107 protein-coding genes, 2 tRNA genes, 1 pseudogene and 2 riboswitches (1 of these 112 running past the window's edge) are annotated in these 111,480 nt (G+C 73.6%); of the genes and pseudogenes, 43 read left to right on the top strand and 67 right to left on the bottom strand.

All coding sequences use genetic code 11. The features are described from left to right. Nucleotides 1-301, top strand: partial view of a hypothetical protein gene (locus L6241_RS09465; RefSeq protein ID WP_368245919.1) — the 3' end only. It extends 323 nt beyond the left edge of the window; the window shows 301 of its 624 coding nt (coding positions 324-624); its start codon lies off the left edge, out of view; the stop codon is at nt 299-301. 67 nt (nt 302-368) lie between these two features. On the opposite strand, the gene miaB is transcribed toward L6241_RS09465, so the two are convergent. After that, nucleotides 369-1,886, bottom strand: a complete 1,518-nt coding sequence (miaB, locus tag L6241_RS09460; protein ID WP_229300879.1) for a tRNA (N6-isopentenyl adenosine(37)-C2)-methylthiotransferase MiaB — start codon at nt 1,884-1,886, stop codon at nt 369-371. A 246-nt stretch (nt 1,887-2,132) separates the two neighbouring features. Here miaB and idi point away from each other — a divergent pair, with 246 nt between their 5' ends. The 7 genes from idi to L6241_RS09425 are packed head-to-tail and all read left to right on the top strand — an operon-like array spanning nt 2,133 to nt 7,815. Beyond that, entirely contained in the window at nt 2,133-2,711 is a 579-nt protein-coding gene (gene idi, locus L6241_RS09455; RefSeq protein ID WP_201466331.1) for an isopentenyl-diphosphate Delta-isomerase, read from the top strand. Then, nucleotides 2,708-3,757: a polyprenyl synthetase family protein gene (locus L6241_RS09450; RefSeq protein ID WP_368245917.1), complete on the top strand. Its 1,050-nt coding sequence runs from the start codon at nt 2,708-2,710 to the stop codon at nt 3,755-3,757. The genes idi and L6241_RS09450 overlap by 4 nt, the downstream gene beginning before the upstream one ends. After that, nucleotides 3,754-4,641, top strand: coding sequence for a phytoene/squalene synthase family protein (locus L6241_RS09445; protein WP_368245916.1), 888 nt, complete (start codon nt 3,754-3,756; stop codon nt 4,639-4,641). Before L6241_RS09450 ends, L6241_RS09445 begins: the two co-directional genes overlap by 4 nt. Beyond that, a complete protein-coding gene (gene crtI, locus L6241_RS09440) occupies nt 4,638-6,260 on the top strand; it encodes a phytoene desaturase family protein (protein ID WP_368245915.1) in 1,623 nt (540 codons plus the stop codon). The genes L6241_RS09445 and crtI overlap by 4 nt, the downstream gene beginning before the upstream one ends. After that, the gene (locus L6241_RS09435) at nt 6,261-6,587 is read left to right on the top strand and encodes a lycopene cyclase domain-containing protein (RefSeq protein ID WP_123090879.1); all 327 of its coding nucleotides are present in this window, start codon (nt 6,261-6,263) and stop codon (nt 6,585-6,587) included. Further along, nucleotides 6,584-6,913 carry a lycopene cyclase domain-containing protein gene (locus L6241_RS09430; protein ID WP_123090880.1) on the top strand — a complete coding sequence of 110 codons (330 nt, stop codon included), beginning with the start codon at nt 6,584-6,586 and terminating at the stop codon, nt 6,911-6,913. The genes L6241_RS09435 and L6241_RS09430 overlap by 4 nt, the downstream gene beginning before the upstream one ends. Continuing rightward, nucleotides 6,910-7,815: a prenyltransferase gene (locus L6241_RS09425; protein ID WP_368245913.1), complete on the top strand. Its 906-nt coding sequence runs from the start codon at nt 6,910-6,912 to the stop codon at nt 7,813-7,815. Before L6241_RS09430 ends, L6241_RS09425 begins: the two co-directional genes overlap by 4 nt. On the opposite strand, the gene L6241_RS09420 is transcribed toward L6241_RS09425, so the two are convergent. From L6241_RS09420 to recA, 10 genes and pseudogenes are all read right to left on the bottom strand, one after another. Then, entirely contained in the window at nt 7,769-8,578 is an 810-nt protein-coding gene (locus L6241_RS09420) for a glycosyltransferase family 2 protein (RefSeq protein WP_368245912.1), read from the bottom strand. The genes L6241_RS09425 and L6241_RS09420 overlap by 47 nt on opposite strands. After that, nucleotides 8,575-9,153, bottom strand: coding sequence for a hypothetical protein (locus L6241_RS09415; protein WP_368245910.1), 579 nt, complete (start codon nt 9,151-9,153; stop codon nt 8,575-8,577). The genes L6241_RS09420 and L6241_RS09415 overlap by 4 nt, the downstream gene beginning before the upstream one ends. Before the next feature lie 10 nt (nt 9,154-9,163). Continuing rightward, nucleotides 9,164-10,009: a transglutaminase domain-containing protein gene (locus L6241_RS09410; RefSeq protein WP_368245908.1), complete on the bottom strand. Its 846-nt coding sequence runs from the start codon at nt 10,007-10,009 to the stop codon at nt 9,164-9,166. Further along, nucleotides 10,006-10,929 carry an alpha-E domain-containing protein gene (locus L6241_RS09405; protein WP_201466315.1) on the bottom strand — a complete coding sequence of 308 codons (924 nt, stop codon included), beginning with the start codon at nt 10,927-10,929 and terminating at the stop codon, nt 10,006-10,008. Before L6241_RS09405 ends, L6241_RS09410 begins: the two co-directional genes overlap by 4 nt. Next, nucleotides 10,929-12,509 (bottom strand): circularly permuted type 2 ATP-grasp protein, encoded by a 1,581-nt coding sequence (locus L6241_RS09400; protein WP_368246076.1) that lies wholly within the window; start codon nt 12,507-12,509, stop codon nt 10,929-10,931. The genes L6241_RS09405 and L6241_RS09400 overlap by 1 nt, the downstream gene beginning before the upstream one ends. A 118-nt stretch (nt 12,510-12,627) precedes the next feature. After that, nucleotides 12,628-12,987 (bottom strand): hypothetical protein, encoded by a 360-nt coding sequence (locus L6241_RS09395; RefSeq protein ID WP_368245906.1) that lies wholly within the window; start codon nt 12,985-12,987, stop codon nt 12,628-12,630. Nucleotides 12,988-13,028: 41 nt separating this feature from the next. Continuing rightward, nucleotides 13,029-14,561, bottom strand: coding sequence for a hypothetical protein (locus L6241_RS09390; protein WP_368245905.1), 1,533 nt, complete (start codon nt 14,559-14,561; stop codon nt 13,029-13,031). Then, a complete protein-coding gene (locus L6241_RS09385; RefSeq protein WP_368245904.1) occupies nt 14,558-15,442 on the bottom strand; it encodes a hypothetical protein in 885 nt (294 codons plus the stop codon). Before L6241_RS09385 ends, L6241_RS09390 begins: the two co-directional genes overlap by 4 nt. A 103-nt stretch (nt 15,443-15,545) precedes the next feature. After that, nucleotides 15,546-16,196 carry a regulatory protein RecX gene (locus L6241_RS09380; RefSeq protein ID WP_368245902.1) on the bottom strand — a complete coding sequence of 217 codons (651 nt, stop codon included), beginning with the start codon at nt 16,194-16,196 and terminating at the stop codon, nt 15,546-15,548. Between the two features lie 95 nt (nt 16,197-16,291). Continuing rightward, nucleotides 16,292-17,305, bottom strand: a pseudogene (recA, locus tag L6241_RS09375) (recombinase RecA); the annotation flags it as partial. 256 nt (nt 17,306-17,561) lie between these two features. On the opposite strand from recA, the gene L6241_RS09370 reads away from it, so the two are divergent. After that, nucleotides 17,562-18,014, top strand: coding sequence for a VOC family protein (locus L6241_RS09370; RefSeq protein ID WP_368245901.1), 453 nt, complete (start codon nt 17,562-17,564; stop codon nt 18,012-18,014). Here L6241_RS09370 and L6241_RS09365 read toward each other — a convergent pair. From L6241_RS09365 to L6241_RS09355, 3 genes are read right to left on the bottom strand one after another with little or no spacing between them, the layout of a single operon-like run. After that, complete coding sequence (locus tag L6241_RS09365; RefSeq protein ID WP_368245900.1) at nt 17,987-18,745, bottom strand: DinB family protein; 759 nt, start codon at nt 18,743-18,745, stop codon at nt 17,987-17,989. The genes L6241_RS09370 and L6241_RS09365 overlap by 28 nt on opposite strands. Before the next feature lie 3 nt (nt 18,746-18,748). Beyond that, a complete protein-coding gene (thpR, locus tag L6241_RS09360; protein ID WP_368245899.1) occupies nt 18,749-19,342 on the bottom strand; it encodes an RNA 2',3'-cyclic phosphodiesterase in 594 nt (197 codons plus the stop codon). A 5-nt stretch (nt 19,343-19,347) separates the two neighbouring features. Then, nucleotides 19,348-19,593: a DUF3046 domain-containing protein gene (locus L6241_RS09355; RefSeq protein WP_285838223.1), complete on the bottom strand. Its 246-nt coding sequence runs from the start codon at nt 19,591-19,593 to the stop codon at nt 19,348-19,350. Between the two features lie 45 nt (nt 19,594-19,638). Between L6241_RS09355 and L6241_RS09350 the strand changes: the two genes are divergently transcribed. The 6 genes from L6241_RS09350 to L6241_RS09325 all read left to right on the top strand — a co-directional run bounded on the left by L6241_RS09350 (nt 19,639) and on the right by L6241_RS09325 (nt 29,532). Continuing rightward, nucleotides 19,639-20,658, top strand: coding sequence for a nitrilase-related carbon-nitrogen hydrolase (locus tag L6241_RS09350; protein ID WP_368245897.1), 1,020 nt, complete (start codon nt 19,639-19,641; stop codon nt 20,656-20,658). Nucleotides 20,659-20,675: 17 nt separating this feature from the next. Continuing rightward, the gene (locus L6241_RS09345) at nt 20,676-21,701 is read left to right on the top strand and encodes an agmatine/peptidylarginine deiminase (RefSeq protein WP_368246075.1); all 1,026 of its coding nucleotides are present in this window, start codon (nt 20,676-20,678) and stop codon (nt 21,699-21,701) included. A 49-nt stretch (nt 21,702-21,750) separates the two neighbouring features. Beyond that, nucleotides 21,751-22,647: an SDR family NAD(P)-dependent oxidoreductase gene (locus L6241_RS09340; RefSeq protein WP_368245896.1), complete on the top strand. Its 897-nt coding sequence runs from the start codon at nt 21,751-21,753 to the stop codon at nt 22,645-22,647. Nucleotides 22,648-22,651: 4 nt separating this feature from the next. Then, nucleotides 22,652-23,962, top strand: a complete 1,311-nt coding sequence (locus tag L6241_RS09335) for a DUF2252 domain-containing protein (protein ID WP_368245895.1) — start codon at nt 22,652-22,654, stop codon at nt 23,960-23,962. A gap of 82 nt (nt 23,963-24,044) precedes the next feature. Further along, on the top strand, nt 24,045-28,688 hold the full coding sequence (locus L6241_RS09330; RefSeq protein WP_368245894.1) for an ATP-dependent helicase: 4,644 nt from the start codon (nt 24,045-24,047) through the stop codon (nt 28,686-28,688). Beyond that, nucleotides 28,681-29,532 (top strand): DNA-formamidopyrimidine glycosylase family protein, encoded by an 852-nt coding sequence (locus L6241_RS09325; RefSeq protein WP_251719413.1) that lies wholly within the window; start codon nt 28,681-28,683, stop codon nt 29,530-29,532. Before L6241_RS09330 ends, L6241_RS09325 begins: the two co-directional genes overlap by 8 nt. Nucleotides 29,533-29,563: 31 nt before the next feature. Here the strand turns inward: L6241_RS09325 and L6241_RS09320 are convergent, their stop codons facing one another. From L6241_RS09320 to L6241_RS09295, 6 genes are read right to left on the bottom strand one after another with little or no spacing between them, the layout of a single operon-like run. After that, a complete protein-coding gene (locus L6241_RS09320; protein WP_191563238.1) occupies nt 29,564-29,857 on the bottom strand; it encodes a helix-turn-helix domain-containing protein in 294 nt (97 codons plus the stop codon). Beyond that, entirely contained in the window at nt 29,854-30,393 is a 540-nt protein-coding gene (locus L6241_RS09315; RefSeq protein WP_251719412.1) for a CinA family protein, read from the bottom strand. The genes L6241_RS09320 and L6241_RS09315 overlap by 4 nt, the downstream gene beginning before the upstream one ends. After that, the gene (pgsA, locus tag L6241_RS09310) at nt 30,390-31,040 is read right to left on the bottom strand and encodes a CDP-diacylglycerol--glycerol-3-phosphate 3-phosphatidyltransferase (protein WP_201466296.1); all 651 of its coding nucleotides are present in this window, start codon (nt 31,038-31,040) and stop codon (nt 30,390-30,392) included. The genes L6241_RS09315 and pgsA overlap by 4 nt, the downstream gene beginning before the upstream one ends. Further along, on the bottom strand, nt 31,037-32,494 hold the full coding sequence (rimO, locus tag L6241_RS09305) for a 30S ribosomal protein S12 methylthiotransferase RimO (protein WP_368245892.1): 1,458 nt from the start codon (nt 32,492-32,494) through the stop codon (nt 31,037-31,039). Before rimO ends, pgsA begins: the two co-directional genes overlap by 4 nt. Before the next feature lie 35 nt (nt 32,495-32,529). Continuing rightward, on the bottom strand, nt 32,530-33,234 hold the full coding sequence (locus L6241_RS09300) for an ion channel (RefSeq protein ID WP_368245891.1): 705 nt from the start codon (nt 33,232-33,234) through the stop codon (nt 32,530-32,532). A gap of 30 nt (nt 33,235-33,264) precedes the next feature. Beyond that, the gene (locus L6241_RS09295; protein ID WP_368245890.1) at nt 33,265-36,108 is read right to left on the bottom strand and encodes a DNA translocase FtsK 4TM domain-containing protein; all 2,844 of its coding nucleotides are present in this window, start codon (nt 36,106-36,108) and stop codon (nt 33,265-33,267) included. A gap of 128 nt (nt 36,109-36,236) precedes the next feature. Between L6241_RS09295 and L6241_RS09290 the strand changes: the two genes are divergently transcribed. After that, on the top strand, nt 36,237-36,881 hold the full coding sequence (locus L6241_RS09290) for a prepilin peptidase (RefSeq protein ID WP_368245889.1): 645 nt from the start codon (nt 36,237-36,239) through the stop codon (nt 36,879-36,881). A 92-nt stretch (nt 36,882-36,973) separates the two neighbouring features. Continuing rightward, nucleotides 36,974-37,086: riboswitch (SAM riboswitch) on the top strand. A 40-nt stretch (nt 37,087-37,126) separates the two neighbouring features. Beyond that, nucleotides 37,127-38,443 (top strand): aminotransferase class V-fold PLP-dependent enzyme, encoded by a 1,317-nt coding sequence (locus L6241_RS09285; RefSeq protein ID WP_368245887.1) that lies wholly within the window; start codon nt 37,127-37,129, stop codon nt 38,441-38,443. A gap of 156 nt (nt 38,444-38,599) precedes the next feature. On the opposite strand, the gene L6241_RS09280 is transcribed toward L6241_RS09285, so the two are convergent. Together L6241_RS09280 and dapA are read right to left on the bottom strand one after the other, a co-directional pair. Then, nucleotides 38,600-40,288, bottom strand: a complete 1,689-nt coding sequence (locus tag L6241_RS09280) for a ribonuclease J (protein WP_368245886.1) — start codon at nt 40,286-40,288, stop codon at nt 38,600-38,602. Beyond that, on the bottom strand, nt 40,285-41,184 hold the full coding sequence (gene dapA, locus L6241_RS09275; protein ID WP_368245885.1) for a 4-hydroxy-tetrahydrodipicolinate synthase: 900 nt from the start codon (nt 41,182-41,184) through the stop codon (nt 40,285-40,287). Before dapA ends, L6241_RS09280 begins: the two co-directional genes overlap by 4 nt. A 42-nt stretch (nt 41,185-41,226) precedes the next feature. Here dapA and L6241_RS09270 point away from each other — a divergent pair, with 42 nt between their 5' ends. The 8 genes from L6241_RS09270 to L6241_RS09235 are packed head-to-tail and all read left to right on the top strand — an operon-like array spanning nt 41,227 to nt 46,776. Further along, entirely contained in the window at nt 41,227-42,036 is an 810-nt protein-coding gene (locus L6241_RS09270) for a thymidylate synthase (protein WP_368245883.1), read from the top strand. Beyond that, nucleotides 42,033-43,031 carry a dihydrofolate reductase gene (locus L6241_RS09265; protein WP_368245881.1) on the top strand — a complete coding sequence of 333 codons (999 nt, stop codon included), beginning with the start codon at nt 42,033-42,035 and terminating at the stop codon, nt 43,029-43,031. Before L6241_RS09270 ends, L6241_RS09265 begins: the two co-directional genes overlap by 4 nt. A gap of 36 nt (nt 43,032-43,067) precedes the next feature. After that, complete coding sequence (locus tag L6241_RS09260; RefSeq protein WP_068273908.1) at nt 43,068-43,706, top strand: SatD family protein; 639 nt, start codon at nt 43,068-43,070, stop codon at nt 43,704-43,706. Further along, on the top strand, nt 43,703-44,443 hold the full coding sequence (locus tag L6241_RS09255; RefSeq protein WP_368245880.1) for a hypothetical protein: 741 nt from the start codon (nt 43,703-43,705) through the stop codon (nt 44,441-44,443). The genes L6241_RS09260 and L6241_RS09255 overlap by 4 nt, the downstream gene beginning before the upstream one ends. Nucleotides 44,444-44,463: 20 nt before the next feature. Continuing rightward, complete coding sequence (locus L6241_RS09250) at nt 44,464-45,189, top strand: enoyl-CoA hydratase-related protein (RefSeq protein ID WP_068273904.1); 726 nt, start codon at nt 44,464-44,466, stop codon at nt 45,187-45,189. Then, complete coding sequence (locus tag L6241_RS09245; protein ID WP_068273902.1) at nt 45,189-45,743, top strand: GNAT family N-acetyltransferase; 555 nt, start codon at nt 45,189-45,191, stop codon at nt 45,741-45,743. Before L6241_RS09250 ends, L6241_RS09245 begins: the two co-directional genes overlap by 1 nt. Continuing rightward, the gene (locus L6241_RS09240) at nt 45,740-46,465 is read left to right on the top strand and encodes an AzlC family ABC transporter permease (RefSeq protein ID WP_123090912.1); all 726 of its coding nucleotides are present in this window, start codon (nt 45,740-45,742) and stop codon (nt 46,463-46,465) included. Before L6241_RS09245 ends, L6241_RS09240 begins: the two co-directional genes overlap by 4 nt. Beyond that, nucleotides 46,462-46,776 (top strand): AzlD domain-containing protein, encoded by a 315-nt coding sequence (locus L6241_RS09235; protein WP_068273898.1) that lies wholly within the window; start codon nt 46,462-46,464, stop codon nt 46,774-46,776. Before L6241_RS09240 ends, L6241_RS09235 begins: the two co-directional genes overlap by 4 nt. Here the strand turns inward: L6241_RS09235 and L6241_RS09230 are convergent. The 5 genes from L6241_RS09230 to dapB form a co-directional block, all read right to left on the bottom strand. Beyond that, nucleotides 46,703-47,389: a signal peptidase I gene (locus L6241_RS09230; protein WP_368245879.1), complete on the bottom strand. Its 687-nt coding sequence runs from the start codon at nt 47,387-47,389 to the stop codon at nt 46,703-46,705. The two genes, L6241_RS09235 and L6241_RS09230, sit on opposite strands and share 74 nt — an antisense overlap. Further along, nucleotides 47,386-48,429: a hypothetical protein gene (locus L6241_RS09225; RefSeq protein WP_368245878.1), complete on the bottom strand. Its 1,044-nt coding sequence runs from the start codon at nt 48,427-48,429 to the stop codon at nt 47,386-47,388. The genes L6241_RS09230 and L6241_RS09225 overlap by 4 nt, the downstream gene beginning before the upstream one ends. A 17-nt stretch (nt 48,430-48,446) precedes the next feature. Further along, entirely contained in the window at nt 48,447-49,091 is a 645-nt protein-coding gene (locus tag L6241_RS09220; RefSeq protein WP_368245877.1) for a hypothetical protein, read from the bottom strand. Nucleotides 49,092-49,129: 38 nt separating this feature from the next. Further along, nucleotides 49,130-49,669, bottom strand: a complete 540-nt coding sequence (locus L6241_RS09215; RefSeq protein WP_368245876.1) for an alternate-type signal peptide domain-containing protein — start codon at nt 49,667-49,669, stop codon at nt 49,130-49,132. A 254-nt stretch (nt 49,670-49,923) separates the two neighbouring features. Beyond that, nucleotides 49,924-50,673 carry a 4-hydroxy-tetrahydrodipicolinate reductase gene (gene dapB, locus L6241_RS09210; protein WP_368245875.1) on the bottom strand — a complete coding sequence of 250 codons (750 nt, stop codon included), beginning with the start codon at nt 50,671-50,673 and terminating at the stop codon, nt 49,924-49,926. Nucleotides 50,674-50,821: 148 nt separating this feature from the next. Between dapB and L6241_RS09205 the strand changes: the two genes are divergently transcribed. Continuing rightward, nucleotides 50,822-50,974, top strand: a complete 153-nt coding sequence (locus L6241_RS09205) for a hypothetical protein (protein WP_157090061.1) — start codon at nt 50,822-50,824, stop codon at nt 50,972-50,974. A 98-nt stretch (nt 50,975-51,072) separates the two neighbouring features. On the opposite strand, the gene L6241_RS09200 is transcribed toward L6241_RS09205, so the two are convergent. Beyond that, complete coding sequence (locus tag L6241_RS09200) at nt 51,073-53,499, bottom strand: polyribonucleotide nucleotidyltransferase (protein ID WP_368245874.1); 2,427 nt, start codon at nt 53,497-53,499, stop codon at nt 51,073-51,075. A gap of 174 nt (nt 53,500-53,673) precedes the next feature. Continuing rightward, nucleotides 53,674-53,943, bottom strand: coding sequence for a 30S ribosomal protein S15 (gene rpsO / locus L6241_RS09195; RefSeq protein WP_068273884.1), 270 nt, complete (start codon nt 53,941-53,943; stop codon nt 53,674-53,676). A gap of 49 nt (nt 53,944-53,992) precedes the next feature. On the opposite strand from rpsO, the gene L6241_RS09190 reads away from it, so the two are divergent. Continuing rightward, complete coding sequence (locus L6241_RS09190; RefSeq protein ID WP_368245873.1) at nt 53,993-54,499, top strand: hypothetical protein; 507 nt, start codon at nt 53,993-53,995, stop codon at nt 54,497-54,499. 24 nt (nt 54,500-54,523) lie between these two features. Here the strand turns inward: L6241_RS09190 and L6241_RS09185 are convergent, their stop codons facing one another. Beyond that, nucleotides 54,524-54,835 carry a DUF3072 domain-containing protein gene (locus L6241_RS09185; protein ID WP_368245872.1) on the bottom strand — a complete coding sequence of 104 codons (312 nt, stop codon included), beginning with the start codon at nt 54,833-54,835 and terminating at the stop codon, nt 54,524-54,526. Nucleotides 54,836-54,966: 131 nt separating this feature from the next. On the opposite strand from L6241_RS09185, the gene L6241_RS09180 reads away from it, so the two are divergent. Beyond that, the gene (locus L6241_RS09180; protein ID WP_368245871.1) at nt 54,967-55,665 is read left to right on the top strand and encodes a B3/4 domain-containing protein; all 699 of its coding nucleotides are present in this window, start codon (nt 54,967-54,969) and stop codon (nt 55,663-55,665) included. On the opposite strand, the gene L6241_RS09175 is transcribed toward L6241_RS09180, so the two are convergent. Together L6241_RS09175 and lpdA are read right to left on the bottom strand one after the other, a co-directional pair. Then, complete coding sequence (locus L6241_RS09175; RefSeq protein ID WP_368245870.1) at nt 55,662-56,549, bottom strand: hypothetical protein; 888 nt, start codon at nt 56,547-56,549, stop codon at nt 55,662-55,664. The two genes, L6241_RS09180 and L6241_RS09175, sit on opposite strands and share 4 nt — an antisense overlap. Nucleotides 56,550-56,574: 25 nt before the next feature. After that, a complete protein-coding gene (lpdA, locus tag L6241_RS09170; RefSeq protein ID WP_368245869.1) occupies nt 56,575-57,972 on the bottom strand; it encodes a dihydrolipoyl dehydrogenase in 1,398 nt (465 codons plus the stop codon). Between the two features lie 104 nt (nt 57,973-58,076). On the opposite strand from lpdA, the gene L6241_RS09165 reads away from it, so the two are divergent. Both L6241_RS09165 and L6241_RS09160 read left to right on the top strand, forming a co-directional pair. Then, a complete protein-coding gene (locus tag L6241_RS09165; RefSeq protein WP_368245868.1) occupies nt 58,077-60,350 on the top strand; it encodes a carbon starvation CstA family protein in 2,274 nt (757 codons plus the stop codon). Further along, a complete protein-coding gene (locus L6241_RS09160) occupies nt 60,350-60,562 on the top strand; it encodes a YbdD/YjiX family protein (RefSeq protein ID WP_068273871.1) in 213 nt (70 codons plus the stop codon). The genes L6241_RS09165 and L6241_RS09160 overlap by 1 nt, the downstream gene beginning before the upstream one ends. A 42-nt stretch (nt 60,563-60,604) precedes the next feature. Here L6241_RS09160 and L6241_RS09155 read toward each other — a convergent pair whose 3' ends face one another. The 10 genes from L6241_RS09155 to L6241_RS09110 all read right to left on the bottom strand — a co-directional run bounded on the left by L6241_RS09155 (nt 60,605) and on the right by L6241_RS09110 (nt 71,293). Beyond that, complete coding sequence (locus L6241_RS09155) at nt 60,605-62,632, bottom strand: peptidoglycan D,D-transpeptidase FtsI family protein (protein WP_368245866.1); 2,028 nt, start codon at nt 62,630-62,632, stop codon at nt 60,605-60,607. Nucleotides 62,633-62,658: 26 nt separating this feature from the next. Further along, nucleotides 62,659-63,147, bottom strand: a complete 489-nt coding sequence (locus L6241_RS09150) for a rod shape-determining protein MreD (protein ID WP_123090924.1) — start codon at nt 63,145-63,147, stop codon at nt 62,659-62,661. Next, nucleotides 63,144-63,890 (bottom strand): rod shape-determining protein MreC, encoded by a 747-nt coding sequence (mreC, locus tag L6241_RS09145; protein ID WP_368245865.1) that lies wholly within the window; start codon nt 63,888-63,890, stop codon nt 63,144-63,146. Before mreC ends, L6241_RS09150 begins: the two co-directional genes overlap by 4 nt. A gap of 22 nt (nt 63,891-63,912) precedes the next feature. Continuing rightward, on the bottom strand, nt 63,913-64,941 hold the full coding sequence (locus L6241_RS09140) for a rod shape-determining protein (protein WP_251718439.1): 1,029 nt from the start codon (nt 64,939-64,941) through the stop codon (nt 63,913-63,915). 22 nt (nt 64,942-64,963) lie between these two features. Further along, on the bottom strand, nt 64,964-65,392 hold the full coding sequence (ndk, locus tag L6241_RS09135) for a nucleoside-diphosphate kinase (protein WP_123090927.1): 429 nt from the start codon (nt 65,390-65,392) through the stop codon (nt 64,964-64,966). Between the two features lie 36 nt (nt 65,393-65,428). Then, the gene (locus L6241_RS09130; protein WP_083968604.1) at nt 65,429-65,827 is read right to left on the bottom strand and encodes a DUF4233 domain-containing protein; all 399 of its coding nucleotides are present in this window, start codon (nt 65,825-65,827) and stop codon (nt 65,429-65,431) included. Further along, nucleotides 65,824-67,509 carry a DHA2 family efflux MFS transporter permease subunit gene (locus L6241_RS09125; RefSeq protein WP_368245863.1) on the bottom strand — a complete coding sequence of 562 codons (1,686 nt, stop codon included), beginning with the start codon at nt 67,507-67,509 and terminating at the stop codon, nt 65,824-65,826. Before L6241_RS09125 ends, L6241_RS09130 begins: the two co-directional genes overlap by 4 nt. Nucleotides 67,510-67,704: 195 nt before the next feature. Beyond that, on the bottom strand, nt 67,705-69,201 hold the full coding sequence (locus tag L6241_RS09120; protein ID WP_191563269.1) for a folylpolyglutamate synthase/dihydrofolate synthase family protein: 1,497 nt from the start codon (nt 69,199-69,201) through the stop codon (nt 67,705-67,707). A gap of 164 nt (nt 69,202-69,365) precedes the next feature. Continuing rightward, the gene (locus tag L6241_RS09115) at nt 69,366-70,649 is read right to left on the bottom strand and encodes a hypothetical protein (RefSeq protein WP_368245862.1); all 1,284 of its coding nucleotides are present in this window, start codon (nt 70,647-70,649) and stop codon (nt 69,366-69,368) included. After that, the gene (locus tag L6241_RS09110; RefSeq protein ID WP_368245861.1) at nt 70,646-71,293 is read right to left on the bottom strand and encodes an ATP-binding cassette domain-containing protein; all 648 of its coding nucleotides are present in this window, start codon (nt 71,291-71,293) and stop codon (nt 70,646-70,648) included. Before L6241_RS09110 ends, L6241_RS09115 begins: the two co-directional genes overlap by 4 nt. A gap of 79 nt (nt 71,294-71,372) precedes the next feature. On the opposite strand from L6241_RS09110, the gene L6241_RS09105 reads away from it, so the two are divergent. After that, nucleotides 71,373-71,705, top strand: coding sequence for a helix-turn-helix domain-containing protein (locus L6241_RS09105; protein WP_191682219.1), 333 nt, complete (start codon nt 71,373-71,375; stop codon nt 71,703-71,705). Then, nucleotides 71,702-72,208: an SRPBCC domain-containing protein gene (locus L6241_RS09100; protein WP_068273853.1), complete on the top strand. Its 507-nt coding sequence runs from the start codon at nt 71,702-71,704 to the stop codon at nt 72,206-72,208. The genes L6241_RS09105 and L6241_RS09100 overlap by 4 nt, the downstream gene beginning before the upstream one ends. A gap of 117 nt (nt 72,209-72,325) precedes the next feature. On the opposite strand, the gene L6241_RS09095 is transcribed toward L6241_RS09100, so the two are convergent. From L6241_RS09095 to ileS, 4 genes are all read right to left on the bottom strand, one after another. Next, the gene (locus L6241_RS09095) at nt 72,326-73,168 is read right to left on the bottom strand and encodes an SMP-30/gluconolactonase/LRE family protein (RefSeq protein WP_368245860.1); all 843 of its coding nucleotides are present in this window, start codon (nt 73,166-73,168) and stop codon (nt 72,326-72,328) included. 16 nt (nt 73,169-73,184) lie between these two features. Next, on the bottom strand, nt 73,185-74,408 hold the full coding sequence (locus L6241_RS09090; RefSeq protein WP_368245859.1) for an SDR family NAD(P)-dependent oxidoreductase: 1,224 nt from the start codon (nt 74,406-74,408) through the stop codon (nt 73,185-73,187). After that, nucleotides 74,405-76,009 (bottom strand): phytoene desaturase family protein, encoded by a 1,605-nt coding sequence (locus L6241_RS09085; protein WP_368245858.1) that lies wholly within the window; start codon nt 76,007-76,009, stop codon nt 74,405-74,407. Before L6241_RS09085 ends, L6241_RS09090 begins: the two co-directional genes overlap by 4 nt. Nucleotides 76,010-76,110: 101 nt before the next feature. Then, entirely contained in the window at nt 76,111-79,404 is a 3,294-nt protein-coding gene (ileS, locus tag L6241_RS09080) for an isoleucine--tRNA ligase (protein WP_368246073.1), read from the bottom strand. Nucleotides 79,405-79,741: 337 nt separating this feature from the next. Beyond that, nucleotides 79,742-79,809, top strand: a riboswitch (cobalamin riboswitch). A 105-nt stretch (nt 79,810-79,914) separates the two neighbouring features. Here ileS and L6241_RS09075 point away from each other — a divergent pair. The 6 genes from L6241_RS09075 to L6241_RS09050 are packed head-to-tail and all read left to right on the top strand — an operon-like array spanning nt 79,915 to nt 86,439. Further along, a complete protein-coding gene (locus L6241_RS09075; RefSeq protein ID WP_368245857.1) occupies nt 79,915-81,225 on the top strand; it encodes a prenyltransferase/squalene oxidase repeat-containing protein in 1,311 nt (436 codons plus the stop codon). Nucleotides 81,226-81,236: 11 nt separating this feature from the next. Next, nucleotides 81,237-82,247 carry a hypothetical protein gene (locus L6241_RS09070; RefSeq protein WP_368245856.1) on the top strand — a complete coding sequence of 337 codons (1,011 nt, stop codon included), beginning with the start codon at nt 81,237-81,239 and terminating at the stop codon, nt 82,245-82,247. Beyond that, nucleotides 82,244-83,389, top strand: coding sequence for an energy-coupling factor transporter transmembrane component T (locus L6241_RS09065; RefSeq protein ID WP_252974870.1), 1,146 nt, complete (start codon nt 82,244-82,246; stop codon nt 83,387-83,389). Before L6241_RS09070 ends, L6241_RS09065 begins: the two co-directional genes overlap by 4 nt. After that, nucleotides 83,386-85,014: an ABC transporter ATP-binding protein gene (locus tag L6241_RS09060; RefSeq protein WP_368245855.1), complete on the top strand. Its 1,629-nt coding sequence runs from the start codon at nt 83,386-83,388 to the stop codon at nt 85,012-85,014. The genes L6241_RS09065 and L6241_RS09060 overlap by 4 nt, the downstream gene beginning before the upstream one ends. Beyond that, nucleotides 85,011-85,859, top strand: a complete 849-nt coding sequence (locus tag L6241_RS09055; RefSeq protein ID WP_368245853.1) for an ECF transporter S component — start codon at nt 85,011-85,013, stop codon at nt 85,857-85,859. The genes L6241_RS09060 and L6241_RS09055 overlap by 4 nt, the downstream gene beginning before the upstream one ends. Nucleotides 85,860-85,902: 43 nt before the next feature. Then, nucleotides 85,903-86,439: an NUDIX hydrolase family protein gene (locus L6241_RS09050; protein WP_368245852.1), complete on the top strand. Its 537-nt coding sequence runs from the start codon at nt 85,903-85,905 to the stop codon at nt 86,437-86,439. Nucleotides 86,440-86,675: 236 nt separating this feature from the next. Here the strand turns inward: L6241_RS09050 and L6241_RS09045 are convergent, their stop codons facing one another. Then, nucleotides 86,676-87,449, bottom strand: a complete 774-nt coding sequence (locus L6241_RS09045) for a 1-acyl-sn-glycerol-3-phosphate acyltransferase (protein ID WP_068273835.1) — start codon at nt 87,447-87,449, stop codon at nt 86,676-86,678. A gap of 80 nt (nt 87,450-87,529) precedes the next feature. On the opposite strand from L6241_RS09045, the gene valS reads away from it, so the two are divergent. From valS to L6241_RS09030, 3 genes are read left to right on the top strand one after another with little or no spacing between them, the layout of a single operon-like run. After that, nucleotides 87,530-90,172: a valine--tRNA ligase gene (gene valS / locus L6241_RS09040; RefSeq protein WP_368245850.1), complete on the top strand. Its 2,643-nt coding sequence runs from the start codon at nt 87,530-87,532 to the stop codon at nt 90,170-90,172. A gap of 44 nt (nt 90,173-90,216) precedes the next feature. After that, nucleotides 90,217-90,945: a type II CAAX endopeptidase family protein gene (locus L6241_RS09035; protein WP_251718457.1), complete on the top strand. Its 729-nt coding sequence runs from the start codon at nt 90,217-90,219 to the stop codon at nt 90,943-90,945. Then, nucleotides 90,942-92,345, top strand: coding sequence for a tryptophan-rich sensory protein (locus tag L6241_RS09030; protein ID WP_368245849.1), 1,404 nt, complete (start codon nt 90,942-90,944; stop codon nt 92,343-92,345). The genes L6241_RS09035 and L6241_RS09030 overlap by 4 nt, the downstream gene beginning before the upstream one ends. Before the next feature lie 122 nt (nt 92,346-92,467). Here the strand turns inward: L6241_RS09030 and L6241_RS09025 are convergent, their stop codons facing one another. From L6241_RS09025 to tig, 15 genes are all read right to left on the bottom strand, one after another. Continuing rightward, entirely contained in the window at nt 92,468-93,205 is a 738-nt protein-coding gene (locus tag L6241_RS09025) for a hypothetical protein (RefSeq protein WP_368245848.1), read from the bottom strand. Between the two features lie 77 nt (nt 93,206-93,282). After that, nucleotides 93,283-94,659, bottom strand: coding sequence for an FAD-binding oxidoreductase (locus L6241_RS09020; RefSeq protein ID WP_368245847.1), 1,377 nt, complete (start codon nt 94,657-94,659; stop codon nt 93,283-93,285). Nucleotides 94,660-94,669: 10 nt separating this feature from the next. Next, nucleotides 94,670-95,959: an ATP-dependent Clp protease ATP-binding subunit ClpX gene (gene clpX, locus L6241_RS09015; protein WP_068273821.1), complete on the bottom strand. Its 1,290-nt coding sequence runs from the start codon at nt 95,957-95,959 to the stop codon at nt 94,670-94,672. 128 nt (nt 95,960-96,087) lie between these two features. After that, a complete protein-coding gene (locus L6241_RS09010) occupies nt 96,088-96,513 on the bottom strand; it encodes a hypothetical protein (protein WP_368245846.1) in 426 nt (141 codons plus the stop codon). 98 nt (nt 96,514-96,611) lie between these two features. Continuing rightward, nucleotides 96,612-97,286 carry an ATP-dependent Clp protease proteolytic subunit gene (locus L6241_RS09005; RefSeq protein ID WP_068273819.1) on the bottom strand — a complete coding sequence of 225 codons (675 nt, stop codon included), beginning with the start codon at nt 97,284-97,286 and terminating at the stop codon, nt 96,612-96,614. Nucleotides 97,287-97,313: 27 nt separating this feature from the next. Continuing rightward, a complete protein-coding gene (locus L6241_RS09000) occupies nt 97,314-97,940 on the bottom strand; it encodes an ATP-dependent Clp protease proteolytic subunit (RefSeq protein ID WP_068273817.1) in 627 nt (208 codons plus the stop codon). A gap of 129 nt (nt 97,941-98,069) precedes the next feature. Then, on the bottom strand, nt 98,070-98,198 hold the full coding sequence (locus tag L6241_RS08995) for a hypothetical protein (RefSeq protein ID WP_263596795.1): 129 nt from the start codon (nt 98,196-98,198) through the stop codon (nt 98,070-98,072). Between the two features lie 38 nt (nt 98,199-98,236). Beyond that, nucleotides 98,237-98,446, bottom strand: coding sequence for a hypothetical protein (locus L6241_RS08990; RefSeq protein WP_368245844.1), 210 nt, complete (start codon nt 98,444-98,446; stop codon nt 98,237-98,239). A 69-nt stretch (nt 98,447-98,515) separates the two neighbouring features. Next, nucleotides 98,516-100,780 carry a maltose alpha-D-glucosyltransferase gene (gene treS, locus L6241_RS08985; protein WP_368245843.1) on the bottom strand — a complete coding sequence of 755 codons (2,265 nt, stop codon included), beginning with the start codon at nt 100,778-100,780 and terminating at the stop codon, nt 98,516-98,518. Between the two features lie 50 nt (nt 100,781-100,830). Continuing rightward, the gene (locus L6241_RS08980) at nt 100,831-101,439 is read right to left on the bottom strand and encodes a response regulator (protein ID WP_368245841.1); all 609 of its coding nucleotides are present in this window, start codon (nt 101,437-101,439) and stop codon (nt 100,831-100,833) included. After that, complete coding sequence (locus L6241_RS08975; RefSeq protein ID WP_368245839.1) at nt 101,436-102,530, bottom strand: histidine kinase; 1,095 nt, start codon at nt 102,528-102,530, stop codon at nt 101,436-101,438. The genes L6241_RS08980 and L6241_RS08975 overlap by 4 nt, the downstream gene beginning before the upstream one ends. A 23-nt stretch (nt 102,531-102,553) precedes the next feature. Then, the gene (locus L6241_RS08970; protein ID WP_285837995.1) at nt 102,554-103,324 is read right to left on the bottom strand and encodes an ABC transporter permease; all 771 of its coding nucleotides are present in this window, start codon (nt 103,322-103,324) and stop codon (nt 102,554-102,556) included. After that, complete coding sequence (locus L6241_RS08965; RefSeq protein ID WP_368245837.1) at nt 103,321-104,304, bottom strand: ABC transporter ATP-binding protein; 984 nt, start codon at nt 104,302-104,304, stop codon at nt 103,321-103,323. Before L6241_RS08965 ends, L6241_RS08970 begins: the two co-directional genes overlap by 4 nt. Before the next feature lie 68 nt (nt 104,305-104,372). Then, nucleotides 104,373-105,584, bottom strand: coding sequence for an MFS transporter (locus tag L6241_RS08960; RefSeq protein WP_368245835.1), 1,212 nt, complete (start codon nt 105,582-105,584; stop codon nt 104,373-104,375). Nucleotides 105,585-105,673: 89 nt separating this feature from the next. Then, nucleotides 105,674-107,068 carry a trigger factor gene (gene tig / locus L6241_RS08955; protein WP_368245834.1) on the bottom strand — a complete coding sequence of 465 codons (1,395 nt, stop codon included), beginning with the start codon at nt 107,066-107,068 and terminating at the stop codon, nt 105,674-105,676. 178 nt (nt 107,069-107,246) lie between these two features. Between tig and L6241_RS08950 the strand changes: the two genes are divergently transcribed. Next, entirely contained in the window at nt 107,247-107,762 is a 516-nt protein-coding gene (locus tag L6241_RS08950; RefSeq protein ID WP_368245833.1) for a hypothetical protein, read from the top strand. Nucleotides 107,763-108,065: 303 nt separating this feature from the next. Here L6241_RS08950 and L6241_RS08945 read toward each other — a convergent pair. Further along, nucleotides 108,066-108,139: transfer RNA gene (locus tag L6241_RS08945), tRNA-Pro, on the bottom strand. 102 nt (nt 108,140-108,241) lie between these two features. On the opposite strand from L6241_RS08945, the gene L6241_RS08940 reads away from it, so the two are divergent. After that, nucleotides 108,242-108,312, top strand: a tRNA-Gly gene (locus L6241_RS08940). 72 nt (nt 108,313-108,384) lie between these two features. On the opposite strand, the gene L6241_RS08935 is transcribed toward L6241_RS08940, so the two are convergent. The 4 genes from L6241_RS08935 to L6241_RS08920 all read right to left on the bottom strand — a co-directional run bounded on the left by L6241_RS08935 (nt 108,385) and on the right by L6241_RS08920 (nt 111,475). After that, on the bottom strand, nt 108,385-108,933 hold the full coding sequence (locus tag L6241_RS08935) for an NYN domain-containing protein (RefSeq protein WP_368245831.1): 549 nt from the start codon (nt 108,931-108,933) through the stop codon (nt 108,385-108,387). Between the two features lie 9 nt (nt 108,934-108,942). Then, entirely contained in the window at nt 108,943-109,683 is a 741-nt protein-coding gene (gene trmB, locus L6241_RS08930) for a tRNA (guanosine(46)-N7)-methyltransferase TrmB (RefSeq protein ID WP_368245829.1), read from the bottom strand. 46 nt (nt 109,684-109,729) lie between these two features. Next, nucleotides 109,730-110,827 carry a PP2C family protein-serine/threonine phosphatase gene (locus tag L6241_RS08925; protein ID WP_368245828.1) on the bottom strand — a complete coding sequence of 366 codons (1,098 nt, stop codon included), beginning with the start codon at nt 110,825-110,827 and terminating at the stop codon, nt 109,730-109,732. 183 nt (nt 110,828-111,010) lie between these two features. Continuing rightward, nucleotides 111,011-111,475 (bottom strand): ribose-5-phosphate isomerase, encoded by a 465-nt coding sequence (locus tag L6241_RS08920; protein WP_123090955.1) that lies wholly within the window; start codon nt 111,473-111,475, stop codon nt 111,011-111,013. Nucleotides 111,476-111,480 lie beyond the last annotated feature (5 nt).

The raw sequence follows: 111,480 nt of genomic DNA, 5'->3' as shown, positions 1-111,480 counted from the left end.
CCGCGACCCCCGCACCGCCGGCGGTCAGCTGGTCTCCCGGCTCCGGGCGCTCTACCCGCCCGCGACGCCCGACGTCAGCGCCACCGCAGACCGGATGCTCACGGCGTGGGAGCTCGACCTCCGTCCGCGCGAGGACGAGGACGCGGTGCAGAGGTGGGAGCGGGTGAGCTGGCTCGCGCGGCACGTCGAGGCCGAGCCGCTGCTGCGCCTCAGCGCCGACGAGAGCATCCGCGCCCGAGCGGTCGCGGCGAGCCGGGCGATGGCGGACGCGTACGGCGCGTACATGAGCGTCGTGCGCTGAGGCGAGCCGCGCGACGCGGTCTCGAGGCTGCGGCCTGGCGGCCTTCGCCCCTCGACCGCCGACGGGGTCAGGCGCCGCAGACGGGGGCGGCGGGGGTGACCGGGTCGGGGGCGCCGATGCGGGGCATGCCGAGCGAGACCGAGGGCTTGCCCGCGGGCTGGGCCTGGGCCCGCTCCCACGCGTCGCCGCCGGCCGTGCGCCGCACGGAGTACGTGCCGCCGGACAGCGCGCCGTCGGCGAGCAGGTGGTGCGGGGCGCCGTACGTGACGTCCGCGCTCACCATGTCGCCCGGCCGCGGGCGCTGCGCACCCTCGGGCACCGCGACGTGGACGAGCCGGTTGTCACGGGCGCGCCCGGAGATCCGGTCGGTCGCACCGTCCTTGCGTCCTTCGCCGGTGGCGACGAGCACCTCGACGGTGCGCCCCTCCTGCGCCCTGTTCTCCTGCCAGCTGATCTCGTCCTGCAGCGCGACGAGACGCTCGAAGCGCTCCTGCACGACCGCCTTGGGGATCTGGTCGGCCATCGTCGCCGCGGGCGTGCCGGGGCGGATCGAGTACTGGAAGGTGAAGGCGCTCGAGAAGCGCGACTCCCGCACGACCCGCAGCGTCTCCTCGAAGTCGGCCTCGGTCTCGCCGGGGAAGCCGACGATGATGTCGGTCGTGATCGCCGCGTCAGGGATGCGGTCGCGGACGCGCTCGATGATCCCGAGGAACTTCGCGCTGCGGTAGGAGCGGCGCATGTCCTTCAGGACCCGGTCGGAGCCGGACTGCAGCGGCATGTGCAGGCTCGGCATGACGTTCGGCGTCTGCGCCATCGCCTCGATGACGTCATCGGTGAAGGCCGCGGGGTGCGGGCTGGTGAAGCGCACGCGCTCGAGGCCCTCGACGTCGCCGCAGGCGCGCAGCAGCTTGCCGAAGGCGAGCCGGTCGCCGAACTCGACGCCATAGCTGTTGACGTTCTGGCCGAGCAGGGTCACCTCGAGCACGCCCTGGGCGACGAGCGCCTCGACCTCGGCGAGGATCTCGCCCGGCCGGCGGTCCTTCTCCTTGCCGCGCAGGGCGGGGACGATGCAGAACGTGCACGTGTTGTTGCACCCGACCGAGATCGAGGTCCATCCCGAGTACGCGGAGTCGCGGCGCGTCGGCAGCGTCGAGGGGAAGGTCTCGAGGGACTCGAGGATCTCGACCTGCGCCTCGCGGTTGTGCCGCGCGCGGTCGAGCAGCGCCGGCAGCGAGCCGATGTTGTGGGTGCCGAAGACGACGTCGACCCACGGCGCGCGCTGCACGATCGTGTCGCGGTCCTTCTGCGCCATGCACCCGCCGACGGCGATCTGCAGGTCGGGGTTGCGCTGCTTGTGCGGGCGCAGCTGGCCGAGGTTGCCGTACAGCTTGTTGTCGGCGTTCTCGCGCACGGCGCAGGTGTTGAAGACGACGACGTCGGCGGTGTCGCCGCGCTCGCCCTCGGGCACCGACGCGAGGTCGACGTACCCCGCCGTCTCGAGCAGGCCGGCGAGGCGCTCGGAGTCGTGCACGTTCATCTGGCACCCGTGGGTGCGCACGTCGTAGGTCTTGGGCGCAGCAGTCATGACCGGTCCAGGGTAGTCGGCCCTCCCGTCGGCGCCGACCGCGCGGACGAAGGGGGGTGCTCCCCCCTTCGTCCGGGGCGGCCCCGACGCCCGAGAGCCCCCGGTCCTCATGACATGCTGGGCGCAGCGGCCCGGTCGAGACCGCCCGGCGAGGGTGCGGACCCGGCACAGGGCCGTGACCGACCGGCCCTGCTCTCGCGGGGCCCTGACCCGGTGCGCGGACGCGTGCCGACGAGAGGGCGACTGATGGACGCCACGGCCCCGCAGGACCGCGACGCAGCAGACCTCGTCGTCCTGCTCGACGACGACGGCGTGCCCACCGGCACCGCCCCCCGGGCGGAGGTGCACACGACCGACACCCCGCTCCACCTCGCCTTCTCCTGCCACGTCACCGACGGCGCCGGACGCCTGCTCCTCACCCGCCGCGCCCTGGGCAAGCGGGCCTGGCCCGGGGTGTGGACCAACGCCTTCTGCGGCCACCCCCGACCCGGCGAGGACCCGGTCGACGCGGTGCACCGGTACGCCGAGCACGAGCTCGGCCTCGTCCTGGACCACCTCGAGCCGATGCTCCCCGACTTCCGCTACCGCGCCGTCGACGCCTCGGGCGTCGTCGAGCACGAGGTGTGCCCGGTGTGGCTCGCCCGCGCGACGGCCGCCCCGCAGCTCAACCCCGACGAGGCCGTCGAGGCGCGCTGGGTCACCCCGCGCGAGCTGCGCACGACGGCCGAGGTCGCCCCGTGGGCGCTCAGCCCGTGGCTCGTCATGCAGCTCGAGCAGCTGCCCGTCGGTGCCAGCGCCCTCGACGCGGTGGGTGACCCCGCATGAGCGCGGGCACCGACCCGGGCACTACCACCTACCCAGCGCCCCCCACCGGGCCGGACCCTCTCGGCCCGGCGGTCGACCTCGGCGACGCCGAGGTCCTCCAGGACGCCCTCGCCTCGGCCGCGAGCGGCGGCAAGCGCTTCCGTCCCCGTCTCGTCCACTCGGTGCACGACCTGCTCGGCGGCGACGCCGGGCCGGCCGTCGAGCAGGTCGCCGACGCCGTGGAGCTGCTGCACACCGCCTTCGTCGTCCACGACGACGTCATCGACGGCGACGACCTGCGACGGGGCGCCCCGAGCGCGCCCGGGCGCTTCCGGGCCGACGCGCTCGAGGGCGGCGCACCGCCGGCCTCGGCGCACTCGTACGCCACCGCCGGCGCGATCCTCACCGGTGACCTCGCCCTCGGCGCGGCCCTGCGCGCCGTCGCCACAGCGCCCGTCGAGCGCGACCGGGTGCACCACATGCTCGACCTCTTCGACCACGCCCTGGCCGTCTCCGCAGCCGGCGAGCTCGCGGACGTACGGCTCTCGCTCGGGGCGCAGGAGCCGACCCTGCAGGAGGCGCTGACCGTCGCCGAGCAGAAGACGGCCGTCTACTCCTTCAGCCTGCCGATGCAGTGCGGCGCGGTGCTCGCCGGGGCCTCGGGAGCCGTCGTCGACGGGCTGGGGCGCATCGGGCGCGATCTCGGCCTGGCCTTCCAGCTGCTCGACGACCTCATGGGTGTCTTCGGCGCGCCGGCCCAGACCGGCAAGGACGTCGTCGCCGGCGACCTGCGCGAGGGCAAGCGCACGCCGCTCGTCGTCCACGCCCGCACGACCTCGGCGTGGCCGGTCATCGAGCGCCACCTCGGTGACCCCGAGCTCGACGAGCAGGGCGTGGAGCAGGTGCGCGCCGCGCTCACCGCCGCGGGGTCTCGCTCCTTCATCAGCGAGCTCGCGACGCAGCGCCTGCGCTCCGCGACCGGCCTGGCCGCCGACCTCGCCCTCCCGCCGGCTCTCGTCACCTGGGTCGGCGAGCTCTCCGGTGCCCTCGAGCAGGGCGCCGCGTGATCGCGTCCCGCCGACGTCGTCTCGACGGGGGCCCGGCCCACGTGCGCTACGACGCGACCGCCCAGGCGGCCGCAGAGCTCGTCATCGGGCGGTACTCGAGCTCCTTCGGGCTGGCCAGCCGGCTGCTCGAGGAGCCGGTGCGCGCCCAGGTCCGCAGCATCTACGCGCTCGTGCGGGTCGCCGACGAGGTCGTCGACGCACCGCGGCCCGGCGTCGGCGCGCAGGAGCAGCGCGTCGTGCTCGACCATCTCGAGCAGGAGGTCCAGCACGCGCTGGAGCGAGGGCTGAGCTCGGACCTCGTCGTCCACGCCTTCGCCCGCACCGCCCGGGGGTGCGGGATCGGGATGGACCTCGTCGAGCCCTTCTTCGCCTCGATGCGCACCGACCTCACCCGCACGACCCACGACCCCGAGAGCTTCGCGACCTACGTGTACGGGTCGGCCGAGGTCGTCGGGCTCATGTGCCTGCGCGCCTTCGTCGCCGACGAGCCGTCGCCCGAGCAGTCCTACGAGCAGCTGGCCCCCGGGGCCCGGCGCCTCGGCGCCGCCTTCCAGAAGGTGAACTTCTTGCGCGACATCGCCGCCGACAGCGACGACCTGGGCCGCGGGTACTTCCCCGGGGTCGACCCCCGCGGCCTCGACGACGCCCAGCGCGACCGGCTCCTCGACGACGTCGACGCCGATCTCGCGGTCGCGGCGCTCGCCGTCGACCGTCTGCCCCCGAGCAGCCGACGGGCGGTGAGGGTGGCCCACCGGCTCTTCGCCGAGCTCTCCGCCCGGCTGCGCGAGACCCCGGCGGAGCGGCTGCGGCAGGAGCGCGTCCGTGTGCCCGGGCCGCGCAAGGCCGCCCTCGTGCTCGACACCCTCGTGCGGGGCGAGCGATGAGGCCCCTGCCGTGGACCGGGCGCGCGAGCGCCCCCCGAGAGCCCGGCACCGTCTGCGTCCTCGGCGGCGGCGTGAGCGGTCTGGCGACCGCGGCGCTGCTCGCCGCCGACGGCTGGCAGGTCGAGCTCGTCGAGCGCGGCGAGCGACCGGGCGGCCGGGCCGGTCTGTGGGAGCACGACGGCTACCGCTTCGACACCGGGCCGTCGTGGTACCTCATGCCCCAGGTCTTCGAGCACTTCTTCGACATGCTCGGGACGGACGTCCACGACGAGCTCGACCTCGTGCGTCTCGACCCCGGCTACCGCGTCTTCTTCGAGGACCACGACGGGCCGCTCGACGTCCAGGCGACCCGCGCGGCCAACGAGGCGCTCTTCGAGTCCCTCGAGCCGGGAGCGGGCGAGGCCCTGTCGGACTACCTCGACTCGGCGGAGCACGTCTACGAGCTGGCCGTCGACCGATTCCTCTACACGAGCTTCGACTCCGGCACCTCGCTGCTCAACACCGACGTGCTGCGCAACGGGCCTCGGCTGTCGGGTCTGCTCACCCGCTCGCTGGAGTCGCACGTCGCCGCGCGCTTCGAGGACCCCCGGCTGCGCCAGGTGCTCGGCTACCCCGCCGTCTTCCTCGGCACCTCCCCCGACCGGGCGCCGAGCATGTATCACCTCATGAGCTGGATGGACCTCGCCGAGGGCGTGCTCTACCCGCAGGGCGGCTTCACGACGCTCGTCGACGCCCTCGTGCGAGCAGCCGAGCGTCACGGGGTGCGGATCCGCACGAGCACGACGGCCACGGCCATCCGCACCACCTCCGGACGCAGCCCCCGGGTCACCGGGGTGGGTGTCGTCGAGGCCGACGGCACGACCGCCGAGATCGCGTGCGACGTCGTCGTCGGCGCGGCCGACCTGCACCACGTGGAGACCGAGCTCCTCCCCGAGCACCTGCAGACCTACCCGCAGTCGTGGTGGGAGCGGGTCGACCCCGGGCCCGGCGGGGTGCTCGCGATGCTCGGCGTCGACGGCGAGCTGCCGCAGCTCGCGCACCACTCGCTCTTCTTCACCACCGACTGGCGCCGCAACTTCGACGACATCCTCGGCCCCGACCCCCAGGTCCCCGACCCCGCCTCGATCTACGTGTGCCGTCCGTCGGCGAGCGACACCACCGTCGCCCCCGCCGGCAAGGAGAACCTCTTCGTCCTCGTGCCGGTCCCGGCCGACCCGACGATCGGCCGGGGCGGCACGGACGGCGCCGGCGACCCGCGCGTCGAGCGGGCGGTGGACGCGGCGATCGAGCAGATCTCCTCGTGGGCGGGGGTGCCGGACCTCGCCGACCGGGTCGAGGTGCGCCGCACCGTCGGCCCGCAGGACTTCGCGCAGGACCTCGCCTCGTACTCGGGCAGCATGCTCGGGCCTGGTCACGTCCTGCGGCAGAGCGCCTTCTTCCGCGCCGACAACGTCTCGAAGAAGGTCGACGGCCTCTACTACGCCGGCTACTCCACCCGCCCGGGCATCGGGCTGCCGATGTGCCTCATCAGCGCCGAGCTCGTGCTCAAGCGGCTTCGCGGCGACTCCTCGAGCGGGCCCAGCGCCACCGCGGCCGCCACCGACGTCGAGGTGGGCTGAGTGGGTCTGCTGTACCTCGGCTTCGTCGTCGTCTCGACGCTCTGCATGGGTCTCGTCGACCACCGCTGGCGCCTCGCCCTCTTCGACCGGCCCCGGCGCACCCTCGGCGTCGTCGCCGCCGGCACCCTGCTCTTCCTCGTGTGGGACCTCGTGGCGATCGAGTCGGGCATGTACGTGCGCGGCGAGTCCCCGGCGATGACCGGTGCCGAGCTGCTGCCCGAGCTGCCCGTCGAGGAGATCTTCTTCATCGTCTTCCTCAGCTACATCACCTGCGTGCTCCACGGGCTCTTCTCGCGCCTGCTCGCCGGTGGCGAGGCGACCTCATGACGTACGCCGGCCTGGCCGCCTGCTTCCTCGCCGCCTCGGTGCTCGTCCTCGTCGCCGCGACCGTCCTGCGCCGGCCCGACCGGCGCTGGTGGCTCGCGACCGCCGCGACGGCCCTGGCCCTCGTCGTGCTCACCGCCGTCTTCGACAACGTGATGATCGCCGTCGACCTCTTCCGCTTCGACGAGTCCCAGCTCTCCGGCATCCACGTCGGCCTGGCCCCGCTGGAGGACTTCGCCTGGCCGGTCGCCGCCGCGACGGCCCTGCCCGCCCTCGCCCTGCTGCTCTCCCCCGACGACCCGCGGGCCACCCGGGGAGCCCGCCGATGACCACCGCGCCCGGCGAGCGGGCGGCGCCGGTCTCCCCCTTCGCCCACGTCCTCGCGTCCTCGCGGCCGCTGTCCTGGGTCAACACCGCCTACCCCTTCGCCGCCGCGTACCTGCTCGCCGGCGGCCGGGTCGACCTCGTGTGGGTCGTCGGCACCCTGTGGTGCCTCGTGCCGTACAACCTGCTGATGTACGGCGTCAACGACGTCTTCGACTACGAGTCCGACATCCGCAACCCGCGCAAGGGAGGTGTCGAAGGGGTCGTCCTCGACCGGTCGTTGCACCGGACCACCCTGTGGGCCGTCGCCGTGACCAACATCCCCTTCGTCCTCGCCCTCGTGCTCCTGGGCGACCTGCGCTCGACCCTCGTGCTCGCCGTGAGCGTCTTCGCGGTCGTCGCGTACTCGGCGCCCCGGCTGCGCTTCAAGGAGCGGCCCTTCGTCGACTCCCTCACCTCGAGCACCCACTTCGTCAGCCCGGCGGTCCTCGGCATCGCGCTCGCCGGAGGGGCCTTCGACCCGGTGACCCTCGCCGCGCTCGGCGGCTTCTTCGCCTGGGGCGTCGGGTCGCACGCCTTCGGCGCGGTCCAGGACATCGAGGCCGACCGGGCCGGTGGCATCTCCTCGATCGGCACCGTGCTCGGTGCCCGGGTGACGACGTGCTTCGCCCTGCTGGCGTACGTGCTCGGCGGGCTGCTCCTGCTCGTCCTGCCCTGGCCGAGCACGCTCGCGGCCGCGCTCGTCCTGCCCTACGTCGCCAACGTCGTGCCGTACCTGCGCCTCACCGACGCGCAGTGCGAGCGGGCCCATGCGGGCTGGCGACGCTTCCTGTGGCTCAACTACCTCACGGGCTTCCTCGTCACCCAGCTGATGATCGTCGTGACGATCGGCCTGCCCGGTCGCTGACCTCGCCCTGCGCGCGCTCGACCCGGTCGCGCCAGCGCAGCCACGGCGGGTGCACCCGCCAGTTGACCTCGAGGGTGCGGAAGGCGCGCTCGAAGCGCCGACGCATCTGCGAGGCGCCCCGCAGCGAGCGGGCCGACACCCCGACGTGCAGGCTCGGCGCGAGCCGCACCCGACGCGTCGGGCCGAGGACGAAGGCCAGATCCATGTCGTCGTGCAGCTCGGGGTCGTCGCGGTGCACGTCGTCGCGCACCGCGAGCCACGTGCGTCGGCGCACCGCCATGCTCGACCCCCACAGGACCGTGTGGCCGAGGGCGAGATGGCTGAGCACGTAGTACGCGGCGAGGTAGAGGGCGGCGACGGCACCCCCGACCGGGCGTGGCAGGTCGTAGAAGGTGCCGACACCGGTCACCGCGTCGCGGCGCGGGTCGCGCATCGAGCGGGCCACGCGCTCGACCCACCGGCGCCCGGGCCGGGAGTCCGCGTCGAGGCGGGCGATGACGTCGCCCCGCGCCGCGTCGTAGCCCGCCGCCGCGGCGGAGGGGATGCCGACGCGCGGCTCGTCGACGACGACCGCACCGAGGCTGCGGGCCAGCTCGGCGGTGCCGTCGCTCGACCCGTTGTCGACGACGACGACCTCGAAGGGGGCCACGCTCTGGCGGGCGAGGAGGTCGAGGCAGGTGCGCAGGGCCTCGGCGTCGTCGCGCGAGGGGATGACGACGGAGACCGAGGGCAGCACCGGGGCGAGCGGTGCCCGGGCGCTCACGAGCGGTCCCGTCGGCCGGGCATGCTCAGCGCGAGCAGGACGGCGGCGACGACGGCCCCGACAGCACCCGCGGCGAGATCGCCGATCGTGTCGTCGTAGCCGACCTGGATGCGGTCGTCGAGGTAGGTGTGGCCGAACCACTCGCCCATCTCCCACAGCAGGGCCAGGGTGGTCGCGATCGTCGTGCTCACGACGACGACCCCGACGCGCGGCACGTCGCGCCCGAAGACCCCGACGCGGTCGAGGGCCGCGTAGCCGACGGCGCCCACGAGGCCGGTCATCGCCGCGTGCACGACGAGGTCGAGCCAGCTCACGGCGACGTACCAGTCGAGCATCGCGGCCCACGCGCCGAAGAGGATCGTCGCGCAGTACGCGAAGTCGAGCGGCGCGGGCGTGCGCAGCGCCCGCGGCACCATCGAGCCGCCGAGGACGAGCATGAAGAGCGCGAAGCCGATGAAGCCCCAGCCCAGCGTGCCGGGCACGACGCTCACGGCCGCCGCGAGGCGCAGGACGTCGACCGGGACGGGACGCAGCAGGTCGCGCAGGCTCTCGCCGCTCGGCGCGGTGACGGGCACCCCCGCCCTCTCAGCTGACCCGGGTGAAGGTGATCTCGACGTCGAGGTCGGCGAGCTCGGGCCCGGCGTACATCCCGCGGAAGGGGGCGACGTCGTCGTAGTCGCGGCCTCGCCCGACGACGACGTGGTCGAGCCCGACCGGGGCGAGGTGGGTCGGGTCATAGGGCAACCAGGCTCCGTCCCAGATCTCGATCCACGCGTGCGAGTCCCCTGGGCAGGACTGGCCGCGCTGCAGGTCGGGCTGCCGGGCCACGTAGCCCGACACGTAGCGCGCGGGGACGCCGATCGAGCGCAGCGCCGCGAGGGTCACGTGCGCGAAGTCCTGGCACACGCCCTGGCCGGTGCTCCACGCGTCCTCGGCGGTGCTGCTCACCTGGGTCGCGCCCTCGGAGTAGCGCATGCGCTCGTGGACCTTCGCGGAGATGGCCTGGGCCGCGGCCCGCGGCGTGGGCTCGTCGCGCGCGGCGCGGGCGATCTCGGCGAGGTCGGGCGAGGCCTGCGTGCGCGGGGTGGGCGCGAGCAGCTCGCTGAGCCGGTCGCAGATGCCGGGCTCGGCGAGCGAGTCCCACCCGCTGGCGGACGCCTCGGCGACCACCTCGGTGCGCTCGACGGTCGAGATGGCCTCGATCTCGAGCACCTCGTGGGCCCCCTGGGACTCGACGGCCATGACGGAGGTGCCCCAGTGGTCGGTGTAGACGTTGCTCCACGAGTGCGGGCGGATCCGGATGCGCGCCTCGAGGGTGGTCTGCCCGCCGTCCGTCAGCGGGGTCATCCGCAGCTCGTTGTGCGAGGCGACGACCTCGCCCTGGTAGCGCATCGTCGAGCGGTGCGTGATGCGGTGCCGGCGGCTGCTCACAGGATCTCCCCCGTCCACTCCTGGACCGGGCCCGAGCGGAAGTAGCGGGCCCCGATCTCGTCCGACGCCCGGGTCACCGAGCGCTGCACCATGCCCATCATCGTCGGCAGGTCCTCGAGCACGTCGTCGGGGTTCGCGTACTCGAGCTGGGTGCGGGTCTGCCCGAGGATGCGACGGGCCTCGTCGGAGAAGCCGACGCGGTCGATGTCGGGCGCGAGCACCGTGAGCCGGTCCTCCGCGTCGCGCAGCGCGGCGAGGACGGAGCGCGGGAAGCGCCGGTCGAGGGTGAGGAAGGCCGCGGCCGTGCGGTCGGTGATCATCCCTCGCATCGTGCGCAGCATCGCCTGCTGGGCACCGCAGCTCGCGAGCACGACACCCCAGCTCGGGCCGCCCTGGAGCGCCCCGGTCGCGACGATGCGCGCCGTCATGTCGGCCCGCTCGAGCGAGCGGCCCAGGCTGAGGAACTCCCAGGCCTCGTCGTGGCTCATCGTCGAGTCGGCGATGCCGGCGACGAGGGCGGCACGCTCGGTGACCCAGCTGAGGTGCTGCTGGGTGGCGGTGCTCGCCCCGAGGCCGTTCCACCGGCGCCACGAGGTGTTGATGACCTCCCACAGCTCGGTCGAGAGGGTCTCGCGGGCACGCCGGGCGTTCTCCCGGGCGGCGAGCCAGGACCCGGAGACGGCGCTGGGGTTGCTCGCGTCGAAGACGAGACGCGCGGCGACGTCGGAGTAGTCGACGTCATGGGCCACGTCGTCGTAGCCCATGATGCCGCCGAGGAGCATCGAGGAGGTGTAGCTCTCGTCCTGGCCCGGGTCCTCGACGAGGGACAGGCGCAGGACGTCGACCATCCGGGCGGTGCCGTCGGCCCGCTCGATGTACCGGCCGATCCAGAAGAGCGAGTCCGCGATCCGGCTGAGCATCAGCGCTCCTCCCGCTCGACGACGGTGACCTCGTCGGGGACGGCGAAGGGGGGTGCGTCCTGCCCGAGGTCGGGCTCGCCCGGCAGCGCGTCGGCCGGGGGCGCGTCCGCGTCCGTCGTCATCGGCCGGTTGGCGCCGAGGAGGATGACCTCGGCGTCGTCGGTCGTCGGCACCTTCGCGTACCGGCCGGCGAGCACCCACGTGTCCTTGCTGCCGCCCCCCTGGCTGGAGTTGACGACGAGCTGGCCCTCGGGCAGCGCGACGCGCGTCAGCCCACCGGGCAGCACCGTCACCTGGTCGCCGTCGTTGACCGCGAAGGGGCGCAGGTCGACGTGGCGCGGGCGGAGCTGGCCGTCGATGAGGGTCGGCACGGTCGAGAGCTGGACGACCGGCTGGGCGATCCACCCGCGCGGGTCGCGGCGCAGGTTGGCGCGCAGCTGGTCGAGCTCCTCGCCGGTCGCCTTGGGGCCGATGACCAGGCCCTTGCCACCGGAGCCGTCGACCGGCTTGACGACCATCTCGTCGAGCCGCTCGAGCACCTCGGCGAGAGCCTCGGGCTCGTTGCACCGGTAGGTGTCGACGCTGCGAAGGATCGGGTCCTCGTCGAGGTAGTAGCGGATGAGGTCGGGCACGTAGGAGTAGACGAGCTTGTCGTCGGCGACGCCGTTGCCGATGGCGTTGGCGAGGGTGACGCGCCCGGCTCGCAGCGCGGAGACGAGCCCGGTGACGCCGAGCATCGAGTCGCGGCGGAAGTGCACCGGGTCGAGGAAGTCGTCGTCGATGCGCCGGTAGATGACGTCGACGCGCTCCTCGCCCTGGGTGGTGCGCATGCGCACCTCGCCGTCGCGCACGACGAGGTCGCGCCCCTCGACGAGCTCGACGCCCATCATCCGGGCGAGCAGGGTGTGCTCGAAGTACGCGCTGTTGTAGACGCCCGGGGTGAGCACGACGACCGTGGGGTTGCTGCGCCCCTCGGGCGCCGCGGCGCGCAGCGCGTGGAGGAGCAGGCGCGGGTAGTCGTGGACGGGCCGGATGCGCATCGTCGCGAAGGCCTCGGGGAAGACGTTGGCCATCGCGCGGCGGTTGGCGATGACGTAGGAGACCCCGGAGGGCACCCGGACGTTGTCCTCGAGGACGCGGAAGTCGCCCTGCTCGTCGCGGATGAGGTCGATGCCGCTCACGTGGGCCCGCACGCCGTTCGCGGGCCGCAGCCCGGCGACGGCGCGGTGGAAGTGGCTCGACGTCGCGATGAGCCGCCACGGGATGATCCCGTCCTCGACGGCGCGCGGCATCGAGCCCTGGCGTGAGTAGATGTCGTCGAGGAAGGCCTCGAGCGCCTGGACGCGCTGGGCCACGCCGCTCTCGACGCTCTGCCAGCTCTCGGCGTCGATGACGCGGGGCACGGCGTCGAGCGGGAAGGGGCGCTCCTCGCCGGCGTGGTCGAAGGTCACGCCCTGGTCGAGGAACATCCGGGCGAGCGCGTCGGCCCGCTCCTTGAGGCTCTCGGGCTCCATCGAGCGCAGGGTGTGATGGATCGGCTTGTACGGCTGCCGCGGCTCCTGCGCGTCAGCCGCGAACATCTCGTCCCACGCCGGGCCGGCCGCGTAGTCGGCGAAGAGCGAACGAGCGGCGGGGCCCTGGGACTGTCGCTGCACCTGGGTCACGGGGTCACCCTCGCACAGCGGGGGGTCGCAGGCCTCACCCTCGCCCACCCGATCCTCGGTGCCGCCACAGCTGCACCGAGGTGGGGTTGAGCGGCAGACCGGCGTCTGCCGAGGTCAGACGTCTCCCGCCACCCTCGACCTGCCCCTCGACGTAGAGCGTGAGGCGAAGGGGGTCCGGGCCGAGGGCGTCCGAGAGGGTCTCGAGCGCGGCCCGCAGGACCGCCGCTCCCCCGGTCTGCGGCACGACGACCACGCCCTCGAGGACCCGGCCCGCACCGCCGGTCTCGCGCACGGCGAGCTCGACCCCGCGCACGCCGTCGACGGCGGCGACCGCAGCGGTGAGCTGCTCGACGTCGAGGTCGTCACGACGCAGCAGCCGGCTCAGCAGGCCCATGGTGGCCCTCCTTCGTCGGGCCAGCATGCCAGCGGGCCGGCTCAGTCCTCTCGACCGACCTCGTAGTCCGTGCCCGTGACGACCGCGCCGTCCTGGGCGAAGAAGGCCGCGAGGCTCGCCTCGTAGGCCGCGACGGCCGGGTCCTGCGACGCGGCGACCGAGTCGGCGTAGGCGGCGTGGGAGTGGTTGCCCGCGAGGTCGAGGGGGCCCGCCGGGTCGGGCAGGGTCACCGTCGTCGCGCCCGGCCCGTTCCCGTGGGCCAGCTGGTCGAGGTTCGGCAGCGGCACGAGCGGCGCCAGGGGGTTGGAGAGCGAGTCGCCGAGGTCGAGGCGCGGCACCGCGTCGGAGGCGTGCTGGAGGTCCAGGCGCAGGACGGAGGGATCGGTGCCGAAGGTGTCGACGGGTGCGCCGTAGGTCAGGGAGTGGGTGATGTCGTACCGCGACGTGAAGGCCGGGTCCTCGAGCAGGGCGGTCGTGATGATGCCGCCCTGGGAGTGCCCGACGAGCATGACCGGCGCATCCGGCGAGATCTGGGCCTGCGCCATCGCCTCCATCACCGCCTGCATCGCCGCCGACTGCTGCCCGGACATCGCGACGAGGTTGCCGGTGAGGTCGAAGGTGTTGCTCCCCGTCGTCGGCCCCCAGGACTGGGTGCCCGGCGTGGCGACGACGTAGGCGGTGCTGCCGTCCGGCTGGGTGACCTGGGTGACCCGGATCGAGCCGTCGACGGCGTACGCGTCGGTCGTGCCGAGCATGATCTCGGCGAGCGAGGTCGGTCGGCGCAGCGCGGGATGCCCGTCGACCGAGCCCGACGTCGACAGCTCGGTGGAGCCGATGACGGTGCCGGTGCCGTCGTCGAGGAGGTCGAGGTCCTGCCCGGTGAGCAGCGCCCCGGCGAGGTTGGCGACGCTGCCGCCGAGGAGCAGCGTGCTCGCGACGACCTCGCTGAGCCGGGGCCACCGGCCCTGCGTGAAGACGTCGGTGAAGAGGTCGAGGTGGTGGTCGGCGGCCTCGGCGAGACGGACGAAGGTGTGAGCGACGCTCTCCTCGTACCGGGACAGCCCGACGACGAGATCACTCGCGCGGTCGCCCAGCCAGCGCCCGGTGTCCTCGCCGCGGTCACCGAGCCAGTCGAGCCCCTCCTCGGCACGATCCCCGAGCCACTCCGCGCCGTCGGCGACGGTGTCGACCACCTCCTCACCCGCGCCGAGGAGGTCGTCGGCGAGATCGCCCGCGCCCTCCCACGCGTCCTGCCACCAGGGCCGGTCGGGCGACTCGTGGGCCACCGGCACCGACGGGGCGCGACCGCCGCTCGCGCCCTCCTGGTCGGCGACCTGGCGCTCGAGGTCGTCGGCGGCCGAGCGCAGCGCGCGAGCCGCGGCCGAGATCGACGGCGCGGCCTGCTGCCACCCCCGGGCGAAGTCCTCGACGTCGCCCCCGGCCCAGCACCCGTCGAGGACGCGCAGCATCGCGGTGCCGCTCGTGCCGACGTCGTCGGCGCGGCCCGCCTGGTCGGCCAGGTGCGCGGCCACCTCGCGCACGAGCGCGGGGTCGAGGCCCTCGGTGACGCTCATGCCCCGACCTGCCCGGTGATCGCCTCGTCGACGAGAGCGTGGGCGCCGGTGACGAGGTAGCGCAGCTGCGCGGCGACATCACCCGGCTCGACCCCGACGACGTCGGGGGTCCCGGACGCCGTGCGCACGGCGCACAGGTGCTCGTCGGCGAGCACCCAGTGGCCGCTGCCCACCGGCACGGCGACGTCCGCACCGGTGCGCGCCAGGACGGTGACGGCGACCTGGGCCTCGCCGCCGGCGAGCACCGCCGACAGCTCGGCATCGTTGACGGCAGACTCGAGGACGGCGCCGGGGGTGCGCCCGAGCGGGTCGGCCTCGACGCGTCGACGCAGGTCCTCGGCGACACCGCGCGGCGGGGCGAGATGGCGCTCCCGGCTCAGCGGGGTCACGTGAGCGGCTGCCCGCAGCGCCTCGTGGGGAGGCAGCACCCGGCGCACCGCCGCCCAGAGCTGCTCGGGGTCCACCGCGACGAGCTCGACGGCGCCCTCTCGGCCCGCCGGCTCGTAGCCCTCGGCCGTGGCGCGCAGGCGGACCCGCTGGGTGCGCACGAGCGCGATGCCGGGCAGCAGGGCGATGTCGCTCTCGAAGGAGACGAGGTCCTGGCGGGCGACGACGCGCACCTGCACCGGCGCTCCCGGGGCCGCCGCGAGGACACGAGCCCACGACGGGCGCAGCATCCCACCGCTCGCGATCTCGGCGCGCTCCAGCTCCGCCCAGGCGCCCTCCGGCGCCGGCACGTCCTCATCGGTGGCCGCCGCGAGGGCGGTCTCGAAGGCCGGCAGGCTGACCCGCCGGATGGTCATCGAGCGGGTCCCGCCCCCACCCTGGTGCTCGTGCTGGTCGTGCTCGTCGTGGTCGTGCTCGTGACCGCTCGTGCCCATGCCCGCTCCCTCGCCGGTGTGCCAGCGACGCTAGGGCGGGCCCCTCGCGGTGGGGAATGGGGAGCGCTCCCCATGCCGGCGTACGACAGGGTGCGCGGGTCGGTCAGTCGCGCTGGTGCTCGGGCAGCGCGTCGAGGGACTCGGCGATCACCTGACGGGAGATCTCCGAGGAGTAGCCCTTGCGGGCGAGCATCCCCGCGAGCCGGCGGGTCTGCACGACACGCTCGAGGCCGTGCATCGAGCGCAGCTTCTTCGCGACGAGCTCACGGGCCACGTCGCGCTCGTCGTCGACGCCGATCTGGGCGAGCACCCCGCTCGCCGTCTCGTCGTCGACCCCCTTCGCCCGCAGCTCGTGCTGCAGCGCCCGCCGGGCCAGGCCCCGACCGGTGCGCTTGGAGCGCACGAACATCTGCGCGTACGCCTCGTCGTCGACGAGGCCCACGTGCTCCATGCGGTCGAGCACCTCGGCGGCGACGTCGTCGGGGCAGCCCTTGCGCCGCAGCGTGCGCTCGAGCTCGGCGCGCGACTTCGGCGACCCGGTGAGCGCCCGCAGCACGACGGCCCGGGCCACCGCCCGGGGGTCGGCGTCGTCGTCGGGCGCCTCGGGCGGCGGGGGCCCGCTCGGCGCACTCGGCGCGCTCTGCCCGCCCGGGGTCGGCTCCCCCGCCTGGGCACGCACGACCGCCGCGCGCAGCCGCTCCAGGGTCTGCTCCTGGGGCGTGCCGGGCGCGGCGGTCTCGTCGGTGCTGCTCATCGCGGGCGATCAGCTCTGCGTGTCGGCGTCAACCGGTGCGATCAGAAGTCGACCGGGACGTCGACGCTGCCCTCGGGCTCCTCGACCGGGACCCCGATGCCGAGCTTGGTCTTGATCTTGACCTCGATCTCGTCGGCGAGCTGCGGGTTGTCCTTCAAGAAGTTGCGGGCGTTCTCCTTGCCCTGGCCGAGCTGGTCGCCCTCGTACGTGTACCAGGCACCGGCCTTGCGCACGAAGCCGTGGTCGACGCCCTGGTCGATGAGACCGCCCTCGCGGGAGATGCCCTGCCCGTAGAGGATGTCGAACTCCGCCTGCTTGAAGGGCGGGGAGACCTTGTTCTTGACGACCTTGACGCGGGTGCGGTTGCCGACCGGCTCGCTGCCGTCCTTGAGCGTCTCGATGCGCCGGACGTCGAGACGCACGGAGGCGTAGAACTTCAGCGCCTTGCCACCGGTCGTCGTCTCCGGGGAGCCGAACATCACGCCGATCTTCTCGCGGAGCTGGTTGATGAAGATCGCCGTCGTGCCCGAGGTGTTGAGCGCACCGGTGATCTTGCGCAGCGCCTGGCTCATGAGACGGGCCTGGAGACCGACGTGGCTGTCGCCCATCTCGCCCTCGATCTCGGCACGCGGCACGAGCGCGGCCACGGAGTCGATGACGATGATGTCGAGGGCACCCGAGCGGATGAGCATGTCGGCGATCTCGAGCGCCTGCTCACCGGTGTCGGGCTGGGAGACGAGCAGGGCGTCGGTGTCGACGCCGAGCTTCTTCGCGTACTCGGGGTCGAGGGCGTGCTCGGCGTCGATGAAGGCCGCGATGCCGCCGGCGCGCTGGGCGCTGGCGACGGCGTGGAGGGCGACCGTCGTCTTGCCGCTGGACTCGGGGCCGTAGATCTCGACGACCCGGCCGCGGGGCAGCCCGCCGATGCCGAGCGCGATGTCGAGGGAGATCGACCCGGTCGGGATGACGGCGATGGGCGGACGGACGTCGTCGCCCAGACGCATGATCGCGCCCTTGCCGTGCGACTTCTCGATCTGCCCCATGACGGAGTCGAGGGACTTCAGCTTCTGCTCGTGGAGCTTGGTGTCGATGGCGGTGACATCAGCCATGCCAGGTACCTGCCTGTTCTTGCTCGGGTCGGGCGCGCCCACCGGCGAACCGTCGCACGGTCGGTCTCGTCGTGCTGTCGGGTCAGACGCTAGGGACCACCACCGACAACGACCCCAGCCGCCGTGAGGCTGTGGATACTGATGCCGTCGGGATGACCGCTGTGCACAAACCTAGCCGAACAGGTGTTCGAGGTCGTGCACCGACGCGCCGGACGGCGTGTCGGGCCGCCGACGGCCGCCACGAGGAGGACGCGCGATGACGACCCAGCCCGAGAGCAGGCCTGCCGTGGGCGACGAGGTCCCCCTCCCCCGCCTGTGCCAGACCGTCCTCGACACGACCGACGCCAGAGCCCTCGCCGAGTTCTACCGCCGGCTCCTCGGCCTCGTCTACCGACCCGGCGACGAGCCGCCCACCGAGGGCGAGCCCGACGACGCCGACTGGCTCGTCCTGCGCCAGCCGGACGGCGGGCGGGCCCTGGCCTTCCAGGAGGTCGAGCGGCTCACACCGACGACGTGGCCCGACGACGAGGTGCCCATGCAGCTGCACGTCGACTGCACGGTGCCCGACGTCGCCGCGCTGCACATCAACCTGCGGCGGGCCCTCGACCTCGGCGGACGGCTCGTCCTCGACCGGTCGCAGGACCCCGACGAGCCCCTCTACGTCGTCGCCGACCCGGCCGGTCACCCCTTCTGCATGTTCGTCGGCTGACCCTCGGCCACCGACCGGGCCTCGAGCAGGTCGAGGTCGCGCACCGCGTAGCGCTGGTGCTCCCACTCCTCGTCGAGGATCGTGCGCAGGCACGACAGCGTCGTCTCCGCGTGCTGCGGCGCCCAGGGGTTGGCCCGCACCTGGGCGAGGTCGTCGGCGACGAGCGTCGCGAGGTGCTCACGGACCATCCGCTGACGCCCTGCCCGCGCCTCGAGCACCTCCTCGTACGTCGGCTGCCGCGTCGTGAAGACCGACATGTCGTAGCCGTCGGTCTCGTACTCGGCGTGCGGCTGGCCGAGGGGGTGGTAGGGCTGATCCAGCCCGAGCACCGCGCGCCCGAGCCACGTGTCGGTAGCCATGACGAGATGACGCAGGGTCTGCGCGAAGGACCACTCGTCGTCGACGCTCACGTCGACCGTGCCGGACGGCATGGCCGCGACCCGCTCGAGGACCCGCCCCCACGACTGCTCCGGCGCCGCCCACGCCGCCCTCAGCCCGTCGGGGTCACCCGCACGCCGCAAGGACCGGCCGGGCATCCGGGCGTCGAGCTCGGCGTCGACGAGGGGAGCCACGTCCACGCCGTTGACGACGAGGCTCGCCCCGTCGTCGAGCAGCCACGGCGCCTCGACCTCGGCGCCGTCGACGACGACCGAGCGCAGCACCGCCCCCGACAGGTCGACCCGCTCGAAGCGGGCCCCGCTGAGATCCACGTCGACGAAGCGCTCGGCCATGCGTCAACCCTCGCGCAGCGCCTCTCCCGGCGGCAACGGGTCCGCTCCGAGCGGCAGGGTCGCGACGCCCTCGTGACGGGGTCGCCCCTTCGCCCCTTCGCCGAGGAAGGAGGCGACGAGCTCGACCTCGTCGACGACGAAGGGGTCCGCCTGCCACGCGTCGAGGACCCGCAGCCACCGCGTCGCCTCGACCGGTCGCCGCAGCCGCGCGAGGGTGAGATGGGGCACGAAGGCCCGCCCGTCCGGGCTCGCGCCCGACACCGAGGCCGCGGCCCGGCACCCGCGGGCGAGCCGGGCCAGCGGGGCCTGGGCGGCGTCGTCGACGCCGAGCCAGAGCACCGAGGCGCGACCGGCGTGGGGGAAGGCTCCCGTTCCCCCGAGGGAGAGGGCGAAGGGGGCGACCCGCCCCGCCGCGTGGGCGAGCCGCTCGACGAGCTCGTCCGCACGGGCCGGGGGCACGGATGCCATGAAGGCCAGGGTGAGGTGCCACTGGGCGGGGTCCACCCACGGCATGCCCTCGCGTGGCTCGAGGAAGGCGGCGAGGTCCTCGCGCACCGCCTCGGGCAGGGCCACCGCGACGAACATCCGGTGGCCCACGCCGATCAGTCCCCGATGGAGTCGATGACCCGGCGCGGCACGTCCATCGTCACGTCCTCGCCGAGCCGGCGGGACTCCGGGACGTCCATCGCGTCGCACACCGCCTGCCACACCTCGCGGGCCGGGACACCGGCCTCGAGGGCGTCGACGGCGTTGCGACCGCCGAGGCTGCCGAGGACCTGGTGGCGGGCGAGGGTGTGGGCGTACCCGGCACCGAACTCGCCCTCCATGAGCGACCAGAACTGACTCATCCGCACGCGCGCAGTGTAGGCACGCCTCGCCCCTAGACTGCCCGCGTGCGCCTCATCACTGCCGACGCCGTGCCCACCAGCCTCGCCCGCGTCGAGGAGCCGACCCAGGCCCCGCTGCGGGTCGCCCTCGTCCAGCACCGCTGGCGCGAGGACGCCGCCGAGCTCGCGCGCGTGCTCGACGAGGCGATCGGCCAGGCCGCCCAGGCCGGTGCCGAGATCGTCTTCCTGCCCGAGATCACGCTGCTGCGCTACCCGGCCGACGTCCTGCCGGCCGAGGCGCCCGGTCCCGGTGCGGAGTCGCTCGACGACGGACCGACGGTGACCCTCGCGCGCGAGGCCGCAGCCCGCCACGGCGTCTTCGTCCACGCCTCCCTCTACGAGCGGGCGGAGCACGCCGACGGCGCCGAGGAAGGCTCCCCCGTCGACGGCCTGGGCTACAACAGCGCCGTCGTCGTCAGCCCCGACGGCGAGGTCGTCGCCCGCACCCGCAAGACCCACATCCCCGTCACCGCCGGCTACTACGAGGACAAGTACTTCCGCGCCGGGCCCGCCGAGGGCGCCTACCCGGTGCACGAGGTGGAGACCTCGGTCCCCCTCCGCCTCGGTCTGCCGACGTGCTGGGACGAGTGGTTCCCCGAGGTCGCCCGTGCGTACTCCCTCGGCGGCGCGCAGGTCCTGTGCTACCCGACGGCGATCGGCTCCGAGCCCGACCACCCCGACTTCGACACGCAGCCGCTGTGGCAGCAGGTCATCGTCGGCAACGGCATCGCCAACGGCCTCTTCATGGTCGTCCCGAACCGCACGGGCGACGAAGGGGTCAACGACTTCTACGGCAGCAGCTTCATCTCCGACCCCTACGGCCGGGTGCTCGTCCAGGCCCCGCGCGACGAGGAGGCGGTGCTCGTCGCCGACCTCGACCTCGCCCAGCGCGAGGACTGGCTCGCCCTCTTCCCCTTCCTGGCGACACGTCGCCCGGACACCTACGGGGTGCTCACCGAGCCGATCCGCGACGAGCACCGCCGCGAGCTCGACGGCCCGACGACGAGCACGGACGTCAGCCTGTGAGCCAGACCGCCTGGCGCATGCCGGCCGAGTGGGAGCCGCACGAGCGCACGTGGATGGCGTGGCCGAGCGCGGGCTACACGCTCGGCGACACCGCGGCCGACGCCGAGGAGGCCCGGACCACGTGGGCCGCCGTCGCCCGCGCGGTGGCCCGCTTCGAGCCGGTGACCGTCGTCGTCACCAGCCCCGACGTGCGCATCGCCCGGGAGCACCTCGGCACCGACAGCCCGCACGAGATCGACATCGTCGTCGCCTCGCTCGACGACGCGTGGATGCGTGACATCGGGCCGAGCTTCGTCCTCAGTGACGGGCGCCTCGGCGGGGTCGACTGGGTCTTCAACGGCTGGGGCGGCCAGGACTGGGCGAGCTGGGAGGACGACGCGCGCGTCGCCGAGCTCGTCACCGACGTCGCCGGCGCCGCGCACCTGCCCTCGACCCTCGTCAACGAGGGCGGCGGCATCCACGTCGACGGCCAGGGCACGGTCCTGCTCACCGAGACCGTCCAGCTCGACCCGGGCCGCAACCCCGGCCTGACCCGCGAGGACGTCGAGGCCGAGCTCGCCCGCACCATCGGCGCGACGACGGCGATCTGGCTGCCCCGGGGCCTCACCCGCGACTACGGCTCCTTCGGCACCCGCGGGCACGTCGACATCGTCGCCTGCTTCAGCGAGCCGGGGACCGTGCTGGTGCACTGGCAGGACGACCCCGAGCACCCCGACCACGCGGTCAGCCGCGAGGCGGAGGCCGTCCTGTCGGCCGCCCGGGACGCGAAGGGGGACCCGCTGCGCGTCGTCCGCGTGCCGGCACCGCGCACCCTCGCCGACGACGAGGGACCGGTCGACTGGAGCTACATCAACCACCTCGTGTGCAACGGCGGGGTCGTCGCGTGCACCTTCGAGGACGAGCGCGACGACGAGGCGCTCGCCGTGCTGCGCGCCGCCTACCCCGGGCGCGAGGTCGTCGGCGTCGACGCCCGCCCGCTCTACGCCCGCGGCGGCGGCATCCACTGCATCACCCAGCAGCAGCCGGCGGTCCTCCCCCGCTGAGCGGTCCCCCTTCGCCCCTGGCCGTCGGCGCCCGGGGTTAGCGTCGGGCATGGCCCTCGCACCGAACCCCCGGCACACCCCGTCGCTGCGCGGACGGCGGGTGCTCGTCACGGGCGGGGCCCGGGGCATCGGTGCCGCGCTCGCCGAGCTGCTCGCCGCGCACGGCGCGCAGGTCGCCGTGCTCGGGCTCGAGCCCGCCCTGCTCGAGGAGGTCGCCGGGCGGTGCGGCGGCCCCTGGCGCGAGTGCGACGTCTCCGACCCGGCGGAGGTGGACGAAGCGGTCGAGGGGCTCGTCGCCGATCTCGGCGGTCTCGACGTCGTCGTCGCCAACGCCGGGATCGCTCGACAGCTGCCGATCATCGGCGGCCAGCGCGGGGTGATGGAGACCCACCTGGCGGTCAACGCGCTCGGCACGTACTACACGCTGCGGGCGGCGGGGCCGCACATCAGCCACGAGCGGGGGTATGCGCTCGCGACCGCCTCGCTCGCCGCGGCGATCCACCTGCCCCTCATCGGCGCGTACTCCGTGAGCAAGGCCGCCGTGGAGGCGATCGGCAACACGCTGCGCCTGGAGATCCGCCACACCGGGGCGAGGGTCGGGGTCGCCTACTACTCCGAGATCGACACCGACATGACGCAGCGGGGCTTCGCCACCGAGACGGCGCAGCTGCTCACCGGTGGGGGGACGATCACGGGCGTGACCCCGCTGCCCACCGCGCTGCGAGCGCTCGAGCGCGGGATCGCCCGGCGCAGCCGGCACGTCGTCGCGCCCCCGTGGCTGCGTCCGGCGGTCCCCGGGCGGGCGGTCGCGCAGCGCCTCGCCGAGCTGCGCCTGCCCGCCACGCTCGCCGACGCGATCGAGCTGTCCCGCACCGAGCGGGTCGGGTGGACGACGGATCAGCCGACGACTCGCGCGGCCCGGGGCCCCGGCTCGGCGCGAGACTGACGCCATGACGTCCGACGAGCAGCGCACCGAGCAGATCATCACGACCCTGGCGGACGCCTTCGAGGACCTCCAGCGCACCGACCCCGCCGCCTTCCGGGTGAAGTACCGCAAGATGGCCCGGGACCCGCACGCCTTCTACCGGGGCACCGCGTGCCTGTTCTTCCACGACGTCACGCAGCGCGACGACGACTGGGCCGACGAGCGCGCGTCCGCCGTGTGGATCCACGGCGACCTCCACGTCGAGAACTTCGGCACCTACCTCGACTCCGACGGCCGGATGGTCTTCGACGTCAACGACTTCGACGAGGCCTACCTCGGCAGCTTCACGTGGGACCTCATGCGCTTCGCGTCCTCGCTCGCCCTGCTCGGCTGGCAGAAGGCGCTGCCGGACGACGAGATCCGACGGCTCATCGGCCGCTACCTGCGCGCCTACCTCGCCCAGGTCGACCACTACGCCGGCACCGAACGCGAGGACTTCTCGCTCCACCTCGACAACACCGAGGGCCCGGTGCGCGACGCGCTCGTCGTCGCCCGGATGACCGAGCGCTCCGAGCTGCTCGACTCGATGACGCACCGGGTCGACGGGGTGCGGATGTTCGCGGAGGGCACCGGGGCACGCCCGCTCGGCCAGCGGGAGCGGGCGAAGGTCATGCGCGCCTTCGAGCGCTACCTCGAGACGATCCCGGAGCACAAGAAGATCGACCGCGAGCTCTTCTACGAGGTGCGCGACGTCATCGGGCGCTCCGGCTTCGGCATCGGCAGCGCCGGGCTGCCGGCGTACACCGTGCTCGTCGAGGGCACCAGCCAGGCGCTCGACAACGACGTCCTGCTGTCGATGAAGCAGGCCAACGTGCCGGCGCTCAGCCGCTTCGTCGACACGGCGCGGATCGACGCCTACTTCGAGCACGAGGGCCACCGCACGGTCGTCAGCCAGCGCGCGCTGCAGGCCCACACCGACCCCCTCCTCGGCCACACGGAGATGGACGGCGTCGGCTACGTCGTCAGCGAGGTCTCGCCCTACGAGGTCGACCTCGACTGGGCCGAGCTCACCGAGCCCTCGCAGATGGCCGCCGTCGTCGACCTCCTCGGCCGCGCGACGGCGAAGATCCACTGCGCCGCCGACGAGGACAGCGACCAGGACCTCGTCGACTTCCAGGTCGAGGAGGCGATCATCGCCTCGCTCGACGGCCGTCGGCGGGCCTTCGGGGGCTTCCTCGCGGACTTCGCCGTCGAGTACGCGCAGGAGGTGCGGCGCGACCACGCGCTCTTCGTCAACGCCTTCCGCGAGGGCCGGATCGGGATCTCCGCGACCTGAGCCGGGCAACCCTGGACGTCCGCAGGTCGCACCTCCCACGAGCGGCCGCGCTGTCGGTGCCCGGTGGCAGGCTGTCCCTGCCATGACAGCCGACCCCGCCCCCGCCGAGGACGTCCTCGACCTCTTCTCGCCCGCGACGCGTGCCTGGTTCTCCACGAGCTTCGCCGGGCCGACGACCGCGCAGGAGGGCGCGTGGCGCGCCATCAGCAGCGGCGCGCACGCGCTCGTCGTCGCCCCGACCGGCTCGGGCAAGACGCTGTCCGCCTTCTTGTGGGCCCTCGACCGGCTCGTCGCCACCGAGCCCCCGGCCGAGCGGCTCGCCCGCTGCCGGGTCCTCTACGTCTCGCCGCTCAAGGCGCTCGCCGTCGACGTCGAGCGCAACCTGCGCTCCCCGCTCGTCGGCATCGGCCACGCCGCGACCCGGCTCGGGCTCGAGGCCCCGCAGGTCGGCGTCTCGGTGCGCTCCGGCGACACCCCGGCCAACGAGCGACGCGCCTTCGCCCGGACCCCCACGGACGTCCTCATCACGACGCCCGAGTCGCTCTTCCTCATGCTCACCTCGGCCGCACGCGAGGCGCTCGTCGGGGTCGAGACGATCATCATCGACGAGATCCACGCCCTCGCCGGCACCAAGCGGGGGGCCCACCTCGCCCTGTCGCTCGAACGGTTGGACGCGCTGCTGCCGCAGCCCGCGCAGCGCATCGGCCTGTCCGCCACGGTGCGCCCGGTCGAGGAGATCGCCCGCTACCTCGCGGGCGGTCGCCCCGTCGACGTCGTGGCACCCCCGTCGACGAAGCAGTGGGACCTCGACGTCGTCGTGCCCGTGCCCGACCTCGCCGACCTCGGTCAGGAGGTCGAGGACCTCAGCGGCCCGGCGAGCGGCCAGGTCGCCCGCACCTCCATCTGGCCGCACGTCGAGGAGCAGGTCGTCGACCTCGTCACCTCGCACGACTCGACCCTCGTCTTCGTCAACAGCCGACGGCTCGCCGAGCGCCTGACGACCCGGCTCAACGAGATCCACGCCGAGCGGCTCGAGGCGGCGGCGCTCGACGACGACGCCCCGGCTCCTGCCGAGGGCGAGCCCGCCCGCCCGACCGGGCCGACCGCCCAGGTCATGGCGCAGGCCGGCACGTCGAGCGGCGCACCGGCGATCCTCGCGCGGGCCCACCACGGGTCCGTGAGCAAGGAGCAGCGCGACGAGATCGAGGAGGACCTCAAGGCAGGCCGCCTGCCCTGCGTCGTCGCGACGTCGAGCCTCGAGCTCGGCATCGACATGGGCGCCATCGACCTCGTCGTGCAGATCGAGTCACCGCCGTCGGTGGCGTCGGGCCTGCAGCGGGTCGGGCGCGCCGGCCACCAGGTCGGGGCGGTGAGCCACGGCGTCGTCATGCCGAAGTTCCGCGGTGACCTCGTCCAGGCGACCGTCGTCGTCGAGCGCATGCGTCAGGGGGCGATCGAGTCCATCGCCGTGCCCGCCAACCCGCTCGACGTGCTCGCCCAGCAGGTCGTCGCCATGTGCGCGCTCGACGACTGGTCGGTCGAGGACCTCGGTGCGCTCGTGCGGCGAGCCGCCCCCTTCGCCTCGCTGCCCGACCCCGTCCTCACCGCGACCCTCGACATGCTCGCCGGCGCCTACCCCTCCGAGGACTTCGCCGAGCTGCGCCCGCGCGTCGTCTGGGACCGCGTCGCCGGCACCCTCACCGGCCGGCGGGGCGCCCAGCGCCTCGCCGTGACGAGCGGTGGCACGATCCCCGACCGCGGGCTCTTCGGCGTCTTCCTCGCCACCGGCGAGGGCCCGGGCCGCCGCGTCGGCGAGCTCGACGAGGAGATGGTCTACGAGTCGCGGGTCGGCGACGTCTTCACCCTCGGCACGTCGTCGTGGCGGGTCGAGGACATCACCCACGACCGGGTGCTCGTGAGCCCGGCGCCGGGGCAGCCGGGCAAGCTCCCCTTCTGGCACGGCGACCAGCTCGGCCGGCCCGCCGAGCTCGGCGCAGCCCTCGGCGCGACGGTGCGCGAGCTCGTCGCCCTCTCCCCCGAGGCCGCCCGCGAGCGCCTCAGCGCCTCCGGGCTCGACACCTGGGCGGTCGAGAACCTCCTGGCCTACCTCGGCGAGCAGCGCGAGGCGACCCGGCACGTCCCCGACGACCGCACGATCGTCGTCGAGCGCTTCCGCGACGAGATCGGCGACTGGCGGGTCGCGGTGCTCTCCCCCTTCGGCGGGCAGGTGCACGCGCCGTGGGCGCTGGCCATCTCCGCCCGGATGCGCGAGCGCTTCGGGGTCGAGGTCCAGGCGATGCACGGCGACGACGGGATCGTGCTGCGCCTGCCGGACCTCGAGTTCGACGACGGCGCGGCCATCGGCTCCGAGCTGCTCGACCTCGTCACCGTCGAGCCGTCGATGGTCCTGCCCGTCGTCACCGAGCAGGTGGGCGGCTCGGCACTCTTCGCCTCGCGCTTCCGCGAGTGCGCCGCCCGCGCCCTGCTGCTCCCCCGGCGCCGGCCCGACCGGCGCCAGCCGCTGTGGCAGCAGCGCCAGCGGGCCGCCTCGCTGCTCGAGGTCGCCAGCCGCTACCCGAGCTTCCCGATCATCCTCGAGACCGTGCGCGAGGTGCTCCAGGACGTCTACGACGTGCCGGGTCTCGTGCGTCTCATGGAGGGCATCGACCGCCGCGAGATCACCCTCGTCGAGCTCGAGAGCCCCCGTCCCTCCCCCTTCGCCGCGTCGCTGATGTTCGGCTACGTCGCGCAGTTCCTCTACGAGGGCGACTCCCCGCTCGCCGAGCGACGGGCCGCCGCGCTCACGCTCGACCCGGCCCTGCTCGCCGACCTGCTCGGGCAGGGCGAGCAGCTCTCGCTCGCGGACCTGCTCGACGTCGAGGCGGTCCAGCGCACCCAGGGCGAGCTGCAGCGCCTCGCCGAGGGCCGCCGCGCCCGTGACGGCGAGGACGTCGCCGACCTCGTGCGCACCCTCGGCCCCATCACCGTCGACGACCTCGTGGCGCGCTCGGTCGACGAGCTCGACGAGACCGCCGTGCGCGCCGCCCTCGAAGAGCTGCGGGCCAGCCGGCAGGTCATCGCCGTGCAGGTCGCCGGCCAAGAACGGTGGGCCGTCGTCGAGGACGCCGGGCGGCTGCGCGACGCCCTCGGCGTCCCGCTGCCCGTCGGGGTGCCCCAGGTCTTCCTCGAGCCGGTCGCCGACCCGCTCGGCGACCTCCTGTCCCGCTACGCCCGGACCCACACCCCCTTCGCCGCGACCGAGGCAGCAGCCTGGCTCGGGATCGGCGCCGCCGTCGCCCGCGACGGGCTGCGCCGGCTCGTGCAGTCCGGGCGGGTCGTCGAGGGCGACCTGCGTCCGGCCGAGCTCGGCGGGGGTGGCGGGAGCGACTTCTGCGACGCCGAGGTGCTGCGGCTGCTGCGGCGCCGCTCGCTGGCCGCGCTGCGCCACGAGGTCGAGCCGGTCGCCCCCGAGCAGCTCGCCGTCTTCGTGCCCGCGTGGCAGGGGGTCGGGGCGACGATGCGCGGCGAGGACGGTCTCGTGCGCGTCGTCGAGCAGCTCGGCGGGGTGCGCCTGCCGGCCTCCGCGCTCGAGTCGCTCGTCCTGCCCTCGCGGGTCGCCGACTACACCCCGGGCATGCTCGACTCCCTCGTCGCGACCGGCGAGGTCGTCTGGGCCGGTCACGGGAGCCTGCCGGGCGACGACGGCTGGGTCTCGCTGCACCTGACCGACACGGCGCACCTCACCCTGCCGGCGCCCGACCGCGAGGGCCTCTCCCCCGCCCACGAGTCGGTGCTCGAGGCGCTCGACGGCGGCGGGTCCTTCCTCTTCCGCCGGCTGAGCGACGAGGTCGCCTCGACCGACGACGAGGCCCTCGCCGACGTCCTGTGGGACCTCGTGTGGCGCGGGCTCGTCACCGGCGACACCGCCGCCCCGGTCCGCGGTCTGCTCGCCGGGGGGCGCTCGGCTCACAAGACGACCCGCCGGCCGGTGGCGCGCACGCGGTACGGCCGGCGCACGAGCCTGGGCCGGGCCGCGATGCCGGCCCGCAGCGGCCCGCCGCGGGTCGCCGGGCGGTGGTCGCTGCTGCCCGAGGCCACGAGCGACGCCACGGTGCGCACCCACGCCTTCGCCGAGGGCCTGCTCGACCGGCACGGCGTGCTCACCCGGGGGGCCGTGCAGTCCGAGTCGGTGCCCGGGGGCTTCGCGGCCATCCACCGGGTGCTCTCCGCCGCCGAGGAGGCCGGGCAGGTGCGCCGCGGCTACTTCGTCGAGGGGCTCGGTGGCTCGCAGTTCGCCCTGCCGGGTGCGGTCGACCAGGTGCGCTCGGCCAGCGGCCGCGGGCAGACCTGGGTCCTCGCCGCCACCGACCCCGCCAACCCCTACGGCGCCGCGCTGCCCTGGCCGCCCTCAGAGCGCGAGGGCAGCCACCAGCCGGGCCGCAAGGCCGGGGCGCTCGTCGTCCTCGTCGACGGCCGGCTCGTCCTCTACGTCGAGCGCGGCGGTCGCACGCTGCTGTCCTGGACCGACGACCCCGAGCCGCTCGCCGCCGCAGCCCAAGGCCTGGCCGGAGCCGTGACGAAGGGGGCGCTCGGCCGCCTCACCGTGCAGAAGGCCGACGGTCAGCAGCTCCTCGGCAGCGACCACCCGCTCGGTCAGGCCCTCGAGGACGCCGGCTTCACCGCCACGCCCCGAGGGCTGCGTCTGCGGCAGCGGCCCCGTGCCTGAGGGCGACACGCTGCGCCGGACGGCCCAGCGGCTCCACCAGGCCCTCGCCGGCGACCCGCTCGAGCGGGTCGACCTGCGCTGGGGGTCGCTCGACGGTGCGGCGCTCGTCGGCTCCCGGACCCTCGAGGTCGTCAGCCACGGCAAGCGTCTGCTCCACCGGGTCGAGGGCGGGTGGACGATCCACTCGCACCTGCGGATGGAGGGGCAGTGGCGGGTCGAGGGGCTCGACTCGCCCCAAGGACGCCGCGCGCTGGCCAACCCGCAGACGCGCGCCGTGCTCGACGGCGCCCGGTGGCGAGCGGTCGGCCTGCGTCTCGGCGAGCTCGACCTCGTGCGCACCCGCGACGAGGGCACGCTCGTCGGTCATCTCGGGCCGGACGTCCTCGCCGACCCGCTCGACCTCGACGAGGTCGTCCGCCGGCTCGAGGGCGACCCGCGGCCGATCGCCGAGGCGCTGCTCGACCAGCGCGTCGTCAGCGGGATCGGCACCTTCTGGGCCAGCGAGATCCTCTTCGTGCGACGGGTGCACCCGTGGCGCCCGGCCCGCGACGTGGGCGCCGACGAGCTCAGCCAGATCATCAACCGTGTCGCGCGCCTCATGCAGCGCGCCGTCGTCACCGGGGTGCAGGGCTCGACCGGCGAGACGCGGCGCGGTCACGAGTCGTACGTCCACGCCCGCTCGGGTCGGCCGTGCCGCCGCTGCGGCGACACGATCCGTGTGGCGATGGCCGGTCGGGCGGGTCAGGAGCGCACGATCTTCTCCTGCCCGACGTGCCAGGGCGGGCTCGCCCCGACCGACGACGGTCGACGCCAGGCCCCCTTAGGACCACGCGGACGTCGCTGAGGGGACCGCGGACGTCGCTGAGAGAGCTCGCTCAGGCGGCGGAGGCGGAGACGCCACCGCCGACGCGCAGCGGCACAGGAGCGCTGGCGTGCTCGGCCCGGCCGACCCGGGTCGCCACCTCGGCGAGGACCTCGGACAGCGGCATGCCGAGCGCGACGCAGACCGAGGAGAGGAGCTCAGAGCTCGCCTCCTTCTCGCCGCGCTCGATCTCGGAGAGGTAGCCCAGCGAGATCGAGGCGTCGGCGGAGATCTGGCGCAGGGTGCGGCCCTGGGTGGTCCGGGCCTCGCGCAGGACCTCACCGAGCTCTTCGCGCAGCAGGATCACGACCGGCCCTCCTCTCGCTCGACGTGCGGCTGTGGTGCTGACCCCACCGTACCGCGAGCGTGCGACGACGCCACGGCGAGGAGCAGGTCCAGCGCTCCGCGCACGCTCGCCTCGCGCACCTCGGCGCGGCCGCCCGGCAGGTCGAGCCGGCGCAGGTGCACCTCCTCGCCCCAGGCGCACGCGAGGTGCACGGTGCCGGCGGGGTGACCCTCGCTTGGCCCGGGACCGGCGACCCCGGTCGTCGCCAGGGCGACGTCGCACCGCAGGACGCGCTGCGCCCCCTTCGCCATCGCGGCGGCGACGTCCGGGTGGACCGTGCCGACCGCGTCGAGGAGCGAGAGGTCGACGCCGAGCACCTGCGCCTTGACCTCCGCGGCGTACGCGACGACCGCCCCCCGGTGGACGTCCGAGGCGCCCGGCACCGCGACGACCGCCGCCGAGAGCAGACCGCCGGTGAGCGACTCGGCGCAACCCAGCGTCAGCCCGTGCGCGCGCAGCTCGTCGAGCGCTGCCGCCGCGACCGGGTCAGAGGTCATGGGACCTGACGGTCGCGACCGGCCCGGGCGCGCTTCATCGCGGCGCGCTCGCTCGTCTCGCGCAGCGTCAGCGCCTTCATGACGTAGTCGACGGCGGTGGCGATCGTCACGGCGACAGCCGCGGCGAGGATGACGTAGCCGACGACCTCCCACACCCGCGACCACGGCAGGACCCACAGCGGCGCCATGAGGATGAGCAGGGCCTGGGCCTGGAGGAAGGTCTTGACCTTGCCCCCGCGGCTGGCCGGCATGACGCCGTGGCGGATGACGAAGAAGCGCATGAGGGTGATGCCGAGCTCGCGCGCGACGACGACGACGCTCACCCACCACGGGATGACGTCGATGATCGACAGGGTGATGAAGCCGGCCCCGGTGAGGGCCTTGTCGGCGATCGGGTCGGCGACCTTGCCGAAGTTCGTGACGATGCCACGGGCCCGGGCGATGTCGCCGTCGACCCGGTCGGTGACGATCGCGACGGCGAAGACCCCGAAGGCCCACCAGCGCGACGCGGCGTCATCACCGCCGTCGCGCAGCAGCAGCCAGACGAAGACGGGGACGAGCAGGATGCGCAGGACGGTCAGCGCGTTGGGCAGGTTCCACGGGCTCGGCTCGGGTGCGGGCGCGGGGACTGGCGCGGGCGTGCTCATCGCCTGACCCGGGCCACGAGGTCGATCCCCTCGGTGCCCTCGACGACCGCGTCGACGAGGTCACCGACGGCCAGGCCCTCGACCTCGCCGAGCAGGATCGTCTCGCCGTCGACGTCAGGGCCCTGGTGCTCGGCGCGTCCGACGACCTCGAGGTGCCCGTCCTCGTCCTCGACCTGCTCGACGAGGACACGGACGTGCTGCCCGATCCGCTCCTCGGCGCGCTGGGCCGAGAGCTCGTCGACGAGGGTCCGCACTCGCTCGACGCGCTCGGCGACGACGTCGGGGTCGATCTTGCCGTCGAGGCGCTCGCCCTCGGTGCCGTCCTCGTCGGAGTAGCCGAAGACGCCGACGACGTCGAGGCGGGCCGCGACGAGGAAGCGCTCGAGCTCGGCGAGGTCGTCCTCGCTCTCGCCGGGGAAGCCGACGATGACGTTGCTGCGGATGCCCGCCTCGGGCTGGCGCTCCCGGATGCCCTCGACGAGCTCGAGGAAGGCCTGCGTCGAGCCGAATCGGCGCATCCGGCGCAGCAGGGTCGGGCTCGAGTGCTGGAAGGAGATGTCGTACCAGGGCATGACCCCGGGGGTGGCCGCCATCGCCTCGAGGAGGCCGGGACGGATCTCGGCGGGCTGGAGATAGCTGACGCGGACCCGCTCGACGCCCTCGATCTGCGCGAGCTGGGGCATGAGCGCCTGCATGAGGTCGAGCTCGCCGAGGTCTTTGCCGTACGACGTCGAGTTCTCCGAGACGAGGAAGAGCTCGCGCACACCCTGCTGGGCCAGCCAGCGCCCCTCGGCGATGACGTCGGTGGGCCGGCGCGAGACGAAGGAGCCGCGGAAGGTGGGGATCGCGCAGTAGGCGCAGCGCCGGTCGCAGCCCGAGGCGATCTTCAGCGGCGCCCAGGGCCGGTCGTCGAGCCGGGCACGGGGCAGGTCGCGCACAGCGGCGGAGTCTCCACCGGGAGCGGCGGAGATGCCGTCGTCGCCGTGGCCGGGCAGGGCCACCGCGGCCGCGGCGTCGGCACGTTGGAGCGGTGCGAGCGGGAGCAGCGTGCGGCGGTCGCCGGGGACGTGCGCCTCGGGCGGGTGCCCGTCGAGCACGGCGCGCAGGTGCGAGGACATGTCGCGGTAGGAGTCGAAGCCGAGCACGGCGTCGGCCTCGGGCAGCTCCTCGGCGAGCTCGCGGCCGTACCGCTCGGCGAGGCAGCCCACGGCGACGACCGCCTGGGTGCGCCCCGTCTCGCGCAGCTGTCCGGCCTCGAGGACGGCGTCGATCGAGTCCTTCTTCGCCTGCTCGATGAAGCCGCACGTGTTGACGACGGCGACGTCAGCCTGCGAGGCGTCGTCGACGAGCTGCCACCCCTCGGCGGCGAGGCGCCCGGCGAGCTCCTCGGAGTCGACCTCGTTACGGGTGCACCCGAGGGTGACGAGGGCGACGCTGCGAGACGGCTCAGACATGCCCCCCACTCTAGGTCTCGCGCGGAGGGGCTCGGTCAGCGGCGCGCCTTGGCCACGGTGAGCGCGACGAGCCGGGAGATGACCATCGCGACGTACATGACGCCGGTGAGCTGCTCGATGATCGTCACAGCCCGGGCGTGCGGGCGGATCGCCCCGACGTCGGAGAGCCCGACGCTCGTGAGGTTGGCTGCGGAGAAGAAGAGCAGCTCGAGGAACGTGCGACGCGGCCCGGGGACGTGACCGGTGAACGACTCCGGCCAGATGAACTGGACCCCGAGGTAGAGGTAGGCGAAGGCGAAGAGCAGGACGGTGAAGGCCGCGCCCACCGCGAAGAGCTCGTCGCTCGTCACCCAGCTGTCGGAGAAGACGTAGGACACGAGCCCGTACGCGACGTAGAGGTAGAAGGCCGCGAGCCCGAAGTGGCCGACGGCCCCGACGAGGACGTTGTCCGGCGAGAGCACGCTCCACGCCTCGAGCGCCACGCAGGGGACGCCGATGAGCAGCGCCAGCCAGGTGAGCGAGGGCGTCGAGCGTGTGACGAAGGCGGCGATCGTCACCGCGAAGAAGGAGATGACGACGAAGACGAGCCGCCCCCACAGCTGTGCCTCCAGCCACGGCAGCAGCAGGATCGCCAGGAGCTGGATCGCGAGGAGGATCGCCGACGGCTGCTTGCGCAGCACCGCCACCCAGTAGTCCCGGCCGGACAGGGGCTTCTTCGGGGCGTACCAGACCTCGGGCATGACGTCAGCGTAGAGCCGCGGGGGCCCCGGTCAGCGCCCGGTGAGCGACCACGCGTCCTCGTCGTCCTCGTCGTCGTCGACGGGGATGTCCGTGCCGATGGGGTCGACCGCGTAGCGCCCGGTCGGAGGGGTCGGCTGCGGGTCGCGCTCGACGTCGACGACCTCCTCCTCGCCGGCGAAGGGGCGAGGACCCTCGCCTCGGCCCGGCACCTCCTGCGTGTCGTCCGGGGACACCGGGGCGGCGTCCGGCACGTCGTCTCCGCGCATGAGCGCCAGGGTCACCGGCAGCTCGTCGGGCGTGATGAGCACGTCACGGGCCTTGCTGCCCTCGGAGGGGCCGACGACGCCGCGGGACTCGAGCAGGTCCATGAGGCGGCCGGCCTTGGCGAAGCCGACGCGCAGCTTGCGCTGGAGCATCGACGTCGAGCCGAACTGCGTCGTGACGACGAGCTCGGTGGCCTGGAGCAGCACGTCGAGGTCGTCGCCGATGTCCTCGTCGATCTGCTTCTTCGGCGCCTCGACGGCGACGTCCTCGCGGTAGCGCGGGGCGAGCTGGCCGGTGACGTGCTGGACGACCTCGTGGATCTCGGACTCGGTGACCCACGCGCCCTGGACGCGCATCGGCTTGCTCTTGCCCATGGGCAGGAAGAGCGCGTCGCCCTGGCCGAGCAGCTTCTCGGCGCCCGGCTGGTCGAGGACGACCCGGCTGTCGGCGAGCGAGGAGGTCGCGAAGGCCATCCGGCTGGGCACGTTGGCCTTGATGAGGCCCGTGACGACGTCGACGGAGGGCCGCTGGGTCGCCAGCACGAGGTGGATGCCGGCGGCGCGTGCCAGCTGGGTGATGCGCACGATCGAGTCCTCGACGTCGCGCGGCGCGACCATCATGAGGTCGGCGAGCTCGTCGACGATGACGAGCAGGTAGGGGTAGGGCTGGATCGTGCGCTCGCTGCCGGGCAGCGGCTGCACGGTGCCGGCGCGGACCGCCTTGTTGAAGTCGTCGACGTGCTTGAAGCCGAAGGCCGCGAGGTCGTCGTAGCGCATGTCCATCTCCTTCACCACCCACTGGAGGGCCTCGGCGGCCTTCTTCGCGTTGGTGATGATGGGCGTGATGAGGTGCGGGATCCCCTCGTACGCGGTGAGCTCGACGCGCTTGGGGTCGACGAGCACCATGCGCACCTCGTCGGGCGTGGCCCGCATGAGGATCGAGGTGATCATCGAGTTGACGAAGCTCGACTTGCCGGAGCCCGTCGCGCCGGCGACGAGGATGTGGGGCATCTTCGCGAGGTTGGCGATGACGTACCCGCCCTCGACGTCCTTGCCGACACCCATGACCATCGGGTGCTCGTTGGTCCGTGCGACGTCGCTGCGCAGCACGTCGCCGAGGCAGACCATCTCCTTGTCGGCGTTCGGGATCTCGATGCCGATGGCCGACTTGCCCGGGATGGGGCTGAGGATGCGCACGTCGGCCGAGGCCACGGCGTAGGCGATGTTCTTGCTGAGCGCGGTGACGCGCTCGACCTTGACGCCGGGGCCCAGCTCGACGACGTACCGGGTGACGGTGGGGCCGCGGTGGAAGCCGGTGACCTGCGCGTCGATGCCGAACTCGTCGAGGACGTTGGTCAGGGCGTCGACGACCTGGTCGTTGGCGGCGGAGCGCTCCTTGTGCGGCGAGCCGGCCTTGAGCGCCGCCGAGTCGGGCAGCGTGTAGGTGACGTCGCCGGCGAGGGCGAGCTGCTCGACGCGCTGCGGCAGCTGGGTCGTCGGGGGCGGCTGCAACGCGGTCTTGTCCTTGGCGACCGGGGCGACGACGCCGTTGCCGGTCGAGCGCTTCTCGCCGGGGCGCGGGCCCCCCTTCGCCGGGGCCTCCGGGGCGGCGGCCTCCTCTGCCGCGGCGTCCTCGGCCGCCTTCGCGGCGTCGGACTCGGCCTTCGCGGCCCGCCGGCGGCGTGCCTTCTCCGCGGGCGAGACCTGGGCGGCCTGGTCGAAGGCGGTGTCGCCGTCGCGCTCGTCGAGCTCGTCGAAGCGGCGCTTGCGGGCGGCCTGCACGGCACGGGCGGCCGCCGGCGTGCTCTCGACCTCGTCGTGCGGCTGCGGCGGGGCGCCGGTGAAGACGGCCCGCAGGTAGGCGGCCCGGGTGGGGATCTCGTGCAGGGGCGTGCCCGTGACGAGCAGGAGCGAGAAGGTGCCGAGCAGGACGAGGATGATCGCCGTCGGCCACACGGTGAGCCCGGTGGCGAGCGGGTCGGAGGCGAGGAAGCCGACGATGCCGCCGGCGTCGCGCATCGGGCCGGCGCCGTCGGGGGGCTGCGGGATGCCGCGGGCGATGTGCGTCAGACCGCAGACCGACAGCGAGAGCAGGGCCAGGCCGAAGCCGAGCCGGGCGCTCGTCGCGTCGTCGGCGCCGCGCAGCAGGCGCCACCCGGCGAGGACGAGGACGAGCGGGAGGGCGTAGGCGACACGGCCGAAGGTCCCTGCGGCCACGGCGTGCACGAGATCGGCGAGCCCGCCCTGCAGGCCCCACCACTCGACGGCGGCGACGACGACGGCGAGCGCGACGAGGGTGAAGCCGAGACCGTCACGACGGTGCTCGGGCTCGATCTGGCCGGCCTGGTGGCCCACCCGACGGGCACCGGCGCCGGCGGCGCCGGCGACCCCCATCCACGTGCTGCGCACGGCGGCGAGCGGGAGCGGGAGACCGCCCCCCTTCGCCGAGGTCGTGCCCGACCCCTTCGAGCCGGTGCGGCCGGAGGAGCGCGAGGAGGACCGGGCCTTGGTGCCCGTGGACCGCCCCGGGCCCTTGGTCGCGGCCGTGCGACCGGGTGCGCGGGTGGATCCCCCACGCGGGCGCGCGGGGGTGCCGTTACGTGTTGCCATGCTCGCAGGCTAGGCGATCGCCATCCCTTTCACACGTGTCACACGCGCACCAGGGGCCGCCGGTTCCGGGCGAAGGGGGGTGTGGACGGCGCCGGGGAGAGCCACCGGCGCCCGCATACCCTGCGTGCGTGCCCCATGTCCTCGTCGCGCTCGCCGTCGCGCTCGTGGGCATGCCCCTCGCGTGGAGGTGGGGCCGCTCGGGCACCTACCGACGCCCCGACGAGACGGCTCCGCTGCCCGCCCACGGGTGGCTCGTGCCGGCGGTGCCGGCGCTCGCGGCCGCCCTCGTCTGGGTCGCCCGCGACGAGCCGCTCGCCGCCGCGGCGGCGACCGCGCTCCTCGCCCCGGTCGGCCTGCTCCTGCTCGCGGTCGACGCGGACGTCCACCGGCTGCCCAACGCCCTCACGCTCCCCTTCGCGGCCGCCGTCCTCGCGCTCCTCGCCCTCGCCGCGGCGACGTCCGGGCAGTGGGACGACCTGCGCCGGGCGCTCGTCGCCACGGCGGGCGTCGGCGGTGCCTTCGTGCTCGTCAGCCTCGTCCTCGGCTCGCGCGGCATCGGGATGGGCGACGCGAAGCTCGTGCTCGCCCTCGCCCCGCTGCTCGGCTGGTACGGGTGGAGCACCCTCACCATCGGCGTGTACGCGGCCTTCGCGCTCGGCGGTGCCGCTGCGCTCGTGCTCCTCGTGCTGCGCCGGGTGGACCGGGCCACGCACCTCGCCTTCGGCCCCTACCTCGTGCTCGGGGCGGTCCTCGCGCTCCTCGTACGCGCCTGAGCACGCCCCTCCCCCGCCCAGGTCTCAGCAGACAAGACGGGGCCGGACGGGCTCGACGCCGCTCCCCGACCCGCTGCTATCGTCGCGGCCAAGGTCATGAGTGCCAGCGTCAAGCCCCGGCTCGCTGGTCGGCAACCCTCCTCCGCGGTGGGGTGCTCCGGGTGACGACCTGGCCGACGCCAGACGACGCCGGCAAGCGCGGACCCCGGCTGCCCCGAGGTCCCAGACCTCATGGGAGGCATGCCATGTCCACCACCGCTCTCGCCCCGGCCGCTGCGCCGACGCTCCCCCGCCCCGCCGAGCCGACGCTGGCGGCCGTGCACCAGCTGCGACCCCGCCCGAGCGCGCCGTCGACCCCGGCCCTCGTCTCCGACGGGCTCGTCTGCCCGCTCGAGTCCGGCGCCGAGGTGGAGTACGCGAATCTCGACCATGGGGCCTCGACCTCGGCCTTCGTCGCCGTCAAGGCCGCCGTCGACGAGGCGAGCCTCACGTACTCGTCGGTGCACCGCGGCAACGGCTACGCCTCGCGCGTGACGAGCGCGCGCTACGAGCAGGCCCGCGAGGTCGTGGCCCGCTTCGTCGGCGCGCGCGCGGACGACCACGTGATCTTCACGCGCAACACCACCGACTCCTTCAACCTCCTCGCCTCGGTCGTGCCGCAGGACGCGCAGGTCTTCGTCTTCGGCTCCGACCACCACGCGACGATCCTGCCGTGGCGCGCCGAGCAGCTCGTCCGCCTCCCCGTGCCCGCGAGCCCGGCCGAGGCGGTCTCGGTCGTCGACGCGGCGCTGCGGACCTCGCGCGCCGCCGACGCGCTCGTCGTCGTCACCGGCGCGTCGAACGTCACGGGCGAGTACTGGCCGGTCGCGCAGATCGCGACGGTCGCCCGCCGGCACGGCGCCCGGGTCGCGCTCGACGCCGCCCAGCTCGTCCAGCACCGCGCCGTCGACCTCGCGCTCGAGGAGCTCGACTACGTCGCCTTCTCGGGGCACAAGATCTATGCGCCCTACGGCGCCGGCGTGCTCGTCGGGCGCTCGGACTGGCTCGACGCGGCCGAGCCCTACCTCGCCGGGGGCGGTGCGACGGCGGCGGTCTCCGACGAGGACACGACGTGGCAGATCGGTCCCGCCCGCCACGAGGCCGGCAGCCCGAACGTCCTCGGCGCGGTGGCCCTGGCCGTCGCGTGCGAGGTCGTCGAGGAGCACCGTGAGGCCATCGCCGAGCTCGACGAGACGCTCGGGCGGGGCTTGGTCAGCCGGCTCGACGCGATCCCCGGGGTGCAGACGCACTCGATCTTCGGGCCGACGCACGACCGGGCGCCGGTCGTCACCTTCACCGTCGAGGGCCGCTCCGCCGAGGAGGTCTCGCGCCGCCTCTCCGACGAGCACGGCATCGGGGTGCGCGACGGACGCTTCTGCGCCCACGTCCTCGTCGACGCGCTCCTGGCGCGGCAGGGTTCGAGCAGCACGAGCGCGGTCCGCGCGAGCCTGGGCCTGGCGAACTCCCCCGAGCACGTCGACCGGCTCGTCGCCGCGGTCCGCTCCCTCGCCCCGCGGGGCTGACTCCCCCTTCGCCCGCCTCCGGCTACCGACCCGTCTACGACGCGAGCTACCACGCAGTACTGGTCGTGATGACGACCAGTACTGCGTGGTAGCTCGGGGGGTGTGGTAGCTCGAGGGGGTGTGGTAGCTCGGGGGTGCCGGGCGAAGGGGTGAGCCTCAGGCCTCGACGACCGTCGGGATGATCATCGGGCGGCGGCGGATCTTGCCGCCGACCCAGCCGCCGACGGCGCGACGGATGACCTGCTGCAGCTGGTGGGGGTCGGTGACCCCCTTCGCCGTCGCGTCCTGGATCGCCGCGACGATCTTGGGACGGACCTGCTCGAAGATCTCGTCACCCTCGGCGAAGCCGCGGGCGGTGATCTCCGGGCCGGCGAGGATCGCGCCGCTCGAGGAGTTGATGACGACCATGACCGAGATGAAGCCCTCGTCGCGCAGGATGCGGCGGTCCTTGAGCAGGTCCTCGTCGGCCTCGCCCACGCTGCTGCCGTCGACGTAGACGTAGCCGCACGGCACCGCACCGACGACCCGCGCCCGGCCGTCGACGAGGTCGACGACGACGCCGTCCTCGGCGAGCGGGATGTGGTCGGGGTGGACCCCCGTCGCGATCGCGAGGTCACGGTTGGCCACGAGGTGACGCCACTCGCCGTGCACCGGCAGGACGTTCTTGGGCTTGACGATGTTGTAGCAGTAGAGCAGCTCTCCGGCGCTCGCGTGGCCGGAGACGTGGACCCGGTCGGTGCCGCCGCTGTGCACGACGTGGGCGCCCAGGCGCATGAGGCCGTTGATGACCCGCCACACGGAGCCCTCGTTGCCGGGGATCGGCGAGGAGAGCAGCATGATCGTGTCGTCGACGCCGACGTCGATGCGGTGGTCGCGGTTGGCCATGCGGTTGAGGGCAGCCATCGGCTCGCCCTGGCTGCCGGTGCAGATGAGGACGACCTGGTCGTCGGGCAGGTCGCCGAGCTTCTTGACGTCGACGAGCACCCGGTCGGGCACGTGGAGATGACCGAGGTCGGCCGCGATCCCCATGTTGCGGATCATCGAGCGACCGACGAAGGCGACCTTGCGCCCGTTGCGCTCCGCGGCGTCGAGCACCTGCTGGACGCGGTGCACGTGCGAGGAGAAGCACGCGGCGATGATCCGCCGCTCGGCCCCGCGGAAGACCTTGTCGATCGCCGCCGAGATGTCGCGCTCGGGCGCGGTGAATCCCGGGACCGTCGCGTTCGTGCTGTCGGTGAGGAAGAGGTCGACCCCCTCCTCGCCGGCCCGCGCGAAGGCGCGCAGGTCGGTGATCCGGCCGTCGAGCGGCAGCTGGTCCATCTTGAAGTCGCCCGTGTGCAGCAGGGTGCCGCCAGGCGTGCGCACGAAGACGGCGAGCGCGTCGGGGATCGAGTGGTTGACGGCGATGAACTCGCAGTCGAAGTGCCCGAAGACCTCGCGCATGCCCTCGGCGACTCCGAGGGTGTAGGGCTTGATCCGGTGCTCCTTGAGCTTGGCCTCGACGAGCGCGAGGGTGAGCTGCGAGCCGATGAGCGGCAGGTCGGGCTTGAGACGCAGCAGGTAGGGCACGGCGCCGATGTGGTCCTCGTGCCCGTGGGTGAGGATCACCGCCTGGATGTCGTCGAGCCGGTCCTCGATGTACTCGAAGTCCGGGAGGATGAGGTCGACACCGGGCTGGTGGTCGTCGGGGAAGAGGACCCCGCAGTCGATGATCAGCAGCTGGCCGTCGTGCTCGACGACGGTCATATTGCGCCCGATCTCGCCGAGGCCGCCGAGCGGGACGACCCGCACGGCACCCTTCGCGAGCGGGGCGGGGATGTCGAGCTCGGGGTGCGGGTGGCTCATGCGACCTTCTCTGCGTGCGTGGCGGCGAGACCGGCTCGCAGGATGTCGAGGTGCTCCGGGGGGCTCTCGACGAGCGGCAGACGCACGGTCGCGTGCTCGATGACCCCGATCTCGGCGAGCGCGGCCTTGGCCATGATCGCCCCCTGCGAGGTCGTCATGATCGCGTCGACGACAGGGACGAGCCGGTCCTGGATCTCGCGGGCGCGCACGAGGTCGCCGGCGGCGACCGCCTCGACGAGCGCGGCGTGCTCGCGGCCGGTGACGTGACCGACGACGGAGACGACGCCGACGGCGCCGAGCGCGAGCAGCGGGAGGTTGAGCGCGTCCTCGCCCGAGTACCAGAGGTAGTCGGTCGCGGCCATGACGCGGATCGAGGCGGCGAGGTCCCCCTTCGCGTCCTTGACCGCGACGATCCGGTCGTGGCCCGCGAGCTCGACGAGGGTCTCGGTGGCGAAGGGGACGGCGGTGCGGCCGGGGATGTCGTAGAGCATGATCGGCAGCTCGGTCGAGTCCGCCACCGCCGTGCAGTGCGCGATGAGACCCGGCTGGGTCGGCTTGTTGTAGTACGGCGAGACGAGCAGGAGCGAGTCGGCCCCGGCCTCGGCGGCGCGGGCCGCCATCTCGATGCTGTGCGCGGTGGAGTTCGAGCCGACGCCCGCGACGACGGCGAGCCGGTCACCGACCTCGTCGACAACCATCCGCACGACCTCGATGCTCTCGTCGGAGGTGAGGGTGGCCGACTCACCGGTCGTGCCGTTGACGACGACGCCGTCATGACCGGTGTCGGCGAGGTGGCGGGCGACCGCCCGCACTCCCCCTTCGTCGACCGCGCCATCTGGCGTCATCGGCGTCACCATCGCTGTGAGGACGTGGCCGAAGGGGGTGGTGTCAGGCATACCTCGAGGGTATCGCGGCGGACGCCGGTAGATTTGCTGCCCATGCGCCAGTACCTCGACCTCCTCCAGCACGTGCGCGACGACGGGGTCGAGAAGTCCGACCGCACCGGGACGGGCACACGCTCGGTCTTCGGCTACCAGATGCGCTTCGACCTCGGCGAGGGCTTCCCCGTCCTCACGACGAAGAAGCTGCACCTGCGCTCGATCATCGGCGAGCTGCTGTGGTTCCTGCGCGGCGAGACCAACGTGCGCTGGCTGCAGGAGCGCGGGATCTCGATCTGGGACGAGTGGGCCGACGAGGACGGCGAGCTCGGCCCGGTCTACGGGCACCAGTGGCGCTCGTGGCCCACCCCCGACGGCGGCACCGTCGACCAGATCGCGAAGGTGATCGAGTCGATCCGGACGAATCCCGACAGCCGCCGGCACGTCGTCTCGGCGTGGAACGTCGCCGAGGTCGACGACATGGCGCTCCCGCCGTGCCACACCCTCTTCCAGTTCTACGTCGCGCCCGGTGCCGACGGGGGCCGCGGCCGGCTGTCCTGCCAGCTCTACCAGCGCAGCGGCGACGTCTTCCTCGGCGTGCCCTTCAACATCGCCAGCTACGCGCTGCTGACGATGATCGTCGCCCAGCAGTGCGACCTCGAGCTCGGCGACCTCGTGCACACGCTCGGCGACGCCCACCTCTACCTCAACCACCTCGAGCAGGCCGACGAGCAGCTGGGGCGCGAGCCGTACCCGCTGCCGACGATGCGGATCACCCCGCGCGGCAGCGTCGACGCGTACGAGCTCGAGGACTTCGAGCTCGTCGGCTACGAGGCGCACCCGAGCATCAAGGCGCCGATCGCCGTATGAGCGGCACCGACCGCGAGCCCCGACCGGTCCACCCCGAGCTGCGGGGACGCATCCCCCTTCGTGCCGCGTCGTACGCGGTGATCACCCGACCGGCCGCCGGGGCCGCCGGGCTCGAGGTCCTCCTCCAGCTACGCAGCGGCACCCCCTTCATGGACGGGTGGTGGGCCTGCGGGGCAGCCGGGCACGTCGAGGACGCCGGGTCGGCGAGCGCGGCGCTGCGCCGCGAGGTCCGCGAGGAGCTCGGCGTCGACGTCGTGCGGGCCACGCCCCTGACGACGGTGCACCGCGGCTGCCTCGTCGGGACGATCGAGCAGCGGGCCGACTTCTTCTTCAACGTCACCGAGGTCTCGGGCGAGCCCCGGCTCGCCGAGCCGGACAAGGCCGCCGACCTGCGGTGGTACCCCCTCGCCGAGCTGCCGGAGCGGGTCGTCCCGCACGAGCGGCTCGTCCTGCTCGCGCTCGCGGCCGCGACGAGCGGCGGGTCGGCGGTGCCGGCGGTGCTCGAGCTGGGCTTCGAGCAGCACCTCACCCTCGTGGCCGCCGTCGGCGCCAACCGCGCCATCGGCGTCGAAGGGGGGATGCCGTGGCACCTCCCGGAGGACCTGCGGCACTTCAAGGAGGTGACGACGGGCGGCGTCATGGTCATGGGCCGCCGCACGTGGGACTCCATCGGGCGGGCCCTGCCCGGTCGGCGCACCGTCGTCGTCACCTCCGACCTCACGTGGTCGGCGCCCGGCGCCGAGGTCGCCCACTCGCTGCCGGAGGCCCTCCTCGTCGCGGGCGACCGCGAGGTCTTCGTCGTCGGGGGCGGCGAGATCTACGCCCAGACGATCGAGGTGGCGAGCGCGCTCGAGATCACGCACGTCGACGCCTCGCCCCAGGCCGAGGTCTTCTTCCCCCCGATCGACCCCGACGTCTGGGTCGAGGTCCGGCGCGCGCCGCGCGAGGGCATGACCTTCGTGCGCTACGAGCGACGCGATCGTGGTGAAGTCTGAGGCTTCATCACGACGATATGAAGGTATGTTCTTCATATGGCTCAGATGAAGGACCGGGCTGTCGCCACCCTCATCGGCGACGTCGTCGGCTCGCGCCGTGCGCGTGACCGCGCCGGTCTGCACGACCGGCTCGCACGGGCGCTGCGGGAGATCGCGCCGGGCGCCGTCGACGCCCCGCTGGTCACCGTCGGCGACGAGTTCCAGGGCAGCTACGCCACGCCCGGGGCGGCCCTCGACGCCGCATGGCGGCTGCGGCTGCGGCTCTCGCCCGACGTCGACGTGCGGATCGGCCTCGGTCACGGGCCGGTCGCCCGGCTCGACGAGACGACCCAGGACGGGCCCGGCTGGTGGGCGGCCCGCGAGGCGATCGACTGGGTGAAGCAGACCCAGTCGCGGGCGACCACCGAGCACCTGCGCACCGCCTACCGCAGCGCGGACGAGGGACCGGAGGTCGCGGCCGTCAACGCCGCCCTGCAGTGCCGCGACCACCTCGTCGGCGTCATGGACGAGCGCTCCCTGCGCATCCTCGCCGCCCTCGTCGCCGGGCAGTCGCAGGCCGCGGTGGCGCAGGCCGAGGGCATCAGCGCCTCCGCGGTCTCGCAGCGGGTGCGCAGCGCGGGCATCGGGGTCGTGCGGCTGGCGGCCGAGCAGCTCGCCGGCGTGGAGGCGTCATGAGCGTGCTCGCCGTGCTCCTCGTCGCCGTCGGCGTCACCGACCTGCTGCGCAGCGCGCTGCCCGTCCGGCCGCGGCGCCCGGTCGTCGCCGCTGCCGCCGGTGTCGTGCTCGTCGTCGCGACCTCGGCTCTGGCCGGCACGCTCGGCACGGCCGCGGGCCGGTGGCTCGCCGTCGCCGCGGCCCTCGGGCTGCTCGCCTGGGTCCTCACGACCGAGCGCACCCTGCGCACCGGGCGCGCCTACCTCCTGCCCCTCGCCGTCCTGCTCGTCAGCGGTCTCGTGCCGCTGCTGTGGGCCGGGGCGGCGCCGGAGGTCGGGGGCCCCTTCGCCCGCTGGCTCGCCTGGGCCGAGCTGCCGTGGGCCGGCGACCCCGCGCGCGCCCTGCTCGTGGCCGGTCTCGTCCTCGTCCAGCTGAGCACGGGCAACCTCGTCGTCCGACTCGTCCTCACGAGCACCGGCGCGATGCGCCCCGGGCACGACCGCGGCCAGGAGGAGCTGCGCGGCGGGCGTCTCCTCGGCCCGCTCGAGCGGCTCTTCGTCCTCGGTCTCGGGCTCGCCGGCGAGGTCACCGCCGCCGGCCTCGTCATCGCCGCGAAGGGCCTCATCCGCTGGCCGGAGCTGCGCTCGCACGCCGACGACCAGGGCCGTCACGACATCGACAAGGTCACCGAGTACTTCCTCGTCGGCTCCTTCGTCAGCTGGCTCGTCGCGCTGGGAGCCCTCGCGCTCGCCTCCTGAGGGCCGCCTATCCTGGCCCCGTGCCCATCCGCAGCCACGTCCACGGCGACGTCCACGTCGTGACGGTCGAGCGCCCGGAGCGGCGCAACGCGATCGACCACGAGCACCTCGACGCGCTCGACGCGGCCGTCCGGGCCGCCGAGCAGGGCGGCGCCCGCGCCCTCGTCCTCACCGGGGCGCAGGGGCACTTCTGCGCCGGCGCCGATCTCACCGAGCTCGAGGACGTCGCCTTCACCGAGCGCCTCGCCGAGGTGCTCGGGCACCTCGCCTCGCTCCCGGTGACGACCGTGGCCGCGATCTCCGGGTCGTGCATGGGGCTCGGCATGCAGCTCGCCGTCGCGTGCGACGTGCGCGTCGCCACCGACGACGCCCGGTACGCCGTGCCCGTCGCCCGGCTCGGGCTCATGGTCGACCACTGGACCCTCGAGCGGGTGGCCCGCTGCTGGGGCGAGGGAGCGGCCCGCCACATGGTCCTCACCGCCGCCGTCCTCGACGCCGACGACGCCTGGCGCCTCGGCTTCGTCCAGCGTCGCGGTGATCTCGACGACGCCCTCGAGCTCGCGACCTCCGCCGCCCGGCTGGCCCCGCTGACCCAGGCCGGCTCGAAGACCGGGCTCGACGCCCGCACCCCCGACGACCTCGCGCGCTACCGCGACGCCTTCGCCACCGCCTGGGCGAGCGCGGACCTCCAGGAGGGCCGCGCCGCCTTCGCCGACCGACGACCCCCCACCTTCGAAGGACGCTGATGAGCACCCCCACCCCCGACGCCGGCGTCCGCACCGCCGGGCCCAACGACCTGCCCGCCCTCGGCGTCGTCCAGGCCCTCGTGTGGCAGGAGGCCTACGACGGCGTCGTCCCGCCGGAGGTCCACGCGCAGTTCGAGCCGCAGGCCTTCGCCGCCGCGTGGCGCCAGGCCCTCGCGACGCCGCCCGAAGGGGTGCACCGCCTCCTCGTCGCGACGGCCGGCGGCCAGGTCGTCGGCTTCGCCGCCCTCGGCCCGAGCCAGGACCCCGACACCGGTCAGGCGACCGGCGAGCTCACGGCGATCGGCGTGCACCCCCAGGCCCGGCGCACCGGGCACGGCTCGCGCCTGCTCAACGCCGTCGTCGACACGCTCAAGGGCGCGGGCGCGGACACCCTCGCCACGTGGGTGCTCGTCCCCCACGAGCAGACCCGCGCCTTCCTCGTCGGCGCCGGTCTCGCGCCCGACGGCGCCTTCCGCGACCGCGTGGTCTCCCCCGACGGGGCGACCGCCCGCGAGGTGCGCCTCGTCGCCTCGCTCGCCGACCCCGAGCCGTGAGCGCGGCCGTCGAGGACGCCGCCGTCGGGACGGCACGGCGTCAGGCCCTGTCCGTCGGCGTGGCGACGGGTGCGTACGGCGTGAGCTTCGGCGCGCTCGCGGTCGCCGCCGGCTTCGACGTGCTGCAGACCCAGGCCCTCTCGCTCCTGCTCTTCACCGGCGGCTCGCAGTTCGCCGTCGTCTCGGTGATGGGGGCCGGCGGCAGCCCGGCGACCGCCGTCGCGACCTCGACGATGCTCGGCATCCGCAACGGGCTGTACGCGCTGGAGACCTCGCGGGTGCTCGACGTGCGGGGGTGGCGCCGGCTCGCCGCCGCGCACGTGACGATCGACGAGTCGACCGCCGTGGGTCTCGCGCAGCCGACGACGCGCTCTCGTCGGGTCGGCTTCTGGTGGACCGGCCTGGCCGTCCTCGCCTTCTGGAACCTCGCGACGCTGGCCGGCTCGGCGCTCGGGAACGCGCTCGGCGACCCGCGCACGTGGGGGCTGGACGCGGCGGCGGCAGCAGCCTTCGTCGGGCTCATCTGGCCGCGGCTGCGCTCGGCCCCGACCGTCGTCACCGCCGCGGTGGCCGCGCTCGTCGCGCTCGTCTCCTACGCGTCGGTGCCGGCCGGCATCCCCGTGCTCCTCGCGGCCCTCGCCGCGCTCGTCGTCGGGCTCACCGGCGCAGGACGCACGGAGCCCGAGCCCGGGCACCTCGACGGAGAGGACCCGACGCCGTGAGCGCCTGGGCCACCGTCCTGCTCGCCGCCGCACTCGGCTACGCGCTCAAGCTCGCGGGGTACCTCGCCCCGCCGTCCCTCGTCGAGGGGCCGCGTCGCTCGCGCGTCATCACGCTCCTGCCGGTGGCCCTGCTCGCGGGCCTGCTCGTCGTCCAGACGGCCGGCGGCGCCGACACCCTGACCCTCGACGCCCGCCTGCCCGCGGTCGTCGTCGCCGTCGCGCTCTTCGCGCTGCGGGTCAACTTCTTGCTCGTCGTCCTCGCCGCGGCCGCGACGGCCGCCGGGCTGCGCGCCCTCGGCTGGGCTGCCTAGCCGCGTGCCGGCCGCCGCGGTGACGCCCGCGCCAGGCGGCGAGCAGCTGGTAGGCCGCGTACACGAAGAGCGCGCCGGCGCTCCAGCGCACGACGGTGTCCTTGTCGGTCTGGCTCATGCTCGAGGCGACGTAGCCCACCCACGGCACGTGGTAGCGCACGACCCCGCGCAGCTGGGTCGGGGTGACCTCCCAGTCGTCGACGCCGCCGTTGGCGTCCCCCTTCGTCGTCCAGACCGGACGGCCCGAGACGTCCTGCTCCACCGCGACGACGCGGTGGGTGACGAGGGTGGGGTCGTCCGGGCGCGGCATGACCGTGATGATCGAGCCGACGGTGACCTCCTCACGGGCCTGCTCCGCGCTCTCGACAGGGTCGACGAAGACCTGGCTGCCGACCGGCAGGGTCGGCTCCATCGAGCCCGAGAGGATCGTCAGGGGCACGAGGCCGAGCACGCGCGGCACCGCGACGACGAGGACGAGGACCGCGCCTAGCAGCGTGAGCAGGGCGAGGAGCACGAGCCTCAGCGCGCGCGACGCAGGACGCGCAGCGGTCGTGGGCTCGTCCTCGACGACCTCGGCCGGCGCGTCGGCGGGCGGGTGGAGGGTGGCGGTCATGGCAGGTTCACCTGTCCCTGGTCGGGGTTGGGGATGACGCCGGTGCACACGAAGCGGTCGTTGCGGCCGGCAGAGTCGTGGGTGGCCCGCACGAGCCAGTCGGACTCGACGTAGCGGGTGCGGTCGCCGGCGAAGGGGTACCCGCGCAGGACGAGCTCTCGGGTCGCCCCGACCGGTCCGAGCTCGCTGCCCACGAGCGGGCCGGAGAGGCGGGCGGAGGCGTCGAGCGAGCCAAGGCTCCGCCAGCTGCCCGAGACCGGTCGGACGAGGACCTCCCACCCGCCAGCCATCGCGGGGGTGGGGGTGGTCGCGGTCGTCGAGGCGAGGGGCCAGCCGAAGGCGAGCCGGCCGACCGAGCCCGACCCCTGCCCGCCGGAGACCTCGCTGCGGCAGGGGCTCGCGCCCGCCGGCGAGGTCGGCGCGGGGGTGCCGATCGAGAAGCGGGTCGTCGTCGTGCGCTGGGTCGAGGTCCACGTGGCCGGCGGCTTGCTCGTCTGCCGCACGACGGTCGTGATGTCGACGGAGCGTCCGGCGTGCGCGAGATAGGTGTCGCGCTCACCTGCGGCCGTCGCGGGGTAGGGCAGGGACAGGGTCGGGCACAGCACCCGGCCAGCGCCCGGTGCGAGGGTCGCGCCGGCCACGGCTCCCTGGGGGCGGGTGTACGTCGTGCCCGCGGTGATCTGGCCGGCCGAGCGGGCCGCCCAGTAGGTGCTCTGGGTCGTGTCGCCGCAGGCGCCCTGGCCGGAGGTGTAGACGAGCGCGGCCCGCGCGAGGAGGTCGTTGGTGTCCCCGGCGTCGACCCGGGTGACCCTCGTGCTGCGCACGTCGAGGTCGGCGCTCTGGCGCCTCGAGAGGTTCGTCAGGTCGACCTGGGGCCCCGACGCGGTCGCGGTCATCTCGAAGACGTCCGAGCTCGGGCCGCTGATCGTGGTCGTCGCGCTCTCCCGCCACTGGGCCTGGGTCTGGCCGCTCGGCGCACTCACGAGGAGCACGCCGGCGAGGGCCACAGCCGCCACGGGCCACAGCCGCGTCGCTCTCATCCGTCGTGCCTCTCGGCTCATGCCCGCGTCTGGGCGAAGGTGTAGGTGAAGGTGCCGCCGAAGAGCGACTGGTCCTGCAGGGCGCTCCCCCAGCCGCCGGCGCTCGCCGTCACGGGCGTGCTGATCGAGATGCGGACCTTCGAGGTCCCCACCCCCGCGCCGGTCGGCACCGAGACGGGGATGCTCACCGAGCTGCCCGAGGTCACCGCGCCCCCCGGCGCCGTGATCGTCGTCGTGGTCGTCGCGCTGCCGCTGAAGGCCGAGCGGGCCGCCGAGGTGAGCGCGGTGCTCGACACGGCGAGGGTGCCCCGCAGCGTCGTGCCGGTCGCGGCGAGCGTCACCGGCTGGGCGATGACGACCCGGTCACCGGGGACGAGCGCCTCGGAGGTGAGCGTGGTGCTGATGACCCGGCACTCGACGTAGCCGGGGTCGGGGGTGCACGTCGTGCTCGACGCGTACGTCCTCGACCCCGCGGGCTGCTGCGAGTGCAGCTCGGTGCGCAGCGTGCCCGTCGTCAGGCTCACCCCGCCCGAGGTGATGGTGCCGGGCTGCCGGGCGTCGTGCTCGGCCCAGCTCGCGCCGGTCCCCCCGGCCCCGGTGAGGACGACGAGACCCAGGCCGAGCGCGAGCAGCGCGCGCCAGGGCGCCGCGTCCCGCCTCATGCCTGCCCCCCTCGTCGTCCTCACCGCTCCCCCCCAGGTCAGCGGGTCTGGACGAGCGAGACGGTCAGCGTGCTGAGGTCGACCGACTTCTCCTGGCCGGCCTTGCCCTCGGTCTTGGCGCCCTCGTAGGGCATCGTCACCGTGACGCGGGCGGCGTAGCCCTTGTTGCTCGCGGTGTCCTGCGACGTGAGGGTCACGGGGTCGGACGACCCGTCGATGCGGGTCGTGATCACGACGTGCTCCGCGAGGGTCCCGCTGACACCCGGGAGGGTCGCCGTGAGCTTGGCCTTGAGGGTGTCGCCGACGAGGTTCGGGCGGACCGTCGCCCGGTACTCGACCTCGTCGCCGGGGACCGGCTTGAAGGTGGACGGGTTGATGGAGACGTCGTCGTTGGTGTCAGAGGTCCCCTTCGTCAGGTACCAGGACCCTCCGTCGGCCTGCATCGCCAGCTTGCCCGAGCTGATCGACCCAGGGGTGTACGGCGCGCTGTCGCTCCACTGGGCGAAGCTGCCGCCCGCGGCGGACAGGAGGATGACACCGGCACCGGCGGCGACGAGCGAGGTGGTGGTCCGGGACATGGAGATGGGCATGCGACATCCAATCGGCTCCGCGCGGGGATCAGCCCGCGCTGGGGTGGGTGGGAGCAGACAGGTCGGCGTCGACCCCGGGCAGTCCCCCTGGACGCCCTCTCCCACCACCGACGTCACTGGAGAGTCTTTACCATTTGCTGACTTTCTGCAGAACTAGTTGAAAGTCGCAGCATGACCCGGGTCACACCGCAGGAATGACGGCCCAGCAGGCCGTCCACGACGACCTGTCCGGCGGGAGGGCCTCACATCTGCAGATACTTCTCCAGGCCCACGGTCACGCCGGGGTGCGAGGCGACGCCTCGGACCCCTTCGAGCACCCCGGGCATGAAGGAGGTGCGGTCGAAGGAGTCGTGCCGGATCGTCAAGGTCTCGCCCTCGCCTCCGAAGAGGACCTCCTGGTGGGCCACCATCCCCCGCAGCCGCACCGAGTGCACCGACACGCCATGGACCTGCGCCCCGCGTGCGCCGTCGGGGTCCTGCGTCGTCGCGTCCGGCGAGGCCGGCAGCCCGGCCTCGTCGCGGGCCGCGCCGATGATGTCGGCGGTCCGCGCGGCGGTGCCGCTCGGCGCGTCGACCTTGTCGGGGTGGTGCAGCTCGACGACCTCGACGGACTCGTAGAAGCGAGCTGCCTGGCGGGCGAAGGACATCATGAGGATCGCGCCGATGGCGAAGTTCGGCGCGATGAGCACGCCGACACCGTCATGGCGGGACACCTGCTCCTCGAGGCTCGCCAGGCGCTCCGGCGTCCACCCCGTCGTCCCGACGACGACATGGATCCCCCGCTCGACGCAGTGGGCGACGTTCGCCGGGCTCGCCTCGGGCACGGAGAACTCCACGACGACATCAGCCCCCGCGAGATCGCCGAGGTCGTCGCCGGCGTCGAAGCGGCCGACGAGCTCCATGCCCTCGGCCCCCTCGACGGCGCGGCAGGCCGCCGACCCTATCCGTCCCGACGCCCCGACGACCGACACCCGCACGATGCTCTCGCTCATGCGCAGCACCTTACGACCGAGCAGCGGTGCCGCCCGGGCGCGTCCCGGCGCGGCACCGAACGCATCTGCTGGCCGCGTGTCGTTCACCTGCCGTTCACCTTGATGCTAGAGTCGTAGGTGAACACAGAGTGAACAAGGGGTGTACGACATGACCGTGACTCATCTGACGACGACCGCGCCGGCTCCCGCCGAGCGCCGACTCACCTGCACCTGGGTGCCCGTCCGCGGCGACGACGGCCGCACGCGCATGGAGATGCGCTGGGTCGAGCCGGCCCCGCGCCGCGCGCGCCACGCCGCCTGAGCGACCCGCCTGGACCATCCGCCCCAGCAGACGCAGACCAGGACGACGAAGGCCCCGCCCCCACGAGGGGGACGGGGCCTTCGTCATGGGCGGCTGGATCAGCCGGCGGCGTCCTCGGAGGACGCGGGGGCCTCGGCACCCGTCTCCTCGGAGTCGGCGCCACGGCCGCGACCGCCACGACGGCGGCGACGGCCACCCTCGCGCGCGTCGTCGTCGCCAGAGCGCTCCTCGCGCTCGGGACGGCCGCCGCGGTCACCGCGGTCACCGCGGTCGCCGCCGCGGTCGCCGCGGTCGCCCGCGCCGGACTCGAGCTCGGCCTGCTGCTCGTCCGAGAGGACTGCGGCCAGGCTCAGCTTGCCGCGGGGGTCGATCTCCTTGAGCTCGACCTGGACCTTGGTGCCGACGCCGAGGACGTCCTCGACCGCGTCGATCCGCTTGCCACCGACGAGCTTGCGCACCTCGGAGATGTGCAGCAGACCGTCCTTGCCCGGCAGGAGCGAGATGAACGCGCCGAAGGTCGTCGTCTTCACGACGGTCCCGAGGAAGCGCTCACCGATCTCCGGCATCTGCGGGTTGGCGATCGCGTTGACGGCGTTGCGCGCCGCGTCCGCGGAGGCGCCGTCGGCCGCACCGATGAAGACGGTGCCGTCGTCCTCGATGGAGATGTCGGCGCCGGTGTCGTCCTGGATCTGGTTGATCATCTTGCCCTTGGGCCCGATGACCTCGCCGATCTTGTCGACGGGGACCTGGACGGTGATGATCCGCGGGGCGGTGGGAGCCATCTCGTCCGGGGCGTCGATCGCCTCGTTCATGACGTCGAGGATGTGCAGGCGAGCGTCGCGGGCCTGGGTCAGCGCGCCGCCGAGCACCGAGGCGGGGATGCCGTCGAGCTTGGTGTCGAGCTGGATGGCCGTGACGAACTCACGGGTGCCGGCGACCTTGAAGTCCATGTCGCCGAAGGCGTCCTCGGCGCCGAGGATGTCGGTGAGCGCCGCGTACTGCGTCTGCCCGTCGACCTCGTCGGTGACCAGGCCCATCGCGATGCCGGCGACCGGTGCACGCAGCGGCACACCGGCGTTGAGCAGCGACAGGGTCGAGGCGCACACGGAGCCCATCGACGTCGAGCCGTTGGAGCCGAGGGCCTCGGACACCTGACGGATCGCGTAGGGGAACTCCTCGCGGCTCGGCAGCACCGGCATGAGCGCGCGCTCGGCCAGGGCGCCGTGCCCGATCTCGCGACGCTTCGGCGAGCCGACGCGACCGGTCTCACCGGTGGAGAAGGGCGGGAAGTTGTAGTTGTGCATGTAGCGCTTCTTGCTCACCGGGCTCAGCGAGTCGATCTGCTGCTCCATCTTGAGCATGTTGAGCGTCGTGACACCCATGATCTGGGTCTCGCCACGCTCGAAGATCGCCGAGCCGTGCACGCGCGGCAGGACCTCGACCTCGGCCGACAGCGCGCGGATGTCCGCGAGCCCACGACCGTCGATGCGGACCTTGTCGCGCAGGATGCGCTCGCGCACGAGCTGCTTCTGCACGGAGCGGAAGGCGGCGGAGAGCTCCTTCTCACGGCCGGCGAAGGCGGCGGGCGCGTCGGCGGAGCCGGCGAGCTCGGCGGTCATGCTCGCCTTGATCTCGTCGAGGCGGTCCTCGCGCTCCTGCTTGTCGGCGATGGTGAGCGCCTGGGCAGCCTGCTCGGAGACGGCCTGCTGGACCGCGGCGTACGCGTCGTCCTCGTAGTCGAGGAAGACCGGGAACTCCTGGACCGGCTTGGCGGCCTTGGTGGCGATCTCGGCCTGCGCGTCGCACAGGGTGCGGATGAAGCCCTTCGCGGCCTCGAGACCCTCGGCGACGACCTCCTCGGTGGGAGCGGTCTTGCCCTGGTTCTTCACGAGGTCCCACGTGGACTCGGTGGACTCGGCCTCGACCATCATGATGGCGACGTCGTCACCGACGACGCGGCCGGCGACGACCATGTCGAAGGTCGAGCGCTCGATGTCGCTGAAGTTCGGGAAGGCGACCCACTGGCCGTCGATGAGCGAGACGCGCACGCCGCCGATCGGGCCGGAGAAGGGCAGACCCGAGATCTGCGTGGACAGCGAGGCCGCGTTGATCGCGAGCACGTCGTACTGGTGGTCCGGGTGGATCGACAGCACGGTGATGACGACCTGGACCTCGTTGCGCAGGCCCTTGACGAAGGACGGGCGCAGCGGGCGGTCGATGAGACGGCAGGTGAGGATCGCGTCGGTGCCGGGGCGGCCCTCGCGACGGAAGAAGCTGCCGGGGATGCGTCCGGCGGCGTACATCCGCTCCTCGACGTCCACGGTCAGCGGGAAGAAGTCGAACTGGTCCTTGGGCTTCTTGCCGGCCGTCGTGGTCGACAGGAGCATGGTCTCGCCGTCGAGGTAGGCAGCGACGGAGCCGCCGGCCTGCTTGGCCAGTCGGCCGGTCTCGAAGCGGATGGTGCGGGTGCCGAACGAGCCGTTGTCGATGACGGCTTCGGCGGTGGTGATCTCTGGACCCTCCATCGGGCCCTCCTTACTCTCTGCGCTCGCCGAGGGACGTCGTCGTTGCGCCCTGGCGTCTAGCGGTGCACCCGTCACGGGTGCCGGGGCGGTGCCCCGGGGACGCGCCTGGTCAGGCAGCGGCCCCATACGCGAAACAAGCGGTCCCCGTGGCGGGAACCGCTTGTCGCGTAGGTCTTATCGGCGAAGGCCGAGGCGCTTGATCAGCGAGCGGTAGCGCTCGATGTCGGTGCTCTCGAGGTAGCGCAGCAGACGGCGGCGCTGACCGACGAGGAGCAGCAGCCCGCGGCGGCTGTGGTGGTCGTGCTTGTGCTCGCGGGAGTGCTCGGTCAGGTCCTTGATGCGCTGCGTGAGCATCGCGATCTGGACCTCCGGGGAGCCCGTGTCGCCCTCGCCCGTGCCGTACTCGGCGATGATCTGCTTCTTGACGTCAGTGGTCAGCGGCATGCTGGGTCTCACTGCTCCTTCTCTGGGTCGTTGCGCGGCGCGCCCGGGCATGTTCACCGAGGCTCTCTGGATCCGCGGCCGATCTCACGGCAGCACCGAGATTACCAGCGGCGTGCACGGCGGCCCTAATCGCGGCCGGATACGGTGGCGCGATGAACGAGAGCGTCGCCGCGGTGTCCACGCAGGCGTGCGCTTCATGTCGTTGCGCTGGTCGCAGCTCGAGTCGGGCCGGGGCGAGGGCGGCGGCGACTCCGAGACGTACAACGTCGTCGCCGTCGCGACCCGCCACCGCTACCCCCGGCTCAGCGTGGTGCGCGGCCGGCACTACCACGGCGTCCCCGAGGGCCGCTTCGAGACGGGTGACCCCCGCTTCGACCGGCGCTTCGACACCTTCGGCGACGCGGCCTTCGGCTACGACCTGCTCACCGAGCCCGTGCGCGCGGCCATCGACGAGCTCGAGGCGCTGCTCGCACCGCTGCGGCTGGTGCCGCCGCAGGTCTGGTCGACCCACGGCGGCCCGCCGGACTTCCTCACGTCCTTCCGGCACTCCGGCTAGGCCGGGCGCCGTCCCGCGGCGGCGTCAGCCGACGCGCTTGCTGCCCTGCTGCAGACGGTCGATGTGCTCCGAGGCCTGCGCCTTGGTCAGATCCGCCGGCAGCTCCTCGCCCGCCTCCTTCGCCAGGGTGTCGAGGTAGCTGCGCTGGGCGGCGGTCATCGGCTCGTCGCCGGTGACCCACTGCTCGGGGTCGCGCTCGAGGGACCCGTCGCTGCCCGTCGTCGCGTCGGGGGTGGCGCCGATGGTCTCGCCGCCGGCCCCGGCGGAGGAGGTCGTGCTGTCGTCGGTGGGCACGGGGGCCCCGGTCTGCTGGTCGTGCTGGGTGGGCTCGCTCATGTGCCGACCGTAGACGCGGGCACCGACAACGACGGGCGGGGCGACCCCCCTTCGTCCAGGGTCGGCGTCACCGCGTGCCACGACCGTGGTGCACTACGAGGCACCTGCACCCGAGCGACGAAGGAGAGAGCATGCTGCCCGAGGTCCTGCGCGACGCGGAGGTCGCCGACGACGTCCTCGCCCTGCGTCCCGACTACCGCGCCCTGCTCCTCGTCGTCGAGGACATCTCCCCCGGTCCCGGTGACGACGCGAGCGAGGCCCTGCTGCTCCGGGCGGAGTCGACGGCGATCGCGCTCACGGCGGGCGCACCCGTCGAGGAGCTCCCCCACGTCGCCGCGTGGCGTGACGCCTACCGCGCCTTCGGCGCCAAGCCGCAGCGCACGCGCAGCAGCCTCGAGGCGCTCACCCGGCGGGCCGCCGCGGGCCTGCCACGGGTCAACCGGGCCACGGACGTCTACAACGCGCTGAGCGTCATCCACCAGGTGCCGCTCGGCGGCGAGGACCTCGACCGGTACGCCGGCGCGCCCCGGCTCGTCCGGGCGAGCGGCGACGAGCTCTTCGACACGACCGCCGGTGGTGAGGAGGTCGTCGAGCACCCCTCCCCCGGCGAGGTCGTCTGGCGCGACGACGTCGGCGTCACCTGCCGACGCTGGAGCTGGCGCCAGGGCCGGCGCACCCGGCTGGGCGCCGGCACGACCCGGGCGCTCTTCGTGCTCGACGCGCTGGCCCCGATGAGCGACGACGCGCTCACCGCAGCCGCCGACGAGCTCGTCGCCCACCTCGGGCCCCGGGCGCGGTCGCAGCGCCGGGTGCTCGGCGCGGCCGGCTAGGAGACCGGGCGGGCGGCCGAGGTCGCCCAGGTGCTCGCCCGGCCCGACCCGGACCCGGTGACCTTGACGCTCACCTGGCGACCGCGGTCGGCCGAGGTGAGGCGGTAGGTCGAGGCCGTCGCCCCGCTGATGGCGATGTTGTCGCGGTACCAGCGGATGGTGCGCGTCGACGGCGCCGGCGACCACGTGCCGACGGTGACCCGCAGGCTCGACCCCACGGCGGACGTGCCGGAGATGCGCGGCAGCGGCGCCGAGTACGGGCGCCACGCCGTCGTCGCCGCCGGGGCCGGCGCCAGGCGCGGTGCCGGGTCGCTCGTGCGCCCCAGCGAGAAGGACCAGCCCTCCCAGCCGCCGTTGACCACCTGCCGGCCCGCCGCGCCGTACCGGCTCAGCTGCCACGCCCCCTTCGCGCTCGAGGTGTGCCAGTAGCTCCAGTGCGCCCCCGTCGGCGGGGTCGTGCGGCAGGACTCGCGGTAGTCCCTCCCGGCCACGGTGAGGGTCGTGCTCGCCGACGGCTTCCCGGCGAGACGGCACACGACCGCCAGGCCGTAGGTGTCGACGCCGGTGACGTCGAGGCCGGCCGCGCGCAGCGCGTCCAGACCGGTCCCGCGGAAGGCCGTCTGCCCCGGGTCGGGCAGGGCGCACCGACGCAGGGTCGACCCGCCGAGCTCGCGGAAGTCGACGACGACGCTCACCCCCCGGCTCGTCGTGCACGTGCCGGAGTGGCCGCGCGACGACGCGAGCAGCGCCGTGCGCGGTGCCGCGGCCAGGGCCGCGGCACCGTCGGCGCGCGAGGTCGAGATCTCCCCCGCCCGGGCGGCCGGGGCGCCGAGGGCGCCCGCGAGGAGCGCCGCCGCGAGGGCGACGGGCAGGGCACGACGCACGGGGCTCCCCCTTCGCACGGTCAGGTCAGAGGTTGATCATGTGGCCGACGATGCCCTCGACGGACTCCTTGACCGCCTCGGACAGGGTCGGGTGGGCGAAGACGTTGCGGGCGACCTCGTCGGCACGCAGGTCCCACTTCTGGGCGAGCGTGAGCACCGGGAGCAGCTCGGTGACGTCCGGGCCGATCATGTGCGCGCCGAGGATCTCGTTGGTCTTCGCGTCGGCGACGACCTTGACGAAGCCGACCGCGTCGCCCAGGCCCATCGCCTTGCCGTTGGCGCTGAAGGGGAACTTCGCCGACTTCGTCTCGAAGCCCTTCTCCTTGGCCTGCGCCTCGGAGTAGCCGAAGGAGCCGATCTGCGGGTGGCAGTACGTCGCGCGCGGGATGAAGTCGTACTCGACCGGCATCGTCTCGGCACCGGCGATGGTCTCGGCCGCGACGACGCCCTGGGCCTCGGCGACGTGGGCGAGCATGAGCTTGGCCGTGCAGTCGCCGATGGCGTAGACGCCGTCGACGTTGGTGCGCATGTAGTCGTCGATGGCGACGGCGCCGCGGTCGGTGAGCTTGACCCCGATCGCCTCGAGGCCGTAGCCCTCGGTGCGCGGGGCGAAGCCGATGGCCGACATGAGGCGGTCGGCCTCGAGGACCTGCTGGTCGCCCCCCTTCGCCGGGGTGACGGTGACCTTGACGCCGGAGCCGGTGTCCTCGACGGACTCGACCTTCGTGCCGAGCATGACCTTGACGCCGAGCTTCTTGTAGTGCTTGAAGAGCTCCTTGGAGACCTCCTCGTCCTCGGTCGGGACCATGCGGTCGAGGAACTCGACGATCGTCACGTCGACGCCGAAGTTCTTCATGACGTAGGCGAACTCGACGCCGATGGCGCCCGAGCCGGCGATGATGATCGAGCCGGGCAGCTCGGGGTCGAGGATCTGCTCCTCGTAGGTGACGACGTTCTCGCTCACCTCGACGCCGGGCAGCATCCGGGTGACGGCGCCGGCGGCGATGATGAGGTTGTCGAAGGTGATGCTGCGGGTGTCGCCGCCCTCGAGCGCGACGTCCATCGAGGTGGGCGAGGTCAGGGTGCCCCAGCCGTCGATCTCCTCGATCTTGTTCTTCTTCATGAGGAAGTGGACGCCCTTGACGATCCCGTCGCTCACCTGGCGCGAGCGCTTGTGGGTCGGGCCGAAGGACATCGTGGCGTCGCCCTCGATGCCGAACTTCGCCTTGTCGTGGGCGAGGGTGTGCGCCAGCTCGGCGTTCTTGATGAGCGCCTTGGAGGGGATGCACCCGACGTTGAGGCAGACACCGCCCCAGTACTTCTTCTCGACGACGGCGACCTTCTTCCCCAGCTGCGAGGCGCGGATCGCCGCGACGTAACCACCAGGACCAGCACCGAGCACGACCACATCGAAGTCAGACATGATCGAAGACTATCTGGCGCGCCGTGGTGCGGATCACGCCCTCCCGCACTAACGTGCGTGCGTCATCGGCGACGGGTCGGTGGCACGTCCGCCGGGAGGCACCCATGAGCACGTCGCTCGACCCCGAGGTCCGCGAGCTGCGGACCGACCCAGACCGGCCACCGGTCGCGGTGGAGCAGCGCCACCGCGTGACGACCCGCGAGAAGGCGGTCTTCGGCGTCATCGCCGTGCTCGGCGCGATCGGGTGGGTCATGCTCGCGATCGTGCGCGGCGAGCAGGTCAACACCGTGTGGTTCGTCGTCGCGGCCGTCGCGACCTACCTCATCGCCTTCCGCTTCTACGCCCGGCTCATCGAGTACAAGGTGCTCCAGCCGCGTGACACCCGCGCCACCCCGGCCGAGGAGCTCGAGAACGGCAAGGACTTCATGCCGACCGACCGGCGGGTGCTCTACGGGCACCACTTCGCCGCGGTCGCCGGTGCCGGTCCGCTCGTCGGCCCGGTCCTCGCCGCCCAGATGGGCTACCTGCCCGGCACGCTGTGGATCATCATCGGCGTCGTCTTCGCCGGCGCCGTCCAGGACTACATGGTCCTGCACCTGTCGATCCGCCGCCGTGGGCGCAGCCTGGGCCAGATGGCGCGCGACGAGCTCGGCGTCGTCGGCGGCGTCGCCGCGATCCTCGGCGTGCTGTCGATCATGCTCATCCTCATCGCGGTGCTCGGCATCGTCGTCATCGGCGCCCTCGCCGGCAGCCCGTGGGGCGTCTTCTCCATCGCGATGACGATCCCCATCGCCCTCTTCATGGGCGTCTACCTGCGCTACCTGCGCCCCGGCGCGGTCAACGAGGTCTCCGTCATCGGCGTCGTGCTCCTCGTCCTCGCCATCGTCGCCGGCGGCTGGGTCGCCGAGCACCCGACGCTGTCGGACACCTTCACCCTCGAACCGATCACCCTCGCCTGGCTGCTCATCGCGTACGGCTTCGCCGCCTCGGTCCTCCCGGTCTGGCTGCTCCTCGCACCGCGCGACTACCTGTCGACCTTCATGAAGATCGGGACGATCGTCCTGCTCGCCGTCGGCATCCTCATCGCCCGGCCGGTCGCGCAGATGCCGGCGGTCACCGAGTTCGCGAGCACGGGCACCGGTCCCGCCTTCGCCGGCTCGCTCTTCCCCTTCCTCTTCATCACCATCGCGTGCGGCGCGCTCTCGGGCTTCCACGCCCTCGTCTCATCGGGCACGACGCCCAAGCTCATCGAGAAGGAGAGCCAGGCCCGTCTCATCGGCTACGGCGGCATGCTCACCGAGTCCTTCGTCGCGATCATGGCGCTCGTCGCCGCGGTGAGCATCGACCAGCACATCTACTTCGCGATGAACGCCCCGGTCGCCCTCACCGGCGGCGAGCCCGGCTCGGCCGCCGACTACGTCAACGGCCTCGGCCTGCTCAGCCCCGGCGGCACCCCCATCCCGCCGATCGACCCGAGCGTGCTGCAGAACGCGGCCGACGGGGTGGGCGAGGAGACGATCATCTCGCGCACCGGCGGTGCGCCGACCCTCGCCTTCGGCATGTCCGAGGTGATGTCGGCCTTCGGCGGCGACTCGATGAAGTCCTTCTGGTACCACTTCGCGGTGATGTTCGAGGCGCTCTTCATCCTCACGACCGTCGACGCCGGCACCCGCGTCGCGCGCTTCATGTTCTCCGACTCCATCGGCAACGTCCCCGGCATGTCCCGCTTCAAGGACCCGAGCTGGCGCGTCGGGGCGTGGATCTGCTCCCTCATCGTCGTCGCGGGCTGGGGCTCGATCCTCGTCATGGGTGTCCTCGACCCGCTCGGCGGGATCTACACGCTCTTCCCGCTCTTCGGCATCGCCAACCAGCTGCTCGCCGCCATCGCGCTCACCGTCGTCACGGCGGTGCTCGTCAAGCAGGGCAAGGTCCGCTGGGCCTGGGTGCCGGGCATCCCGCTCGTGTGGGACCTCGTCGTCACGATGTCGGCGTCGTACCAGAAGATCTTCAGCGACAACCCGAAGATCGGCTACTTCGCTCAGCGCGACGCCTTCGTCACCGCGCGTGACGCGGGCGAGGTCCTCGCCCCGGCCAAGAGCGCGGCCGACATGGACAAGATCATCTTCAACTCCCTCGTCCAGGGCACGCTCTCGATCGTCTTCGCCGTGCTCGTCATCATCGTCGTCGCCGCCGCGGCCGTCGTCGTCGTCAAGGCCCTGCGGGCCGGCGGGCTGCCGACGACCGAGGACGAGGACGTCCCGTCGCGGATCTTCGCCCCGGCCGGCTTCGTCCCGACGCCGGCGGAGAAGCGGGTCCTCGAGCAGTGGCAGGAGGCCGGGCTCGACCCGTCGCCCGCCGCCAGCCGGGGGCACCACTGATGGCCGCCGCCCCCGCGGAGCAGGGCCGGCTGCGCTCGGTCCTGTCCGGGGTGGGCTGGTTCGTCGGCGGCGTCACCGGCGGCAGCGCCTACGAGCGCTACGTCGAGCACCTGCGGCGCACGCACCCCGAGCGCCCCGTGCCGAGCAAGCGCGACTTCTGGCGTGAGAAGTACGACGAGCAGGAGCGCAACCCCTCCACCCGCTGCTGCTGAGCGGCACCGCTGATCCCCCTTCGTCCCCCGGGCGAAGGGGGATCAGCGCGTCGTGCGGGCGAGCGAGGAGTGGATCTCGCGGGCGATGCCCGCGGCCGTGCCACCGCCGGTGCCGCCCTGGCCGACGACGACGGCGACGGCGTAGCGGGGACGGTCGGCCGGGGCGTAGCTGACGAACCACGCGGTGTCCTCCTCGCCGAAGACCTCCGCGGTGCCCGTCTTGCCCGCCACCGGCCAGGCGTCGAGGTCGAAGCCGCGGAAGGCCCCGGCACCGGTGCCCTCGGTGACGACCCCCTCGAGCGCGGAGCGCAGGTAGCGCCCCATCCTCGGGTCGAGGTCGACGGTGCGCGCCGGCACGAGCGGGCGGGCCGTCCGCTCGCCCTGCGCGGTGCGCGTGGCCGAGACGAGCCGCGGGGTGCGCACGTCGCCGCCGGTCGCGATCGCGGCGTAGACCTGGGCCATCTGCAGGGGGGTGACGAGCGTGTCGCCCTGCCCGATGGAGAGGTTGACCTCGTCGCCGGGGCGGAACTGGTAGCCGTTCGCGCAGCTCTCGCGGGCGAGCGCCCTCAGGTAGGCCGCGCGGGTGGCGTCGGCGACGTCGGGGTAGCCGTCACGGGCGCGGCGGCAGGACTCGTCCTTCGTCGCCTCCCAGTACTCGCGCTTCCAGGTCCGGCCCGGCAGACGCCCGGCACTCTCGACGGGCAGGTCGACCCCGGTGCGCTCGCCGAGCCCGAGGTCGCGGGCCGTCGTGAGGATCGCGTCGTCGGCGTCGCGGCCGGACAGCCCGCCAGCGCGCTCCCAGACCCGCTCGGCGTTCGTGTAGAAGACGGTGTCGCACGAGACGACGAGCGCGCGGTGCCAGCTGATCCGGCCGTACGCCCGTGACTCGAAGTTGCGGAAGGTGCGGTCGCCGATGCGCACGCTCGACGCGCAGTCGACCTGCTCGTCGAGCTCGTCGGGGGCGACGACGGCGGGCATCGTCACGACCTTGAAGGTCGAGGCCGGCGGGTAGGCCCCGCCCGTCACCCGGTCGGTGAGCGGTGTCGACCCGGGCCGACCGGTGAGGCGCTCGTACTCGGCGCTGCTGATGCCCCCCGTCCACACGGACGGGTCGTACGTCGGCACGCTCGCCGAGGCCACCACTCCCCCGTCGCGCACGTCGACGACGACGGCGGCCGCCTCGTCGGCCGGGAGCCCTCGGGCCTGCGCGTCGCGCACGCCCTCGGCGAGGGCCTCCTGCGTCGCGCGCTGGACGCGGGCGTCGATCGTCGTGACGACGTCGTCACCCGGCACGGGGTCGCTGCCGGGCTCGGTGCCGGTGGCGATGCCGCGTGCGTCGACGCGCACCTCTGCCAAGCCGGGCTCGCCGCGCAGCACGTCGTCGTACTGCTGCTCCAGGCCGGCGCGCCCGACGAGGTCGCCGTCGTGGATGCGCCCCGCCGAGGCCTCGACGGTCGCGGCGTCGGCGGGCGTGAGGTAGCCGAGGACCTGGGGGGCGAGCGGCACCTCATGGTCGCGCCGCACCGCGGTCGTCACGACCTCGGCCGCGGGGTAGCGGTCGCCGCGCTCGCCCAGGCGCAGGGCGAGACGGGAGGACACCCCTTCGGCCACCGTGACGGGCACGTAGGCAGACCCGGGCCAGCAGCGCGGCGCGGGCGCGGCGTCGGGGGCGCCGCACAGGGTGAGCCGGTCGCGCAGCGACTCCGGCGTCACCCCGAGGTCACGGGCGAGGGCGCGAAGGGAGGAGCGGCCCGCGTCGTCCTCGTCGGCGAGGACCGCGCGGTCGAGGGTGACGTCGAGACGGACCGCGTCGTCGGCCAGCGGCACGCCGCGGCGGTCGAGGATGCGCCCGCGGGGAGCCGGGGTGAGGACGACCTGGGTGCTCGTGCTCGGACCGCCGTCGCCCGCGGCGACCGGGGCGGGGTCGAGCTGGAGCTGGCCGAGACGTCCGACGAGACCGGCGAGGAGCACCGCGATGACGGCGAGCACGGCGACGAGCCGGGCGTGGAGGTTGGGGCGTCGCGCCCCGACCCGCCTCGACGCGCGCCGGCGCAGCGGACGCCGACCCACCGGCGGCCGCCTCACCGCAGGTCGCCTCACCGGGGGCGGCGGCCGGCGACCCGGCGGTCGAGGGCGAGCAGGACGGGCGTGAGGAGCACGGCGAGGACGACCGTGCCGACGAGCTGACCGAGCAGCGCGAGCCAGGCGACGGGCGCACCGGTCGTCAGCGCGCGCACGACCGGGACGGCCGTGACGACCACCCAGCATGCGGCGGCCACCGCACCGGGCCACCACAGCGGCCACCCCGACACCCGTCGGGCGGCGCCCGCGACGGCCCCGACGACGGCGTGGGTGGCCGCGGCCAGCCCGAGGATCTCGCCACCGGGCGGCACGAGGTCGCTCATCCAGCCGCCGACGAGACCGGCGAGGATCCCGTCAGCAGGGCCCGAGGCCATGCCGATCGCGACGACGACGAGCAGGACGAGGGTGGGGGGAACGGGCACGCCGCGCGCCGCGAGGACGGCCGAGCCGACGGCCGCGAGGGCGAGGGCGGGCACCCGCCACAGCCACACCGAGCGCGTCATCGCGTCGTCCCCGTGACGACGCCGACGACGTCGAGGGCGGGCAGGTCGGCGACGGGGCGGACCGTCGCGACGGCGGTGAGCCCGGTGGCGTCCTGGGGCGCCCGGACGACCTCGCCGACGGGCAGGCCCGGTGGGTAGGGCCGGCCGTCCTGGCTGCCGAGGGTGCGGACCTGCTGACCGGGCTCGAGCCGCCCCTCCTGCACGGCGCGGACGGCGAGCTCGCCGGGACGCTCGTCGAGGGTCGGCTCGCTCCCGGAGAGCTCGGCGAGCACGCCCGGTGCTGTGCCGACACGGACCCCGACGCTCGTGCCCGAGGCACCGAGCAGCTCGACATCGCTCGTCCACCGCGAGACGGAGACGACCCGCCCGACGAGCCCGTCGGGGCTGACGACCGCCCGGTCGGTGCTCACGCCGTCGCGCGAGCCGACGTCGAGGGTGACGCGCACGGCGCCCCGGGCGTCCCGGGCGCCGACGGCGACGACCCGCGCCGGCACGACGTCGACCCGGTGGTCCTGCGCGAGGTCGCGCAGCTCGCTCTCCTGCTCGCCCGCGGAGCGCTCGTCCTCGAGCTCGGCGACACGCAGGCGCAGCCGGGTCAGCTCGGCGTCACGGGGGTCGCCCGCGTCGGTGCTCGTCGCCCGCAGCATCGGGCCGAAGACGCTCGCCCCGACCGAGCGGACAGGGCCGGTCGGCCCCCCGGCCACGTCGAGGAGCAGCAGGAGCACGGTGAGCGTGACGAGCACGGCCAGACCCCGGCGCACGACGTCAGAACCTCCGGCCGTCGACGAGGACCGGCTCGAGCGTGGCGAAGTCGTCGACGCACCGGCCCGCGCCGCGCACGACGGCGCGCAGCGGCTCGTCGGCGACGCGCGTGGGCACCCCGAGCTCGTGCTCGAGCCGGGCGTCGAGCCCGCGCAGGAGGGCGCCGCCGCCGGTGAGCACGACACCTCGTGAGAGCACGTCGCCGACGAGCTCGGGCGGGCTGGCGTCGAGGAGCGAGCGCACGAGGTCGACGACGGCCCGTACAGGGGCGTCGAGGGCGCGGCGGACCTCCGACGAGCCGATCTCGACCGTGCGGGGCAGCCCGGTGACGAGGTCACGGCCGCGGACCCGGGTGCGCCGCTCCTGGCCGAGGGGGAAGGCGGAGCCCGCCTCGATCTTGATGTGCTCGGCGGAGCGCTCGCCGAGCAGCAGCGAGTAGTGCTGCTCGACGTGCGCGGCGATCGCCTCGTCCATGCGCTCGCCGCCGACGCGCACGGAGCGCGAGGCGACGACGCCCCCGAGGGCGAGGATGGCCGCGTCGGTCGACCCGCCGCCGATGTCGACGACGGTCGAGGCGTCACTCCCCGTGAGGGGCAGGCCCGCGCCGATGGCCGCCACCACGGGCTCCTCGACGACGTAGACGCGGCGGGCGCCGACCCGCAGCGCGACGTCCTCGACGGCCCGGCGCTCCAGCGGCGAGACGGTGCTCGGCACGCAGACGACGACGCGGGGTCGCAGCACCGAGGAGACGCCGACAGTGTCGGCGAAGACGCGCAGCATGCGCTCGGCGACGTCGGGGTCGTGGATGACCCCGCCGCGCAGCGGTCGCACCGAGCGCATCGAGCCCGGGGTGCGCCCGAGCATCTCCTTGGCCGCGCGGCCGGCCGCGAGGACCTCGTCGGAGTCGGCCGCGAGGGCGACGACGCTCGGCTCGTCGAGCACGACGCCGCGTCCCTGCTGGTGGATCAGGGTGCTGGCGGTGCCGAGGTCGAGGGCGAGGTCACGGCCGGGGAGCCACCGACGGGACGGCACGAGCGCTGCGGACGAGGTCGCGTCAGGACGCGAGCTGGGGGAACCAGATCGCGATCTCGCGCGCCGCCGACTCCGGGGAGTCCGAGCCGTGGACGATGTTCTGCTGGACCTTCAGGCCCCAGTCGCGCCCGAGGTCGCCGCGGATGGTGCCGGGGGCAGCCTCGGTCGGGTTCGTCGCGCCGGCGAGCGAGCGGAAGCCGCGGATGCAGTCCTCGCCCTCGACGACGACCGCGGTGAGCGGGCCGGAGGACATGAAGTCGACGAGCGGCTGGTAGAAGGGCTTGCCCTCGTGCTCGGCGTAGTGCGCGGCCAGCTGCTCCTGGGTCGCGGAGGTGACGTCGAGGGCGACGAGGGTGTACCCCTTCGCCTCGATGCGGCGCAGGACCTCACCGGTGAGGCCGCGGCGGTAGCCGTCGGGCTTGACGAGGATCAGGGAGCGTTCGGTGGTCACGGGCGCCACCCTATCGGCGTGCGCCGTGGGCGCCGCTCAGGCCCCGCCGGCGGCGCGGGCGCGCTCGGCGTCCTCGGCGTCGACGCGGCGCCCCACCCGCAGGCAGAGCAGCCACAGCGCGCCGAAGATGAGCCCGACGACGAACATCGAGGTCACGAGGAAGCCGCAGAGCACCGTGGCCAGCTGGACGGCCCAGCCGATGGCGACCCCGCCCGGCCGGCGCACGAGACCGGCGGCGACGGCGCAGGCGACCGCGAGGACGCACATGACGACGAAGGGGGTGGCCGAGCTGTCGTTGCCGGCGAAGCCCCGCGCGACGAGGGCCCCGAGGAAGATGACCACCGACTGCCCGCCGAGCACGGTGGCGAGCATGCGCCACGTGAAGCGGCCCGACGCGATCGCGCCGGGCCGCCGGGGTCCGTCGATGGTGCTCATGACGGACCAGGGTATGCGAGGTGGGTCAGTGCATCGCCACGTGCACCGGCTCGGCGTCCTCGTCCCCGTCGAGCAGGTGGCTCTCCTCGCGCTTGCGCGGAAGGAAGAGCGCGACGACGAGGGTGAGCGCGCACAGCCCGCCCGAGACCCAGTACGTGCTCGCGAAGGCGCCGGCGAGGTCGGAGCGGACCGCCGCCATGAGGACCTCCTGGGCGCGCGCCGGGTCGGCGACCTGACCGATGACCCGCGCGACCTCGGGGAAGCGCTCGAGGAGCTGCTGGACCTGGTTCGGGTCGGTGGCCCCTTTCGCCGCGTCGCCGTACTTCTGCGCCTGGTCGACGAGCGGACGGGACTCGATGGAGTTCGTCAGCAGCACCGAGATGATCGCGACGCCGAAGGAGCTGGCGACCTGCTGGGTGATGTTGAGCAGCGTCGAGCCGCGCGACCTGGTGGGCGGTGAGCGTCTTCAGCGCCGAGGTCATGAGCGGCATCATCGTCCCGCCCATGCCCAGACCCATGACGAAGAGCACCGGGATGATGTAGCCCCAGTAGGAGGTCTCGGCGTCGATCTGGGTGAGCGCGAACATGCCTCCGGTGATGAGGGCGATGCCGAAGGGGACGATACGCCCGACCGGCATCTTGTCCACGAGCGCGCCCGCGATCGGCATGGTGATGAGCGCGCCGATGCCCTGCGGCGCGAGGAGCAGGCCCGCGGTGAAGGTGTCCTCGCCGCGCACCTGCTGGAAGTACGTCGGCACGAGGAGCAGCCCGCCGAAGAAGGCCGCCGCGAAGAGGAACATCGTCAGCGCCGCGACCGTGAAGTTGCGGTTGGTGAAGAGGCTGAGGTCGAGCAGCGGGTGCTCGGGCTTGAAGGACCACCAGGCGAAGGCCGCCATGAGGACGATGCCGACGAGCGCCGGCGCGAGGACCTTCGTCGCGAGGATGGTGCCGGTGTCGGGGATCGAGCTCACGCCGTAGAGGAAGAGCGCGAGACCGGGCGACATGAGGAGCAGGCCGACGACGTCGAGCGACTCGCTCGGGACGGCGGAGTCCTTGGGCAGGACGACCCAGGCGTAGACGAGGGCCGCGGCACCGATGGGGAGGTTGATGAGGAAGATCCACGTCCAGCTCGGGCGCCCGAGCCAGTGGGCGTTGTCGATGAGCCAGCCGCCGAGGATCGGGCCGCCGATCGGGCCGAGGAGCATCGGGACGCCGAGGATGGCCATGAGCCGGCCCATCCGCTGCGGGCCCGCGGCGCGGGTCATGATCGTCATGCCGAGCGGCATGAGCATGCCGCCGCCGAGCCCCTGCAGGACCCGGAAGCCGATGAGCGCCTCGATGCTCGGGGCGAAGGCGCACAGCGTCGACCCGATGGCGAAGAGCGCGACCGCCGTGAGGTAGAGGCGCTTGGTGCCGAAGCGGTCGGCCGCCCAGCCGGTGAGCGGGATGACCGTCGCGAGGGCGAGGGTGTAGCCGGTGACGGTCCACGCGACGGTGGAGTACTGGAGCGGGTCCGGGCCGGTGGCCAGGTCGGTCTGGAAGTGCGGGAGGGCGACGTTGACGACCGTGATGTCGAGGATCGACATGATGGCGCCGAGCACGACGACGCCGGCGACCTTGAGGACGGCCGCGTCGATCTTCTCCGGGTACGCCTGCGTCCCGGCAGGAGCGGTTGAGGACATGCGGTGATGACTCTCTCGTGGCAGAGGGGCCGGTCCGAGGATGCCCGGACGGCGCGAAGGGGGCCGACCTCGCGTGTGCGGAGGTCAGGGCCGACGAAGGTGCACAGACTGCACCGGTGCGACCAGGCTACTGCGGGGTCTGGTCGGACGTCCAAACCCTTCGCACCCCGTCGTATTCCCGCCGGGGCGGGGAGGTCAGTCCTCGTCGCCGTCGCCGAAGACGTCGTCGAGGATGTCTGCGGCGTCGCCGTCGTCCTGCACCGGGGCCGGGGCACCCCGGTCGAGGGTGCGGGCGGGCTCCCCTTCGCCGCCGTGGCCGAGGAGCAGGCGCACCTCGGCAGCGGTGATGACCGAGCCGGTGGCGAGGACGCCGCCGCCCACTCCCCCGTCGTCGGCGAGCTCCGCGGCGCGGTCGAGCGCGTCCGGCAGCTCGGGGACGACGGTCACGCGGTGCTCGCCGAAGACCTCCTCGGCCGCGGCCCCCAGCGCGCGCGGTGACATCGCCCGCGGCGAGGTAGTGCGGGTGACGACGACGTGGTCGAGGACCGGCTCGAGGATCTCGAGGATCTCGGTGGCCTCCTTGTCGGCGAGGATGCCGATGACGCCGACGAGTCGCGTAAAGGTGAAGGAGTCGGCGAGCGCGGCCGCGAGGGCCCGGGCCCCGTGCGGGTTGTGCGCGGCGTCGACGATGACGGTGGGGCTGCGGCGCACGATCTCGAGACGACCGGGCGAGGTGACCTGCTCGAGCGCGGGGCGCAGGACGTCCTGCGACAGACGCTGCTCTCCCCCGCCGACGAAGGCCTCGACGGCGGAGACCGCGAGCACGGTGTTGTGGGCCTGGTGCTCGCCGTGCAGCCCGAGGAGCAGGTCCTCGTGCTCGCCGGCGAGCGAGGTGAAGGAGATCTGCTGGCCGCCGACGGCGACGTCGCGGGCGGTGATGCCGAGCTCGCGGCCGGAGAAGACGATGCGCGCGCCGACCTCCTCGGCCCGCTCGCGCAGGATCTCGGCGACGTCCTCCTCCTGCTCGGCGGAGACGACGATGGCGTCGGCCTTGATGATCCCGGACTTCTCGCCGGCGATGTCGAGCACGGAGTCGCCGAGGAAGTGCTGGTGGTCGAGGTCGACGGGGGTGATGACGGCGACGGGGGCGTCGATGACGTTCGTCGCGTCCCACGCCCCGCCCATGCCGACCTCGACGACGGCGACGTCGACCGGGGCAGCGGCGAAGGCCGCGTACGCGACGGCCACGACGACCTCGAAGTAGGTCATCCGCGGGCCGCCCTCGGCGACCGACTTCGTGTCGACGGCCTCGACGAAGGGCAGGACGTCGGCGTACGCGTCGAGGAAGTCCTCTCGGCTGATCGGCTCGCCGCCGATGCTGATCCGCTCGCGGATGTCGTGCAGGTGGGGGCTGGTGAAGCGCCCGGTCTTCAGGCCCATCTCGCGCAGGACCGCCTCGATGATGCGCGCGGTGCTCGTCTTGCCGTTCGTGCCGGTGACGTGGATCGCGGGGAAGGTGCGCTGCGGCTCCCCGAGCAGGTCCATGACGGCCTGGATCCGGTCGAGGCTGGGCTGGAGGTCGTGCTCGGGCGTGCGGGCGAGGATTGCCTCCTCGACCAGACGCATCTGCTTGCGGATCTCGAGCTGCTGGGCGGCCGCCTTCTGCGCGGCCTGCGGGTCACCACTGGGCATGCCCGCCATCCTCCCACCGCCGCGACCCCCCTTCGCGCCACCTCCCCCCCTGTGCGCTGAGCACCGCTCGTGGTCCGCGAGACCCGCTCGTCGCGGCCCGGCGAGGAGCGGTGCTCACGGACGAGGAGCGGTGCTCGGCGAAGGGGTGGGCGAGGGCGAGGGGGTCAGACGGCGAGGTAGGCCGCGAGGGCCGGGACGCCGACGAGGACACCTGCGGGCAGGAGCCACCACGCGACGACACGGGGGATCACCGACTGCGGCATGACGGTGACGAGCGGAGGGGCGGCGCGGTGGGTCGTCCACGTGACGACCCACAGGTGCAGCGGCACGAGGACGGCGACGAGGGCCGTCGTCACGCCGGGGTCGCCGAGCGCCGTCGCCGCGGCGACGGCGACCAGGCCCCCGACGAGCGCAGCCACCCCGGGCAGGACGAGATGGCCGAGCGTCTCGCGCCGTGGTCCCCACCCGAGCACGGGCACGAGGGGCGCGGACTGCCCGCGCAGCCCCGTCGCCCACGCGACGACGCCCTGGTAGAGCACGAGCGATGCGAGCACCCCGAGGACGGCCGAGCGGGGCGTGAGCAGACCGACCCCCAGCCCCCCGAGGGCGAGGAGCAGGGCCGCGCGGGCCAGCCCCGGGCCGCGCCGCACGGCGAGGAGGTCTCGGCGCAGCAGCATCGCCCGACCAGGGCGCAGCCGGCCGAGGTGGCGCGGCGGCCGCCCGCCGAGCTCGCGCACGAGCGCCGTGCGCTGCCCGGACAGGAAGGACCCGTAGACGCCCTCGCCCCGGTCGCGCTGACGACCGAGCCCCTGCTCGGTGAGCCGCCGCAGCGCGTCGGCGGGACGAAGGGGGTGCCCCCCGCCGTCGGCGGCGACCTGCCCGGCCAGCCAGGCACGGGCGACGACGGCCCCGAGGAGCACCGAGGCGGCGGTGACGCCGAGCGCGCCGAGCGGCCCGACGACGGCGGCCGACCACAGCGCGAGGGCGAGCAGCAGCCCGAGCGCCGCAGCAGCGGCGAGCACCGCACCGCCGAGCAGCAGCCACCAGCGTCGCAGCGAGACCGCCCGGTCGGCCGGACCGGCGACGACGTGGCGCACCCACAGCATCGGGGGCGCGACGGGACCGCGCACCCGGCCCACCCGGTTCGCGACGACGGGCGCGGCGACGACGGCGAGGACGAGAGCCCCCGCCCCGACGGGGTCGGTGAGCACGTCGACGAGCCCGGAGCGGCCGAGCGCGGCGAAGACGACGTGCCCGTAGGGGAAGAGGTAGACGGCGCCGAGGAGGACGACGACGTAGACGACGTAGGCGACCGAGCCGACGCTCGTCAGCTGCGCGCCGCGACGCACGACGGCGAGCGCGTCCGACACGAGACGTCGCGAGTTCCCCGCCGACTCGCGGCCGGGCCCGTCGTCGGGCGGCGCGGGGGCCGCCACCGGCTCGCTCACGCCTCGGCCGGGCGCAGGACGAGCTCGTCGTCGGCGACGGTCTCGGCGAGGAGCGGGTCGTGCGTCGCGAGGAGCATCGTCGTGCCGGACCGGACCCGCTCGCGGAGCAGCGCGGCGACGACGCGGCGCCGGTCCTCGTCGAGGCGCTGCTCGGGCTCGTCGAGGACGAGCAGGTCGGCGGGGCGGAAGAGCACCAGTGCGATGTCGGCGAGCTGGCGCTGCCCCGAGGACAGCTCGGTGACGAAGCGGTCGGCGAGCCCGCCGATCGTCAGCCCGTCGAGCACCTCGTCGACCCGCTGCTCGACGGTGGCCGGGTCCCCGCCCCACGACGCGTCGACGAGCAGGAGGTGCTCGTAGACGGTGAGGTCCGGGTAGATCGCGCTGGGCCCGAGCAGCCCGCCGAGACGGCGGCGCAGCCCGGACGACCGGGCGTCGACCCGCGTGCCCGCGACGCGCACCTCGCCGGTGCTGGGGGCCTGCGCCCCGGCGACGACCCGCAGCAGGGTCGTCTTGCCGGTGCCGTTGTCGCCCCGCACGGCGAGGCAGCGACCGGGCTCGACCGTCGCGCTCACGGGGGCGAGCAGCGGGCGCGGCCCGATGCTCACGCCGACGTCCTCGATCTCGACCCGCGCCGGAGCATCCATGGGCGGCAGGCTACCCAGGGGGCGGCTCACCCCTTCGCTCCCGTTGACATGTGACCTTTTGGTCACCTAATCTCGACGCATGGCCGATGACGACCTCGTCTTCCGAGCACTGGCGGATCCCACCCGCCGGTTGCTCCTCGACGCGCTGCACGAGCGCGGCGGGCAGACGCAGTCCGAGCTGGAGCAGGTCGTGCAGGGCCAGGTGGAGATGACGAGGTTCGGGGTGGCCAAGCACCTGCGGCTGCTCGAGGAGGCGGGCCTCGTCGTCACGCGCAAGGAGGGACGGAGCAAGCACCACTTCCTCAACGCCGTCCCGATCCAGACGATCCACGAGCGCTGGATCGGCAAGTACACGGCGGCGCGGGCCTCCGCGCTGCTCGACCTCAAGAGAGCCCTGGAGGACCGACCATGAGCCAGACCCAGATGTACCGCATCTTCATCGACGCCACCCCGGAGCGGGTATGGCAGGCGATCACCACCCCCGAGATGAGCCGCATGTACGGCTACACGGGCGACGTCTCCTACGACCTGCGGCCCGGCGGCGACTTCCGCCACCACGCGAGCGAGCAGATGCTCGAGATGGGCATGCCGGAGGTCGTCGTCACCGGCGAGGTCCTCGAGAGCGACCCGCCGCGCCGGCTCGTGCAGACCTGGGCGCCGGTGTGGATCCCCGAGGAGCCCGCGGGCACGCTCACCTGGGACATCGAGGTCACCGCCGACGGCGCGACCCGCCTCACCCTCACCCACGACGTCACCGACCGGCCGCAGACCGCCGAGCAGGTGGCCGGCAACCCCGACCCGTCCGGTCTGGGCGGCGGCGGCTGGCCGTGGGTGCTCTCGGGCATCAAGACCGTCCTCGAGCGGGGCGAGCCGATGGAGCGCGGCGTCTGGGAGCGCCAGGCCTCCGCCTCCTGACCCGCCCCTCCGCTCCCCGGCCCCCGCCCTCCCCCTTCGCCGAGGTATGGCAATCGGTCGTGACGTGGCCCACCACCCCGACCGATCGCCATACCTCGGCGAGGGGCGAAGGGGGGGTCAGCCGGTGAACTCGCGGGCCGGCAGACCTCGGACCCCAGGCGAGACCCGGAAGAGCGAGCCGGCGAGCGGGTCGTCGCCCTCCTCGAGCCCCTCGCGCGAGGTCGTGACGTACAGCTCGTCGAGAGCGGGCCCGCCGAAGGTGCACGCCGTCACCTGCCGCGCCTCGACCTCGACGACCTCGTCGAGCCGGCCCGCCCGGTCGTAGCGGTGCACGACGCCCTGGTCGAAGATCGCGGTCCACACCCCGCCCTCGGCGTCGACGGTCAGGCCGTCGGGGTGCCCGCCGTCGGCGACCTCCACGAAGGGGCGCCGCCCGGTCAGCCCGCTCTCACGGTCGTAGTCGAAGACGTCGACCCGTCCGGTCTGCGTGTCGTTGTAGTAGGCCAGCGCGCCGTCGGGGCTCCACTCGAGCCCGTTGGAGATCGTCACGCCCGTCAGCTGCACGCTCGTCGACCCGTCGGGGTCGAGGCGGTAGAGGCTCGCGGCCCCCTCGCTCTGGTCGTAGGCCATCGAGCCGCACCAGAAGCGGCCGTCGGGGTCGCAGCCCCCTTCGTTCATCCGCACCGGTCCGGACCACAGGTCGCGAAGGGGGGTCACCGTCCCGTCCGCGTCCTCGAGGGCGAAGCCGCGCTCGAGCGCGAGGACGGCGCCGCCGCGGGTGCGCGGGCGCAGGGCCGCGACGACGGTGCCGACATGGCGACGGGCGACCGAGCCGTCGGGCGCCAGGCTGAGCACGTCGCCGGCGACCATGTCGACCCAGCGCAGGCCGCCCCACCGGGGCGACCACACCGGGCCTTCTGCGTGATGGGCGACGGGGTCGGTGATCTGCTCGGCCTGCATGCCCGCCATCCTGCCGTCAGGCGGAGCCGAGGTCGCGCTGCGGGGCCTCGGCGAGATCGGCGAGCCGGCGCAGCGCCAGCGTGCTGCGCACGACGACCGCGCCCTGCCGGGCCAGGCGCGGCACGACCCGACCCGGCCCGTCGACGACGTCCTGGCGGATCGTCACCGTGCACGACGGCCCGTCGTCCGGCTCGACCTCGACCCTGACGCGGGTCGGCCCGGCGGCTCCCTGCGCGCCGAGGACGAGGTGGCGTCCGTCCTCGCTCTCGTGCACCCGGGCGCCGGGGAGCCACTGCTGGAGACGGGCGGGGTCGGCGAGGACCTCCCACACCCGGTCGGCCGGCGCGGCGACGGTGCGCCGGACCGGCAGGGAGCCGGGCGGGTCGTCCGCCTCGGGCGGGACGTCGCGCGGCTCGAGCACGTTGCCCGCCGTCGGCTCGACGCCCCGGCCGGCCTGCTGGGCCACGCGTGAGGCGAGGGGCCCGACGGCCGCGTCGTAGAGCCACGGCAGGAGCCGCGAGCCCAGGACGATGACGTGGTTGGTCCAGGTGAGGTCGACCTCGCGCCTGGGTCGTTCGAGGCAGGCCATCACCGCGTCGGCGGCCTTGTCCGGACCGGCGACCGGCTCGGGCGGGCGGCCGTGGCGGCCCGAGAAGGTGCCCGAGCTGCGGTAGATCGGGGTGTCGACCCCGCCGGGCGAGACGAGCGAGATCTCGACGTCCGGGTCGCCCCGGTGCTCGACCTGCAGGGTGCGCACGAGCCCGTGCAGACCCCACTTCGCCGTGACGTAGGACGACATCTCGGGCACGACGACCTTGCCGAGGACGGACCCGACGACGACGAAGCGACCGCCGCCGCTGCTGCGGAAGATCCGCAGCGCCTCGCGGAAGACGCGCGACGTCCCGAGCAGCGTCGTGTCGATCGCGGCCTCGAAGACCTCCGCAGGCACGTCCTCGAAGCGCCCGTAGCTGAGCACCCCGGCGCTGTGCACGACGGCGTCGAGGCGGCCCAGGCTCGCCGCGGTCTCGAAGGCCGACCGCACCGCCTCGGCGTCGCGGACGTCGGCGGGCACGACCATGGCGGAGCCGCCGACCCGCTCGCACGCGGCCCGGGCCCGCTCGAGCGCGGGCACGCCGCGGCCGACGAGGACGACGACGTGGCCCTGGGCCGCGAGCCGCTCGGCGACGGACAGGCCGATGCCGCTGCCCGCGCCGGTGACGAGAGCCACCCGGGCGGTCACGACCGGCCCCCCGTCGTGAGCACGCGGGACCAGGCGGTGCGCACCACCGCCCGGTGCACGGCCCCGAGCCGCCCGTGGGCGGACAGCGCAGCACGAGCGGCGTTCGAGCCGCACGTCCCGTGCACCCCGCCGCCGGGGTGGGCAGACGCGCTCGCGAGGTAGAGACCGGGGACCGGGGTCTCCGAGCGACCCAGGCCCGGGGTGGGGCGCATGAAGAGCTGCTGGTGCAGCGCCGAGGTGCCGCCGTTGACCGAGCCCCCGACGAGGTTGGGGTCCCAGTGCTCGAGGTCGCTCGGCGACTGGACGTGCTCGCCGACGACGTGACCGGCGAAGCCCGGGGCGACCTGCTCGACCGCCTGGCGCATGCGCTCGACGTGCTCGTCGACCACCGCGGGGTCGTGCGTGCCGACGGGCAGGTGGGTGTAGGCCCAGGCCGACTCAGTGCCCTCGGGCGAGCGGGTGGGGTCGGCGGTCGTCATCTGCCCGAAGAGCAGGAAGGGGCGGCGCGGGACCCGGTGGAGGGCGAGGTCCTTCGAGACCTCGAGCAGGCCGTCCTCGTCGACGCCGAGGTGCACCGTGCCGGCGCCGGCGAGACCCGGGGCGGCCCACGGCACCGGCGCGTCGAGCGCCCAGTTGACCTTGAGCGTGCCGGCGTCGAGCTCGAAGCGCTCGAGGTCGGCGAGGAGCCGGTCGGGCACGACGTCCGGGTCGAGCATCTCGCGGTAGAGGTGGGGCGCCCCGACGTCGGCGAGCACGGCGCGACGCGCCCGCACCGTGCTGCCATCACGCAGCCGCACGCCGCTCGCCCGGCCGTGCTCGACGAGCACGGTGTCGACGGTGCTGCCGGTGCGGATCTCGACGCCGCGCGCCGTCGCCCGGCGGGCCATCGACAGCGCGAGCTCGCCCGCGCCGCCTCGCGGCACCGGGAAGCCGACGTCCTGGCCGAGCATCGCGAGCAGCCACCCGAAGAAGCCGCTGCCCGCGCCGTCGGGCGGCAGGTCGCTGTGCATCGCGTTGCCGGTGAGCAGCACGCGGCCGCCCTCGCCGACGAAGGACTCCTCGCCGAGCCGGCGCACCGGCACGGTGGCCAGACGGGCCAGCTCGATCAGACCTGCGGCCCGCTGCTGACGCGCGAGGCGCAGGCCCGCCCGCACGGGCGGGAAGGGGGTGAAGAGCGCGTCGAGCAGGGGGTCGCGCACGGAGCGCCAGTGCTCGACCATCCGCAGCCACGCGGCGCCGTCGCCCGGCGCATCGGCCTCGAGACCGGCGGCGGTCGCCTCGGCGTCGCGCTCGATGACGGCGGACCGGCCGTCGGGCAGGGCGTGGCCGACAACGGACGGCGCGTCCACCCACTCGAGGCCGTGCTCCTCGAGGTGCAGCCCGGAGATGACCGGGCTCGCCGCGGCGAGCGGGTAGAAGGCGCTGAAGAGGTCCGAGACGAAGCCCGGCGCGGCCACCTCGGCGCTGCGCACCGCTCCCCCGACCTCGTCGGCGCCCTCGAGGAGGACGACGTCCCAGCCGGCGTCGGCGAGGAGGTTGGCGGCGACGAGCCCGTTGGGCCCACCGCCGACGACGACGGCGTCGGCCACGGCTGAGGTCATCGCTGCGCTTCTGTCATGCGGCGACGCTAACAACGCACCTGCTCCCCGGGGCCGTGAGCGCCTCCCCCCGAAGGGAGGCAGTCAGGCCCCGGGGGCGGCTGCTAGAGGCGCGTCACCTTGATGCGCACCGTCTCGCCCTCGGACAGGGTCGTCTCGACGACGCCCTCGCCGACGGGCAGCGCCTCGAGCTGGGGAGCGGCGCCGAACTGGGCGGCGAGCGTCTCCTCGACGACGAGGCCCTGGTGGGCCAGGGTCGCCTCCCACAGCCGCTGGCTGCCGGTGACGGTGAGGCTGATCCGGTCCGAGACCTCGAGCCCGGCGCGCTTGCGCGCGTCCTGGACGGCGCGCACGACGTCGCGGGCCAGGCCCTCGGCGGCGAGCTCCTCGGTGACCTCGGTGTCGAGGACGACGAAGCCGCCCCCGGGCAGCATCGCCGTCGCGCGGCTGCTCGAGCCGTCGTCGGCGACGACCGACTCGAGGGTGTACTCCCCCTCGACGAGCGCGAGCCCGCCGGAGGTGACGGTGCCGTCCTCGGCCACCGACCAGTCGCCCGTCTTGCTGCCCTTGATCGCGTGCTGCACCTCGCGACCCAGGCGCGGCCCGGCGGCGCGCGCGTTGACCGTGAGGCGCTGGGTCACCCCGAAGCCGTCGGCCGCGGGGTCATCGAGGTCGAGCAGGCTGACCTGGCGCACGTTGACCTCGTCGGCGACGATCGCGCCGAAGGGGGCGAGCGCGGCCGCGCCCGGGACGACGACCGTGAGGTCGCGCAGGGGCAGACGGGTGCGCAGCTTGTTGGACTTGCGCAGCGAGGACGCGGTCGAGCAGACCTGGCGAGCCGTGTCCATGGCGACGACGAGCGCGTGGTCCTCGGGCAGGTCCGCGGCGTCCGGGTAGTCGGCGAGGTGCACCGAGCGCCCGCCGGTCAGGCCCCGCCAGATCTCCTCGGTCGTCAGCGGCAGCAGCGGCGCCGCGACCCGGCACAGGACCTCGAGCGTCGTGTGCAGCGTGTCGAAGGCGGCCTGCGCGTCGCTCGTGTCCTCGCCCGTCGCCCAGAAGCGCTCGCGCGAGCGCCGGATGTACCAGTTGGTCAGCACGTCGGTGAAGCCGCGCACGGCGTCGCACGACCCGGCGATGTCGTAGGCGTCCATCCGCTCGCGGACGTCGACGACGAGCTCGCGCAGCTTCGCCAGCAGGTAGCGGTCGAGCGGGTCGGTCGAGGCCGTGGACCAGCGCGCCTCGTACCCACCGGGCATGGCGTTGGCGTAGAGGCTGAAGAAGTACCAGCTGCTCCAGAGCGGCAGGAGGACCTGGCGGACCCCTTCGCGGATGCCCTCCTCGGTGACGACGAGGTTGCCGCCGCGCAGGATCGGGCTGCTCATGAGGAACCAGCGCATCGCGTCGGCGCCGTCGCGGTCGAAGACCTCGCGGACGTCGGGGTAGTTGCGCAGCGACTTGCTCATCTTCGCGCCGTCGTTGCCGAGGACGATGCCGTGGCTGATGCAGCTCGAGAAGGCCGGCCGGTCGAAGAGCGCGGTCGCGAGGACGTGCAGGGTGTAGAACCAGCCGCGCGTCTGCCCGATGTACTCGACGATGAAGTCGCCCGGGAAGTGCTCCTCGAACCACTCGCGCTGCTCGAAGGGGTAGTGCACCTGCGCGTAGCTCATCGACCCGGAGTCGAACCACACGTCGAGGACGTCCTCGACGCGGCGCATCGTCGAGCGGCCCGTCGGGTCGTCGGGGTTGGGCCGGGTGAGGTCGTCGACCCACGGGCGGTGCAGGTCGGGCTCACCGGCCTCGTTGCGCGGCAGCCGGCCGAAGTCGCGCGCGATCTCCTCGAAGGAGCCGTAGACGTCCAGGCGCGGGTAGGCCGGGTCGTCGGACTTCCACACCGGCACCGGGGAGCCCCAGAAGCGGTTGCGGGTGATCGACCAGTCGCGGGCGTTCTCGAGCCACTTGCCGAACTGCCCGTGCTTGACGTGCTCGGGCGTCCAGGTGATCTGCTCGTTGTTGGCGAGCATCCGCTCCTTGATCGCCGTGACCTCGACGAACCACGACTCGACGCCCTTGTAGATGAGCGGCTGGCGGCAGCGCCAGCAGTGCGGGTAGGAGTGCTCGTAGGTCTCGCGGCGCAGCAGCACCGTGCCGGGGGTGACCCCGCCGCTCGCCTCGCCGCGCGTCGTCGCGCGCAGGGCGTCGATGATCGGGCCGTTGGCGTCGAAGACCTGCAGGCCCTCGTAGTCGGCGACCGGCGCGGTGAAGCGCCCGTCCTTGGCGACCGGCATGACGGCGGCGATGCCCTCGCGGTCAGTGACCTCCTTGTCGACCTCGCCGAAGGCGCCGGCGGTGTGCACCAGGCCCGAGCCGTCGGTCGTCGTCACGGCGTCGTCGGCGGCGACGACGCGGAAGGCCCGCTCGTGCCCGAGGTAGTAGGCGAAGGGGGGCGTGTACGTCCGCCCGAGCAGCTCGGCCCCGGTGTACCGACCGAGGACGGTCGGCTCCTCGCCGAGCTCGCGGGCGTAGTGGCCCAGGCGCGCCTCGGCGAGGACGAACTTGCCGGTCTCGTCGGTCCCGGGCACCGGGGCCTCGACGACGACGTAGTCGATGGTCGAGCCGACCATGACCGCGAGGTGGCTCGGCAGGGTCCAGGGGGTCGTCGTCCACACGAGCAGCCGGGCGCCGTCGAGCACCGGGTCCTCGCCCGTGGGGTCCATCGTCAGGCCGACGGTGACGGCGGGGTCCTGACGCTGCTGGTAGACGTCGTCGTCCATCCGCAGCTCGTGGTTCGACAGCGGGGTCTCGTCCTGCCAGCAGTAGGGCAGCACGCGGAAGCCCTCGTAGACCAGGCCCTTGTCGTGCAGGCTCTTGAAGGCCCACATGACCGACTCCATGAAGTCGGGGTTCATCGTCTTGTAGTCGTCGTCGAAGTCGACCCACCGCGCCTGACGGGTGACGTAGTCGCGCCACTCCCCCGTGTAGCGCATGACCGACTCGCGGCATGCGTCGTTGAAGCGCTCGATGCCGAGCTCGCGGATCTCGTCGGTCGTCTTCAGGCCGAGCTGACGCATCGCCTCGAGCTCGGCGGGCAGCCCGTGGGTGTCCCAGCCGAAACGCCGCTCGACCCGCTTGCCGAGCATCGTCTGGTAGCGCGGGACGACGTCCTTGACGTAGCCGGTGAGCAGGTGGCCGTAGTGCGGCAGGCCGTTGGCGAAGGGGGGCCCGTCGTAGAAGACGAACTCGTCGGCGCGCGTCGTGGAGGCGCGCTGCTCGACGGAGGCGCGGAAGGTGTCGTCGCCCTCCCAGTACGCGAGCACGCCCTCCTCGATCGCGGGGAAGGAGGGGCTCGCGGGCACGCCGAGGGCGGCGCCGGGGTGGGTGGAGGCCTTGGGGTAGGTCATCGGCTGTGGCTCCAGCGGGTCGTCGCGGTCGTCGTCGACGAGGACGACGTCGCCGCGACCTCCCGGTCTCGGCGGCACCGCGGTACCACCTCGCTTGCCGTCACCACCCCTTCGCGGGCGAGGGGGTGCTGCCGACCGCTCATGAGGGCTGTGACGGGCCCACCCGTCCGGTTCTAGTGAGGAGCGACACCTCGGGCGAAGGGGTCGCGTCCCGTTCTTCCGGACAGCTCGCCGCTGATGACGGCTCAGACGCTACGAGCAGTGTAGTGGGCACCGCCGCGACCGGCGTAGCCTGATGGTGCTCGCCCCGTCGCCGGGGCGGGACGCGCAGCCCCAGGGGAAGCCGGTGAGATCCCGGCACTGTCCCGCAGCCGTGACGGCACCTCGTGCCGAAGTCGGAACGCCTGGCCTGCGCGGGCTCAGCACACCACCCGTCGCGGACCACGGGTCGAGCCCGTCATCTCGGTGCCGGGTGCAGACCAGCTCGCCACCCGACCGAGAGAGACCACCGTGCCCCTCACGTCACGCCGTCCCCCCTTCGCCACCCTGCTCACCGGCTCCGCCCTCGCCGCGGCCGCCACCCTCGCGCTCGCCCCCGCCGCGCAGGCCGCCGAGCAGCCGAGCGCGACGACCTCCGCGGCCTACCTCGCCGCCCAGCTCGAGGCGAACGACGACCGCCTGAGCGTCAGCTACGGCGACCAGTCCTACGACGACCCCGGCGTGACGATCGACGCGATCCTCGCGATGCAGGCCACGGGCACCGCCGGCGACCAGTCGCAGGCCTCGACCGACTACGTCCTCGGCGCGGCGGGCACCTACACCGGCAGCGCCGGCGACGAGCTCTACGTCGGCGCGACCGGCAAGCTGCTGACGCTCACCGCCTCGCGCGGCCTCGGCGGGACCGTCGGCGGCACCGACTACCTCGGCGCGCTGCAGGCCCGCGAGCAGGCGAGCGGGCAGTTCACCGACGACTCGCGGTACGTCGACTACTCGAACACCCTCGGCCAGTCCTTCTCGATCATCGGGCTCGAGCGCCACGGCGTCGACGTGTCCGACGAGGCCGTGGACTTCCTGCTCACCCGGCAGTGCGCCGACGGCGGCTTCGCCCTCGAGAACGCCGGCGCGTGCACCTCGGACCCGGACGCGACCTCCGTCGCGGTCCAGGCCCTCTCGGGCGCCGGCGGCCAGGACGCGGCGATCACCGAGGCGGTCGACTACCTCCAGGCCCGTCAGGGCGAGGACGGCGGGGTCGGCGGCGGCACCTCGACGAGCGAGGAGAACTCCAACTCCACCGGTCTGGCCGCGGTCGCCTTCCGGCTCGCCGGTCGCACCGACGCGCTGACCTCCGCGCGCGGCTTCCTCGACTCCGTGCGCCTGGGCTGCGAGTCCCCGGACGTCGCCGGCGCCCTGGCCTACACCCCGGCCGACGCCGCGGCCGCCGATGCCTCGACGCAGCCGAGCGACCAGCTCAACCGCTCGACCGCCCAGGCCCTGCTCGGCAGCACCGACGTGTCCTACCTCGACGTGACGTCCGACGGCGCGGCCGCGGCTCCCGTCGCGCTGGACTGCGCCGACGAGCCCACCCCCGGCGACCCGAGCACGACCGACCCGAGCGACGAGCCGTCGACGAGCACGACGACGGTCACCGCGACCGCACGCCCGACGACCCCCGGCCAGGAGCCCACCCGACCCGAGGTCGTCCAGACCGACGACGCCCGTGACGGCGGCCTCGGCGGCGCCGGCTGGGTCGGCGCCGGGATCCTCGCCCTCGTCGGTGCCGGCGCCCTCGTGGGCTCGCGTCGCCGCGGGGCGCACCGCTGAGACCCGGGCCCGTGATGACGACGACCACCCGCCTGCTCGCCCGGGGCGCCGCCGCGACGCTGCTCGTCGCGCCGGCGCTCGCGGTGAGCGCCGCGCCGGGGCAGGCCGCGGCGTGCCAGGGCACCTCCGGCGTCACCGTCGTCGTGCAGTACTCGGGTGGCGTCGACGTGCGCTGCGCCCCGGGCGACCCGACCTCCGGGGCCGACGCCCTGAAGAAGGCGGGCTTCACCGTCACCGACGTGCAGACCCAGCCCGGCTTCGTGTGCCGGATCAGCGGGCAGCCGAGCAGCGACCCGTGCGTGCGCACGCCCCCGGGCAGCGCCTCGTGGTCCTTCTGGCGAGCCGAGGCCGGCGGGTCGTGGGCCTACAGCAGCTACGGCGCGTACAGCCCGCAGAGCGACCCGGCGCCCGGCAGCTACCAGGGCTGGCGCTTCGGTGCCGGGTCGGCGCCGGCGTGGTCGGTGCCCGCCCCGGCGCCCGCGCCGCGCGCGGCACCCTCGTCGACCGGCGCCGCCGGTGGCGGGTCCACCGGCTCGGGTGGCTCAGGTGGCTCGGGCACCGGCGGCTCGGGCTCCGGCTCGAGCACCCAGGGCTCCGGCGTCTCGGGCTCCGGCTCGAGCACCCAGGGCTCGGGTGCTGGTGGCTCGGGCGGCGGGGCGACCGGCGGCGGCGCTCCCGCGCCGGGCTCGACCCCCTCCGCCGCACCCGGGGCGACCACCGACGGGTCCGCCCCGGCTCCCGGGGCGACCTCGACCCCCTCGGCGTCCTCGAGCGGCCGCGCGAGCGCCACCGCCGGGTCGACGCGATCGGGCTCGACCCGCGAGCGCAGCCCGTCGGCGTCCCGCAGCAGCTCCTCGAGCTCCGCCGGCGCGACGGCCGGCGCCCCCCAGGACGTGCTGCCGACGAGCACCCCGGTGCGCGAGGAGGACGGCCCCTCCGCCCTGCCGGCGCTCGCCGGTCTCGGGCTCGTCGCCCTCCTCGGCGCGGGCGCGGTGGTCGCCGCCCGTCGTCGCCGCGCGTGACCCCACCCCTCCCCCGGGCGGTGCATCCCGGGGCCTGGTGGCTGTGGGCCATCGCGCTCGCGGTCGGCGTCTCGGCGACGACGAACCCGCTGCTGCTGCTCCTCGCGATCTCGGTCGTCACCTTCGTCGTCGTGTCGCGCCGTCCGAGCACCCCGTGGGCCCGGGCCTTCCGCCTCTACGTCTGGCTCGGGGTCCTCGTCGTCGTCCTGCGCCTCGTCCTGCACGTCCTGCTCGGCCTCAAGTGGGGCGAGACGGTGCTGCTCGAGCTGCCGAGCGCGACCCTGCCCTCGTGGGCCGCCGGCATCGACCTGCTGGGCACGGTCCGTCTCGAGGGGCTCCTCGCCGCGGGTCTGGAGGGCCTGCGCCTGGCGACGATGATCCTGTGCGTCGGGGCGGCCAACGCGCTGGCGAACCCCAAGCGGCTGCTCGCGGCGCTGCCCGGTGCGCTCCACGAGATCGGGGCCGCCGTCGTCGTCGCGATCACCGTCGCCCCCCAGCTCGCCGAGTCCGTCCAGCGGGTGCTGCGGGCGCGGCGACTGCGCGGTGACGCCGGGCGGGGTCTGCGCGCCTTCCGCCGGGTCGCGATGCCGGTCCTGCAGGACACCCTCGACCGCTCCCTCATGCTCGCCTCGGCGATGGACTCGCGCGGCTACGGCCGGCGCGGCGACGTCCCCCTTCGCCACCGGCGGCTCGTCAGCGGGGTCACCCTCGCGTCCCTCCTCGCGATCTGCCTCGGGGTCTACGGCTTGCTCGACACCCGCAGCCCGGCGTGGATCGGCACGCCGATGCTCGTCGGCGGGATCGGTCTGGGCGCGCTCGGGCTGCGGCTGGGCAGCGCCGCGGTGCACCGCACCGTCTACCGGCCCGACCCGTGGCGGGGCGCGGAGTGGCTCGTCCTCGCGTGCGGCGTCGCCGGCGCCGCCGGGGTGCTCGCCGCCCAGGAGCTCGACCCCCTCGGCCTGTCGCTGCCCCTGCAGCCCCTCGGGGCGCCCGCGCTGCCGTGGACGGCCGCGCTCGGGCTCCTCGTCGCCGCGCTGCCCGGGGTGCTCACCCCGCTCCCGCCGGTGACCCGGGCGAGCGCCGCCCGCCGCGCCTCCGGCGCCCCTGCCCGAGCCGTCGCGACCCCGCAGGAGAGCGCATGAGCACGGGCAGCCACCACGGGCCGGCCGTGGTCCTCGAGCACGTCGGGGTGACCTACGCCGACGCGACGCAGCCGGTGCTGCGCGACGTGGACGTCGAGATCGAGGAGGGCGAGCTCGTCGTCGTCGTCGGTCGGACCGGCTCGGGCAAGAGCACCCTGCTCGGCACGATCAACGGCACGGTCCCCCACTTCACCGGCGGCACCCTCTCGGGGCGGGTCGTCGTCGCCGGGCGCGACACGCGCACCCACCGGCCGCGCGACCTCGCCGACGTCGTCGGTGTCGTCGGGCAGGACCCCCTCGCCGGCTTCGTCACCGACACCGTCGAGGCCGAGCTCGCCTACGGCATGGAGCAGCTCGCGCTGCCGCCCGCGACGATGCGCAAGCGGGTCGAGGAGACCCTCGACGTCCTCGGCATCGCCGACCTGCGCGACGCGCCGCTGCGCGACCTCTCCGGGGGTCAGCAGCAGCGGGTCGCCATCGGAGCCGTCCTCACCTGCCACCCACGCGTCGTCGTCCTCGACGAGCCGACGTCGGCGCTCGACCCGACGGGCGCCGAGGACGTGCTCGCCGCGATCACCCGGCTCGTCCACGACCTCGCGACGACGGTGATCATCGCCGAGCACCGCATCGAGCGGGTGCTCCACCACGCCGACTCCGTCCTCCACGTCGTCGACGGCCGGGTCGAGCACGGGTCGCCCGCGAGCGTCATGCGCACCGCGACCGTGGCGCCGCCGGTCGTCGAGCTCGGCCGCGTCGCCGGGTGGGACCCGCTGCCGCTGTCGGTGCGCGACGCCCGCCGCGCCGCCGTCTCCCTGCGGCGCGAGCTGGCGCCCCGACCGGCACCGGTCCTGCCGGTCGCCACGGAGCCGGTGCTCGAGGCGAGCGGGGTGAGCGTGCGCTACGACGACCTCGTCGCGGTCCAGGACGTCGACATCGTCCTGCCGCGTGGCAGCGTCACCGCGCTCATGGGCCGCAACGGCAGCGGCAAGTCGACCCTGCTGTGGGCGCTGCAGGGCTCCGGCCCGCGCACCGCGGGGCGGGTGCGCGTCGACGGGGCCGACACGGCCGACCTCGGCGCGGCGCAGCGTCGCGCCCGGGTGGGTCTCGTCCCGCAGACCGCGAGCGACCTGCTCTACCTCGACACCGTCGACGCCGAGCTCGCGCAGGCCGACCGCGAGAGCGACGCCGCGCCCGGCACGGCTCGCGCGCACCTCGACGCCCTCGCCCCGGGCATCCCCGGCGAGCGCCACCCCCGCGACCTCTCCGAGGGTCAGCGCCTCTCGCTCGTGCTCGCGGTGCAGCTCACCGCCGACCCGCCGGTCCTGCTCCTCGACGAGCCGACGCGCGGGCTCGACTACACCGCGAAGGCCGCCCTGCGCGACGCCGTGCGCCGGCTCGCCCGGAGCGGGCGCGCGGTGCTGTGCTCGACCCACGACGTGGAGTTCGTCGCCGAGAGCGCCGACCGGGTGCTCCTGCTCGCGGCCGGCGAGGTCGTCGCCGACGGCCCGACGGCCGACGTCGTCCTGGCCTCCCCCGCCTTCGCCCCCCAGGTCGCGAAGATCACCGCCCCGGCGGGCTACCTCACCGTCGCCGAGGTCCGCGCGCAGCTCGAGGCTCGGCGATGAGCACGACGAGCCCGCCGCGCCCGGTCGTCGACGGCCACCGGGTCCGGGCCGTGCAGCTGCGGCCGTGGTCGACCGCCGCGGTCGTCATGTCGAGCGTCGTCGGGCTGCTCGCCTTCGGCTGGCCGCTCCTCATCTCGCCGGAGATGGCGAGCGAGCACAGCGCCGACGCGCCGCTCGTGCTCGCCCTCCTCCTCCCCTTCGTCCTGGCCGTCGTCCTCGCCGAGGTCGCCGAGGGCGGGCTCGACGTCAAGGCCGTCGCGATGCTCGGGGTCCTCTCGGCCGTGGGCGCGATCCTGCGGCCGATGGGCGCGGGCACCGCGGGGGTCGAGACCGTCTTCTTCCTCCTCGTGCTGGCCGGGAGGGTGTTCGGGCCGGGCTTCGGCTTCGTGCTCGGCACGACGACGCTCTTCTCGTCGGCGCTGCTCACGGCCGGCGTCGGCCCGTGGCTGCCCTTCCAGATGCTCGGTGCCGCGTGGGTCGGGCTCGGCGCGGGGCTGCTGCCGCGGGCGAGGGGGCGCGCCGAGATCGCGCTCCTCGCCGGGTACGGCGCGCTCGCCGCGCTGCTCTACGGCGTCGCGCTGAACTTCGCCTTTTGGCCCTTCACCGTCCAGGGCGAGAGCGCGATCACCTTCGTGCCCGGGGCGCCGGCGCTGGAGAACCTCCAGCGCTTCCTCGTCTTCTCCGTGTCGACCTCGCTGGGGTGGGACATCGGGCGGGCGCTGACCACCGTGCTCCTCGTCTGCCTTACCGGTCGAGCCGTCCTCGGCGCGCTGCGGCGGGCCTCGCGCAAGGCGGCCTTCGACGCGCAGGGACGCTTCGAGGGGCCGCAGGACCAGCCCGGCTGACGCCGTGCGTCGGGCCGCCGCCCGCTCTGGCAGGATCGGGGCCATGTCGACCGAGACCCACCGCCAGGAGGCCTGGCTGCCTCGCGAAGAGCTCGAGTCGGTGCGGGGCCGTGTGCCGATGCTCTACGTCGTCGCCGTGCCCGTGCGCGTCGACCAGAGCGGCGAGATCACCACCGTCGGGCTGCTCCTGCGGGCCACCGACACCGGCCGGATGGAGCGCGAGCTCGTCGGCGGTCGGGTCCAGTACCACGAGCGGATCCGCGACGCGCTCGTGCGCCACCTCGAGAAGGACCTCGGCCCGATGGCCCTGCCGCAGGTGCCGCCGAGCCCCCAGCCCTTCACCGTGGCGGAGTTCTTCCCCACCCCCGGGGTCACGCCCTTCCACGACCCGCGCCAGCACGCCGTCGCGATGGTCTACGTCGTGCCCGTCGGCGGCGACTGCGCCCCCCAGCAGGACGCGCTCGACCTGTCCTGGCTCACCCCGAGCGAGGCCTCCGAGCCGGGCCTGCTCGCCGACATGGGCGGCGGCCACGGAGTCCTCCTGCGCCAGGCCCTCTCCCACCTCGGCCACCCGGTCTGACCCCCTCGCCCGGGCCCCCTTCGCCCGAGGGCACTTGAGGCCCACTGGGGCTCGCCACACACGTCACATGTTTCTCGGGTGACCCGATAAACCCCCGCTTCGCATGAGTAAGAGACTCGTGCTGAGCCGGTGATTATCGGGTGACCCGAGAATCTTGGGGCTGGTGGGACTCAGCCGCGAAGGTCCACCCACGACCCAGCCACCTCACGACCCAGCCCTGCGGGGGCGAAGGGGGATCAGCCCGTGAACTCGTCGCGGGTGCGGCTCATGTCGGAGAAGTCCTTCGAGTACGCGGCCTCGTAGGTCGGGGCGGTGCCGCCGAGGCGGGCGGGCAGGAAGCGCAGGTCGTCGCCGGTGAGCTCGGGGTAGCCCGCGATCGTCTCGTCGAGGAGGCGCTTCATGATCTCGCGCAGCTCCTCCGTCTTGGCCGTGACGTCGTCGTCGGGGCCGACGTGCAGCGGCTCGCCGATCGTCACGTGGATCGGGGTCTTCGTGCGCCCGATGCGGCGGGGCGCGTCCTTGGTCCAGATCCGGTGCGAGCCCCAGACGATCGTCGGGAGCACGGGGACGCCGGCCTCCTGGGCCATGCGCACCGCGCCCTTCTTCAGCTCCTTGATCTCGAAGCTGCGCGACATCGTGGCCTCGGGGTAGACGCCGACGACCTCGCCGCTGCGCAGGGCCTCGACGGCCAGGCGGTAGGACTCGGTGCCCGCGCGCCGGTCGACGGGGATGTGCTTGCACCCGCGCATGATCTTGCCGGCCTGGGGGTGCCCGAAGATCGACTTCTTGGCCATGAAGCGCACGAAGCGGTGCTGCTTGCGCGCGGCGACACCGGCGAAGAGGAAGTCGACGTAGGACGTGTGGTTGACCGCCATGACGGCGCCCCCGTGGCGGGGCACGTTGTGCCGGCCGCGGTAGCGCAGCTGGTAGCCCAGGGCGAGGAAGGTCGGCCGGCCGACGGCGATGATCGTGCGGTACGTCGGCTCTGCCGAGAAGCGCGGGGGCGTCATGCGCCCAGCCTACGACGGCACCCTCGACAGGGCCCGGGTCGATTGGGTCGCGAGGTCGCCGTGATGGGAGGATCGGGCCCATGACGAACGCCCCCACCACCCCTTCGCCGATCCCCGATCGACCGTCCCTGGACGGCCTCGAGGACAAGTGGGCGCAGGTATGGCGCGAGGAGCGCACCTACGCCTTCGGCGGCACCGCCGACCGCTCGAAGGTCTTCTCCGTCGACACCCCGCCGCCGACCGCCTCCGGCTCGCTGCACATGGGGCACGTCTTCAGCTACACCCACACCGACTGCATGGCCCGCTACAAGCGGATGGCCGGCTTCGACGTCTTCTACCCCATCGGCTGGGACGACAACGGGCTGCCGACCGAGAAGCGCGTCCAGAACTTCTACGGCGTGCGCGGCGACGCGACCCTGCCCTACGAGCCCGGGTACGTGCCCCCCTTCGCCGGGGACACCAAGAGCATCAAGGCCGCCGACCAGCAGCCGATCAGCCGGCAGAACTTCATCGAGCTGTGCGACGAGCTGACGGTCAAGGACGAGGAGGCCTTCGAGTCCCTCTTCCGCCGGCTCGGCTTCAGCCTCGACTGGGACATCCAGTACCGGACCATCGACGACCGCTCCCGCGCGACCGCGCAGCAGGCCTTCCTGCGCCAGCTCGCCCGCGGCGAGGCCTACACGGCAGAGGCGCCGGGACTGTGGGACGTGACCTTCCAGACCGCCGTCGCCCAGGCCGAGCTCGAGGCGCGTGACTACCCGGGGGCGTACCACCGCGTCGCCTTCCACCGGGTCGCCGCGGACGGCACGACCGGCGAGCCGGTGCACATCGAGACCACCCGCCCCGAGCTGCTCCCCGCGTGCGTCGCGCTCATCGCGCACCCCGACGACGAGCGCTACCAGGACCTCTTCGGCACGAGCGTGACCTCGCCGATCTTCGGCGTCGAGATCCCTGTCGTCGCCCACCCGGCCGCCGAGATGGACAAGGGCGCGGGCATCGCGATGTGCTGCACCTTCGGCGACCTCACCGACGTCATCTGGTGGCGCGAGCTGCGCCTGCCGACCCGCTCGGTCATCACCCGCGCGGGCCGCGTGCAGGCCGAGGTACCCGCATGGGTCGCCGACGCGAAGGGGGACCGCGGCACCGAGGTCTTCGAGGAGATGGCCGGCAAGACCGTGCACTCGGCCCGCGAGGTGGTCGTCGAGGCGCTGCGCGCCTCCGGCGATCTCGACGGCGAGCCGCAGAAGACCCAGCGCAAGGCCAACTTCTACGAACGCGGCGAGAAGCCGCTCGAGATCGTCACGAGCCGGCAGTGGTACATCCGCAACGGCGGGCGCGACGTCGAGCTCAACGAGGCGCTGCAGGCGCGCGGCGACGAGATCGACTTCCACCCCTCCTTCATGCGCTCGCGCTACAAGAACTGGGTGGCCGGGCTCAACGGCGACTGGCTCGTGAGCCGTCAGCGCTTCTTCGGCGTGCCGATCCCCGTCTGGTACCGCCTCGACGCCTCCGGCGAGCCCGACTACGACGCCCCGATCGCCCCGGCCGAGGACACCTTGCCGGTCGACCCCGCCGCGCAGACGCCGCCTGGGTACACCGAGGACCAGCGCGACCAGCCCGGCGGCTTCACCGGCGACCCCGACGTCATGGACACGTGGGCGACGAGCTCGCTCACCCCGCAGATCGCCGGCGACTGGCGCGGCGCCGAGGCCGGGACGAGCGACCTCTTCGGCAAGGTCTTCCCCATGGACGTGCGCCCGCAGGGGCACGACATCATCCGCACCTGGCTCTTCGCGACCGTCGTGCGCTCGCACTTCGAGCACGGCAGCGTGCCGTGGACCGATGCCGCGATCAGCGGCTGGATCCTCGACCCCGAGCGCAAGAAGATGAGCAAGAGCAAGGGCAACGTCGTCACCCCCGAGGACGTCGTCGTCGAGCACTCCGCCGACGCGGTGCGCTACTGGGCGGCCAGCGGGCGCCTGGGCACCGACGCCGCGTACGACACGGGGCAGATGAAGGTCGGCCGGCGCCTGGCGATCAAGCTGCTCAACGCGAGCAAGTTCGCCCTCGGCTTCGGCGAGCCCGAGCTCGAGCCCCGTCAGGGTCTGGCCTCGGTCATCACCGAGCCGCTCGACCGCTCGATGATCGCCGCGCTCGCGCACGTCGTGCGCGACGCGACGGCCGGCTTCGAGGGCTGGGACTACACCCGCTCCCTCGACGTCACCGAGACCTTCTTCTGGACCTTCTGCGACGACTACATCGAGCTCGTCAAGGACCGCGCCCACGCCGGTGACCCCTCCGCCCGCGCCGCCCTGCGGCTCGCGCTGTCGGTGCTGCTGCGCCTGCTCGCGCCCTTCCTGCCGTACGCGACCGAGGAGGTCTGGTCGTGGTGGCAGGAGGGCTCGGTCCACCGCTCGACGTGGCCGCTCGTCGACGAGCTCGCGCTGGGCCAGCCCGGTGACCCCGAGGTCCTCGCGGCCGTCGGCGCGGCCCTGAGCCAGGTGCGCAAGGCCAAGTCCGACGCGAAGGTCGGCATGCGCTCCGAGATCACCTCGGCGACGCTGCAGACCCCCGCTGCCCTCGCCCCGCTCGTGCAGCAGGGCGAGCCGGACCTGCGCACCGCAGGACGCCTCACCGGCACGCTCGACTACGCCGAGGGCGAGGCCGTCGCCCTCGTCGACGTCGAGCTCGTCCCCTTCGTCAAGCCCCCCAAGCAGACCTGACCCCCCGACCGCCCCCGAGGCAGGAGCGACCTGTGATCAACCCCGTGACCGAGGTCTCGAAGTTCCTCCATGCCGCGCTGCTCACCCCCGTGGAGCGCGACCACGCCGAGTCCGACGCCGCCTTCCGCCGGCGCCGGGTCGTCGCCGTCATCACGCTCGCCCTGGGGGCGGTCCTGCTGGCCTCGGCGCTGCGGATCGAGCCCGGGGACCCGCTCTTCTACGGGGCGACGCTCGCGCTCGCCGCGGTGTGGACGATCGGCGCCTTCGCCTCGGGCCGGCTGTGGCTCGGGCGCGGGCACACCCGGGCGGGGACGACGGCCCGCCCGGTGGTCCAGTCCTTCTCGCTCGGGCTGCTGCTGCTCGCGATCTTCCTCGCCGGCGGTTTCGTCGTCGCCGGGATCCCCGCGCTCTCCGAGCCCGTCAGGGGGCTGCTCGCCCACGCGACGGTCGGCTCGTTGCCGGTCGTCGCGGCGATCACCGCCGTCAACGGCATCGCCGAGGAGCTGTACTTCCGCGGCGCCCTCTACTCCGCCGCGGGGCGGCGGCACGCCGTCGCCATCACCGCGGTGATCTACACGCTGGTCTCGTTGGCCAGCGGCATCGCCCTGCTCGCGCTCGCGGGACTGGCCGTCGGCGTCGTCACGGGGCTGCAGCGCCGTGTCACCGGCGGCGTGCTCGGACCCATCATCACCCACCTCACGTGGTCGCTCGGCATGCTCTTCCTCCTCCCGCCGACCCTCGACCTCTCCTCGTCGATCGGACTCTTCTCATGAGCACCACCACCGCTGCGCCCGGCACCGTCCTCATGACCGGCTCGACCGGGTACGTCGGGTCGAACCTGCTGCCCGAGCTGCTCGACCGCGGGTGGCGCGTGCGGGTCCTCACCCGCTCCGCCGCGCGCCTGCCCAAGGAGTGGGCCGACCGGGTCGACGTCGTCGAGGGCGACGCGACCGACCGCGAGAGCGTGGCGCGAGCGCTCGACGGGGTCGACGTCGCGTACTACCTCCTGCACTCGATGGACGGCGAGGGCGACTTCATCGAGCGCGACCGCGAGATGGCCCAGCTCTTCAGCGACGAGGCCGCGGCGGCCGGGGTGGGGCGCATCGTCTACCTCGGCGGGCTGCACCCGGACGGTGAGCTCTCGCCGCACCTGCGCTCGCGGGTCGAGGTCGGCGAGATCTTCCTCGACAGCCCCACGCCCAGCGTCGTGCTCCAGGCCGGCATCGTCCTCGGGGACGGGTCCGCGAGCTTCCAGATGCTGCGCCACCTCACCGAGCGGCTGCCGGCGATGATCACCCCGAAGTGGGCGCTCAACACGATCCAGCCCATCGGCATCGTCGACGTCGTCTACTTCCTCGCCTCGGCCGCAGGGCTCGAGGGCGACGTCAACCGCAGCTTCGACCTCGGCGGGCCGGACGTGCTCACCTACGCCGAGATGATGAAGCGCTACGCCGAGGTCGCCGGGCTCGTCCCCCGCGTCATCGTCACCGTCCCCGTCCTCACCCCGTCGCTCGCGAGCCACTGGATCGGGCTGGTCACCCCCGTCAAGGCCGGCATCGCCCGCCCGCTCATCGGCAGCCTCGTCCACGACGCCGTCTGCCGCGAGCAGGACCTCCTCGAGCTCGTCGGCCCGCTCCCCGGCGGTCGGACCGGGTACACCGACGCCCTCAAGGCCGCCATGGAGGGCTACGACCCGCTGCGCTGGCGCCGTTCGCTCCAGGTCGCCGGTCTGGCCACTGCGGCGACCGCGGTCGTCGGGAGCCTCGCGACCGACCCCGGGTCGCGGTGGTACCGCCGTCTCGACACCCCCGGCTGGCAGCCGCCGGCCATCGCCTTCCCCGTCGTGTGGACGGCGCTGTACACCGGCATCGCGCTGAGCAGCGCGGCGACGCTCGCCGAGACCGAGGACGACCCCAAGGCGGCGAAGGGGTACGCGGCCACCCTCGCGGCGAACCTCGCCCTCAACGCGGGGTGGAGCGCGCTCTTCTTCAAGTGGCACCGTCCCGGTCTTGCGGCGATCGACTCCGCGGCGCTGGCGGCGACCGCCGCCGAGCTCACCCGCCGGGCCCGCCCCCACGGGCGGCTGCGCACCGCCGCGCTCGGCACGTACACGGGCTGGTGCACCTTCGCCACCGCCCTCACCGTCGCGATCTGGCGCCGCAACCGCCGCTGACCGCCACTCCCCCTCCGCCGGGCTGCCGCCCCTTCGCCCTCGCCTGCCGACCCGGCTACCACGCCGTACTGGTGGTGATCACGACCACTACGGCGTGGTAGCCGGCGTCAGGTAGGGTCGGGTCAGCGCATGGGCTCGCTGCGCACCGCGTCGGGAGCCGGTGCCGTCCCGGGCACGAGACGGGGCACGGGGACCCGGCGGGGGTCGAAGGCGGGGCGCGACCCCGCGCGGGCCGGCCGCTCCCCCGTCGGGCGCACGAGCAGCCACGCGCGGTCCCAGCCACCCAGGCCCAGCCGGGCCTCGACGACCTCGGTGACGGTCACCTGGCGCACGTGCCCGGACGCCGGCTCGTAGACGTCGACGACGTCGTCGAGCTGACCGGGCAGCACGAGCGTCACGTGGCGCGGCAGCACGTCCGAGCCGACGTAGAGCAGCGCGGGCTCGCCCTCGTCGACGACCCGGTGCAGGCGCTCGAAGGCCGCCCGCAGCCCGTCCTCGCCGAGCGGCCGCAGGACGTCGACCTCGTACCGGGTGCCGACCCGGCTCGCGCCGGCCTCGAGCTCGGCCCGCGCGCCCCACGGCGGGGTGCCGAGCGCACGCGGCCACGGCGGGCGCAGCCCGGCGCGCGAGACCTTGAGCCCGTTGGTGCGGCGGTGCACGGTGCGCTCGTAGCTCGCGAAGCGCTCGACGGGGGTCGAGCCCTCGGCCCCGAGGACCGGCAGCCCGCTGCCCGTCGTCACCCACCGGGCGAAGGGGTCGTCGACGAGCATCCGCGCGACCGTGAGGCAGGCGGCGCCGCACGTCACCGGGGACTGCTGGGTCGGGCCGGTGTCACCGGCCCGCAGGAGGTACGCGCTCACGCCTCCATCCAACCGCGAGAGCGGGGCGCACGCCACACCTCTGGGCGGGGCTCGCACCTCCGGGCGAGCGATGCCGGCTAGAGCAGGACGCCGGGGTTGAGCAGACCGAGCGGGTCGAGGGCGTCCTTGACTCGCCGGCTCGCGGTCATGACCTCCGGGCCGAGCTGCGTCGGCAGGGCGTCGCGCTTGAGCCGGCCGATGCCGTGCTCGCCGGTGATCGTGCCGCCGATCTCGACGGCCGCGGCCATGACCTCGACGAAGGCGGCCTGCGCCTTGGCCTCGCCGTCCGGGTCGTCGGTGTCGACGACGATGATCGGGTGGGTGTTGCCGTCGCCGGCGTGGGCGATGACGGGGATGGCGACCCCGTGCCGGGCGGCGACCGCCTCGATGCGCGCGAGGAGGTCGGGCAGCAGCGGCACCGCCGCGCCGACGTCCTCGAGCAGCACCCGGCCGCGCTGCTCGAGCGCGGGCAGCGCGAGACGGCGGGCCTGGATGAAGAGCTCGCCCTCGTCGACGTCGTCGGTGGAGAAGACCTCGAGGGCCCCGGCCGCCTCGAACGCGCGCTCGACGAGCTCGACCTCGGCGGCCCGGGCGGCGCCCGGTGCGTCGGACTGGGCGAGGAGCAGGGCCCCGGCGTCACGGTCCAGACCCATCGGGGCGTAGTCCTCGACGGCGTTGATCGCGGCCTGGTCGAGCAGCTCGAGCATCGAGGGCTGCACGTCACGACCGACCCGCACGACGGCGTCGGCGGCCGCCGCGACGGTCGGGAAGGTCGCGACGAGGGTGGCGGCCGGCCGCTGGGCCGGCACGAGGCGCAGGGTGGCCGAGGTGATGATGCCCAGGGTCCCCTCGCTGCCGACGAAGAGCGGCATGAGCGACAGGCCGGCGACGTCCTTGACGTGACGCCCGCCCAGACGCAGCACCGTGCCGTCGGCGAGGACGACCTCGAGCCCGAGGACGTAGTCGGCGGTGACGCCGTACTTGACGCAGCACAGACCCCCGGCGTTCGTCGCGAGGTTGCCCCCGATGGAGCAGATCTGGACCGAGCTGGGGTCGGGCGGGTACCACAGGCCGTGCTCCGCCACGGCGGCCTTGACCTCGGCGTTGAGCAGACCGGGCTGGACGACGACGGTGCGGCTCGCCGGGTCGACCTCGACGGCGCGCATGCGCTCGGTCGACAGGGTGATCGCCCCGGACTGCCCAGACGCGCCACCCGACAGCCCCGTCCCCGCACCTCGCGGGACGACGGCGATGCGGTGCTCGGTGGCCCACCGCATCGTCGTCACGACGTGGTCGGTGGACTCCGCCCGCACGCACGCCAGGGGCAGCTGCGCGGTCGGGTCGTTCGCCCCGTCGTGGCGGTACTTCTCGAGCGTCTCCGCACGGGTGGCCACGACCCCCTCGGGCAGCGCGGCGACGAGCCGTTCGAGGGTCTCGGGCGAGAGGGCGCTCACGTCGACCTGCTCAGGCCGAGCGCTTCTGCTTCGGCTTGCGCTTGGTCTCCTGCTCGTGGCGCACGATGGTCGGCAGCACGTTGTCGAGGACGACCTCGCGGGTGACGACGACCTGCTTGATGCCCTCGTCGCTCGGGACGTCGAACATCACCGGCAGGAGGACCTCCTCCATGATCGCGCGCAGACCGCGCGCGCCGGTGCCGCGGGCGAGCGCCTGGTCGGCGATGGCCTCGACGGCGTCGTCGGTGAACTCGAGCTCGACGTCGTCGAGCGCGAACATCTTGCGGTACTGCTTGACGAGGGCGTTGCGCGGCTCGGTGAGGATCTTCGTCAGCGCGTCCTGGTCGAGCGGCGAGACCGTCGTGATGACCGGCAGACGACCGATGAACTCGGGGATGAGCCCGAACTTCATGAGGTCCTCGGGCATGACGTCGACGATGGAGTCGGCGAGGTCGGTCGGCGTGTGCAGCTCGGAGCCGAAGCCCAGACCCTTCTTGCCGCTGCGCGACTCGATGAGCTTCTCCAGCCCGGCGAAGGCCCCGCCGACGATGAAGAGGACGTTCGTCGTGTCGATCTGGATGAACTCCTGGTGCGGGTGCTTGCGCCCGCCCTGCGGCGGCACCGAGGCCGTCGTCCCCTCGAGGATCTTCAGCAGGGCCTGCTGCACCCCTTCGCCCGAGACGTCACGGGTGATCGAGGGGTTCTCGCTCTTGCGGGCGATCTTGTCGACCTCGTCGATGTAGATGATCCCCTGCTCGGCCTTCTTGACGTCGTAGTCCGCGGCCTGGATGAGCTTGAGCAGGATGTTCTCGACGTCCTCGCCGACGTAGCCGGCCTCGGTGAGCGCCGTCGCGTCGGCGATGGCGAAGGGGACGTCGAGCATCTTCGCGAGGGTCTGGGCGAGGTAGGTCTTGCCGCAGCCGGTGGGACCGATGAGCAGGATGTTGGACTTGGCGATGTCCACGTGCTCCTCGTCGCGCTTGCCGGCGGTGCTCGCGGCCTCCTGGGCCTGGACCCGCTTGTAGTGGTTGTAGACGGCGACGGCGAGCGACTTCTTCGCGCCCTCCTGGCCGATGATGAACTTCTGCAGGAAGTCGAAGATCTCACGCGGCTTGGGCAGCTCGTCGAAGCCGAGGTTGCTACCCTCGGACAGCTCTTCCTCGATGATCTCGTTGCACAGGTCGATGCACTCGTCGCAGATGTACACCCCGGGACCCGCGATGAGCTTTTTGACCTGCTTCTGGGACTTGCCGCAGAAGGAGCACTTGAGGAGGTCTCCGCTCTCTCCGACTCGTGCCACGTCCAGATCCTCTCGCTCGCCCGGTGCTGCCGGTCGCCACCGGCCGACGTGCCCGACGGTACCCGTCGGCTCGTCGCTGTCCTGCTATTGGACACCGCGTGTGGGGGGCGCGTCGCGCCTGTCCGCTGTCAGCGCAACGCGGTGAGGACGACCGATCCGGTGACCGCGAGGACGAGCGAAGGGGTGGCCCGCCGGGTCCCGCTGCACGCCCCGATGGTGACCGGCCCGGTCGGGCTCTGCGTGGCCAGGAGCAGGTAGCTCTCCCCCGTCGTCAGGCGCGGACGGCCGTAGCCGGGCGCACCGATCGCGGAGCGCACCGTCGCGACGGCGCTCAGGTCGCCCCGCAGCCCCTGGTCGACGGACACCCGGTAGAAGACATCTTCTGACGGGTCCGACGGCAGCGCGACGTCGGTCACCGTGACGAAGGCGACGACGTCGGAGTGCCTGAGCTGGGTCTGCAACCCCGGGCACGAGGTCGCTGCTGCCCTGGCAGGGCTCGCGCCGGCACCGACGCCGACGAGCGCGGCGGCCAGCGACGCGAGGAGGAGCCTCATCCCCCTTCGACGTCCCGACGATCCCCCCGGTTCCCTCCCCCGGGCACGCCGACGGCCGCCGTCCCCGCGGGGGCGGCGGCCGTCGGCGGCGGTCCTGCTCAGTCCTCGAGCGAGGCCTTGCGCGGGGTGAGCACGAGGTCGATGAGCCCGTAGTCCTTGGCCTCGGCGGCCGAGAGGATCTTGTCGCGCTCGATGTCCTCGCGGACCTGCTCGGGGGTCTTGCCCGAGTGCTTGGCCCAGGTCTCCTCGAGCCACTCGCGCATGCGCAGCACCTCGTTGGCCTGGATCTCCAGGTCGGAGGCCTGACCGCCCGCGCCACCGGCGAGCGCCGGCTGGTGGATGAGGATGCGCGAGTTCGGCAGGGCGAAGCGCTTGCCCGGGGCGCCGGCGGCGAGGAGCACCGCGGCGGCCGAGGCGGCCTGGCCGATGACGAAGGTCTGGATGTCAGGACGGATGTACTGCATCGTGTCGTAGATCGCCGTCATGGCGGTGAAGGAGCCGCCCGGGCTGTTGATGTACATGAGGATGTCGCGCTCGGGCTCCATCGACTCGAGCACCAGCAGCTGGGCGATGATGTCGTCCGCGCTTGCGTCGTCCACCTGCACGCCGAGGAAGATGATGCGGTCCTCGAAGAGCTTGGTGTACGGGTCCATCCGCTTCATGCCGTAGGAGGTGCGCTCCTCGAAGTTCGGCAGGATGTAGCGGCTCGACGGGCCGGGGCGCATCGGGGCGTCACCGGGCATGGACGTGCGGGCCTGGGGGTCGAAGTACATGTGTCTCTCTCCTGGTCTCTCGCGCGCTCAGTCGGTGACCGGGTTGTCGCTGCGCGGCCCGGCCTGCGCCGCGCTCTCGAAGACGTGGTCGATGAAGCCGTACTCCTTGGCCTCCTCGGCGGAGAACCACCGGTCGCGGTCGGAGTCCTTCTCGATGCGCTCGAGGTCCTGGCCCGTGTGCTGGGCAATGAGCTCGGCCATCTGCTTCTTGACGAAGAGCATCTGCTCGGCCTGGATCTTGATGTCGGACGCGGTGCCGCCGATGCCGCCCGAGGGCTGGTGCATCATGACCCGCGCGTGGGGGGTCGCGTAGCGCTTGCCCGGGGTGCCGGCCGACAGGAGGAACTGGCCCATCGACGCTGCCAGGCCCATGGCCACGGTCGCGACGTCGTTGGGGATCCACTTCATCGTGTCGAAGATGGCCATGCCGGCGGAGATCGAGCCGCCGGGGCTGTTGATGTACAGCCAGATGTCCTTCTCCGGGTCCTCCGCCGCGAGGAGCAGCATCTGGGCCGCGATGGCGTTCGCGTTGTCGTCGCGCACGTCCGACCCGAGGAAGATGATCCGCTCCTTGAGGAGCCGCTGGTAGATGTGGTCGTCGAGTCCGAGGCCGCCCTGGGGGCCTGCCGCGACGATCTCGCTGGGGTTGCTCACGCTCGCTCGCTCTCGTGTCGTGATGGCGTTGTCAGTGACCCTAACGCCGAAGGGTCGGGCGCTACTCCCGACCCATCTACGTGTTCGCCGTGGGCGCAACCGGGCACGAAGGGGGAGCCGCGCGGCTGCTCAGAGCACGAGGTTGAGCAGCACCGTGAGCAGGACCGACAGGAGCAGGGAGACGACGATCATCGTCAGGCATCCCGCGGCGCCCCCGAGGGGGCGGACCTGGACGCGTCGGCGAGGGGGCTGGGTCATCACCTCACGCTAACGGGGTCAGAGGGGGCTCGACCGCGTCAGCTGTCGTCGTCCTCGTCGTCCTCGCCGTCGTCGCCGCCGTCGTCGTCGCCGTCGTCCTGGCCGTCGCCGTCGTCCTGACCGTCGCCGCCGTCCTCCTCGGTCTGGCTCGACCCGGGCTCGTCCTCTCCCCCGAGCGGCAGCACGCAGGCGGAGAGCCCGAGCGGCAGGGCGGCGGCGAGCAGGACGGCGGTGAGGGTGCGGCGCATGCACCAATCCTGGACGACGTGGATGAGACGGCGATGAGAGAGCGGCCCGCCGGGGCGGGCCGCCCTGCCTCAGGAGCGCACGAGCAGCGCGAGCGCCGCGTGGGCCTCGAGCTCGACGTGGAAGCCGTGCAGCTGGTCGACCTCGCCGAAGGCCGACCCGTCGCCCATGTCCATGAGCCGGGCGCCGGGCGCGAGGTGCTCGCTGATGACCGTGCCGGAGATCGGCTCGGCGGCGAAGTTGAGCACCGTCACCTGCATCTGGCCCTCGATGCTCTCGTAGTCGTGGACCATGACGAGCATCGCCGGGTGCGCGACGTCGGGCACGTCGACCTGGCTCGTCGTCGCGATCTGGAAGTACCCGCGCAGGTGCAGGATCTGCTTGAGCCGGTAGACGAAGGACGTCTCGTCCTCGAGCTGCTCGGGCAGGGTGCCGTAGAGCGATCGGGCCCGCGGCATGCCGGACATCGAGCGCTGGGCGGAGGGGTCGACGCCGAGCAGGTCGTAGGCACCGCGGTGGATCCAGCGGGTGTCTCCCCCGTCGAGCAGCGGCGCGACGTCCGGGTGGTCGGCCGGCAGCGGCAGCGCACCGGTGAGGTCCCACCCGGAGAGGGCGAAGACGCCCGGCTGGAGCGCGTTGTAGCTCGCGAGGAGCAGGTGCGCCTGCCGGATCCGGGCGACCTCCTCCTCGCCGATCGCGTCCAGGTCGGTGATGCCGAGCGACCCGGCGATGATCGACGCCGTCGTCGAGGCGATGCCGTTGGTCGTGAAGACCTGGTTGTACGGCGCGGCCGCGCCGGTGAGGCGCTCGGTGAGCTCGCCACGGATCGTCTCGGCGAGCACCTCGCCGCTCACCTGCTCGCCGCGGAAGGTGAACTCCTCCTCGCGGTGCTCGCTGGCGAAGTGGACGAGCTCGTAGGTCATCTCGTCGTGGTTCTGCAGCGCGTGGACGAGCCCGACCGCGTGGACGCCGCGAGCCATCGCCTCGCGCATCGTCAGCCGGAGGAACTCCGTGTCGGCCGTCGCGAGCGCGTGCTGGTAGGCGGGCCGGTTGACGAAGTCGTAGGACAGGTCGGCCCCGGCCTCGGAGGTCGTCGCGATGTCGTCGATCGAGAGGTTGAGCTCCTGGAAGGTGAAGCCGCCGATCTTGCGCACCATCGACCCGATGAGCTGGTTGGCCGCCTCCGACAGGGGGTGGCCCTCGGACCACGCGGGCGAACCCTCGGCGGACTTCTCGACCCCGAGGAAGCCGTTGGCGTCAAGCCGCAGGCCCCCGGACCCGAGGTCGCCGAGGCTGTGCAGGGCGTCGCCGATGACCATGCGCATGCCGGCGAAGGTGGGGTCGAGCCAGTTGATCGAGGGCTGGCCCTCCTTGAAGTAGTGCAGGTAGACCCAGCGCCGCCGGATGCCGTCGGGACCGGTGACGACGGAGGTCGCGCTCCAGTTCGTGTCCTTGGCCCCGGGCACGTGGAAGATCACGCGCTGGAGCCTGCCGACGATGTAGCCCGCCTCGGACAGCGCGGCCTCGGCCTCCTCGTCGAGGTTGACCGAGTCGCGCCCCTCGGGCACGTCGGGCAGCAGGTGCCAGTCCTCCTCGGGCACGAGGACCATGTGGTAGATCCCGGGGTAGTCGTCGACCCCGAGCTCGGCGAGACGGAAGTCGGCACCCTTGCCGGTGTGCCCGGGCACGATGTCGTCGATGACCGTGCCGTCGTGCGTGGCGGCGGTGACGCACATCTCGCGGAACTCGTCCTCGGTGCCGAAGGCGGTGTCGATGTGGGTCGAGATGCGGTCGAAGTGCCCGTCGATGCTCGGCGTGGGGCTCCACCCGGAGATGCCACCGGCCTGCTTGACCGGGCCCGTGTGCAGGCCGTGGATGCCGATGTCGGCGAAGGTGCGCCACAGCTCGTCGTCGCCGAGCGCGGCGAGGAAGGAGCGCCCGGGCGGGGTGATCATCGAGATCGGGTAGGCGGTGAACCACACCGACGCGGTCTGGACCGCGAGGCGCGGGTCCGGGGTGGCGTAGGGGTTCTGCCACATCGAGCCCACGGCCGAGAACTGCCGGGCGATCGCCTTCGCGTCGGCGAGCATCGACTGGTCGCGCAGCCACCCGACGTAGACGGGGTTGTCGCCGAGCGGCTCGCCGGAGCGCAGCTCGGCCGGCGAGGGCGCTCCCTGGGGCCGCAGCCGGCCCCGCGGACGAAGGGCGCGGGGTCGGGCGGGGTAGAAGACCTGGGCGAAGTTCGGCTCGTGAGGGTCCTGCTCGAGCAGGTCGGACTCCACGGCGGCCTCGAGGAGCTCGTCGTCAGGGGAGACGTCCGGCGAGATGTCGGTCATGACGCACAACCCTAGGGTCCGACCCGCCCTGATCGCACACCGCGCTGCGCCTAGAGCCAGCCGTTGTCCTGGGCGACCCTCGCCGCCTCCATCCGGGTCGTCGTGCCCGTCTTGCCGATGGCCGAGGACAGGTGGTTGCGCACCGTGCCCGGCGAGAGGTAGACCTGCGCGGCGATGCTCGCGACCGGGGCGCCCGTGAGCGCCTCGCGCAGGACCTCCCGCTCGCGCGGGGAGAGGGGGTTCACCCCTTCGTAGAGCGACTCCGCGGCGAGCGTCGGGTCGATGACGCGCAGACCCGAGCGCACCCGGCGCACCGCCTCGGCGAGCTCGCTCGCCGGGGTGTCCTTGACGACGAAGCCCCGCGCACCGGCCTCGAGGGCCCGGCGCACGTAGCCGGCCCGCCCGAAGGTCGTGACGACGAGCGCCCGGCACGACGGCTCCTCGCGAGAGAGCTGCTCGGCGACGTCGATGCCCGACATGCCGGGCATCTCGATGTCGAGCAGGGCGACCTCGGCCCCGGTGCGCCGCACCGCGGCGAGGACCTCGTCGCCGCGGCCGACCTCGCCGACGACGTCGATGTCGCGCTCGAGACCGAGCAGAGCCGCGAGGGCGCCCCGCACGAGGGCCTGGTCGTCGGCCAGCAGCACCTTGATGCTCACAACGTCACCTCCACGCGCGTGCCCGGCTCGGCCGCCTCGACGACGACGCTCCCGCCGGACGGCTCGACCCGCTCTCGAAGTCCCCGCAGACCGTTGCCCTCGCGCCCCGAGCGCGGCCCCCGCCCGTCGTCGACGACGACGAGGCGGTCCTCGCCCAGGGTGACGACGCACCCGGTGGCGCCGCTGTGGCGCACGACGTTCGTCGCGAGCTCGCGCAGCGCCCAGGCGATGGTGATCCGGTGCCGCGGGTCGACCTCGGCCGGGTCGCCGTCGACGACGAGCGAGATGCCCGCGTCGGCCATCGCGCCGCGCGCCGAGTCGATCTCGTCGGCGAGCCGGGCGACGCGCAGCCCCGCCACCGTGGCCCGGATCTCGGCGAGCGACTGGCGGGCGATGGAGCGCAGCTCGGCGAGCTCGGCCTTGGCCCGCTCCGGGTCGACGTCGACGAGACGCTCGGCGAGCTCGGCCTTGACAGTGACGACGGTCAGCGAGTGGCCGAGGACGTCGTGCACGTCGCGGGCGACCCGCTCGCGCTCCTGGCTGATCGACAGGCGCTGCTCCGAGGCACGCCGCCGCGAGGAGCTGCGGTCGAGGCCGCCGACGAGGATGAGCGTCAGCGTGACCATCGGGTAGACGAGGTAGACGAAGGCGAGCTGCTCGATGCCCACCTGCGACACGACGACCGAGGCGATGCCGAGGGCCAGCGCGAGCGCGGCGAGGGCCTGCCAGGGCCGCAGGGCGATGCCGGCGAGGGCGAGGACGAAGGGGACGAGCCCGAGGGCCGCGATGCCGGCGGTGGGGATGGTCGCGAGGGTGAGGGCGACGAGGACCGCGAGGTAGGTCCACACGCTCCAGCTCGTGCCGTCGGGCCGGTCCTCCGCCCGCATCGCGTGGATGTAGACGACGCTGAAGGCGAGGACGACGAGGATCCCCAGCGCGCGCCACGGCCACGGGGCGTCGTCCTGCACGATGGAGACGACCGGGAAGACGATGAAGACGAGCCAGACCGCGCCGAGCAGCCAGCCGAAGCGGGCCCAGGGGTCGCGCTCGACCTCCTCCCCCACCACCACGTCGCCGCGTCGTCGCTCCATGGGCCGCAGGCTATCGCCGGGGGTCACTGACGGCCGCGGCTGCGGCGCACGAGCAGGGTGGCGACGACGGCGAAGATGGCGCCCCAGACGACCAGGTTGGTCACCGGCACCCACAGCGGCTCCTGCACCATCGCCGCACCGTCCTGCGTGCTCACGAGCCAGCCCTCGGTGATCGGGTAGCGCGCCAGCGAGATGTACCCGTAGAGCGGGGTGAAGCGAGCGATCTCGAGCAGCGTGCCCGACAGGGGGGTGAAGACGTTGCCGAGGAAGGCGAAGATGACGAGCGTGCCCGAGGCCGCGCCGACGGCGCTCTCGGAGCGGAAGGCGAGCCCGACGCACAGCCCGTAGAGGGCGAAGACCCCCGCGCCGCCGAGGACGACGAGCGCCGAGAGGACCCACGCCTGCACGGTGCCCTCGGCGCCGGTGAGCGCCCCGATGAGGTAGATGAGACCGATCGGCACGCACGCGACGGTGAGCGCGGTGACCGCCTTGCTGAGGACGAAGGAGGCGTCGCGCATCGGGGTGAGGCCGAGCTGACGGCCCCAGCCCTGCATCTTCTCGACCGCCGCCCCGCCGCCGATGGAGGTCGTGGCGGTCACGGCGCCGTACGCGGCCATCGAGACCATGATGTAGAGACCGACGTTGCCGTTGCCGGCCGACTCGTCCTTGAAGGACTGGGTCGCGCCGAAGATGACGAAGAGGAAGGCCGGCAGCGCGGCGGTGAAGAAGAGCCCGACCGGGTCGCGCACGATCCGTCGCAGCTCCATGCCCGTGTACGTGGGGTTGATGCTCATGCCCGGCTCCCGCTGGTCTCGTGCTCGGTGGTCTCGTCGGTGGTGCGGTGGGGGTCGTCGGCCCCCTGCCCGGTGAGGGCGAGGAAGGCCTCGTCGAGCGAGCCCGTCGTGATCTCGAGGTTGGACCCGCCGAGGTCGAGCAGGGTGCGGGCCAGCGCGTCGGAGTCGGCGGCGAGCACCCGCACCCGTGGCCCCTGCCGCTCGAGCGAGTGCACCCCCGCAGCGGCCTCGAGCCGTGCGTCGAGCTCGGGGGCGAGGTCGGCGCTCACGATGCGCCCGGTCGCCCGGGCGCGGATGGCCTCGGTCGTTCCGTCGGCGACGACGACGCCACCGGACATGAGGACGATGCGGTCGGCGAAGGTGTTGGCCTCCTCGAGGTAGTGCGTCGCGAAGATGATCGTGCGGCCCTGCGCGGCCTCGGCGTGCATCGCCGCCCAGAAGTCGCGCCGGGCGCCGACGTCCATGCCCGCCGTGGGCTCGTCGAGGACGAGCAGGTCGGGGTCGGGCAGGAGCGCGAGGGCGAAGCGCAGCCGCTGCTGCTCGCCGCCAGAGCACTTGCTCACGCGGCGACGGGCCAGCGCGGTGATCCCGGCCCGCTCCATGACCTCGGCGACCGGCTGCGGCGAGGCGAAGGTCGAGGCGATGACCTCGACGGTCTCCTCGACCGTGAGGTCGCGGAGCAGGCCGCCGGTCTGGAGCACCGCCGAGACCCGGCCGGCGTCGACGGCGGCGCGCGGCGCGGTGCCGAAGACCTCGACCGTGCCCGTCGAGGGCTCGGTGAGGCCGAGCACCATGTCGAGGGTCGTCGTCTTGCCGGCGCCGTTCGGCCCGAGCATCGCGACGACCTCGCCGTGCCCGACCTCGAGGTCGACGCCGCGCACGGCCTCGACCCGCTGCCGGGCGACGATGAAGTGCTTCGTCACCTCTCGCAGCCGCAGCGCCGGGGGCGCCCCCTGCTCAGATCGCGTGTCCTGGTCCATGCCCCCACCCTGCCGCGGCGGGAGGAGGGGGCGCTGCCCCCTTCGTCATCGGGGCCGCATGACACCTGTCACGCGCTGCGCGCGGGCTGAGCGGCGCGGGCGTCGTCGGGCTCGACGACGGCGGGCAGGGTGACGAGGGCGAGGAGGATCATCACGGCGACGAGCAGCAGCGCGCGCAGGATGCCGACGTGGTCGCCGAGCAGGCCGAGCACCGGCGGGCCGGCGATGAAGGCCGCGTAGCCGATCGTCGCGACGACCGACATCCGCGCGGCGGCGCGGCGCGGGTCGTCGGCCGCGGCGCTCATGCCGACGGGGAAACCCAGGCTCACGCCGAAGCCCCACAGCAGCGTGCCGACGTAGGCCGTCGCGGGCGGGGTGAGCACGACGAGCAGCGAGCCGACCGCGGCGACGACGAGCATCGGCAGCAGCACCCGCCGGCGGCCGTAGACGTCGAGGAGGCGGGTGCCGAGCACCCGTCCGAGGGTCATCGCGCCGAGGAAGCACGCGAAGGCGACGACGCCGGCCCACGTGGGCACGCCGTGCCCGTCGACGAAGGCGACGGCGATCCAGTCGTTGGCCGTGCCCTCGGTGAAGGCGGCGACGAGGACGAAGACGCCGATGAGCGCCGTGCGCGGCTCGGGCCACGCCGAGCGGGTGACGCCGGTCGTGCCCGGCTCGTCGGGCAGCCGCGGGTCGGCGAGGAAGTGGCGCTGGGTGCGCAGCGCGAGCGTGGCGGCCAGCGCGACGACGACGACGAAGTGCACGAGCAACGAGACGTCGAGGGCGACGAGACCGGCGCCGACGAGGGCCGCGAGGACGGTGCCGCCGCTGAAGAACGCGTGGTACAGCGGCATCGTCGAGCGGCCGAGCGCCCGCTCGACGGTCGCGCCCTGGAGGTTCATCGACACGTCCCACAGGCTCACGCCCGCCGAGGTGACGAAGAGGCCGGCGGAGATGAGCGGTCGGGAGCCCGCGACCTGGGCGCCGAGACCGACGCCGAGGATCCCGACGGAGGCGAGGACCGCGCCGACGACGACGGCCCGGCCCGTCCCGACGCGCTCGGCGAGACGACCGGCGACCGGCAGCGCGAGCAGGGAGCCGACGCTGCCCGCGAGCAGGGTGATGCCGAGCTCGCCGCTCGTCAGGCCGAGCATCGACTTGATGTCCGGCAGCCGGCTCGCCCAGGTCGCGAAGACGACCCCGGCGAGGGCGAAGACGAGCAGGAGCGCGCGGTGGGCACGCTCCTGGGGCACGGCGGACGTGCGGGCGGCGGTGGTCACGCCGGGCTCCTTCTGCGGTGGTGTGGCAGCGACGAAGGGGGGACCCGACCGCGTGGTCGGCTCCCCCCTTCGTCGTGAGGTGCGGTGGATCAGGCCTTGGGGGCGTCCTGCTCCTGCGTGGCCTCGGCCTCGGGGGCCTCGGTCTCGGTCGACGCGCTGTCGTCCTCGGTCACCTCGGGGGCCTGCGACTCGACCGACTCGTCGCTCTCGCCCTCGGCGTCCGGGACGAGCTCGTCGAGGTCGATCGCGTTGCCGTCGGTGTCGGTGATGCTCGCCTTGTCGAGGACCGCGGCGAGGGCCTTGCGACGGCCGACCTCGCCGACCATCGCCTGCACCTGACCCTGCTGGTCGATGAGCTGGGCGAACTGGTTGGGGTCCATGCCGTACTGCTGGGCCTGCATGACGAGGTACTCGACGAGCTCGGGCTGGCCGACCTCGACCTGCTCGGCCTCGACGATCGCGTCGAGGAGGAACTGCGAGGTGAGCGCCTTGCGGGTCGACTCGTCGACCTCGGCACGGTGCTCGTCGTCCTCGAGGCGACCCTCCTGCTCGAGGTGCTGGTGCACCTCGCCCTCGACGATGCTCTCCGGGAGATCGATCTGGACCTGCTCGAGGAGGGTCTCGAGGACCTTGTCGCGGGCCTGGATGCCCTGCTCGAACTTCTTGGCCTGCTCGGCCTGCTTCGCGACGTCGGCGCGCAGCTCCTCGGCCGTGTCGAACTCGCTGGCCATCTGGGCGAAGTCGTCGTCGACCTCGGGCAGCTCGCGGACCTTGACGGACTGGACCGTCACGGTGCACGAGGCGTCCTGACCGGCCTGGTCGCCACCGGCGAGCGGCGAGGTGAAGTCGGCGCTCTCGCCCTTGCTCAGACCGACGAGCGCGGCGTCCATGCCCTCGAGCATCGTGCCGGAGCCGACCTCGTAGGAGATGCCCTCGACGGCGTCGATCTCCTGGCCGTCGATCTCGGCGCGCAGGTCGATGGAGACGAAGTCGCCGTCCTCGACGGCGCGGTCGACACCGGTGAGGGTGCCGAAGCGCTCGCGCAGCTCGGTCATGCGGGCCTCGACGTCCTCGTCGCTCACGGTGACGGGGTCGACGGTGACGGCCAGGCCGTCGTAGTCGGGGAGGGTGACCTCGGGGCGGACGTCGACCTCGACGGTGAACTCGAGCTGCTCGCCGTCCTCGAGGGGCAGCGAGGTGATCTCGACCTCGGGCTGGCCCAGCGGCTTGAGCTCCTCGGCCTCGACGGCCTGGCCGAAGAACTCCGGCAGAGCCTCGTTGACGGCCTCCTGGAGGACGGCGGCCTTGCCGACGCGCTGCTCGATGATGCGGCTCGGGACCTTGCCCGCGCGGAAGCCCGGGACCTGGATCTGGGAGCCGATGGTCTTCAGGGCGGCGTCGACGTGCGGCGCGAGCTCCTCGCTGGTGACCTCGACGGTCATCTTCACCCGGGTCGGGTTGAGCTTCTCGACGGCACTCTTCACTGCAGGCACTCCAAAGGATCTCTGGCGGGTGGTCAACGGTTGACGCCCACGAGCCGTCTCCGACCCCGCAGGGGCCGGTCCCGGCTGCTCCTGACATGGACGCAGACGTAGGTCGTCACACTACCGTCACACCGGCCGCACGACCCAAACGAGCCCGCCGGGCCCTAGGGTGCCAGCCATGTCGCAGCCACCGGCCACGTCCGCCACCGCCCTGCAGCCCGTGAAGATCGTCGTCGCCGCGATGTGCGGCGGCCTCGTCCTCGTCAGCCTCGTCGGGCTGGTGAGCGCCGGCACGGACGGCGGCGCCGACCCGCTGTGGCTGGCCGTCTTCGCCGTCGTCGCCCTCGCCGGGGTCGGCGCCGCGACGACCGTCGGCTTCCGGGTCCCGCCGGTCGACCCGGCCGACCGCGACCCCGGTCGCACCGCGGTCGCCGCTCTCCAGTCCTCGACGATCGTGCGCTGCGCGCTCGTCGAGGCGCCCGGGATCGTCGCCGTGATGCTCGCCTTCGTCAGCGGGTGGGGCCTGCTCGCCCTGCTCGGGCTGGTCATGGTCCCCGTCATGCTGTGGCTCGCCTGGCCCACCCGCTCCAACGTCGCCAAGGTGCAGCGGGCGCTCGAGGCGAAGGGGGCCCGCACGGGCCTGACCGAGCGCCTCTTCGGCGCCGGCACCGGTGGCCCGATGCTCCCGACCTGAGCGGTCTCGCGGCGGGCGTCGATGGTCGAGGTGCGAGGGCCCGCCAGGGCCTGAGCTTCGAGACCACCGGACGCACGGCGGGTCTGGTTACGTCGATGGTCGAGGTGCGAGGGCCCGCCAGGGCCTGAGCCTCGAGACCACCGGACGCACGGCGGGTCGGGGTAGCCGATGGTCGAGGTGCGAGGGCCCGCCAGGGCCTGAGCCTCGAGACCACCGGACGCACGGCGGGTCGGGTTACGTCGATGGTCGAGGTGCGAGGGCCCGCCAGGGCCTGAGCCTCGAGACCACCGGACGCACGGCGGGTCGGGGTAGCCGGATTCGAACCGGCGGCCTTCCGCTCCCAAAGCGGACGCGCTACCAAGCTGCGCCATACCCCGTCACCCGGGAGCCGATTCGGTCGGCGTCCGAGCGCGCATTAGGCTAACCCGTGCTCCTCGCGCAGCAGCGCCCGCACCTCGCGGGCAGGCCGCGAGAGGTGTGCGGGCGTAGCTCAATGGTAGAGCCCCAGTCTTCCAAACTGGCTACGCGGGTTCGATTCCCGTCGCCCGCTCCCCCGTCCGTCCGCGGACGCGACGAGACCCCCGCACCGACCTGGTGCGGGGGTCTCGTCGTCCCGGCTCGCTCAGATGAAGTCGGCGGGGTCGTACTCGGAGATCGGGATGATCCGCACGCGCGGCAGCGCCGAGGTGAAGGCGCCGATCTCGTACTCGAGGTCGACGACCTCGAGGCCGGGCACCTGCCGCAGCCCGGTGGAGATGAACTCGGTGAAGCCGGCGACGGCGAGGCGGCGGTCCTCGTCGCGCGAGAGCGCGGTCATCTGCGGGGTGAAGTCGCCGTCGTGGCTGACGAGCATGACGTCGGCGGCCCGGTCGAGCAGCGCGTCCGCGGTGCGCTGGATGGCGATGTCGACGACCTTGCCCGGGCCGCTCAGCGGGACCGGGGTGTAGCCCATGGCGAGCAGCGCCTGGACGAATGACATCGGCAGGTCCTCGTCGACCGCGAGGAAGAAGAGGGCCTTGACCGGCTGCTGCCAGCGCCGCTCGAGGTGGCCGAGCAGCTTGTTCCAGCGCGGCCGCTCCTCGGGGTGGGGACGTCGGCCGAGGACGGAGGTGCCGAGGGTGGCGTCGATGTTCTCGCCGTCGACGAGGAGATAGCTGGTGCGCTGGGACATGTCGCGACCCTATCCGCGTCCGCGCGGCGTGAGGCGCAGCTCGTGGATGACGCGACCGGCGCGGGTGCCCTTGTCCTCGAAGCCGTCGGTGGGCCGCCAGGACGGCCGTTCCCCCTCGACGACCTCGTACCCGCCGTGCTCGGCGAGCTGCTCGCGCACGTGCTGGGCGTAGAGCTCGTGGTCGGTGGCGACGAGGACGTGGCCGCCGGGCCGCAGCCGTCGCGCGAAGAGGTCGAGGGTGTGCTGCTGGACGAAGCGGCGCTTCGCATGCCGCGCCTTGGGCCACGGGTCGGGGAAGAAGAGGTGGACCGCCTGGAGCGAGCCGTCGGGCACTGCGTCGTGGAGCAGGTCGAGGGCATCACCGCGGTGGACCCGCAGGGTGGTCAGGCCCTCCTCGTCGGCGGCCGCGAGCATCCGGGCGATCCCGGGCACGTGCACCTCGACGGCGAGCACGTCGTGATCGGGGTGCGCGGCGGCGTAGGCGCGGGCCGCGGCGCCGTGGCCCGACCCGATCTCGAGGACGAAGGGGGCGACCCGCCCGTAGATCCGGGCGCGGGCGGCCTCGTCGAGCCGCTGCGACTCGACGCCGTAGCGGGGCATGAGCGCAGCCATCCGCTCGTCGGTGAGCGGCGAGCTGCGCCAGCGGGGGGTGAAGGTGCGCACCCCCGAGGAGGGCCGGCCGTTCGGGGCGGGCGGGCGGTCGTGCGCGGGGCGGCGCAACGGGTCGTCGTGGGGCTGGTCAGGGGTCATCGGACGCCGATCCTACGGCGCGCCCGCCCCGGTCCGGACGGCCCGGTCAGCTGCGCCGGATGAGGATCGCGGCGCGGTCGTCGGCCTCGCCGGCGCGACCCTGGCGCACGAGCTCGGTCGTCAGCCCGCTCAGGCCGGCGCCGACGGAGGCCTCGGCCCGGCCGAGCATCCAGTCGATGCCGTCGGCGACGTCGGCGGTCGGCGACTCGACGACGCCGTCGGTGTAGACGAGCAGCGCGTCACCGGGCTCGAGCACTCCCTCGACGCGGGGGTACACCGCGTCGGGCAGCAGGCCGAGCGCCGGCCCGAGGGCGGCGGTGACGGTCTGCCACTGGCCGGTCGCCGCGACGAACTGGACGGCGGGCGGGTGCCCGGCGTGGGCGAGGTTGAAGCAGCCGTTCTCGAGGTCGACGTCGAGGTGGACCGCGGTCGCATAGCCCTCGTCCCAGTTCGCCCGGGCGAGGTAGCCGTTGGCCGCGGTGAGCACGCCCGCGGGGTCGACCTGCCCGACGAGGCCGGACAGCGCGCCGGAGAGGGCGAGCGAGCGCGTCGCGACCTTCTGCCCGTGGCCGGCGACGTCGACGAGGATCACCTCGAGCCGGCTGTGGTCCTCCTGGAGCACCGCGACGTCGAAGTCACCGGAGAAGGCCTGGTGGTGGGCCGTGGCGAAGGCGCGCTCCGCGTGCCACCCGGCGGGCAGCGGCGGGATCTCGCCGATCGCGAAGAGGCTGTCACGCAGCTCCATGATCATCCGGTCGCCGGTGAAGGCGCCGACCCCGTGCTGGGAGCGCGAGTACGAGGTGGCGAGCAGGGTCCCCATGGTCGCCGCGCAGGCGAAGGGGGCGACGTAGTACGGGCCCCCGGTGCCGAAGGCGACGACCCAGATGATCATCGTCGTCACGGCGACGTAGGTCGCCGCGAGCGCACGGACCGGCAGCACGACACCCGCGAGGAGGATGAGGGGGATGTAGGCGGAGACGGGCAGGTACTGGGGTGCGTAGGGGTTGCCGAGAGTGATCGCGAGCGCCGCCGTGAGGAGGACGACGACGCGCGGCGCTGAGCTCGAGTGCGCCAGCGTGCGCACCAACGATGCCCCCAGCTCGGGCAGCGCGAGGCGCCCGCTCTGGGAGGTGGTGGTCGACATCGCGTGTCCCTTGGTCGTCGGGCCGCCGCTCGGAGGAGCGGTGACGTCTCGACACTAGGTCCCAGCCCTCGTGGGACACGATTCCTTGACCAAGTCTTGAAGAAAAAGACTTCACTGTCCAGGGTTGGACGTTGTATATGGGCCAATCGCCCACCTTCGGGTGGGTCGATCCCCCGGCGTTGCCTAGAGCTCGGGCAGCTCTCGGGTCTGCTCGTAGCGGGTCACCATGTCGATCCGCCGCTGGTGGCGGGGCTCGCCGGTGAAGTCCGTGGAGAGGAAGACGCGCACCATCTCGGTGGCCACCTCGACCGGCTGCATGCGCCCGCCGATGCTGATGACCTGGGCGTCGTTGTGCTCGCGGGCCAGGCGCGCGAGCTCGACGTCGTAGCACAGCGCCGCACGGATGCCGGCCACCTTGTTGGCCGCCATCTGCTCGCCGTTGCCGGACCCCCCGAGGACCACGCCCCGGCTGCCCGGGTCCGCCGCGACCGCCTCGGCGGCGCGCAGCACGAAGACCGGGTAGTCGTCGACGGCGTCGTAGTCGAAGGGGCCGTGGTTGACGACCTCGTGGCCCTCGGACTGGAGGTGGGCGATGAGCTCCTGCTGGAGCTCGTAGGCGGCGTGGTCTCCGCCGATGTGCACGCGCATGGGGT

Origin of the sequence: Janibacter sp. Y6, assembly GCF_040900765.1 — a bacterium.
Lineage (GTDB): Bacteria > Actinomycetota > Actinomycetes > Actinomycetales > Dermatophilaceae > Marihabitans > Marihabitans melonis.
This window is presented reverse-complemented; position numbering and strand designations above follow the sequence as displayed.

What these genes read in the sequence shown, in the direction of transcription:
- L6241_RS09280 (WP_368245886.1), bottom strand. Translation starts at nt 40,288, where the DNA reads ATGAGCCACCCGCACCCCGAGCTCGACATCCCCGCCCCGCTCGCGAAG.
- L6241_RS09100 (WP_068273853.1), top strand. Translation starts at nt 71,702, where the DNA reads ATGAGCCAGACCCAGATGTACCGCATCTTCATCGACGCCACCCCGGAG.
- L6241_RS09190 (WP_368245873.1), top strand. Translation starts at nt 53,993, where the DNA reads ATGTTCACCGAGGCTCTCTGGATCCGCGGCCGATCTCACGGCAGCACC.
- L6241_RS09385 (WP_368245904.1), bottom strand. Translation starts at nt 15,442, where the DNA reads ATGGGCACGAGCGGTCACGAGCACGACCACGACGAGCACGACCAGCAC.
- L6241_RS09150 (WP_123090924.1), bottom strand. Translation starts at nt 63,147, where the DNA reads ATGACGCGCTCGGTGTGGCTGTGGCGGGTGCCCGCCCTCGCCCTCGCG.
- L6241_RS09220 (WP_368245877.1), bottom strand. Translation starts at nt 49,091, where the DNA reads ATGAGGCGGGACGCGGCGCCCTGGCGCGCGCTGCTCGCGCTCGGCCTG.
- L6241_RS08990 (WP_368245844.1), bottom strand. Translation starts at nt 98,446, where the DNA reads ATGCGCCGCACCCTCACCGCCGTCCTGCTCGCCGCCGCCCTGCCGCTC.
- L6241_RS09295 (WP_368245890.1), bottom strand. Translation starts at nt 36,108, where the DNA reads ATGGCAACACGTAACGGCACCCCCGCGCGCCCGCGTGGGGGATCCACC.
- L6241_RS08925 (WP_368245828.1), bottom strand. Translation starts at nt 110,827, where the DNA reads ATGTCGACCACCACCTCCCAGAGCGGGCGCCTCGCGCTGCCCGAGCTG.
- L6241_RS09335 (WP_368245895.1), top strand. Translation starts at nt 22,652, where the DNA reads ATGACGTCCGACGAGCAGCGCACCGAGCAGATCATCACGACCCTGGCG.
- valS (WP_368245850.1), top strand. Translation starts at nt 87,530, where the DNA reads ATGACGAACGCCCCCACCACCCCTTCGCCGATCCCCGATCGACCGTCC.
- L6241_RS09085 (WP_368245858.1), bottom strand. Translation starts at nt 76,009, where the DNA reads ATGACCTCAGCCGTGGCCGACGCCGTCGTCGTCGGCGGTGGGCCCAAC.
- L6241_RS09330 (WP_368245894.1), top strand. Translation starts at nt 24,045, where the DNA reads ATGACAGCCGACCCCGCCCCCGCCGAGGACGTCCTCGACCTCTTCTCG.
- crtI (WP_368245915.1), top strand. Translation starts at nt 4,638, where the DNA reads ATGAGGCCCCTGCCGTGGACCGGGCGCGCGAGCGCCCCCCGAGAGCCC.
- L6241_RS09390 (WP_368245905.1), bottom strand. Translation starts at nt 14,561, where the DNA reads ATGAGCGTCACCGAGGGCCTCGACCCCGCGCTCGTGCGCGAGGTGGCC.
- L6241_RS09050 (WP_368245852.1), top strand. Translation starts at nt 85,903, where the DNA reads ATGTCGACCGAGACCCACCGCCAGGAGGCCTGGCTGCCTCGCGAAGAG.
- L6241_RS09380 (WP_368245902.1), bottom strand. Translation starts at nt 16,196, where the DNA reads ATGAGCAGCACCGACGAGACCGCCGCGCCCGGCACGCCCCAGGAGCAG.
- L6241_RS09160 (WP_068273871.1), top strand. Translation starts at nt 60,350, where the DNA reads ATGGCCGCCGCCCCCGCGGAGCAGGGCCGGCTGCGCTCGGTCCTGTCC.
- L6241_RS09165 (WP_368245868.1), top strand. Translation starts at nt 58,077, where the DNA reads ATGAGCACGTCGCTCGACCCCGAGGTCCGCGAGCTGCGGACCGACCCA.
- L6241_RS09205 (WP_157090061.1), top strand. Translation starts at nt 50,822, where the DNA reads ATGACCGTGACTCATCTGACGACGACCGCGCCGGCTCCCGCCGAGCGC.
- L6241_RS09270 (WP_368245883.1), top strand. Translation starts at nt 41,227, where the DNA reads ATGCGCCAGTACCTCGACCTCCTCCAGCACGTGCGCGACGACGGGGTC.
- L6241_RS09365 (WP_368245900.1), bottom strand. Translation starts at nt 18,745, where the DNA reads ATGGCCGAGCGCTTCGTCGACGTGGATCTCAGCGGGGCCCGCTTCGAG.
- L6241_RS09345 (WP_368246075.1), top strand. Translation starts at nt 20,676, where the DNA reads ATGCCGGCCGAGTGGGAGCCGCACGAGCGCACGTGGATGGCGTGGCCG.
- L6241_RS09300 (WP_368245891.1), bottom strand. Translation starts at nt 33,234, where the DNA reads ATGCCCGAGGTCTGGTACGCCCCGAAGAAGCCCCTGTCCGGCCGGGAC.
- L6241_RS09060 (WP_368245855.1), top strand. Translation starts at nt 83,386, where the DNA reads ATGAGCACGGGCAGCCACCACGGGCCGGCCGTGGTCCTCGAGCACGTC.
- L6241_RS09245 (WP_068273902.1), top strand. Translation starts at nt 45,189, where the DNA reads ATGAGCACCCCCACCCCCGACGCCGGCGTCCGCACCGCCGGGCCCAAC.
- L6241_RS08975 (WP_368245839.1), bottom strand. Translation starts at nt 102,530, where the DNA reads ATGGAGCGACGACGCGGCGACGTGGTGGTGGGGGAGGAGGTCGAGCGC.
- L6241_RS09255 (WP_368245880.1), top strand. Translation starts at nt 43,703, where the DNA reads ATGAGCGTGCTCGCCGTGCTCCTCGTCGCCGTCGGCGTCACCGACCTG.
- pgsA (WP_201466296.1), bottom strand. Translation starts at nt 31,040, where the DNA reads ATGAGCACGCCCGCGCCAGTCCCCGCGCCCGCACCCGAGCCGAGCCCG.
- L6241_RS09095 (WP_368245860.1), bottom strand. Translation starts at nt 73,168, where the DNA reads ATGCAGGCCGAGCAGATCACCGACCCCGTCGCCCATCACGCAGAAGGC.
- L6241_RS08965 (WP_368245837.1), bottom strand. Translation starts at nt 104,304, where the DNA reads ATGGACCAGGACACGCGATCTGAGCAGGGGGCGCCCCCGGCGCTGCGG.
- ileS (WP_368246073.1), bottom strand. Translation starts at nt 79,404, where the DNA reads ATGACCTACCCCAAGGCCTCCACCCACCCCGGCGCCGCCCTCGGCGTG.
- L6241_RS09130 (WP_083968604.1), bottom strand. Translation starts at nt 65,827, where the DNA reads ATGAGCACCATCGACGGACCCCGGCGGCCCGGCGCGATCGCGTCGGGC.
- L6241_RS09215 (WP_368245876.1), bottom strand. Translation starts at nt 49,669, where the DNA reads ATGTCCCGGACCACCACCTCGCTCGTCGCCGCCGGTGCCGGTGTCATC.
- L6241_RS09105 (WP_191682219.1), top strand. Translation starts at nt 71,373, where the DNA reads ATGGCCGATGACGACCTCGTCTTCCGAGCACTGGCGGATCCCACCCGC.
- L6241_RS09400 (WP_368246076.1), bottom strand. Translation starts at nt 12,509, where the DNA reads ATGTTCGCGGCTGACGCGCAGGAGCCGCGGCAGCCGTACAAGCCGATC.
- rpsO (WP_068273884.1), bottom strand. Translation starts at nt 53,943, where the DNA reads ATGCCGCTGACCACTGACGTCAAGAAGCAGATCATCGCCGAGTACGGC.
- L6241_RS09425 (WP_368245913.1), top strand. Translation starts at nt 6,910, where the DNA reads ATGACCACCGCGCCCGGCGAGCGGGCGGCGCCGGTCTCCCCCTTCGCC.
- L6241_RS08920 (WP_123090955.1), bottom strand. Translation starts at nt 111,475, where the DNA reads ATGCGCGTGCACATCGGCGGAGACCACGCCGCCTACGAGCTCCAGCAG.
- L6241_RS09405 (WP_201466315.1), bottom strand. Translation starts at nt 10,929, where the DNA reads ATGCTCAGCCGGATCGCGGACTCGCTCTTCTGGATCGGCCGGTACATC.
- L6241_RS09200 (WP_368245874.1), bottom strand. Translation starts at nt 53,499, where the DNA reads ATGGAGGGTCCAGAGATCACCACCGCCGAAGCCGTCATCGACAACGGC.
- L6241_RS09110 (WP_368245861.1), bottom strand. Translation starts at nt 71,293, where the DNA reads ATGGATGCTCCGGCGCGGGTCGAGATCGAGGACGTCGGCGTGAGCATC.
- L6241_RS09370 (WP_368245901.1), top strand. Translation starts at nt 17,562, where the DNA reads ATGACGACCCAGCCCGAGAGCAGGCCTGCCGTGGGCGACGAGGTCCCC.
- L6241_RS09120 (WP_191563269.1), bottom strand. Translation starts at nt 69,201, where the DNA reads ATGCCCAGTGGTGACCCGCAGGCCGCGCAGAAGGCGGCCGCCCAGCAG.
- L6241_RS09355 (WP_285838223.1), bottom strand. Translation starts at nt 19,593, where the DNA reads ATGAGTCAGTTCTGGTCGCTCATGGAGGGCGAGTTCGGTGCCGGGTAC.
- L6241_RS09285 (WP_368245887.1), top strand. Translation starts at nt 37,127, where the DNA reads ATGTCCACCACCGCTCTCGCCCCGGCCGCTGCGCCGACGCTCCCCCGC.
- L6241_RS09030 (WP_368245849.1), top strand. Translation starts at nt 90,942, where the DNA reads ATGAGCACCACCACCGCTGCGCCCGGCACCGTCCTCATGACCGGCTCG.
- L6241_RS09265 (WP_368245881.1), top strand. Translation starts at nt 42,033, where the DNA reads ATGAGCGGCACCGACCGCGAGCCCCGACCGGTCCACCCCGAGCTGCGG.
- dapA (WP_368245885.1), bottom strand. Translation starts at nt 41,184, where the DNA reads ATGCCTGACACCACCCCCTTCGGCCACGTCCTCACAGCGATGGTGACG.
- idi (WP_201466331.1), top strand. Translation starts at nt 2,133, where the DNA reads ATGGACGCCACGGCCCCGCAGGACCGCGACGCAGCAGACCTCGTCGTC.
- L6241_RS09260 (WP_068273908.1), top strand. Translation starts at nt 43,068, where the DNA reads ATGGCTCAGATGAAGGACCGGGCTGTCGCCACCCTCATCGGCGACGTC.
- L6241_RS09450 (WP_368245917.1), top strand. Translation starts at nt 2,708, where the DNA reads ATGAGCGCGGGCACCGACCCGGGCACTACCACCTACCCAGCGCCCCCC.
- miaB (WP_229300879.1), bottom strand. Translation starts at nt 1,886, where the DNA reads ATGACTGCTGCGCCCAAGACCTACGACGTGCGCACCCACGGGTGCCAG.
- L6241_RS09180 (WP_368245871.1), top strand. Translation starts at nt 54,967, where the DNA reads ATGCTGCCCGAGGTCCTGCGCGACGCGGAGGTCGCCGACGACGTCCTC.
- L6241_RS09230 (WP_368245879.1), bottom strand. Translation starts at nt 47,389, where the DNA reads ATGACCGCCACCCTCCACCCGCCCGCCGACGCGCCGGCCGAGGTCGTC.
- L6241_RS09395 (WP_368245906.1), bottom strand. Translation starts at nt 12,987, where the DNA reads ATGGGCCTGCTGAGCCGGCTGCTGCGTCGTGACGACCTCGACGTCGAG.
- L6241_RS09225 (WP_368245878.1), bottom strand. Translation starts at nt 48,429, where the DNA reads ATGAGAGCGACGCGGCTGTGGCCCGTGGCGGCTGTGGCCCTCGCCGGC.
- L6241_RS09315 (WP_251719412.1), bottom strand. Translation starts at nt 30,393, where the DNA reads ATGACCTCTGACCCGGTCGCGGCGGCAGCGCTCGACGAGCTGCGCGCG.
- L6241_RS09185 (WP_368245872.1), bottom strand. Translation starts at nt 54,835, where the DNA reads ATGAGCGAGCCCACCCAGCACGACCAGCAGACCGGGGCCCCCGTGCCC.
- L6241_RS09005 (WP_068273819.1), bottom strand. Translation starts at nt 97,286, where the DNA reads ATGTACTTCGACCCCCAGGCCCGCACGTCCATGCCCGGTGACGCCCCG.
- L6241_RS08935 (WP_368245831.1), bottom strand. Translation starts at nt 108,933, where the DNA reads ATGTCCCAGCGCACCAGCTATCTCCTCGTCGACGGCGAGAACATCGAC.
- rimO (WP_368245892.1), bottom strand. Translation starts at nt 32,494, where the DNA reads ATGTCTGAGCCGTCTCGCAGCGTCGCCCTCGTCACCCTCGGGTGCACC.
- L6241_RS08995 (WP_263596795.1), bottom strand. Translation starts at nt 98,198, where the DNA reads ATGACCCAGCCCCCTCGCCGACGCGTCCAGGTCCGCCCCCTCGGGGGC.
- L6241_RS09125 (WP_368245863.1), bottom strand. Translation starts at nt 67,509, where the DNA reads ATGTCCTCAACCGCTCCTGCCGGGACGCAGGCGTACCCGGAGAAGATC.
- L6241_RS09430 (WP_123090880.1), top strand. Translation starts at nt 6,584, where the DNA reads ATGACGTACGCCGGCCTGGCCGCCTGCTTCCTCGCCGCCTCGGTGCTC.
- trmB (WP_368245829.1), bottom strand. Translation starts at nt 109,683, where the DNA reads ATGACCCCTGACCAGCCCCACGACGACCCGTTGCGCCGCCCCGCGCAC.
- L6241_RS08950 (WP_368245833.1), top strand. Translation starts at nt 107,247, where the DNA reads ATGTCGCAGCCACCGGCCACGTCCGCCACCGCCCTGCAGCCCGTGAAG.
- treS (WP_368245843.1), bottom strand. Translation starts at nt 100,780, where the DNA reads ATGACCGACATCTCGCCGGACGTCTCCCCTGACGACGAGCTCCTCGAG.
- L6241_RS09340 (WP_368245896.1), top strand. Translation starts at nt 21,751, where the DNA reads ATGGCCCTCGCACCGAACCCCCGGCACACCCCGTCGCTGCGCGGACGG.
- dapB (WP_368245875.1), bottom strand. Translation starts at nt 50,673, where the DNA reads ATGAGCGAGAGCATCGTGCGGGTGTCGGTCGTCGGGGCGTCGGGACGG.
- L6241_RS08970 (WP_285837995.1), bottom strand. Translation starts at nt 103,324, where the DNA reads ATGAGCATCAACCCCACGTACACGGGCATGGAGCTGCGACGGATCGTG.
- L6241_RS09045 (WP_068273835.1), bottom strand. Translation starts at nt 87,449, where the DNA reads ATGACGCCCCCGCGCTTCTCGGCAGAGCCGACGTACCGCACGATCATC.
- L6241_RS09055 (WP_368245853.1), top strand. Translation starts at nt 85,011, where the DNA reads ATGAGCACGACGAGCCCGCCGCGCCCGGTCGTCGACGGCCACCGGGTC.
- L6241_RS09010 (WP_368245846.1), bottom strand. Translation starts at nt 96,513, where the DNA reads ATGAGGCTCCTCCTCGCGTCGCTGGCCGCCGCGCTCGTCGGCGTCGGT.
- lpdA (WP_368245869.1), bottom strand. Translation starts at nt 57,972, where the DNA reads ATGTCTGACTTCGATGTGGTCGTGCTCGGTGCTGGTCCTGGTGGTTAC.